General features: G+C 44.8%; 105 protein-coding genes and 1 pseudogene (1 of these 106 only partly in view). 37 read left to right on the top strand and 69 right to left on the bottom strand.

What is annotated here, in order from left to right:
• Positions 1-134: 134 nt before the first annotated feature.
• Together I2494_RS06670 and I2494_RS06665 are read left to right on the top strand one after the other, a co-directional pair.
• The gene (locus I2494_RS06670) at positions 135-683 is read left to right on the top strand and encodes an HdeD family acid-resistance protein (protein ID WP_218466308.1); all 549 of its coding nucleotides are present in this window, start codon (positions 135-137) and stop codon (positions 681-683) included.
• Positions 684-877: 194 nt separating this feature from the next.
• Positions 878-1,561, top strand: a complete 684-nt coding sequence (locus tag I2494_RS06665; RefSeq protein WP_228350858.1) for an HNH endonuclease — start codon at positions 878-880, stop codon at positions 1,559-1,561.
• A 36-nt stretch (positions 1,562-1,597) separates the two neighbouring features.
• Here I2494_RS06665 and I2494_RS06660 read toward each other — a convergent pair whose 3' ends face one another.
• The 3 genes from I2494_RS06660 to I2494_RS06650 form a co-directional block, all read right to left on the bottom strand.
• Positions 1,598-1,765, bottom strand: coding sequence for a hypothetical protein (locus I2494_RS06660; protein WP_168189652.1), 168 nt, complete (start codon positions 1,763-1,765; stop codon positions 1,598-1,600).
• Positions 1,766-2,162: 397 nt separating this feature from the next.
• A complete protein-coding gene (locus I2494_RS06655; protein WP_218466307.1) occupies positions 2,163-4,241 on the bottom strand; it encodes an AsmA family protein in 2,079 nt (692 codons plus the stop codon).
• 213 nt (positions 4,242-4,454) lie between these two features.
• Entirely contained in the window at positions 4,455-5,003 is a 549-nt protein-coding gene (locus tag I2494_RS06650) for a hypothetical protein (protein WP_228350857.1), read from the bottom strand.
• 243 nt (positions 5,004-5,246) lie between these two features.
• Between I2494_RS06650 and I2494_RS06645 the strand changes: the two genes are divergently transcribed.
• Entirely contained in the window at positions 5,247-6,074 is an 828-nt protein-coding gene (locus I2494_RS06645; protein WP_218466306.1) for a hypothetical protein, read from the top strand.
• A 421-nt stretch (positions 6,075-6,495) separates the two neighbouring features.
• Entirely contained in the window at positions 6,496-7,647 is a 1,152-nt protein-coding gene (gene cfa / locus I2494_RS06640) for a cyclopropane fatty acyl phospholipid synthase (RefSeq protein WP_218466305.1), read from the top strand.
• Positions 7,648-7,746: 99 nt separating this feature from the next.
• On the opposite strand, the gene I2494_RS06635 is transcribed toward cfa, so the two are convergent.
• Positions 7,747-8,646 (bottom strand): diaminopimelate dehydrogenase, encoded by a 900-nt coding sequence (locus I2494_RS06635; protein WP_218466304.1) that lies wholly within the window; start codon positions 8,644-8,646, stop codon positions 7,747-7,749.
• A 393-nt stretch (positions 8,647-9,039) separates the two neighbouring features.
• Between I2494_RS06635 and I2494_RS06630 the strand changes: the two genes are divergently transcribed.
• From I2494_RS06630 to I2494_RS06600, 7 genes are all read left to right on the top strand, one after another.
• Positions 9,040-10,368: an MATE family efflux transporter gene (locus I2494_RS06630; RefSeq protein WP_218466303.1), complete on the top strand. Its 1,329-nt coding sequence runs from the start codon at positions 9,040-9,042 to the stop codon at positions 10,366-10,368.
• Between the two features lie 292 nt (positions 10,369-10,660).
• Positions 10,661-10,987, top strand: a complete 327-nt coding sequence (locus I2494_RS06625; RefSeq protein ID WP_218466302.1) for a hypothetical protein — start codon at positions 10,661-10,663, stop codon at positions 10,985-10,987.
• A gap of 153 nt (positions 10,988-11,140) precedes the next feature.
• A complete protein-coding gene (locus I2494_RS06620; protein ID WP_218466301.1) occupies positions 11,141-11,533 on the top strand; it encodes a VOC family protein in 393 nt (130 codons plus the stop codon).
• A gap of 150 nt (positions 11,534-11,683) precedes the next feature.
• Positions 11,684-12,331 carry a glutaredoxin 2 gene (gene grxB, locus I2494_RS06615; protein ID WP_218466300.1) on the top strand — a complete coding sequence of 216 codons (648 nt, stop codon included), beginning with the start codon at positions 11,684-11,686 and terminating at the stop codon, positions 12,329-12,331.
• A gap of 171 nt (positions 12,332-12,502) precedes the next feature.
• Complete coding sequence (locus tag I2494_RS06610) at positions 12,503-13,198, top strand: pirin family protein (RefSeq protein ID WP_218466299.1); 696 nt, start codon at positions 12,503-12,505, stop codon at positions 13,196-13,198.
• 408 nt (positions 13,199-13,606) lie between these two features.
• On the top strand, positions 13,607-14,683 hold the full coding sequence (locus tag I2494_RS06605; RefSeq protein ID WP_218466298.1) for an HlyD family secretion protein: 1,077 nt from the start codon (positions 13,607-13,609) through the stop codon (positions 14,681-14,683).
• Positions 14,667-16,232, top strand: a complete 1,566-nt coding sequence (locus I2494_RS06600; protein ID WP_218466297.1) for a DHA2 family efflux MFS transporter permease subunit — start codon at positions 14,667-14,669, stop codon at positions 16,230-16,232. The genes I2494_RS06605 and I2494_RS06600 overlap by 17 nt, the downstream gene beginning before the upstream one ends.
• Positions 16,233-16,345: 113 nt before the next feature.
• On the opposite strand, the gene I2494_RS06595 is transcribed toward I2494_RS06600, so the two are convergent.
• On the bottom strand, positions 16,346-16,906 hold the full coding sequence (locus I2494_RS06595) for a recombinase family protein (RefSeq protein ID WP_218466296.1): 561 nt from the start codon (positions 16,904-16,906) through the stop codon (positions 16,346-16,348).
• 153 nt (positions 16,907-17,059) lie between these two features.
• Between I2494_RS06595 and I2494_RS20675 the strand changes: the two genes are divergently transcribed.
• Together I2494_RS20675 and I2494_RS06590 are read left to right on the top strand one after the other, a co-directional pair.
• The gene (locus I2494_RS20675) at positions 17,060-17,359 is read left to right on the top strand and encodes a gp53-like domain-containing protein (protein ID WP_407657870.1); all 300 of its coding nucleotides are present in this window, start codon (positions 17,060-17,062) and stop codon (positions 17,357-17,359) included.
• A 3-nt stretch (positions 17,360-17,362) separates the two neighbouring features.
• A complete protein-coding gene (locus I2494_RS06590; protein ID WP_218466295.1) occupies positions 17,363-17,797 on the top strand; it encodes a tail fiber assembly protein in 435 nt (144 codons plus the stop codon).
• Positions 17,798-18,126: 329 nt separating this feature from the next.
• Here the strand turns inward: I2494_RS06590 and I2494_RS06585 are convergent, their stop codons facing one another.
• From I2494_RS06585 to I2494_RS06465, 26 genes are all read right to left on the bottom strand, one after another.
• Entirely contained in the window at positions 18,127-18,549 is a 423-nt protein-coding gene (locus I2494_RS06585) for a tail fiber assembly protein (RefSeq protein ID WP_218466294.1), read from the bottom strand.
• 16 nt (positions 18,550-18,565) lie between these two features.
• Positions 18,566-19,318, bottom strand: coding sequence for a gp53-like domain-containing protein (locus I2494_RS06580; RefSeq protein WP_218466293.1), 753 nt, complete (start codon positions 19,316-19,318; stop codon positions 18,566-18,568).
• A gap of 201 nt (positions 19,319-19,519) precedes the next feature.
• Positions 19,520-20,137 (bottom strand): gp53-like domain-containing protein, encoded by a 618-nt coding sequence (locus I2494_RS06575; protein ID WP_218466292.1) that lies wholly within the window; start codon positions 20,135-20,137, stop codon positions 19,520-19,522.
• Positions 20,134-20,874 carry a DUF2612 domain-containing protein gene (locus I2494_RS06570; protein ID WP_218466291.1) on the bottom strand — a complete coding sequence of 247 codons (741 nt, stop codon included), beginning with the start codon at positions 20,872-20,874 and terminating at the stop codon, positions 20,134-20,136. The genes I2494_RS06575 and I2494_RS06570 overlap by 4 nt, the downstream gene beginning before the upstream one ends.
• On the bottom strand, positions 20,871-22,292 hold the full coding sequence (locus tag I2494_RS06565) for a hypothetical protein (protein WP_218466290.1): 1,422 nt from the start codon (positions 22,290-22,292) through the stop codon (positions 20,871-20,873). The genes I2494_RS06570 and I2494_RS06565 overlap by 4 nt, the downstream gene beginning before the upstream one ends.
• Positions 22,292-22,645 (bottom strand): hypothetical protein, encoded by a 354-nt coding sequence (locus tag I2494_RS06560; RefSeq protein ID WP_130592222.1) that lies wholly within the window; start codon positions 22,643-22,645, stop codon positions 22,292-22,294. Before I2494_RS06560 ends, I2494_RS06565 begins: the two co-directional genes overlap by 1 nt.
• Positions 22,642-23,307: a Gp138 family membrane-puncturing spike protein gene (locus I2494_RS06555; protein ID WP_218466289.1), complete on the bottom strand. Its 666-nt coding sequence runs from the start codon at positions 23,305-23,307 to the stop codon at positions 22,642-22,644. The genes I2494_RS06560 and I2494_RS06555 overlap by 4 nt, the downstream gene beginning before the upstream one ends.
• An 8-nt stretch (positions 23,308-23,315) precedes the next feature.
• Complete coding sequence (locus I2494_RS06550; RefSeq protein ID WP_218466288.1) at positions 23,316-24,257, bottom strand: phage protein; 942 nt, start codon at positions 24,255-24,257, stop codon at positions 23,316-23,318.
• A 27-nt stretch (positions 24,258-24,284) separates the two neighbouring features.
• The gene (locus tag I2494_RS06545) at positions 24,285-24,605 is read right to left on the bottom strand and encodes a phage baseplate plug family protein (RefSeq protein WP_218466287.1); all 321 of its coding nucleotides are present in this window, start codon (positions 24,603-24,605) and stop codon (positions 24,285-24,287) included.
• 19 nt (positions 24,606-24,624) lie between these two features.
• Positions 24,625-25,305 (bottom strand): phage baseplate protein, encoded by a 681-nt coding sequence (locus I2494_RS06540; RefSeq protein WP_218466286.1) that lies wholly within the window; start codon positions 25,303-25,305, stop codon positions 24,625-24,627.
• Positions 25,305-27,182 (bottom strand): tape measure protein, encoded by a 1,878-nt coding sequence (locus I2494_RS06535; RefSeq protein WP_218466284.1) that lies wholly within the window; start codon positions 27,180-27,182, stop codon positions 25,305-25,307. The genes I2494_RS06540 and I2494_RS06535 overlap by 1 nt, the downstream gene beginning before the upstream one ends.
• 196 nt (positions 27,183-27,378) lie before the next feature.
• Positions 27,379-27,792: a phage tail assembly chaperone gene (locus I2494_RS06530; protein ID WP_218466283.1), complete on the bottom strand. Its 414-nt coding sequence runs from the start codon at positions 27,790-27,792 to the stop codon at positions 27,379-27,381.
• A gap of 103 nt (positions 27,793-27,895) precedes the next feature.
• Positions 27,896-28,333, bottom strand: a complete 438-nt coding sequence (locus tag I2494_RS06525; protein WP_218466282.1) for a phage structural protein — start codon at positions 28,331-28,333, stop codon at positions 27,896-27,898.
• Positions 28,334-28,350: 17 nt separating this feature from the next.
• Positions 28,351-29,433 carry a DUF3383 family protein gene (locus tag I2494_RS06520; RefSeq protein ID WP_218466281.1) on the bottom strand — a complete coding sequence of 361 codons (1,083 nt, stop codon included), beginning with the start codon at positions 29,431-29,433 and terminating at the stop codon, positions 28,351-28,353.
• 4 nt (positions 29,434-29,437) lie between these two features.
• A complete protein-coding gene (locus I2494_RS06515) occupies positions 29,438-29,935 on the bottom strand; it encodes a hypothetical protein (RefSeq protein ID WP_218466280.1) in 498 nt (165 codons plus the stop codon).
• Between the two features lie 359 nt (positions 29,936-30,294).
• On the bottom strand, positions 30,295-31,272 hold the full coding sequence (locus I2494_RS06510; RefSeq protein ID WP_218466278.1) for a prophage tail fiber N-terminal domain-containing protein: 978 nt from the start codon (positions 31,270-31,272) through the stop codon (positions 30,295-30,297).
• Between the two features lie 337 nt (positions 31,273-31,609).
• On the bottom strand, positions 31,610-33,754 hold the full coding sequence (locus I2494_RS06505) for a hypothetical protein (RefSeq protein WP_218466277.1): 2,145 nt from the start codon (positions 33,752-33,754) through the stop codon (positions 31,610-31,612).
• 85 nt (positions 33,755-33,839) lie between these two features.
• Positions 33,840-35,060 (bottom strand): hypothetical protein, encoded by a 1,221-nt coding sequence (locus I2494_RS06500; protein ID WP_218466276.1) that lies wholly within the window; start codon positions 35,058-35,060, stop codon positions 33,840-33,842.
• Positions 35,061-35,073: 13 nt separating this feature from the next.
• Positions 35,074-36,534, bottom strand: coding sequence for a phospholipase D-like domain-containing protein (locus I2494_RS06495; RefSeq protein ID WP_218466275.1), 1,461 nt, complete (start codon positions 36,532-36,534; stop codon positions 35,074-35,076).
• Between the two features lie 222 nt (positions 36,535-36,756).
• Complete coding sequence (locus I2494_RS06490; RefSeq protein ID WP_218466274.1) at positions 36,757-38,166, bottom strand: hypothetical protein; 1,410 nt, start codon at positions 38,164-38,166, stop codon at positions 36,757-36,759.
• A 572-nt stretch (positions 38,167-38,738) separates the two neighbouring features.
• Entirely contained in the window at positions 38,739-40,169 is a 1,431-nt protein-coding gene (locus tag I2494_RS06485; protein ID WP_218466273.1) for a hypothetical protein, read from the bottom strand.
• Positions 40,170-40,395: 226 nt separating this feature from the next.
• Positions 40,396-40,569 (bottom strand): hypothetical protein, encoded by a 174-nt coding sequence (locus I2494_RS20780; RefSeq protein WP_456085659.1) that lies wholly within the window; start codon positions 40,567-40,569, stop codon positions 40,396-40,398.
• Positions 40,493-40,918: a hypothetical protein gene (locus I2494_RS06480; protein WP_218466272.1), complete on the bottom strand. Its 426-nt coding sequence runs from the start codon at positions 40,916-40,918 to the stop codon at positions 40,493-40,495. Before I2494_RS06480 ends, I2494_RS20780 begins: the two co-directional genes overlap by 77 nt.
• Positions 40,915-41,340: a lysozyme gene (locus I2494_RS06475; protein WP_218466271.1), complete on the bottom strand. Its 426-nt coding sequence runs from the start codon at positions 41,338-41,340 to the stop codon at positions 40,915-40,917. Before I2494_RS06475 ends, I2494_RS06480 begins: the two co-directional genes overlap by 4 nt.
• A complete protein-coding gene (locus tag I2494_RS06470) occupies positions 41,330-41,647 on the bottom strand; it encodes a phage holin family protein (RefSeq protein ID WP_218466269.1) in 318 nt (105 codons plus the stop codon). Before I2494_RS06470 ends, I2494_RS06475 begins: the two co-directional genes overlap by 11 nt.
• A 453-nt stretch (positions 41,648-42,100) precedes the next feature.
• Positions 42,101-42,460, bottom strand: a complete 360-nt coding sequence (locus tag I2494_RS06465; RefSeq protein ID WP_218466268.1) for an antiterminator Q family protein — start codon at positions 42,458-42,460, stop codon at positions 42,101-42,103.
• 139 nt (positions 42,461-42,599) lie between these two features.
• Here I2494_RS06465 and I2494_RS06460 point away from each other — a divergent pair, with 139 nt between their 5' ends.
• The 4 genes from I2494_RS06460 to emrB all read left to right on the top strand — a co-directional run bounded on the left by I2494_RS06460 (position 42,600) and on the right by emrB (position 47,014).
• Complete coding sequence (locus tag I2494_RS06460) at positions 42,600-43,316, top strand: XRE family transcriptional regulator (protein ID WP_218466267.1); 717 nt, start codon at positions 42,600-42,602, stop codon at positions 43,314-43,316.
• 292 nt (positions 43,317-43,608) lie between these two features.
• Positions 43,609-44,115 (top strand): transcriptional repressor MprA, encoded by a 507-nt coding sequence (gene mprA, locus I2494_RS06455; RefSeq protein WP_218466266.1) that lies wholly within the window; start codon positions 43,609-43,611, stop codon positions 44,113-44,115.
• Between the two features lie 170 nt (positions 44,116-44,285).
• A complete protein-coding gene (gene emrA, locus I2494_RS06450; RefSeq protein ID WP_218466265.1) occupies positions 44,286-45,452 on the top strand; it encodes a multidrug efflux MFS transporter periplasmic adaptor subunit EmrA in 1,167 nt (388 codons plus the stop codon).
• A gap of 8 nt (positions 45,453-45,460) precedes the next feature.
• Complete coding sequence (emrB, locus tag I2494_RS06445; protein ID WP_218466497.1) at positions 45,461-47,014, top strand: multidrug efflux MFS transporter permease subunit EmrB; 1,554 nt, start codon at positions 45,461-45,463, stop codon at positions 47,012-47,014.
• A gap of 481 nt (positions 47,015-47,495) precedes the next feature.
• Here the strand turns inward: emrB and I2494_RS06440 are convergent, their stop codons facing one another.
• The 7 genes and pseudogenes from I2494_RS06440 to dgt all read right to left on the bottom strand — a co-directional run bounded on the left by I2494_RS06440 (position 47,496) and on the right by dgt (position 55,486).
• Positions 47,496-48,644, bottom strand: coding sequence for a glycerate kinase (locus tag I2494_RS06440; RefSeq protein ID WP_218466264.1), 1,149 nt, complete (start codon positions 48,642-48,644; stop codon positions 47,496-47,498).
• An 89-nt stretch (positions 48,645-48,733) separates the two neighbouring features.
• Entirely contained in the window at positions 48,734-49,618 is an 885-nt protein-coding gene (gene garR / locus I2494_RS06435) for a 2-hydroxy-3-oxopropionate reductase (RefSeq protein ID WP_218466263.1), read from the bottom strand.
• Between the two features lie 79 nt (positions 49,619-49,697).
• The gene (gene garL / locus I2494_RS06430; RefSeq protein ID WP_218466262.1) at positions 49,698-50,465 is read right to left on the bottom strand and encodes a 2-dehydro-3-deoxyglucarate aldolase; all 768 of its coding nucleotides are present in this window, start codon (positions 50,463-50,465) and stop codon (positions 49,698-49,700) included.
• 110 nt (positions 50,466-50,575) lie between these two features.
• Positions 50,576-51,913, bottom strand: a complete 1,338-nt coding sequence (gene gudD / locus I2494_RS06425) for a glucarate dehydratase (RefSeq protein ID WP_218466261.1) — start codon at positions 51,911-51,913, stop codon at positions 50,576-50,578.
• Positions 51,914-52,001: 88 nt separating this feature from the next.
• Positions 52,002-52,475: pseudogene (locus I2494_RS06420) on the bottom strand (enolase C-terminal domain-like protein); the annotation flags it as partial.
• Positions 52,476-52,574: 99 nt separating this feature from the next.
• Entirely contained in the window at positions 52,575-53,729 is a 1,155-nt protein-coding gene (locus tag I2494_RS06415) for a CdaR family transcriptional regulator (RefSeq protein ID WP_218466260.1), read from the bottom strand.
• 245 nt (positions 53,730-53,974) lie between these two features.
• Positions 53,975-55,486, bottom strand: a complete 1,512-nt coding sequence (gene dgt / locus I2494_RS06410) for a dGTPase (RefSeq protein ID WP_218466496.1) — start codon at positions 55,484-55,486, stop codon at positions 53,975-53,977.
• A 259-nt stretch (positions 55,487-55,745) separates the two neighbouring features.
• Between dgt and mtnN the strand changes: the two genes are divergently transcribed.
• From mtnN to I2494_RS06395, 3 genes are read left to right on the top strand one after another with little or no spacing between them, the layout of a single operon-like run.
• Positions 55,746-56,447, top strand: coding sequence for a 5'-methylthioadenosine/S-adenosylhomocysteine nucleosidase (gene mtnN, locus I2494_RS06405; RefSeq protein WP_218466258.1), 702 nt, complete (start codon positions 55,746-55,748; stop codon positions 56,445-56,447).
• Positions 56,447-57,301 (top strand): vitamin B12 ABC transporter substrate-binding protein BtuF, encoded by an 855-nt coding sequence (gene btuF / locus I2494_RS06400; RefSeq protein WP_218466257.1) that lies wholly within the window; start codon positions 56,447-56,449, stop codon positions 57,299-57,301. The genes mtnN and btuF overlap by 1 nt, the downstream gene beginning before the upstream one ends.
• 29 nt (positions 57,302-57,330) lie before the next feature.
• On the top strand, positions 57,331-57,945 hold the full coding sequence (locus I2494_RS06395; RefSeq protein WP_218466256.1) for a TRIC cation channel family protein: 615 nt from the start codon (positions 57,331-57,333) through the stop codon (positions 57,943-57,945).
• A gap of 336 nt (positions 57,946-58,281) precedes the next feature.
• On the opposite strand, the gene erpA is transcribed toward I2494_RS06395, so the two are convergent.
• Positions 58,282-58,626, bottom strand: coding sequence for an iron-sulfur cluster insertion protein ErpA (gene erpA / locus I2494_RS06390; RefSeq protein ID WP_108900121.1), 345 nt, complete (start codon positions 58,624-58,626; stop codon positions 58,282-58,284).
• Positions 58,627-59,004: 378 nt separating this feature from the next.
• On the opposite strand from erpA, the gene hemL reads away from it, so the two are divergent.
• The gene (gene hemL, locus I2494_RS06385; protein ID WP_218466255.1) at positions 59,005-60,291 is read left to right on the top strand and encodes a glutamate-1-semialdehyde 2,1-aminomutase; all 1,287 of its coding nucleotides are present in this window, start codon (positions 59,005-59,007) and stop codon (positions 60,289-60,291) included.
• Between the two features lie 29 nt (positions 60,292-60,320).
• Here the strand turns inward: hemL and I2494_RS06380 are convergent, their stop codons facing one another.
• The 6 genes from I2494_RS06380 to I2494_RS06355 all read right to left on the bottom strand — a co-directional run bounded on the left by I2494_RS06380 (position 60,321) and on the right by I2494_RS06355 (position 66,542).
• Entirely contained in the window at positions 60,321-61,346 is a 1,026-nt protein-coding gene (locus tag I2494_RS06380) for a hypothetical protein (RefSeq protein WP_228350856.1), read from the bottom strand.
• Positions 61,346-62,131, bottom strand: a complete 786-nt coding sequence (gene phsC, locus I2494_RS06375) for a thiosulfate reductase cytochrome B subunit (protein ID WP_218466254.1) — start codon at positions 62,129-62,131, stop codon at positions 61,346-61,348. The genes I2494_RS06380 and phsC overlap by 1 nt, the downstream gene beginning before the upstream one ends.
• Positions 62,128-62,796 carry a 4Fe-4S dicluster domain-containing protein gene (locus I2494_RS06370; RefSeq protein ID WP_218466253.1) on the bottom strand — a complete coding sequence of 223 codons (669 nt, stop codon included), beginning with the start codon at positions 62,794-62,796 and terminating at the stop codon, positions 62,128-62,130. The genes phsC and I2494_RS06370 overlap by 4 nt, the downstream gene beginning before the upstream one ends.
• 218 nt (positions 62,797-63,014) lie before the next feature.
• Entirely contained in the window at positions 63,015-63,740 is a 726-nt protein-coding gene (locus tag I2494_RS06365) for a YdhW family putative oxidoreductase system protein (RefSeq protein WP_218466252.1), read from the bottom strand.
• Positions 63,741-63,757: 17 nt separating this feature from the next.
• Complete coding sequence (locus I2494_RS06360; protein ID WP_218466251.1) at positions 63,758-65,857, bottom strand: aldehyde ferredoxin oxidoreductase; 2,100 nt, start codon at positions 65,855-65,857, stop codon at positions 63,758-63,760.
• 55 nt (positions 65,858-65,912) lie between these two features.
• Positions 65,913-66,542: a ferredoxin-like protein gene (locus I2494_RS06355; RefSeq protein WP_130592260.1), complete on the bottom strand. Its 630-nt coding sequence runs from the start codon at positions 66,540-66,542 to the stop codon at positions 65,913-65,915.
• Between the two features lie 628 nt (positions 66,543-67,170).
• Between I2494_RS06355 and yddG the strand changes: the two genes are divergently transcribed.
• The gene (gene yddG / locus I2494_RS06350; protein ID WP_218466250.1) at positions 67,171-68,085 is read left to right on the top strand and encodes an aromatic amino acid DMT transporter YddG; all 915 of its coding nucleotides are present in this window, start codon (positions 67,171-67,173) and stop codon (positions 68,083-68,085) included.
• On the opposite strand, the gene I2494_RS06345 is transcribed toward yddG, so the two are convergent.
• The 6 genes from I2494_RS06345 to I2494_RS06320 all read right to left on the bottom strand — a co-directional run bounded on the left by I2494_RS06345 (position 68,058) and on the right by I2494_RS06320 (position 73,742).
• On the bottom strand, positions 68,058-68,420 hold the full coding sequence (locus tag I2494_RS06345) for a YacL family protein (RefSeq protein WP_218466249.1): 363 nt from the start codon (positions 68,418-68,420) through the stop codon (positions 68,058-68,060). The genes yddG and I2494_RS06345 overlap by 28 nt on opposite strands.
• Before the next feature lie 265 nt (positions 68,421-68,685).
• A complete protein-coding gene (locus tag I2494_RS06340) occupies positions 68,686-69,816 on the bottom strand; it encodes an anaerobic sulfatase maturase (RefSeq protein WP_218466248.1) in 1,131 nt (376 codons plus the stop codon).
• On the bottom strand, positions 69,813-70,178 hold the full coding sequence (locus tag I2494_RS06335) for a DUF202 domain-containing protein (RefSeq protein WP_218466247.1): 366 nt from the start codon (positions 70,176-70,178) through the stop codon (positions 69,813-69,815). Before I2494_RS06335 ends, I2494_RS06340 begins: the two co-directional genes overlap by 4 nt.
• Positions 70,168-70,515, bottom strand: coding sequence for a YidH family protein (locus I2494_RS06330; RefSeq protein ID WP_218466246.1), 348 nt, complete (start codon positions 70,513-70,515; stop codon positions 70,168-70,170). The genes I2494_RS06335 and I2494_RS06330 overlap by 11 nt, the downstream gene beginning before the upstream one ends.
• Positions 70,516-70,530: 15 nt before the next feature.
• A complete protein-coding gene (locus I2494_RS06325; protein WP_218466245.1) occupies positions 70,531-72,030 on the bottom strand; it encodes a sulfatase-like hydrolase/transferase in 1,500 nt (499 codons plus the stop codon).
• The gene (locus tag I2494_RS06320; protein ID WP_218466244.1) at positions 72,030-73,742 is read right to left on the bottom strand and encodes a solute:sodium symporter family transporter; all 1,713 of its coding nucleotides are present in this window, start codon (positions 73,740-73,742) and stop codon (positions 72,030-72,032) included. The genes I2494_RS06325 and I2494_RS06320 overlap by 1 nt, the downstream gene beginning before the upstream one ends.
• A gap of 178 nt (positions 73,743-73,920) precedes the next feature.
• Between I2494_RS06320 and I2494_RS06315 the strand changes: the two genes are divergently transcribed.
• Positions 73,921-74,802, top strand: a complete 882-nt coding sequence (locus I2494_RS06315; protein WP_218466243.1) for a helix-turn-helix transcriptional regulator — start codon at positions 73,921-73,923, stop codon at positions 74,800-74,802.
• A gap of 186 nt (positions 74,803-74,988) precedes the next feature.
• Here the strand turns inward: I2494_RS06315 and acnB are convergent, their stop codons facing one another.
• The gene (acnB, locus tag I2494_RS06310) at positions 74,989-77,589 is read right to left on the bottom strand and encodes a bifunctional aconitate hydratase 2/2-methylisocitrate dehydratase (protein WP_218466242.1); all 2,601 of its coding nucleotides are present in this window, start codon (positions 77,587-77,589) and stop codon (positions 74,989-74,991) included.
• 351 nt (positions 77,590-77,940) lie between these two features.
• Here acnB and I2494_RS06305 point away from each other — a divergent pair, with 351 nt between their 5' ends.
• Positions 77,941-78,231 carry a hypothetical protein gene (locus tag I2494_RS06305; RefSeq protein WP_218466241.1) on the top strand — a complete coding sequence of 97 codons (291 nt, stop codon included), beginning with the start codon at positions 77,941-77,943 and terminating at the stop codon, positions 78,229-78,231.
• Between the two features lie 222 nt (positions 78,232-78,453).
• On the opposite strand, the gene I2494_RS06300 is transcribed toward I2494_RS06305, so the two are convergent.
• The 7 genes from I2494_RS06300 to pdhR form a co-directional block, all read right to left on the bottom strand.
• Positions 78,454-81,132, bottom strand: a complete 2,679-nt coding sequence (locus I2494_RS06300; protein WP_218466240.1) for a family 20 glycosylhydrolase — start codon at positions 81,130-81,132, stop codon at positions 78,454-78,456.
• 23 nt (positions 81,133-81,155) lie between these two features.
• Entirely contained in the window at positions 81,156-81,485 is a 330-nt protein-coding gene (chiQ, locus tag I2494_RS06295; RefSeq protein ID WP_218466239.1) for a ChiQ/YbfN family lipoprotein, read from the bottom strand.
• 55 nt (positions 81,486-81,540) lie between these two features.
• The gene (chiP, locus tag I2494_RS06290; RefSeq protein ID WP_218466238.1) at positions 81,541-82,935 is read right to left on the bottom strand and encodes a chitoporin ChiP; all 1,395 of its coding nucleotides are present in this window, start codon (positions 82,933-82,935) and stop codon (positions 81,541-81,543) included.
• Positions 82,936-83,449: 514 nt separating this feature from the next.
• Entirely contained in the window at positions 83,450-84,874 is a 1,425-nt protein-coding gene (gene lpdA, locus I2494_RS06285; protein WP_108900135.1) for a dihydrolipoyl dehydrogenase, read from the bottom strand.
• A gap of 182 nt (positions 84,875-85,056) precedes the next feature.
• Positions 85,057-86,931, bottom strand: a complete 1,875-nt coding sequence (gene aceF, locus I2494_RS06280) for a pyruvate dehydrogenase complex dihydrolipoyllysine-residue acetyltransferase (protein WP_218466237.1) — start codon at positions 86,929-86,931, stop codon at positions 85,057-85,059.
• 14 nt (positions 86,932-86,945) lie between these two features.
• The gene (gene aceE, locus I2494_RS06275; protein ID WP_218466236.1) at positions 86,946-89,612 is read right to left on the bottom strand and encodes a pyruvate dehydrogenase (acetyl-transferring), homodimeric type; all 2,667 of its coding nucleotides are present in this window, start codon (positions 89,610-89,612) and stop codon (positions 86,946-86,948) included.
• 118 nt (positions 89,613-89,730) lie between these two features.
• The gene (gene pdhR / locus I2494_RS06270; protein ID WP_130592308.1) at positions 89,731-90,495 is read right to left on the bottom strand and encodes a pyruvate dehydrogenase complex transcriptional repressor PdhR; all 765 of its coding nucleotides are present in this window, start codon (positions 90,493-90,495) and stop codon (positions 89,731-89,733) included.
• A gap of 861 nt (positions 90,496-91,356) precedes the next feature.
• Here pdhR and I2494_RS06265 point away from each other — a divergent pair.
• Positions 91,357-92,697, top strand: coding sequence for an amino acid permease (locus I2494_RS06265; RefSeq protein WP_218466235.1), 1,341 nt, complete (start codon positions 91,357-91,359; stop codon positions 92,695-92,697).
• 434 nt (positions 92,698-93,131) lie between these two features.
• Here I2494_RS06265 and ampD read toward each other — a convergent pair whose 3' ends face one another.
• Positions 93,132-93,680, bottom strand: coding sequence for a 1,6-anhydro-N-acetylmuramyl-L-alanine amidase AmpD (gene ampD, locus I2494_RS06260; protein ID WP_218466234.1), 549 nt, complete (start codon positions 93,678-93,680; stop codon positions 93,132-93,134).
• 244 nt (positions 93,681-93,924) lie between these two features.
• Between ampD and ppdD the strand changes: the two genes are divergently transcribed.
• The 7 genes from ppdD to yjfF all read left to right on the top strand — a co-directional run bounded on the left by ppdD (position 93,925) and on the right by yjfF (position 102,008).
• Positions 93,925-94,374, top strand: coding sequence for a prepilin peptidase-dependent pilin (ppdD, locus tag I2494_RS06255; protein WP_218466233.1), 450 nt, complete (start codon positions 93,925-93,927; stop codon positions 94,372-94,374).
• Between the two features lie 14 nt (positions 94,375-94,388).
• Complete coding sequence (gspE, locus tag I2494_RS06250; protein ID WP_218466494.1) at positions 94,389-95,846, top strand: type II secretion system protein GspE; 1,458 nt, start codon at positions 94,389-94,391, stop codon at positions 95,844-95,846.
• Between the two features lie 10 nt (positions 95,847-95,856).
• Positions 95,857-97,047: a protein transport protein HofC gene (hofC, locus tag I2494_RS06245; RefSeq protein ID WP_218466232.1), complete on the top strand. Its 1,191-nt coding sequence runs from the start codon at positions 95,857-95,859 to the stop codon at positions 97,045-97,047.
• Between the two features lie 340 nt (positions 97,048-97,387).
• A complete protein-coding gene (gene ytfQ / locus I2494_RS06240; RefSeq protein ID WP_218466231.1) occupies positions 97,388-98,344 on the top strand; it encodes a galactofuranose ABC transporter, galactofuranose-binding protein YtfQ in 957 nt (318 codons plus the stop codon).
• A 112-nt stretch (positions 98,345-98,456) separates the two neighbouring features.
• A complete protein-coding gene (gene ytfR / locus I2494_RS06235; RefSeq protein ID WP_218466230.1) occupies positions 98,457-99,965 on the top strand; it encodes a galactofuranose ABC transporter, ATP-binding protein YtfR in 1,509 nt (502 codons plus the stop codon).
• Positions 99,966-99,976: 11 nt separating this feature from the next.
• Positions 99,977-100,999: a galactofuranose ABC transporter, ATP-binding protein YtfT gene (gene ytfT, locus I2494_RS06230; protein WP_218466229.1), complete on the top strand. Its 1,023-nt coding sequence runs from the start codon at positions 99,977-99,979 to the stop codon at positions 100,997-100,999.
• Positions 100,992-102,008 carry a galactofuranose ABC transporter, permease protein YjfF gene (gene yjfF / locus I2494_RS06225; RefSeq protein WP_218466228.1) on the top strand — a complete coding sequence of 339 codons (1,017 nt, stop codon included), beginning with the start codon at positions 100,992-100,994 and terminating at the stop codon, positions 102,006-102,008. The genes ytfT and yjfF overlap by 8 nt, the downstream gene beginning before the upstream one ends.
• 195 nt (positions 102,009-102,203) lie before the next feature.
• On the opposite strand, the gene I2494_RS06220 is transcribed toward yjfF, so the two are convergent.
• Complete coding sequence (locus tag I2494_RS06220) at positions 102,204-103,247, bottom strand: GMP reductase (RefSeq protein ID WP_218466227.1); 1,044 nt, start codon at positions 103,245-103,247, stop codon at positions 102,204-102,206.
• Between the two features lie 177 nt (positions 103,248-103,424).
• Between I2494_RS06220 and I2494_RS06215 the strand changes: the two genes are divergently transcribed.
• The 4 genes from I2494_RS06215 (at position 103,425) to yacG (ending at position 105,951) form a co-directional block, all read left to right on the top strand.
• A complete protein-coding gene (locus tag I2494_RS06215) occupies positions 103,425-104,234 on the top strand; it encodes a prepilin peptidase (RefSeq protein WP_218466226.1) in 810 nt (269 codons plus the stop codon).
• A gap of 44 nt (positions 104,235-104,278) precedes the next feature.
• On the top strand, positions 104,279-104,902 hold the full coding sequence (gene coaE, locus I2494_RS06210) for a dephospho-CoA kinase (RefSeq protein WP_218466225.1): 624 nt from the start codon (positions 104,279-104,281) through the stop codon (positions 104,900-104,902).
• Positions 104,899-105,651: a cell division protein ZapD gene (gene zapD / locus I2494_RS06205; protein WP_218466224.1), complete on the top strand. Its 753-nt coding sequence runs from the start codon at positions 104,899-104,901 to the stop codon at positions 105,649-105,651. Before coaE ends, zapD begins: the two co-directional genes overlap by 4 nt.
• Before the next feature lie 102 nt (positions 105,652-105,753).
• On the top strand, positions 105,754-105,951 hold the full coding sequence (gene yacG, locus I2494_RS06200) for a DNA gyrase inhibitor YacG (RefSeq protein WP_218466223.1): 198 nt from the start codon (positions 105,754-105,756) through the stop codon (positions 105,949-105,951).
• Positions 105,952-105,995: 44 nt separating this feature from the next.
• On the opposite strand, the gene mutT is transcribed toward yacG, so the two are convergent.
• The 3 genes from mutT to secM form a co-directional block, all read right to left on the bottom strand.
• Complete coding sequence (mutT, locus tag I2494_RS06195; protein WP_218466222.1) at positions 105,996-106,397, bottom strand: 8-oxo-dGTP diphosphatase MutT; 402 nt, start codon at positions 106,395-106,397, stop codon at positions 105,996-105,998.
• A gap of 338 nt (positions 106,398-106,735) precedes the next feature.
• Positions 106,736-109,450, bottom strand: coding sequence for a preprotein translocase subunit SecA (gene secA, locus I2494_RS06190; RefSeq protein WP_218466221.1), 2,715 nt, complete (start codon positions 109,448-109,450; stop codon positions 106,736-106,738).
• Positions 109,451-109,558: 108 nt separating this feature from the next.
• Entirely contained in the window at positions 109,559-110,077 is a 519-nt protein-coding gene (secM, locus tag I2494_RS06185; protein ID WP_218466493.1) for a secA translation cis-regulator SecM, read from the bottom strand.
• Positions 110,078-110,107: 30 nt separating this feature from the next.
• On the opposite strand from secM, the gene I2494_RS06180 reads away from it, so the two are divergent.
• Entirely contained in the window at positions 110,108-110,644 is a 537-nt protein-coding gene (locus I2494_RS06180; protein ID WP_218466220.1) for a DUF721 domain-containing protein, read from the top strand.
• Positions 110,645-110,655: 11 nt separating this feature from the next.
• Here I2494_RS06180 and lpxC read toward each other — a convergent pair whose 3' ends face one another.
• The 5 genes from lpxC to I2494_RS06155 all read right to left on the bottom strand — a co-directional run.
• On the bottom strand, positions 110,656-111,573 hold the full coding sequence (gene lpxC, locus I2494_RS06175) for a UDP-3-O-acyl-N-acetylglucosamine deacetylase (protein ID WP_168189713.1): 918 nt from the start codon (positions 111,571-111,573) through the stop codon (positions 110,656-110,658).
• A 109-nt stretch (positions 111,574-111,682) separates the two neighbouring features.
• Positions 111,683-112,840, bottom strand: coding sequence for a cell division protein FtsZ (gene ftsZ / locus I2494_RS06170; protein ID WP_130592326.1), 1,158 nt, complete (start codon positions 112,838-112,840; stop codon positions 111,683-111,685).
• A 68-nt stretch (positions 112,841-112,908) separates the two neighbouring features.
• The gene (gene ftsA / locus I2494_RS06165; protein ID WP_108900158.1) at positions 112,909-114,165 is read right to left on the bottom strand and encodes a cell division protein FtsA; all 1,257 of its coding nucleotides are present in this window, start codon (positions 114,163-114,165) and stop codon (positions 112,909-112,911) included.
• A gap of 32 nt (positions 114,166-114,197) precedes the next feature.
• Positions 114,198-115,004: a cell division protein FtsQ gene (ftsQ, locus tag I2494_RS06160; protein WP_218466219.1), complete on the bottom strand. Its 807-nt coding sequence runs from the start codon at positions 115,002-115,004 to the stop codon at positions 114,198-114,200.
• Between the two features lies 1 nt (position 115,005).
• A protein-coding gene (locus I2494_RS06155) for a D-alanine--D-alanine ligase (protein ID WP_218466218.1) crosses the window boundary here: on the bottom strand, positions 115,006-115,343 show its 3' portion. Its footprint extends 574 nt past the window's final position; 338 of the gene's 912 nt are visible here — the last part of the coding sequence; its start codon lies beyond the right edge, outside the window; the stop codon is at positions 115,006-115,008.

The following is a 115,343-nucleotide window of genomic DNA, read 5'->3' as shown; positions in this document are numbered from 1 at the left end:
ATTTATCGAACATATTTGAAATAACATCATGTGGTAAACGGCCTGATGCAATCAGGCCTATATTTATTAATGTAACTATTCATAACTCACTACATAAATTGAATATCATCATCTGAATGATATGGGGAATAAATATGAGACAGGAAATATTGGGAGTTCTCTCCCGTAACTGGTGGGTATTAATTATTTATGGCGTGATTGCCATTTTATTTAGTATTGCTGCATTAACCGCACCGCTATCAACCGCAATATCGGTGGCCTGGGCGATTGGTTTGTTTGCCCTGCTGGAAGGGGTAATTACTATTGTCTCGCTGTTTACTAACCGTATTGTGGTTTCTAAAGGATGGCTATTTGGCTATGGGGTTATCTCCATCATCTTTGGTGTGTTGGCTCTGTATAACCCGGCGGCGACCGCCAGCATCCTGATGATCTTTTTAGCTGTCTGGCTGATTATTGGCGGTATTTACCGCATTCTGTTTGCGATTCAGGTTCGCAATCAGATTCAGGGAGAATGGATGATTATCCTTAGCGGTGCACTGGCGATAATTCTCGGTGCATTACTGATGGCACAACCGATTATTGGACTGGTGATTACCACCATCTGGCTTGGGGTGATTGTTTTGATGTATGGCATATTGCAGATTTATGCGGGGATAAAGTTACGGGGGATTGGGCAGCATTAATCTATCGTAATTGATAATTTAGCCCTAAAAGCTGTATTCGGGAGGATACGGTTTTTAGGGTAAATACCCTTCATTGTTATATCCCGTCAATAAAAAACAAACCATCTCTCGTTACTTGAATTAGTTACTTAATCAAGTAATCGAAACCATGTATTCTTGTGCGATACCTCGCAAGTATCAAATAAGGATTTATAGTGAGTAACTCTTGGAGTGATGAAGAACTTGAAGCTTCTGTTCGGGCTTATTTTGAGATGTATGATAGTTATTTAGACCAAATCCCCTTTAACAAAAAAGATTGCTATAGAAAGCTACACGAACGTTTTGGTCGTTCTGAAAAAGCGTTTGAGTACCGTATGCAAAATATATCTTATGTTGTTGTACTTGAGGGAATTGACTACTTACCTGGATTAAAACCGGCAAGGAATGTAGGGAAAAACATCTTTCAGCAACTTAAATCTTTAATCCATAAGAAGGTTTTCACTTATCCTAACCCTATATCAACAGAAACACTTTATGCTGAAGATTCAAATAAAAAAGCTGAGGCAACGCAATCAATTCCTCAAGGTGTAATAAAGCCCACCACTATCCCAAATACAGGATCTCGGTATGTAAGGAATGGGGGAGTGAGTGAATGGGTTAGGCGTTCGACGAATGGAAAATGTGAAAACTGCAACCAACTCGGTCCATTTAAAAATAAAGATGGTCAGTTTTTTCTAGAGGCTCACCATGTAAAATGGTTATCTAATGGCGGTTCCGATACTACAAGTAATTGCATTGCTGTCTGCCCCAACTGTCATAGAGCGTTTCATCACAGCAAAGATGCAGAATTATTGGTTGAGAAAATCTACAAAAAAATAACTCGACTAGAACGTGAATAAAAAGGATTGTCCCCCACAATCCTTTTTAACTTACCGTTACTCCCCCAACACCTTATACAACTCCCTTAACCTTTCCTGTAACACAAACATCAAAGCTTCACGGGTGGCGAGGTTTTCAGTATTTAACGCGGCATTAATCACGGCTAAACACTGAACGGTAATATCTTCAGGGGTTAAAGAGTCTTGTTGAGTAAGTTCGTTCATGGGCTAACTCCAAAGGTAGTTAATATCTCCCACCTCCGGAGCTGCAAATCTCTTGGGGTGGTGGCTTTGTTCGGGTTTGCAGACCGCCCCTTGGAAACGGCACATCCAAAGATGTCCCAGCCAAAGCCACCATAGAACAAGCATTATGACATGTTTTTAAGGTGCACAAAGACCATGACTATAAAAATACTTTATGTATCAATATGTCATTCTCAAGGAGCTATTCGGGCTGCAAATCCCGGCATCCCAACTCAGGATGCCCCGCCACTATATCAACCCCAAAACCACCCGCAATCGACCTTTTCAGATTCATACCAATAATGCGAAACATCTCGAAAAACCATGCAATATGCAGATAAAAACCGCTACTTTTCTCTTATTTGTATTCCAAATAGCTCTACTTAGCTTTAGCGCCTTTCTTTACCTTTGTGGATTTACCCTTTGGCTGATCCTTCATCTGTCTCAGTACCTGTCCACACTGGTTCTCTTCCCCTTCGCTTGGTGACACTAACGCCAGTAATGCCGCAGCCGGAGCAACAACCACACCTAACGCCACTGCCGCAGCACCCCGGGCAATTAATGGCGCGGCTTCGACTCCCGGTTGAGGGTTCTTAAAGGTACCTTTCACATACAGCGGAGAGCGCAGTGTGAGTAAGCGCATACCTTTGCTTTGTGGGTCGATGGATAAATCCAGTCGTTCAGTGGCAAAATTGGTCTGGCCGGTAACGTTAATAATGGCGTTTTCAGTATCAAACACCAGTAAACGTGGGGAGGCGAGTCCGCCACGGATATTCACGTCCGCCGCCACACAGTTAATCTTCACTTCATCATCACCAAAAAGTTGTGAAACCAGATAGTTACCCACGTTCAGACCCAGAATCTCCATCAGGCCACGGCTGATCATGCCTTCGTTCATTAATATGCGTAAATCACCACTGCTGCTGCCTAATAGCGCGGCCACTGAATTACCCCGTCCGGTTAAGCTGGCATCGCCATTGATTTGCCCACGGCTGTTTTTCATCATCTCTACTTCCGGCAAAAGCTGTTTCAGTTGGAAGCGCCGGGCATGCATATCAACCTTTCCCTGCATTGGACTTTTACTGCCATCCAGCCGAATTGTGGAGTTCAGGCTTCCTCCCGCCACGCCAAAGCGCAGAGGATCCATCAGGATCTCACCGTTATTTAATATCAGATGGGTATACAGATTGTTTACCGGCAATGATTTACCGTGCTCGATGTACTTAGCGGTGAACTTCACGTCCGCATCCATCACATCCCAGCTTTTGGTTTCGAACGGTTCTACCGGCAATACTTTATCGGCAGGCTGGAGGCTTTTCTCACCCCGCTGCTTTTTCTGCTTATTAGAATCAGCCCCGATTAAAGGAGCCAAATCGGTGAACAGTAGTTGTTTAGAGACTAACTCCCCTTTCAGCACTGGCCGGGGTTTGCTGGCGGTATATTTCAGGCTACCGTGTATATCGCTGCTGCCAATCTTGCCGTTAAAATCCTGATAATCGAAGGTAGCACCTCCTTCAGCATGAATATGGGCAATCAAACGACCATTGGTTGAATAGGCGGGTGTATTTGGCAACAACACGCCGGTAATACCATACAGGTTGCCCAAACTACGGCCTGATAATTTAAGCTGTAAATCTAACGCCCCAAGATTCATTGGATCCGTCAGTGTTCCCGCCAGGGCAATTCGCGTGGTGCCTGAACTTACATCAGCCTGTACCGGAAATGGGCGGTCGGCACTCTTCAGGGATAACATACCCCCCACTTTACCGCTGCCTTTTAGCGACTCGCCTTTGTATTTCCCCTCAACTTGCCAACCTAAGACATACTCCGGCACGCTATTTTGCTGCTGTTTATCACCGCTTCCGGTAACTTCGCTAAAAGGAAGAGGCTTGCCTAAGGGGTCGATAACCGCATGAATATCCGCTTTCAGGGTGGCATCTTTAAAATCCACCTTGCCGCTATCGAACACGATATCGTTAATATTCACTGACCAGCTTGAAGGGGGGGCGGAAGGGTCTGTTTTTGAGGGAGTGAAGCTCCAGTTATTATCGCCATTGGCTAAACGCTGAATGGATGCATACGGCTGTTTTAGCCAGATGCGCTGAATATAAAGCTCTTTATGCAGCAAGGATAACGGTGATATTAATGCCTCAACGCGCTGCAAGGTCACCATATTATCACCGGGGATCTGCGGAGGATTACCTAAAACAAGGTCTTCCGCATGCAGCATTGGCCAGGGAACCCAGCGCCGCCAGCCTGTTTCATCCGGTTGACGCTGCCAGTTAACCCCTAAATCACCGCGAATGGCAAACGGCCGGTGTAATTCGGCGGTTACTTTCTCATTGATGGTTGGTTTCAGGCGGTTCAAGTCAAAGGTCGCCAAAAAGATCAGGGCTGCGACGATAACAACAACGATAATCCCACCCGTCCAGCTCAGGACGTTTCCTGTTCTGCTCATCCCACTCTCCCGGAAGCTGTGTGATGCCCCTTCAGAGGTGATAACAACAAATGTCAGGGGCAATAAATCAAAAGTACTGTATTAAGCCTAGTTGAAAAATCGCCATAGTTCATATTGTTGATGGGAACTAAGGTCAATGTGGAGCATAAAAAAACCGGCCTGTATCACCGGTTTTTCGCCATCTAAAGACCATCCCTTCTACTAACAACCCTCTTATACTGGCCGATCTAACTTACCCGCAGCATCCTCTAACAGCTTATCCAGACTGGAATGCAACAGCCTGGACTTCACCTCTTTGCCTTCAGTTGTCAGTTTTGAACCAACTTTTTTATCCATGGTGTAAATGGTCACTTTTCCTGGCTGATGGTCATAAATCAACAAGCCATCAACTCCGTGCCCTTTATTGTCTTCAAATTTATTCAATACGCTTTGCATTTTCCGTTTGGCTTCATCATCCCCTTTCACCGCTTTGCGCAGTTCCTCAACGGACAAACCAACCGGTATGGAATAAAGATAAAGCACATCGACATAACTACCCGCATCGCCACCGTTACACATAAAACAGAACTCTCTTTTTCCATCAGATAGCGATTCCATTTTTCTCAAATCAATCAGCAGCTTTTGACCATCCTGATAGGATTCTTCCGATATATCCAAAAACACCAGCCAGTAAGGTCCCGGATCGCCAGCATGTGCCGAAAAAGTGCAACCCAGTGTCAAAGCAATAAACAGCGAGTAAATAAACTGCCTTATTCTTTCCATCATATTGTCCTTAATAAATGTTGATAGCTCACTATAACCGTTCCGGTCATTACAGGAAATCACCCTTTTCTGCCACTATTGATACCATTCCCCCCATAACACAAAGCATCACAATAAAGAAAAACTCAATATTGTCGATACGATCGAATTTTAGTTAAAAAACAATGCCTGATATTTGATTTTTGATTCGATTCAGATAACGTTAAAGACTTCTGTTTTGCTTCCCGAAAAAGGATTTGAGCAATGTTCGGCTTTGGTAAAAAGAAAGATAAAGAAATCATTCGGGTTCAGTTTATTGAAAATGGTCAGGAAAATGCATTTGCCGCTTCTGAGGTACCCATTGATCAACTGCCGGATACCTTTGAAATCAATACGACGCTAAGTATCGCCGGGGATGAATGGAGCGTGGTCAGTGCCGAGCCACCACGCAAATCCGAATTTCGTAAAACCGGCTCGTTGATCATTACGCTGGCAAAATATGAAGTGATGCAAATTGATCCAGCCAAAATCCTCTACAGCTTACCTACTATCAGTTCGGACTTGCCGGGGGTGGAAGCAGTAAGCTCACTGGAAAACGTTTTGGTGGTGTATGAGGATGACTGGCGTCAGTTTGAGTTTCTTTCGGTTCGGCTTGAAAATGAAATCCGTCAGGAGCTGGAAGATATACTGAATATCTATCAGACCCAGCATGACGGTTCTGGTTTTAAGCAGCTTCACGTTCGTCGTCGGGTTGATATACCGCTACCGGAAAAATCACTTTCTCTTTCTGAACTGGATAACGTCTTCAATCTGGAAAAAACCTATGACGGTATCGCATTCAGCAACGCCGCCGCAACAGTGATGAACGGTTTCGCCCGGCAAACAGCATCAGGTTGGATCTTCTGGGGCCAGACGGATGACACTGGCTATATCACCACTCTGTGTCTGAGGCCTGGAGCCCATACGGAATCTGCAGCTATCGCGCCATTAGTGGACAACTTCGTCAGGCAACACCAACTGCTATTAGTCGATTGGGTACAGGTATTCTTGTGTGGTGAAGGAGCAGAAAGCTTCGCGCAATACGGGGAATAACTCATCTTTTCCTGAATGTTCAGGCCAACAGAGTATCAACTCTGGCAGCCTGAACATTCACCAGCTAATTATTTCCCCATAAATCATTGCGTTATCCGACATGCTTAAAAAAACATCAAAGGTGATGCAAATCACGTCTTGAGTCTTGCTTTTAGCCGCTCTATACTCGAAAAACCACCATACATAACATTATTAAAACGTTTATATTACAAACGTCTTGCAGGCGATGGAATTTCGCCCCTGTTTCTATCATGGACTGGTTCACCGGTTTGCTGCTTGCCTCCGGATTTTCTCTCTGTTGCTAAACCAAAAATACGTTTTCATCCTTGGTGGTTAACCTGCCTTCAGGTATTCACTCACCCTGTGCGTTATATCTCGGGTGTGCCTTAAGGTAGTAACCAGATAACGTTATGGAGAAACTATGAGCTCATCATGTATTGAAGATGTCAGCACTCAGGATAATCCGTGGTACCGAATTATCAGTGAGTTACTGGAACAGGCTGATATTGAAATTAACGGTTCGCGTCCGTTTGATATTCAAGTTCACCATCCGCAGTTCTTTAAACGCGTTGTGCAGCAAGGCTCCCTTGGCCTGGGGGAAAGCTATATGGACGGATGGTGGGACTGTCAACGCCCCGATATGTTATTTCATCGAATCCTGCACTTCGGGTTGGATAAAAAAGTCCCCCATCACATTAAAGATTTTCTACGTATCGCCACCGCCCGACTGTTTAATCTGCAATCAAAACATCGCGCCTGGATGGTGGGCAAAAAGCATTATGATTTGGGTAACGATCTGTTTAACCAGATCCTTGATCCTTATATGCAATACTCCTGCGGTTACTGGAAAGAGGCGAATACGCTGGATCAGGCTCAGCAGGCAAAGCTTAAAATGATTTGTGAAAAACTTCAGTTAAAACCGGGAATGACGCTGCTGGATATTGGCTGCGGCTGGGGCGGGTTATCCGCCTACGCGGCGAAAAACTATGGTGTTTCAGTAGAAGGTGTAACTATCTCTGCTGAACAGCAAAAGCTGGCGCAACAGCGCTGTGCCGGGCTGGATGTCACCATTCTGCTGGAAGATTACCGCGACTTACATAATCATTATGATCGGATTGTGTCGGTGGGAATGTTTGAGCACGTCGGCCCCAAAAACTATCACACTTATTTTGATGTGGTTGCGCGTAACCTGAAACCGAATGGGCTGTTTTTACTGCATACCATTGGTTCGAAACAGACTAAAGTGAATGTCGACCCGTGGATCCATAAATATATCTTTCCTAACGGTTGCCTGCCATCAGTCACTAATATTGCGCAAAACAGCGAAAAGCATTTTGTCATGGAAGATCTGTATAACTTCGGTGCCGACTATGACCATACGCTGATGGCCTGGTACAAACGATTTGCTCAGGGATGGGGTGAGCTTTCAGGACAGTACGATGAACGTTTTAAACGGATGTTTACTTACTATCTGAATGCCTGCGCAGGCGCTTTTCGCGCCAGAGATATTCAACTGTGGCAAATTCTGTTCAGCCCTAAAGGGGTTGAAGGTGGGATCCGCGTTCCGCGTTAAGATTAATACACTTATTCATTATCAGAGTAAAAAAACAAAAACCCGCACATCCATTAGATTACGCGGGTTTTGTTATTAACGGCTAAACGTTAAGGTAAATTACACCAGACGCTCAATCAGTTTATCCGTTTCCCCTTGCAGGAAATGAATCGGGGCAACTTCAATTACCGTATAGGCACCGCTGCTTAATTTCGTGGTCGCCCGGGCAGCAGAAACTAAAAACTGCGAGGTCAATGCCGGATTGTTGATGCGCATTGAATATTCAAACAGCTGATTTTGAGTTTCGCCAGAGACACCTTTATGGGTTAAATGCACGCCGTGCCCCATATCTTTCAGATTGTCGACACAATCTACCTGCTTAACGTGAGTTTCATCCGAGGCAAAATAGTCATCCGCCTTCAGCGTTTTCTCTACCGTAGCAAAATCGGCACCCTGTTCCAGTTCAATATAAACCAGACGGCGATGCACGCCGGTTCCCATTGGTACCGTAACAGATAGCGCTTCTTTAACCCCCGGAATCGCTCTGGCTGCCACCGAGTGCCCCATGCTCATACCCGGCCCAAAGTTGGTATAGGTGATCCCTTTTGGCGCCATCGCCAGCATCAGAGTACGCACAATAGAGTCTGAACCCGGATCCCAACCTGCCGCCACAACCGATACCGCATTGTTGGCTTTTGCGATAGGATCCAGGGTGTTTTTTAAATCAACAATCTGAGAGTGAACGTCAAAGCTGTCTACCGTATTAATCCCTTTCGCCAAAATTTTCTGAGCCACTTGCTTGATGGCCCGGGTTGGCGAGCAAAGAATGGCCACATCAACCTTGTCTAACTTATCAATGTCATCCACTACCTGATAAGCCGCCAGCTCTGCCAGTGGCTCACCCGTACTGCGACGTACTACACCAGCAATTTCAAAATCATCTGCCGCATTCAGGGCTTCAATCGCATATTTACCAATATTTCCATAGCCGACAACGGCCGCTCTAATTTTTTTAGTCATGGTTATCCCTGTCTCAGTTATTGTTTTAATCTTGCCGTTCTCATTCTTCCACTAACCTAAATGATTAACAAAAGAAAAACCGCTTTAGACTTTAACCAATGTTATCAAATATTCCAAAGCAGAAATAATACTCTGGTTTTATTTAGTCAAAATTAGCGTTATTCCGTCACGCTATTAGCCAGAAAAGCTATGCTTTGGTGGACTGAGAGAGTGACCTCTTTGCGGTAGTGGATCTGCACCGTTTCAGACCCGCATTTTTAGTTTAAAAAATTATCACTCTGTTAGAGACTATTGGTTGAACAATGCTACAATACGCCGCGTTGTTTCCCCTTCTCACCTGAGTTGAACTTCCGTTTTAACGTTTATCTGATAAAAAAGTATTAGGATTTTTTAATGCATCACCATGATGTTACAGAGCGCTCATTATTTTCTTTGAGCTGGCCAATATTCATCGATCTGTTTTTACACTTTTCGACGCTGCTGATTAATACCTATATGGTCAGCCAGGTGTCTACCGCCTATCTTGCTGCGATGGGGCCCGGTAACCTGGTTTTCGATATGTGTATTACCATATTCAGCTTTATCAGCGTTGGGTGTAGCGTTGTTATTGCTCAGTATCTGGGTGCACGCCATATGGATATGGCAAAGAAAGCGATTCATATTTCCATTGCGTTTAACTTTGTACTCGGCCTGTTCTGCGCGGCGACCATCTTCTTCTTTGGTTACAAAGCGCTGAATATCATGAATATGCCTGAGCATCTGATGACAGATGGCTTCAACTATTTGCATATTCTGGGTATTTGTCTGATCCCTGAAGCGGTTTCCTTAATTCTGGCCGCCTGTTTACGGGTTTATGGCAAGTCTAAAGCCGCTATGTACGTCACGCTGATTGTGAATATTATTACCATCATCGGTAATATTTTGGCGCTGTATGTTTTCGATGCCGGTCTGGTTGGTGTAGCCTGGTCAACAGTATTTGGTCGCGTTATTTGTATTATTCTGCTGGCCTGTTTATTAAATTACGGCTTACGCATTCGCTTTGAAATAAAGCTATTTTTCCACTGGTCTAAAGATCAATTGGGAAAAATTCTGCGCATTGGCTTACCGGCTGCCGGTGAGAATATGGTGTGGATTCTGCAATATATGACCGCCAACGCCTTTATTGGCCTGATGGGTGAAACCTCGCTGGCGGCGCAAACTCTCTATTTTCAGATCGCGCTATTTGTCATGCTGTTTGGTATTTCCGTCAGTATCGGTAATGAGATCTTTGTTGGTCATCTGGTGGGAGCTAAACGCTTTGAAGATGCCTATCGCCAAACGTTCCGCAGCCTGAAGCTGGGGGTCGGAGTGACTATTCTGGTGGTAATCGGCTTCTGGCTGGCGGATGTGCATATTCTGCACTTCCTGTCGAAAGATGATGGGATTAATAAGCTGTTGCTGCCGCTGTTTTTACTTTCAGTGTTCCTTGAGCCGGGCAGAACCTTCAATATCGTTATGGTAAACGCCCTGCGGGCATCAGGCGATGCTACCTTCCCACTGTATACCGCCATCTTCTTTATGTGGTGTGTCTCAATACCGGTGGGCTATTTCCTCGGTATTACCATGGAGATGGGATTGATAGGGATCTGGATCGGCTTTATGTGTGACGAGTGGTTACGCGGCCTGGCTAACACCTGGCGCTGGAAATCCAAAAAGTGGCAGGCCAAACGACTCAATATTTAGCCAACGGTTTCTGAAGCAGGCTTATCCTGATTGATTTAGGATAAGCCTGACATTTGGGTTACATCAGTAAAGCGTTTTATTTATTTTCTGAAAGATCACCAGCACCTCTATTTTGCGTCTTACCTGATAGCGTTGCATTTAGCATTTCCTGCGATATTCAGCCATATTGTTCATTTTCTCTCAGTTTTACGTATTACAAGCGTAAAAGTTTCGTAAAACTGATTTAGCTCTATTGAACAATTTCCTCTAAATGTAATGATTGATGCATGTTCACTCGCTCAGGAATCTCAACATGCTTAAGAAGACGCTGTTTATTTTATTATTAGCGGTATCGTTCTGCGCATCTGCAGGGCCGAGGGATCATCGGGACTATCGCGGTTATAAAAGTTATCCAAAGCATTATAATTACAACCGTCATAAGCAATATCGTGCTCCATCCCACTATAACTACACACGTTATTATAATCACCGCTATAACCATCGGTATAATCCCGGTATTAGTTTTCAATATCGCTATAACCTGAATAACCATCGCCCGGTATATAAAGGTAATTATCGACCGGCTAACCGACCTGGGGTATACCACTATCGTGGTGGTCGCCCGTCACATTTGCGTTAATTCTGTTATCTGCAAAGAGCCTGAGCACAACGTCAGGCTCTTTGTTCATCAGTCCGCTTCACAATTTCGATATTCTTGTTCTTCCGGAATAGATTTCCGTTATTCTTTTGCCATAATTTTATTACTGACCGCATAAACAGACAGGATTGTATTATGGTTAAATTCGGATACACCATTGTCTATGTCGACGATGTTGAGAAAACGCTTCATTTCTTTAATGAAGCCTTCAATATGAAAACCCGTTTTCTGCACGATACCAAAACTTATGGCGAACTGGATACCGGTGAAACCGTTCTGGCGTTTGCTTCTCATGATTTAGGACATAGCCATTTTCCTGATGGTTACCTACAGGCCGGTAACTCAGAAAAACCATTGGGTATTGAGATTGCTCTGGTAACGAAAGATGTTCAAACCGCCCATAATGCCGCCATTGTTTATGGTTCTACCGAGCTAAAAGCACCAACGGTGATGCCATGGGGGCAAACCGTCTCCTATGTCAGGGCGCCGTCCGGAATTCTGCTGGAACTCTGTAGCCCAATGTCCTGATTGATGGCGGCAAGCATGCCGCCGCTCTATTCACTCTGCTTACGGCTTTTCTCTTTCTGATTACCCAAACTATTAAGATAATAATGGCATCCATTTTCATTCTGGGTTAAACCTATATTATCCCCTGATTCTGCTGGCTAAGGATATGTTATGAAACTCTATGTCTATGACCATTGCCCTTTCTGTGTGAAAGCACGCATGATATTTGGCATCAAAAAGCTCCCTTTCGAACTGGTAACGTTGTTGAATGACGATGAAGAAACGCCCATCCGCATGATCGGTCAGAAAATGGCACCAATTCTGGAAAAAGATGATGGCAGCTACATGCCAGAAAGTATGGATATCGTGCACTATGTGGATGAAACTTTTGGCCAACTGGCTTTAACCGGTAAAACCAACCCGGCTATTGCCGACTGGTTGAAACAGGTTTCACCTTATCTTAACAAGCTGCTGATCCCCCGTTATGCTCAGGCTGACTTCTGTGAGTTCAGAACCCCTTCCGCCCGTCAGTATTTCAGCCGTAAAAAAGAGGCCATGATTGGTAACTTTGCTGAAGCATTGGCACAAACACCGGAACTGGTTAAGCAATTAGAGCAAGATCTTGCTCAACTGGAGACACTGATTCAATCACCGGAAGCCTGTAACGGTGAACTGTCGGTAGATGATATTCATCTGTTCCCGTCGATTCGGGGAATATCCATTGTGAAAGGCGTGAAATATCCACCTCAAGTGGATGCTTACCGTAAACAGATGTCCAAAATTTCTGGCGTTAACCTGTTAGATAGCATCGCTCAGTAATTTTGCTTTTAAAAATGGCATCCGGCATGTTTCACTTTGCCGGATGCTTTATACCACCAGCAACAAGCCCCATTTTTATTATTCAATTTTTTTGAATATCTGAGTGACTTTTTTCCGCTTTTTATCTTTGTGGTATCGACTAAACTGTTTAAAACGTTAAGGAGGTTTCACATGATTTATTTACGTAAAGCTGATGTACGCGGCCATGCTAATCACGGCTGGCTTGATAGCTGGCACAGTTTCTCTTTCGCTGATTATTACGATCCTAACTTTATGGGTTTCTCTGCACTGCGAGTGATCAATGAAGACAGAGTGGCACCGGGCCAGGGCTTCCCTACCCATCCACATAAAGATATGGAAATACTCTCTTATGTTCTGGAAGGTACGATTGAACATCAGGACAGTATGGGAAACAAAGAGCGTGTTCCTGCAGGTGATTTTCAGATTATGAGTGCCGGTACCGGCGTTCGCCACTCAGAATACAATCCGAGTGATAGTGAGCCACTGCACTTCTATCAGATCTGGATTATTCCCGATCGCAAGGATATTACGCCGCGTTATGAGCAAAAGACCTTTGCTGAAAAGCATGCTCGTCAGTTGGTTCTGTCGCCTGATGCTCGTGATGGCTCGCTGAAAGTTTATCAGGATATGGAGCTCTGGCGCTGGACACTGGACGCTAAAGAGAAAGCTGAATTCAGTATCAAAGAAGGACGCCGTATCTGGGTACAAGTCGTAAAAGGTGAAGTAGAAATCAACGGTGTTCAGGCCTCAAATAGCGACGGTATCGCTCTGTGGGATGAATCAACCATGAATATCACCGTTCATAGCGATAGTGAAATTTTGGTATTTGATTTACCTAAAGTTTAATATTTTGAAACAACTGGTTTGCCATTAATGATTAATTTCTATCATTAATGGCAACCTTTTCTCATTTCTAAAAAATAATTATTTAATTAATTATTCAACATCTAATGAAAAAACTTTAAATCCCACTGGTTAATAATCATATAAACCATTATAAAAAATCTACGCCATCACTTATAAAAACCAAGAAATTACTTAGCAAAACCTACCTAACCATATAATTAAAATAGAATTTATAGCCATGGTTATTGACATCCATCACGTTAAATATTATTAATACTGCCGAATGACAAATGCTCAATATCAATTATATTTAAGTGCCTTTCGAATAATGAAAAATAAGAAAATCCTTATTTGTTCGTCAGTCAATTAACAAAGGAATTTCGTTTTAGCACAGGGAACAAAATCAGCATGTCGCCCGACAACAACACAATATCGCCAACAAAAACTGATACGAAAATAAACAAGAATAATAAGAAAAAAGTATTCACACTTTATATATTATTGTTGTTTATCATCGGACTGTCTTCCTTCAGTTATTACTGGTTCTGTCTGAAAGACTATGAAAGCACCGATGATGCCTTCATTGATACTAATATTGCGAAAGTCTCTGCCGCCGTACCCGGTCGGGTAGATCGTATTCTGGTGGAAGATAATCAATATGTTGAGGCTGGCAGTGTATTAATTGAGCTTGATGCCCGTGACTATCAAAACCTGTTAAATAAAGCCATTGCCGCCCAGAACGTAGCCTTAGCCCAAACACCTCAGCTACATAACCAGATTGAAGCGCTGGAAGCTAACTTAAAGCAAACTCAGGCTAATGTGAAATCAGCAGAGGCTGAGTATCAGCGCGATAAAGATGATTATGACCGCTATCAAAAATCGCAACAAACCTGGAGCCAGAGCCAGCTGAGTATGCAACATGCGGCGTTTAAAGCCAGTGCAGGCCGGTTAGATGCTGCGCGCCAGTCGGTTATTTACAATCAGGCATTGCTCAATAAAGGGAAAGCAGCACTGGAAGAAAACAATGCGCAATTAAAACAGTTGGAAGTCGAAATTGAAAATGCAAGGCTGCAACTTTCCTATACCAAAATCATTGCGCCACAAAGTGGACATGTCACCAAGCGGAGCGTGGAGCTGGGAAGTTATATCGATCCTGGCAGGACGTTATTGTCCGTGGTGTCGAATAACGTCTGGATAACGGCGAACTTTAAAGAGACTCAGCTCGCCAATATGCGCCCGGGGCAAGAGGTGGAAGTAACTATTGATGCCTACCCTCAATATAAGTACAGCGCCAAAATAGACAGTATCCAACGGGGCACTGGCCCGGTATTCAGCATGTTACCAGCAGAAAATGCCACCGGTAACTATATTAAGGTGGTTCAACGAGTACCGGTAAAGATCCTGTTTACCGACCCCAGAATTAATGACGCCGAGCATCCTTTGTCTCCCGGTATGTCGGTAGTACCTAATGTCCACATCAAATAATAGCGGCGTGGCGCACCTGCCTCGCTCCGCTGCCGGAAACCGTAGCCCGTGGCTAATGGCGATTATCGCCTCTATTGCCACATTTATGGAGCTGCTGGATTCCACCATCGCCAACGTTTCCCTTTATCATATTTCGGCCTCGCTTAGCGTTTCCTATAGCGAATCGCTGTGGGTATTAACCAGCTATATTGTTGCTAACGCATTAGTGCTGCCGATGAGCGGTTGGTTGTCCAGTACCATTGGCCGAAAACGTTACTATATGTTGAGCATCGCCGGATTTACTATTGGTTCTCTGCTTTGCAGCATCGCCACCAGCATCGAGTTTTTGATTATTGCCCGGGTACTACAGGGTCTGAGCGGTGGAGGGTTAGCGCCGGTTGAACAGTCGATGATCACCGACTCATTTCCGATAGAAAAACGTCCTCATGCTTTTGCGCTGTATGGTATTACCATTCTGGTTGCTCCCGCTATCGGCCCTTTTGTAGGTGGGTGGTTAACCGAAAATATGTCCTGGCATTGGATCTTTTTAATCAATGTGCCCATTGGCATTGTTTCTCTGATACTCAGTTATTACTTCATCGTAGAGCCTCCACTTCTGAAAGAGGAACGTAAGCAGCGCAAACTACAAAAAAGTAATATCGATTACGTCGGTATTTCATTAGTGATTATCGGATTTGGTACCTTACAGCTGTTTCTTGACCGATATGAAATCAATGACGGGTTCTCATCCAGCTTTATTTGTACCATGGCTGTTACCGCAGCGGTTTCCCTCAGCTTTCTGGTGATATGGGAATGGTTTCATCCTCAACCAATTATGGATATCCGCTTGCTGCGCCACCGCAACTTTACTATCAGCAGTCTGATTATCTTCTTAATTGGTTTTCTCAGCTACAGCACCACCCAGGTCTTGCCACAAATGACTCAAGAGCTGTTTAACTACACGGCGGCCATTGCCGGGGTTATGTTGGGCATTGGCGGCCTGCTGGTGATTATTCCTATGGCGATCGTTGGTGTTATTACTAATAAAATTGCTTATCCACAATGGTTGGTGGCAATTGGCTTGCTGGGCACCGCTATTTCAACCTGGCATATGTCACAAATGACGCTAAACGTTGATTTTGCCACCTTCGTTTGGGCTCGTTTATTACAGGTTATCTGGTTTCCGGTGATGTTAATTCCGGTTAGCCTGCTCGCCTATGAAGGATTACCCGCAAACAAAAGTAACGAAGCCGCCGCTTTTGCTGCTCTGATGCGTAATATCGGCGGCAGCGTTGGCCTCACGCTAATGGCAAACATGCTCCACAGCCGAACCAATATGCATTACAGCCGCATCAGCGATCGGGTCACAGAAAGTGTGGATTTAAGCGTATCGCTGGAAAATATAAAAGAGATCGCCTTCGCTCAAGCCCGACTGCTTAGCTACCTGGATATCTTCTACCTGATGGCGGCGGTGTGCCTGATATTTATCCCGCTGGCATTTTTGTTTAAAACACCAAAGAAACGTAAAAAGAAAGCGAGTTGTGATGTGGGGTATGGGCATCATATTTGATGTGGGGGTGGGAATTGATGTAATTTATTCAGATAATAAAATAGTATGGTGCGACATGAATATTTCCCTATTTGGTTGAATAGTTCACAATTATATTTTGTTAAATAAAATCATTATTTCTTTATATTCGATGCTGGTAAATATTTATAAATGGTTGCCAAACTAACATTATAAAGCAATGCCAACTCTCTACGAGAGTGCCCTTTATTTAACAATCTCTGTGACTGTTCTATTTGTAAAGTCGATAATCGCCTTGGGCGCCCTCCAATTCGTCCTTGAGACCGTGCAATCGCCAACCCCGCCCGAGTTCGTTCAACTATCAATTCTCGCTCCATTTCAGCTAAAGCAGACATCACATGAAAAAAGAACCGACCGGCGGCAGTGCTGGTATCAATATTATCGGTAATACTACTAAAATGTACTCCACGAGCTTTTAAATCAGCAACTAAAGTAATCAAATGGCGCACACTTCGGCCAAGCCTATCTAACTTCCAGACAACTACCGTATCACCTTCTTTAACCGTCTTTAACAACTTTTTTAAGCCCGGTCGTTCAGACTTAGTTCCACTAATTTTATCTTCAAAAATCAGCTCACAATTCGCACGATAGAGTGATTCTCGCTGTAAATTCGTCTGTTGGTCATTTGTTGACACCCTGACATATCCAATTAGCACCTATTTTTCTCCTTTTATTTTTGTATGGGATAGTCTCAAAAATGAAAGGGGAAAAACAGATATCTTCTTTAAAACCTTGGTTTATCAGAAGCAGCTATTCGTAGTGGTATAACCGCAACAAATAGTGCTAATGGATGGATATCCATACCAGCAATGGTTGGTGGTATTACGAAAAATATAGTTATTCAGTGGGGGACGACGACATTGCCTTCACAACCTGAAGCAAGATATGGTGAGTGGGATCAGTTTTCTACTTCTTTCAACTTCCCTATATCATTCCCTAATGCTTGTTTATCAATAACATGTAGTCTTCTGCAAGGGGGGACATCTGGACAGTGGATTGCTATTGCCCAGACATTGGCTTTTAATAAAACAACAGGCCGAGTACTTGTGCAATCGTGTTATCCATCGGTCAGTAGCCCATCAGTACAATGGATAGCAATTGGAGCATAGTTTATGAAATACTTTTACAGTATCAGTGAAAATGCTTTTTTTCCTACAAAATTGAAATCTGCCTACCTTTTAGCAGGGACATGGCCAAGTGATCTCATTGAAATACCTATTGATATATTCAATGAATACTCATCTCAACCACCAAACGGCAAAATACGAAAAGCCGGAGACAATGGCTCACCATGTTGGGTTGATATTCCTCCATTGCCACATAATGAACAGATTATCCAAATAAATATTCAAAAATCACGGTTATTAGATAAGGCTAATTATTTGATTAGTAATAAAAATTGGCATTCTAAAGTAGTTTTAGGCCGTATATCAAATGAAGAAAAACAAGAGTTTAATAAATGGCTTAATTATATCGATGCTGTAAATGCAATTGATACGTCTACAACGTTTGATATTAAATGGCCAACACCGCCAAGTGTAGATTAACTAATCTAAGGTGCTTGTATCATATTTATTTTATTAAAAAATAACGATATAATCACCATTGTTTATTGGAGATAATTATTATTTAAAGTTACTGATTCATTGCTATATATCTAAATATAACAAGGAAGAGTTTAGATGCATTTCTGAGTATAGAAATTATTTTTAATGCAGGTTAAAAATATTTAATATATAATTTTAAAAATATAGCGCGGCGAAATATTACTTAACACCGCGCTATAATTCGCATAGTCGAATTATGAACTCATCAATTAATATTTCAAATTGCCAAATTAATCACTCGACAGCAAAAGAAATTGAAAAAAAATTTATTATTCAATCGGCTTGTCAGGCCATTCAATATCGGGAGCTTCTCTCACATCAATACGGCTGAGTAATACACGGTATTTACGCCAGACTGTATATCGCTCTAATTCTTTATCAGTAGCCATATCAAGTTCTACCGCATCTTTTAGTGCGTTTAGTGTAGTATCTGCCAGCATTAGTAACCATGATTTTTCATTACTAGCAGCACTAATCAGCTCCTCTTGTGATGCTGGAGGAATATCTACCCAAACAGGCAGTCCATACTCATTTGATGCACGAACTTTACCAACTGGTACATTCCCACTAAAAGCCTCGAACGTTAATTTGTCAACATCTACACCGTCAACAGGCCATGTACCAACGGATTCATATAATGGTTTCATTTCCAATGGATAAAATGCATTGTTTATCGCGCTGTATAGGAACATTATTTATCTATCCTCCTTAGTAACCAAATGCAATCCAATATACAAGGCTTTCCTGACGAACCCCCAGATTAGCGGTAGATCCTGCCCCCCAGGTACTCAAATAAAATGAACTTGCAGTTTGAGGCGCACACGTTGCTACAGTACTCCAAGTCTGATCAATTGAGACGCCAACAATATTATAACTGCTCTTTGGAAACGCAATTGGCAAGTTGATTAATGAAGCTGAAAGGCGGTTTGTTTCTGCTCGTCCGGTTTGTAAAATAAAACCTCCCGGTAATTTAAGATATGTACCATTTGCCCCGCCTTTCATGGATGTAAATGAATTCATATCAGGAATCTGATTTTCACCATCGCCTACCCCTCTTTTCGCTGCTTCTGATAAACCAAGGTTTTTCAGAACCTCGACTGGATCAGCAACATCAGACAAATTAGCACTTTTACTTAACGTTTTAGCAGCTACATCCTGACTCGCTTGCAAAGCGATACTATGCGCCGATTTAACTGCTTTTGAGGTTGCTGCAATGCTTTCATCATCACTGTTAATTGCATTACTTAACTTCACAATACCGGAATCAGTGAAAGAAGACGCCGCCGGAGTAAAGTATTTTCTTAGTACATTATTATTAACCGATTTATCAATAATACCCTGCCGAATAAGCAGTAGATCTTCTGCACTTAAATCCGTTGCTGCGGGTAATTCTGATAAAGTTATCTTCTTTTCATCTAATAATGCTAATAACGCTTGTTCTTGTTCTGTTGTTAAAGCCATTTCATTTTCCTTATAAATTTATTCGGTCTAAAAAAGATCAATAGATAACCTGCCGAGAAACTAATTTCTTTGCAAGATATAGGGATTTTTAAAGCATTAAGGCTGAGATATTTATCTCAATATAAAACCTTTTATAATAACCAATTAAATTTCTGATTAATCTTTTTATTATTCTAAGCAGATAAGAGTACTAAGATATTATTAAACTCCAATAGCCATCCATTGAGTATTTGATCCCCCGGTGGATTTTGTTCCCGTAACTGTATTGTAATGAGGTATTACAGCTGATGTTTTTGTCACCGATGTATATGCATAAGCAGCCGACATCGTTTGACCAGAAACAGGAATTACAGCATAACAAGCTACTTTAAATGCAGTTGGAAAATTAATTACGGCATCACCACTAGAATTTACTAGAGTGGTTCCCCACTGAATTATCAATCCACCGGGAAGCTTCTGCCAGCCATTATTTTGTAATGAGTTCGCAAAAGATGACATATCAGGAATTTGGTTTTCACCATTCCCCACATCTCTTTTTGCAGCCTCTTTCAATTCAAGATTTTTTAAAGCTTCATCCCGATCAACTATATCTGACAGATTAGCATCTTTCTTTAACGCATTATTTGTAGCATCTTGATTAGCTTGCTGGTTACGATAAACATCCCTAAACAACCAGTTCAGATATTGTGCTGGTAGCGGCATGCCCGGTGCATCACGGGTTTCAGGCGTAAAGCCATTACGCATAAGCGCTTCAGGCAAAGGGGCAACGTTTAATTGCCCATCAGGGAAAACAATATTATTTTCTGCAAAAGTGGTCATTGAAAAACTCCTGGTAAATGATATCCGTTATCAAAGACCTGATAACTGGTGCTGACAGCCAGAATACCGCCGCCAACGCTGATTTTGGCGTGATTAGCCGTGAGTGAAAGTTTATTTGGCGACATTCCCGATAAGCGAGCTGAACCCTGTGGATTACTATTGCTAATAGTTAGCTGTTGATCGTTAGTTTGTAATCGACCACTTTCATCAGAAGTCTCCACTTTCATGCTCATTGATTGAGCCAGACGCCCGGTGCGAAAGGGGGCTGCTCGCCCATAACTCACCATTAATGGAACATTCTCAATCGAGGTGGGTGCGATATCCTGTAAAATAGTCTGACTGCCTTCCGGTACTGTTTTACCATTAGAAAACAGCAACGCGCAGGCAGGATAGCTTTCCATATACTGAACCTCTGTCGCTTTAGTTAAAAAGCGAACTCCTTCAATCAGGTCTTGTGGCCTTGCCTGTGAAGTATTACTGAGGATCCGTGATTTAATCGCCATTCGGTACTCATCATCACTCCGACTCAAGCGAGTGACACCAACGATATAACCGCAACCATCCAACTGAGCGCCTATTGCATTATCTACCCAACGAAGATGCTTAATTTCGTCCAGGTCGGTTGAGATATCTTCAAGTGGAGCCACCATTGACTCCATCAGCGCTTTAACTCTTGGCTTATCGTGAAATTGCCCTACCAACCGTGAAAGGGCTGTTTTCCTGTAGGGAAACGTCATAATCCAATCACCTCCAGCCGAATTTCATCGAACAACGCAACGCTGCGTTTATCTATTGCTATATTTTCTGCTTGATAAGAGGGTTGTTGAGCAGGTTCACTGGTAACCGCTGCTTCAATAACTATTTCAGCTAACCCACTGGTATTACTGTAAATTGGCCCCAGCATACGCTGTAAAATGATATCATCGCCAATACCCAGAGTTTCGCCATAACTCAGCACCGCTTTTCTGATATTTTTAATCACATCCTGTGGCAGAATTTCTTCGTCATATAGCCCGGTAATATTAATTTTGATCCAGGCATATTGCTGGTTTGGTCTTGAAAAGCGAATTTGCTGACCATCACCATTTTCGTCTTTCACCATGACGCTATTTGAACCGAACGTTTCGATACCAGCGGGCTTATATTTCCATAAAGCCTCTGCAACACTTTGGTTATCGCCACCAACTACCAAAGCCTCAAAACCGTGTGGTGGAATACCATCCTCAGATACGCAATTAGTTCGGTTTTCAAAAATATGAACCTCACTAACACCAGTAACTTCCTGAATCAGTCTGGCACGGATGGCTTTAACGGTTGCCGAGCCGGTTACCTGACGGGATTGCTCGAATCGCAGTCGCAGTTCTGCATCACTTTCTCGTTCCCGACCAATCACCCCATCATTCAGGTTTGAAATGGCATCCCAACCGCTACGTGGAGTAATGATTTCCGTTAATGCCCCCACAGGCAGAACCTTTCGTCCCTCTTCCATTGCAATAAAACGAGCTGGAGAACCAATTTGAGTTAGCTTTAAATATTCCCCGACCGAAAGAGCAAAAGGAGTAAAACCATCTGCTGCATAGATGCGCAATGTTTTCTCTTTTATTTCATAACGTAAAACGTTGGGGTTTAACTGCTCACCAAACCCTTCTGCAATTTGTCCTGCTGACGTATTACTTCCAGAATGATACTTAAATAACACACCACTAATATTAATGGCGTACTCCGTGTTGTCTTTTGTATCAATTTCGATTTGAATATCAATGGCATTGGCTCGACTGATAACCACGTCCAGCACGCTTTGGTAACGTTGATTTCCATCCGTTGCCTGAGCGCCACTTTTCAGTAAAGTTGATTCGCGACCATACACTGCAGCAATCACCTGAGTTGAAGTAGCAGCAAACCGGGTGATCCCTACATATGACACCGCACCATCCAGAGAAACACCCTCTGCACTGAATGGATACATAGAGTGATAGGTATCCTGGACTTGCTCATAGATATTGGCTAATGCTTCAGCCCAAATACCTTCTAACTGCCCGATAACCGAGTCAGGCTGAGTATTGATCGGTCCAAAGCGATTAATTAGCAAACGGTCATACTCTTTTTTCAGCTCAGCTAACCGTTTGATTGTGTAGCCATCTTTAGTTAAAGCCATTATTGTTTACCTTTATATTTGACTAAACCATAAGGTGTTTTAACGGCAAAATGCACGGTTAACTGCCGGGTTTGCCGGTCAAAGTCATAGTTAAATTGTTCGATCTCCTGTACACCGTCCACCTCGTTAATACTATTTTTTAGCGCTGCCAGAGCGCCATTCAGCGTGATGTGTTTTCCCAGAATCTGCTGTAAGTAAGGTGTGCCAAACTCCGTGTTTAAGAACCACTCACCTTTCCATAATTTCAGCTTAATCTGCAGTTGTTGATGTACACGTTCTGCGCCATCGACCCATGACAGGTCATTACGCCGCAAATCGAGATCGCCCGTAGTATCAAGTTTTAGATCAATCATTGGGCTGACCCTGTAGAAGGCCCATCATGTTCACGATGGGTATGTTGAATTAATGAAATACCGCTACCCTGAACATCACCCGTTGCCTTCACGGTGCCGTTAATGGTTGCTCCACCCGTACCGGACATTCCTGCCTGATAGCTCAGCTTGCCTTCCGTAGTTAATAAACCTTTGTTCAAGGTTTCTGGCGTCGTTATCTCTACACCAGCCGGTGCATTAATCAGCAATTTGCCATCTTCGGTCAGAGCCACGTAGGCCTCACCAAAATAGAGTTGCATCTGGTCATTTTCAGCACCACGATCTTTTGCAGCACCAAAACCACCAACAATGCAGTAGGCATCAGTAAGAGAAAAACGGCGCTCATCATCGCTGTCGTCCACCGCCTGTTGACAAAAAACCAACAGACATTTATCTCCAGGCCTTACCGGACCTTTGACACCGGCAACATCTCCGGCGAAGCGAGGCCACATGACGGGGACATTTGGGATAACGGGGTAATCGATTTTACTTCCGTCATTAAATCGCTTTTGTGGTATTGGCTTTACACATGCAATGCCTGCACTGTAGCTTTCAATGATGCCATTGACTGCGGTATTAATTTGGCTATTTTCTGCTTGCACGATTGATTGCAACGCTTGTAATAAATTATTATTTTCTGCCATTTTTAACCTTATCCAATTGATTTTAATTGGCACTCAGTTAACCAATCATTCTCATGAGTATCTCCCCGGTGTATTACTGTTTCAGCCCGAAAAAAAGCTCTGGGACGGTTAGTGTTACTACTATCAATTAATGGATCTAATAACAGAACATTGCTTTCTAATCCAACATAGCAACCTGGGTATATTCTTGGTTGTAATAAGCAATTAACCTTGTAACCATCGATTTGAAAATGTTCTCCCTCTTTAAAACTTTCAGATAAAACCATTCCAGATGGAGGAGAACTATCACCTTGAGATTTCTTACGTGTTGCATCAATTATTCTTTCCGGAATATTAATTAATCCATTTTCCGGTGTCAGAACTACAATCTCATCACCAAAAGGACTATTTTTATCCAGTATCTGAATTTCATTATTCTGAATAGACCAGGTTAATCCAAGATAATGGCAGATTTCACTCATTGCACCTTCAGCCTTACCACAAAATGAATAACCGCCATAATAAAATTTATCGATTAAATTTTTAGGGAGTGGTTTAACTGGAATAGAAAAAGATTCCATCACATCATCAAGTATTGATAATGCTGATGTTCCTTTTATATAACTTAAAGATATCTTTGTATCTCTTAATGGTAAAATACCATCACGAACAGATAGTTCTGTGATAATGTCATTACCTACACTAATGGTCCATGCACTGACAACTGATCCTGTAAATATTGTCACAGCACCTATGTCATCTTTATAACCCGCCTTTAAAATAACATTATTATTAACATGTTCAACAATACTGCGAGTTTGTTTATTCATGTTATATATTTTCAATGTTAATTTATTAGTAGATTTATCATTATCTTTTTCTATAGAAAAAGAAAATCGCAAGTCATTAATAACAACGGCATTACCATTAGCCTCGCCAACCGTCAGCTCAGCGACACGGTCAAATAGCATATCGTCACCTTATTAAGTTAAATACAATCAGTTGTAACTGCGATAAATAAGAATATGATCATTACCTAAAGATTCAAAATCAGGTCTGGATTTACCACTATTGTTATCATAAAAAACAAAGTCACCAGCAGGAGATTTAATATTATAACGAGATAATAATGGAGTATTTTTAACTAATTTAATACCACTAAAAATAACATCTCGATTCCGTTGGTCAATATTTAAAGACCAATAACCTGAATACTCATTCCAATAAACTCTTAGTGAAAATGTTTCCGAATCTAAAATAACGTCTAATCGTTGATCGGCTAATCCAGCTATCAACGGTACTTTTATATATTTAGCCATCTTACCGCCTGTTGATTAATCACCATGATCGACCAGTATCGACACCTTGACATCCTTCAGGACCACATGAGCCATTAAAAGTGGTATCCGCACCTTTTTCTGTCTCTCCAGAAGCTGGCTCACAAGGGACTTTACCTCTATTTTTTTCTGGTGAAGACTTACGAGAGGTCTCGACTGAATCACTATTTTCTGCATTAATACCAGCATCTTCAGCGCTAACCAATAGTGTTGAAACACACCGAACATGAGTAAATGTTGCCGTAAATTCAATACAATCCCCCGATTCTACGGTTCGCGGAATATTCAAACTCGTCAGAACCATATCAGGATAATATTTGTATTGGGTATAAACAGTAACAGGCCGCTTTTCATCCATTAATTTATATAATTTATCAAATGCTTGTTGAACCATAGATTCAGTGCCCAGGCCTAAGTCCATCCGTTCAATCAATCCGCCTAACTTTCCATGAATTGATGCATTACTAACAATACCTGTCATCTGCAATGTATCTGGCTTTCTCTGAACATGATCGCTTACAGGTTCCCCTTTTTCCACAGGATTGGAAGTTGTTTCAGCTGTCCATGAATGAACTTCATTCGTGACAACTTCAAACTCCATATTTATGTAATTACCATATATACTTATAACGCTATTTTTTTTATTGATAAATTTTGCTAATACCCCCCAAATCTGGCTCATTAATTAAGCCCCCTATTTACTTCGTTAATTAAATTCGCCTGGCTTTCATTAGCACCTTTAATAACAGCCTTAGTAACTGAACGGGTTAGCTCTTGCGGTGAATTAGCAGTAACGTGAACATCAATTTTTTGATTACTAACAATATTATTACTACTATTATTAGTAACACCAGCTACAGCTTTTGTTGACAATACTGGAACACCAAAATTTTCATTTTTAGTTAACTGAGCTATACCTTGATTAGATTCTGTTAGTTTTTCGGCAAGTATTCTGGCCTTCGGATTAAGAGCAGGTTTCCCTGGCTCAGTCTTAGGTGAATCTTGTTGAAGGTTGCTTTCCTCACTTTGGGTATCGCTATAACCCAAAAAGCCCAGAATACCAGGACCAATGGATTTCAATGGCTCAATAAAGTAATTAATTGCGCCTCTTATTGATTCCTTAAAACCATCAACTATATTTAAAATACCAGAACATAACTGTTCAAAACCTGCTTGGATCTTATCTTTATCCAGAGTAAATAATCCGGAAATTATTTCTCCTAAGCCCTTAGCTGATGTTATAAAACCTGAGAATATTAATTCAACACTTGCAAAAATATCTTTTAATGATGCTAAATATTTATCCCAGGGGCCAATTAAACTGCCAATAACAGACTCTTCACCTTTAATCCAATGATAGGCATCCACTAATGCCAGAACTGCTGCGATAATAGCCCAAATAGGCCAACCGACACTGAAAAGAACGGTCCGAAGAATACCAAAACTTGTTTTTAATGTATTAATGACAGGCCCTAGTTTTCCCAGTATGGAAATAAAAGATAAAATTGGCGCTACTGCTTTCCCTGCAAATACAAGACCTATAACACTGGCAATTAATCCTAATGCATTTTCAACACTGCCACAGTTAACAATCAACCAATTAATAGCCTTCTCAACTAAGTCGAATCCTTTAATGAACATATTTGAAACTTTAGTAATGACACCACTACGGCTTTCTAAAGCAAAAATAAGCTCATCCCAACGATTACTAACTTTAGTAACAGCATCACTCCATTTCATCGGCAGCTGATCGACTTCCTTCTGCATTCCAGGTGCCGATTTATTTAATGCCTTATTTAATTGAACTCCAGTAATTTTGCCTTGCTTAGCCATTGACTGAAGCTTTTTGGTTGATATACCTAAGTTAGCCGCCAACTCACCTAATGTTTTTTCACTTAGATGTGATAAAAAATCAGTCATAGCCGTGGCATCAATCTTTCCTTTTCTAAAAGATGAAGACAGTTGCTTTAGAGCTGATGACTGCTTTTCGGAATTCCCTGTTCCAAGCTTAAGCGCATTAGACATTGCATTCAGTGCATTAGTCACTTCGGCGGGGGATTTCAGCATTAATTTACTATTTTTTGCCAGATCAACATAAGCATCACCATAAGCCTGAATAGGCATGCGTGCTTTATTGGCTTCTTGAGTTAAATAATAAATTCCATCAGCAGAATCACAAAAAAGCTGAGGCAGCCCTTTAATTCTTTGTTGTAAGTCTTGCAGTTGATTGGCACTACTGGCTAAAGCTTTCAATGATAATTTATTGTCAAACCAACCATTTACTTTACTAAAGCCTTTAATAACTTTATCTGAAGCATCACTTAATTTTTCAGACCAGGACTTACTTTTTTTCTCTGACTCCTGAAGTTTAAAATTTATCTGATTAATATTTACACTAATTGCGTTAACTGTATTAGCTGATATAAAATTTTGAGCTATATTAACCTGGGAAACCTTCTGACCAATCAGTGTTATTTGATGAGTTAATTTCTCCAGTAAGGCAGATAATGCGTTATACATTGCAATATTTTCTGATGATATTGTCGCCGGACTACTCATATGCGACTCTCCTGTTGCGTTTTAGACTGTATTGCGTCACGCATATCTAATAACGCATTAATTTTTAATAAATCCTCTACACAAATCGAACCCGACTTTACCGACTCAAGAGTAACAAGTTGAGCCATTATTGGACGCCAAATCCATAACTCATCTTCAAGATCGGAACTAAGTTCTCCAACATCATTACTGTTAACTACACTTTTGCCACTTCCATAGTATGGTTTCCAAAATGGCTGGCCAATTGTTCGATAAAAGGGGCAAAATTCAATTTCAACACCTCCCATACTAAAAGATAGAAATCGAGCAAATTATCTACAGTAAAGCAGAAGTTCATATCTGCCGGAGAAGCAATTTTTCTTTTATTCTCCACTGAATAAGTAGCTGAAACGGCCAGAATTGGAAATAAAATATCTTCATGTGTTTTTTCATCCAGTCCTGAGAAAAGCTCTAAAATTGATGAACTCTGAACTTCTCCACCTTGTCCAATTAAAGCAAGACCAGGGGAAACTACTGACTTTAATTTGAGTAATAAGCGACTGGCATCAAATGCATTCATTTTTCCAGCTGTAAATTCACGATTACCAATAATAAAAGTTTCAACTTGCATCTTATTTCTCCATAAAAAAGGGGGAAATTCCCCCTATTAAAATTATTAACTAAAATATAAAGTGATAATTAAATTAATCTGTCATTATCAATTAGACCGAATATTAGTTACCACCAACAAAGATTTTTAAATCGGCGCATTCAAGTGACCAGGTTCTGGTGCCAATAGCATCACCAAAAGAAATCTCAGGAACAGCTTTTAACCATGCCTGACCGGCAGAACATAATGTACGGCCATTTCCATCATTTACACTTACCGAGAGTATTGGAGAACCATCCTCGTTAAAGTTATCTACATAGAATAATTCTGAAAGCTCATCATTCACCTTACTGGTTTGCAGTAACTTAATATCAATTGTTCCTGATTTATTGGCGTTCCGTACGCGCGCAACCCCCCCATCAATACCCACTTTTGTTGTGTATAATTGTGCCGCACGCTTAACGGTGATCGCATCACCATCACTAAAACCAGAAATCAGAACCGGACCTACGGTAACAAAAACCTGATCGCCTTTATAAGTACCTGTTAATTCAGCTGCCATAGTTTAGTTGCTCCTTATTATTGTAATTCGTACGACAGATTGCCGTTGATGTTAGTTAGATGAATAGCACCCGCAAGACGAGCAGAGAATGCTAAATTCAGAATACGGTCGGCTTTGTCCTGGAATGGAACATCAACACTACGTGGATAAGTCACGACGAAACCTTTGACGTTATTACCATCAGCATCAATTTCATCCGGTGCGATACCACCAACGCGTTGACCTTCAATCAGACAACCCGTCAGGTTGTTCACAATCAGTGCAATACCGCCATCGGTATAAGGCACTTTATTGCGATTGATCATCAAAGTACTTAGGCTGGTTTGAATAGCATCAGCCAACCAGTCACGGAAACGGATCACATCCACCCACTCGCCGCTGACCACTTTACCTGGCGTTGTCAGATAAATTTGTGGAGCAAAACGCTCAAAAGTATTACCGCCCTTCTTCAGAATGGTTTGTTGCTCGGTTGCACTCCAGTCAGAGGCTTCCACAGCAGAAAGTTGTTTCAGAGCCCAGGTTTCACCACCGGGAGCAATAGTAAAGCAACGCCCCATCCAGGCCATTTCCAGATATTGGTCCGCAGCATGCTTATCAACAATAACAGCAGTACGCAGATAGTTTTTAGCCGACAGCGAAGACAGAATATCTGTAGTGCTACTGGCATCAGTAATTGCTTCTTCAGCACTGGAGGTAAAGAACATTTTGGTTTGGGTTTCAGCCCATTCTGCCGCCGCTAATTGCAGTGCCGGTGTACGTTCAGTCAATGCAAAACCGTACCAGTTAACATCTTCAGCCTGAATAGCTGACAGTTGCTCAGCCAGCGTATCAGCAGCTACTTTTCCCTCAGCACCAACATCCAAACGACCTACTTTACACATTTGTGGGCGTGGCGTTTGGCTGAATACCGCACGCAGAGCCTTCAACACTTCGGCCGGCAGGTTGTCTTCCTGAGCTGCGTTGTAGTTCAGGTAGACACGAACACGTTCAGTAAAAGTGGTTAATGGAGCAATAATCATTGGCACGCCAAAAACACCACGTGGTACGCTGGTGGTACTTAGTGCAATATTTACATTCACAATCTGATTCAGAGAACCCATTGTTTTACCTCGTTAAGTTAATCATGATTTCGCTACCATCAGTGGCAGCATGGATATTCTCAATTACGCTAATGGCGTCCTTGATAATGACGGAGTAGTGGATGAAGAAACTCAAATAGGTTTCTGAGTTCGGCGTCCATTCAGCGTCTTCTTTCATTTCTGTTTTAAGTTGAGCACTGCCTTCTATTCCGATTTGTGCCAGTTGAAACCGCTCTGACACGGATACTTTTCTCAGTCTGTCGCTGAGTTTATTTAATTGCTCCACTACCCCTTCCCCACGGTAGTGAATAGCAATTTCAGCACGACGTTGGCCACGGATGATCAAATAACCCTGTTCATCAACCTCCTGGCCAACCTCGTCACTCATGCCTAATGCAGTACAAGAAACCATACTTAATTCGGCATAAGGTTCTTCCGGTACTGCTTCCCCCTTAACGATCAGGCTGGCGTCCAGCAGGGGTTGCAGCAAGTTTTTCAACTGCTGTTCAATGCTTATCGCCATAAAAACCTCAAGAATTGATATTCAGTAGATGGGATAAATAAAAAAGCCCCGCATAGTGCGGGGCTGGAATTAGTTGTTGAAACAGTCACTGTTAGTAAATAACAAATCAGATAACAACAACTTTAATTAGTTAATCTTTCATTATAAATTGAATAAAGTCACAAGCATCATTTTGAATTCAGATAACAAAAGAGCCCGCATACAATGCAGGCTCTTCATATACTTTGTTTGGATACAACTTTGTGACTTTATAGTGGTTACTATACCTGATAATCAGATAATGCCAACGCCTTTTAGTTGTTTTAACAACTTTATTTTAAAGGAATGATAAGAATCTATCAAAAAATTCTAAACGTAAACTACGCCTTCTTAATAAACCCATTCTCATCAACAATCGTGTTGGCCGTTGAATATAGTGTATAAGTACCCGCCTTATATGAAGACGCTACTTTAATCACCATTTGATCAACAAAACTACTTCCTGAACGAATAACAAAATAAAGCGATGAACCAGCACTTTCCAATGCAACTTTATAACCAACCGTTGAAGTGGGCATCCTGGTACTTTCCAGAATAATTGAAGGATATTCATCAACTTTACGTATTTGCTTATTAAAAGATCCTGAAGGTAAAATTCTAAGCAAGTCGTTCCCGTCCTCAGTAGCCAGACTTCCTAATCCCAAGTTACTTCTGGCGACATTACGTGAAGTTGGATCCCGGAGCTCTGAAAGACAATTGGATATTTTCAAAACTTCATTATCAGCTGCGGCATTAATTATTGAACGAGCTGAAGAGGCATCCGATACAGATAACAGAGTTCTGCCCAATTCACTCAAAGCTGTAACAGCAGCTGAATCAGTACCTGTCAGATAAATTAGTTCATTGGCTGCCGTTTTAAGCGCAGCAATTGCTGTAAGTAAAGGTGACTTATCTTGCTTATCATCCAAAGCAATATGAGCTTGCTCCGCACTATTTTTCGCATCAATTGCTGCCTGCTTAGTTTCATCTCTTAACTGCTGAAATGCCAGAACCTGTTGAGGAGACAGGTCACTATCCCCTGGTAAAATTAAAAAATCATTGAGCGTACCGGAAGATGAGTCAGAATAAACCGTAATACTTCCTACTGATTTAGGCGCGAATCCTTCAACAAACAACGTAACATCATATTCCCCAGGCTCCACATCCATACTGTATGAGCCATTTTTATCAATCAATAAACTCGCTTCTGTTTTAATAATTACATTTTGCGTAGTTCTTTTTGTTTTTAATTCAATTGTGCAATTAGGAATAGGCTCACCTATCCCATCCTTTAAAATCCCGGCAATCTTTATAGCCATGGAAGCTCCTGAGTATTAATAATATATAGATAGAGTAATAATCCACCTGCATAGCAGGTGGCTTTAACACGGCCCCTAAAAGAGGACTAACTGCGGTATAGACACCATCTCACTACTATTCCTGCATTTCAGTTTGCATAAAACCAAGTCCGTGATTCACATAAATATGATGAAATAAGAAAAATAATCGGCTTAGTGTTTATTAAGGCAAAGCCCTACAAGGACAATCACCACCGCCAGAGGAAGTGGGTTACGAATGACAACAAAAAAGGCGCCCAACACGAGCGCCTTTTGAATCAGATAAAATATTATTGATAATTTGCAATAATAAGTATGTTTAAATTTTAATCACCTGAAGATTAGTAGGTGAAATATAAGTTAATTGATATGTATTACCTGACTGAACGACATACTGATTAGTATCATTAACAGTACCTGATCTAACTTTAACGTATCCAATACCCGAAGTAATAGTAAGCGTGAAAGTAACCATTAAGTTATTTAACGATGGTCCAGGAAACATCATTGTTGCTGATGATGTAAAACCAATATGAATCGCATCATAGACATCGGACATATACCACAATCCATCGCCGCGATTATTAATATAACAACGTCGACCAACAATACGGCTTGAATCCCCAACTAAACGCAACGAACTATCATTGTCAGGAAGATATGTCTGATGCGAGTCATGAAGCACATAATCAATTGTCGAGGAATCAGTAGTAATATTTCTTGCTTTGCAATTTTTACGAAATAAAAATGGTATTTGCTTATAAACTGTAGGGTCTGAATTATAAGTTTGAATATTCGAGAGGCTCGTCTTTCCACAAGCTATGCCATATTGTTGAACAGTCGCATTTCGACCATTATCATAAATAATAGCGTTGACGATTTGCTGTTCGCCATTCTCCTGAACGGTAATACCATTGCCACCATTTCGCCCAAAAGTTCCTGAAATAATTAGCCCATGGCTACCACTCATATCCACAAGTCCCTCATTTCCATTAAACTCAAATGTGTCATCAAATTTGGCATCATGTTTAAGTAACGGGAAACCGGCTGCAGTTAAACTGCCACAACTAAAGGTCACACCGCGGTAACCATTATTGCTGTAGGTATTATTGCAAGATCGGATGTTATGGGTAGCGGCTTCAAAACAAGCACCATCCATCTGATTATATTGAAAATTACATCCTTCAATAACAAAATTATCTATTGCCGTATGACACATCAGCCCATGCATTCGGGCGTTTAATCCATTACCATTTAAAATCCAGACATTACGCAATAAGTTATTCTCACCGCTAGGCTCAGCGACTGGTTCAGTGTGAATATTATGACCTATCGTTGCTGCCTTAGCGTTCATATTCTCAATAGAGCCTGAATACTGTACATCAAAATCAATAATCCGAATGGAATCCCCGTGTACAGGCACAATTCCGGACTGCCAACAGTGGCGAACCCCTTTAGCAATGATAGTGATATTATTTGGAATATCCTCTTTCAGACTCGATACACCATCCTGTTCATAATGGCGAACAATAATGCCATGCCCGGGATAATGATCAATTCCATCAATCGCTATTGTCAGTGATTTGCATCCCGCACCTATACGCACAGCACAGTCGTCAATATAAAGTGATGGCATTATCGTTTTTTGCATATTTCCCTGAATAGCCGGAAAATGAAGTTTTCCAGAACTATTCAGAACAACAATAGCTGTAATCCGCGAAACACCTTCCGGTAAGGTAAATATGGCCTGACTAAAATCAGCCTCACCAGAGAAACCATCAATTTTCAGAATATAGTTATAGGTCATCCATGATTTAAAATCCCCAACCGGACGATTCAAATTCCTCAGATGATAATGGCCCGTTACCGGCGCTATTTTTACTTTCGCATCAAACAAACGTTGTAGTGCAGACGTATCTGTTTCGACATCGCGACCACGAGCACCAAAATCTTCCGGAACAAATGCGTTTTTTAACGATTTCCAACGAGCGCCATTAGAGACAATGATATTTCCACCATTATCTAAACTATGACGATCATCAGCATCATAATAAAAACACCCACCACCACCAACGCTATCAGCATAGTAATTGGCTACTTCAATTTTTTGTCCGTGATAGGTTGGAATGATAGTCCTCAAAACTTCGATCGATGGGCAACGACCAATCAGTTTAGCGCCATCGTATGCCACCAGTTCTTCACGCAGTTGAATATCAGCAACCCAGTTTACAAAGTCATTTTCAGAACCGGTATGACCTGCATTTAACCATGTTTGATAAGCACTATCTCCTTTTGGCCCAGTCTCGCCGGCAATGCCAGTCTCCCCTGTATCGCCCTTATCGCCTTTATCTCCCTTTTCACCCTGCTGCCTGGCTAAATGAAAAATAAGGGTATTGGTCTCGGTATCCCACTGTGCGGTGGTTAAATCTTCAGTCGATGAAACTGCTGAAATATTGGCTGTCATAGACCTCCCAAATAAAAAAGCCCCACTAAATGTGGGGCAAAAAGTTAAATTCAATAAGTTATAAATAATCAAACAACAATATTACCTAACGCCCATCAACCACCGACCATTTACCTTCGAACAGCTGATACATAACGCCATTAACGCCCTGTGCATAAAAAGCATATTTCCCTAAACACCAGCTTACCGCTGTTACCGGGCCTGCCAGTTTGCATTCAGCCGGATGACCAAGATCGTTCCAGTTTTTATCCCATGCATAATGGTAGTTTCTGGCATATAGCTTGCCGTCTTCAGCGACACCAGCAATGGTATAGGCTCGATCCAGCCAGGATGTTGAAGTTAATGTTTTAAGCGGAGAAATCGGTGAGCCAATATCTGTCCATTCCGACCAAAACAGACCTTTCCACTTCATCCAGACGTTTCCATCGTCCCCAAGGGCATAAATGCCATAACGAAGTGGAGTCCAGCAGACTGAGGTTAACGGGCCTTTTAAACGACAGCTGGCCGGGCGCCCCATGTTCTCCCAATCTTTCCAGGTGGTGATATTGAAAGTTTTTCCATACAGATTGCCGTTGTCTCCCACACCATGAATAGCATATTGCGACAAACACCATGAAACAGCGGATAAATGACGTAAATTAACGCCGTCTGGTCGGGTATAAATCGCCCAATTACTCCAGCTGTTAGTTAGCCAGCATTTTTCATAAATCTGATTATCGTTACCCAGAGCATAAATTGCATATCGGCCAGCAACCCATGACACGGCTGTGATAGGCCCCCTTAAGCCGCAAGCTGGCTGATCGAATTGCTCCCGATCCTTCCAGTCAGTAATCACGAATGACTTCTGGTTCAGTTTTCCTTTTTTCAGACCATACAAAGCATATTGAGAAAGTATCCATGAAACACTGGTAAGCTCAGTACTATCAATAAAAGCGTTCACTTCACCATACGGGATACCATCGTCACCAATAATTAAATCAATCGCTCCCTGACCTGAATAACCGGCTAATGGCGGTGTATTGGTGTTAAAGATGCCCTGTGAATTACAACAAATCTGATTTGCATATTCATACAAAGCATAAATCGATTTACCAACCCTGAGCTGAATATGTAACCGTTTAAAAGCAGAATCTGATGCAACATAAGGTACGGGAAGACTGGCTGCTTCAAAGATTTCGCTGTAACAAATAGATTGTCCGGCTGCCAATATCGCATCATAGCTTAATGAGTTCTCCTCATTAAGCACCATAATCTGAACGGTTTCTGACGACCCGTTTTGAACACTGTGAATAAAAGTTTTGTTCATATTTGCTTCCCTGTTATTTATTGGCAAAAAGTGAGGCCCAATCCTTAAACAGGAACTGAGATGAGTAGTGCCAGGCTTTATTCCAGTATTCTTCTACTAATGCGGTCGTCTCTTCATGACCTGAGATCATGAAGCCAAACTCCTGTAATCCCTGAGGATTCATGACTACGCCATAGGCATTATCCGAACCAATGTAAAAAGCTTCATCGTCATAAATACAAACTTTGGCATGATTACCTGGTTCAACGACTTTCTTCTCTTTACGCCATTTCCAACTTTCTGCTTTAGGATCGCCAGGCTGCTTGTCATAAATACGTATGGGTGCAACATGCAAATGCGCCGATAATAATTCGATCAGTGCAGTACCCTTTTTTCCGCTTACTTTCGATACCACTTCACCAATATATCGTGCGGCCTCTTTTACTCCGCCAATACCAGCATAGGTACCACCCACTACGCCACTGGTTCCATTTGAGTCTGCAACAATAAGATAGAGATCCCGCCCTTGTGAGATATGGGTCGCCAAAGCGCGAACAAATTCATTATCAAAACCAAAGGAGATGCCCTCTGCCTTACCAATATCCATAACCCCAATCATTTGTTGAGACAGGCGGATATGTGATTTGGCATGTTGAATCGCTGCAATGCGTGCTGTTTGGCTGGCGTTAGCAGAAGGACTGGCATCAACTAAACCATCCCCCATTCTGCCCAAAGCGAGTACTTTGGTATCGCCGGTAGCTTCAGCCAGATTATGTTTAATTACCGGCAAGGCATTTTTATAAATATTTCCTTTATATATCAAACGACTCCAATACCGTTTGGTCATATCACAACCGCGTGAGTAACGCGCTAAAACAGACCAGATTTTATTCAGAAAATTTTGCGCAACCTTGATAGTTGGCCCCGACAGTTGCATGCTGACATCATGTACCGGGCCAAAACCCGTGTAATCAGAAGACCAAAGATTATGTCCTCCACAAATAGCTCGTTTGCCATCAACAATAATCAATTTTGAATGGTTCCATGACAAAGCTGAGCTTTGCATCGCTCCGACATAAATAGGAATATCCAGCGAAGCACTTAACTCACGCAAAAAAGAAACCATTTTTGATGTTGGTTCCCCCGTGGTAAGCAGTGGAAAATAGACACCTTCCAATACGCGAACAACAGGTCGATGGCCTTTGGCAATTGCGGCTTCAATCCCTGTCTTAATCGCCTCTAAAAATAAACCATAAGGCAAAGGAGTTAAGGTAGAAATATCAATGGTGTGCTCTGCTGATGCCAGAAGCTCAGTTATTGCCTGAACCAAATTTTGTGCCGTGGGTTCATAATCATTAACCGCCGGGTTGTGCCCCCAAAGTCTGGGGGTATCCAGCAATTTTTCCCAGCGGTTATTGTCTGACATGCCATAGCTGATGCCGTAATTCGGATCGCTATAACCACCTAATAAATCAAATACTTTATCTACTATCACTGAGTTCTCCCACTCTAAAAATCGATATTATTTTTCCGGATAATGGTTATTATTTTGATGACGTTAGAATGTCCTTAACTCCCGCTAATTGGACATTGCATTGTTCAATAACGGTAAACGGCTCCGTGCTATAGCCCGAATAATCCACAGAATAAAAAAGCCCCGTAGAATACGGGGCCTGAGTTAATGAGTTACCGATAAATAATTAATCTACACTCGTTATTACAGCTGTTTTTTCATCGTCCATACTTCACAACCCTGAGAGGCAGAAGCAGTACCGATATACAAAGTTTGATCGTCTGGGGTATACATTCTACGGATTCCCATATTTTCTTTATTGCCAAAACCATCTATGGAAATCATCTCGAAAGTTTTGCCGTCTTTACTACTGGCAAAATCGAAACCAAGACTCTTTGGATATTCAAGAAAAGTACGGAACCATGCTTTGAACCAACGCGTCATATGGTAGTCATCTTCTACGATATTATTATTGATACTTTTGAAAAATCCCCGCAGAAAGGTGACAAGTTTTGAGTACTTTTCAGCAGAAGGATGCAAGATCAAATCACTGAGAAAGGTCTTATAAACCGTGCCGGTATCCCAGGTTCCTAAATACAGTCGCCCTCCAAAGCTGCGTAGCTCCCAGCAATACCCATTAGCCATATTCCCAAGGCCCGATGGATATTGGCCTAAGTTTCTGGTTCCGGTTGTCGGCTGAGTTGGAGCAATCGGCTCTTGTCCAATGATAATCTCCCACCGATCGGCGGTTGATACCCGGACTAAATCAAACCCTTTAGATACAATCCAACGGTTGACCGGATCGGTGCTATAAAGTGAGCAGCTGATACCTACACCTATATAAAGATGATTATCGAATACCTCTAAAGATAACGGGCATTCATTAAGTGCATCACCGGCCCCTTTATCAACGATACATTTCCATTTGCCACTCTCCGGATCTTCGCAACGCCATAACTCAAACCCACCCACCGGCATTGTTGCCAGATACAGGCTGCCGTTAAAGCTGATCATATTAAAGATCTCACCGGTGATTGCGCTGGTGTTTACGCGAGTCCAGCCCTTTTCAGGATTTTCAGTGACATATAAAAAACTTTCCAGCTCGGTGGTGTACTGATGTAAAGCGGAGGTATATAGCTTTCCTTTATGAGCCTTGACGCTTCGGGTGCTGTACCCTGGCTCGATTCCTGCTGGAAGATGTTTCCAATTCCTACCGTCAGTGGATTTCAACATATATGAAGGGCCGTTTCCTCTGGCATAGCAGCCACAATACAAGGCTGTTTCACCTTTATTATCGGTGAATACCTCCATACTTCTGAACCCCATCATGTTCCATTCAATTGGCGCACGGAAAACGCGTTCCCATTCTCGGTGTTTGCTACCATACTTTGGGTAACGCCATATTTCAGCAGCCATCGTCGGATTCTCCGGCGTATAGGCTTCCGGAGCGATTAGACCAAAATTTCCATAGCCATTATAGGGAACGTTCCGACCGGTTCCGACATAAACGTAGTCGCCAAAACCCGTCATACTCCACGCATAGTTATTCTGGCGTGCGTTGTCAGGATCGACTTTATCAAACCCGGATATTTCCGTTATTTTTTCAAAATTCATTATAAACCACCTAAAAATTGATATAATTTGGCCGCTATCAGGCTATTGCTGATACCTGCAACCATTTCCCTTATTATTTTTCCTACCTATCCTGTATCTATTTCCTCTTCATCTTTTGCTGGTGATAAAACAGAAGTAACCTCTCAAAAGTCTTATCAACCATCACAGAGTTCTCCCACTCTGAGAAATGACGAAAAAATATGTTTTTTTTAGTGGTATATAGAATTTTCACGTGACAACTGTATTCAGAACCCTCCTTTAGTTGTCGGTTGTATTGTTCGATAACAGCAAAAAACAGAATAAAAAAGCCCGGCATAATGCGGGCTGAGATGAGTAATAAAGAGATAAATGATTGCTAAGTAATCGCTGCTGATATAACGGCATTAATAGACTAACCGAGTAATATCGAAACTAATAAAAAATCACAAATTCAAAAATTGTGTTGTAAAAAAAGGGCCAACATATTTATGCGGGCCCTTTCCATACTCATTTGGACACAACTTTTCTACTTTATTGTGGTTAACCATTTCTGATAACCCATAAAATATGGCTGAAGTATCCTGGCTATTCTATTAGTTACATGAGTTACAACACTTATCTTCTTCTAACGTCCAAACTTCACACCCCTGAGAACCACAGGCTGTTCCGATATACATAATTCGATCGTCTGGGGTATACATTCTGCGGATTCCCATATTCTCCTTATTGCCAAAACCATCAATGGAAATCATCTCAAACGTTTTGCCGTCTTTACTGCTGGCAAAATCGAAACCAAGACTCTTTTCACGCTTGAGATAAGTACAGAGGAATGCTTTGAGCCAACGCAGCATATGGTAATCATCTTCAATGATATTCTTACCGACACTTTTGAGAAATCCTACAAGGAAAGAACCAAACTTTTTATATCTTTCCCTGGTAGGTCGCAGAATAAAATCGCTAATAAACGTTTGATTAATCCTGCGCGTATCCCAGGTTCCCAAATACAGTTGTCCACCAAAACTGCGTAGTTCCCAGCAGTATGCGTTACACATATTGCCAAGGCCCGATGGGTATTTGCCTGAGTTTCGAATTCCGGTTGTGGTCTTTGTAGGAGCAATAGGCTTCTGCCCGATAATAACTTCCCACTTGTCAGTTTTTGATATTCTGATCAGATCAAACCCTTTAGGAACCACCCACGGATTGACCGGATCGGTACTGTAAAATTCACAGCTGATACCCACACCGATATAGAGATGATCGTTAAATACCTCTAAAGAAAGCGGGCATTCATTGAGCGCATCACCGGCACCCTTATCAATGACACGCTTCCATTTGCCACTCTCCGGATTTTCACAGCGCCATAATTCAAATCCCCCCACCGGCATCGTTGCCAGATACAGGCTACCGTTAAAGCTGATCATATTAAATATCTCACCGCTGATCGCATCGGTATTAACGCGAGTCCAGCCCTTTTCAGGGTTTTCAGTGACATATAAAAAACTCTCCAGTTCAGTAGTGAATTGGTGTAAAGCCGAAGTGTATAGTTTTCCTTTATGTGTCTTAACGCTTCGGGTGCTGTATCCTGACTCGATACCAGCCGGAATATGTCGCCAACTTACGCCATCGGTGGATTTCAGCATATACGAAGGGCCATTTCCCCTGGCGTAACAACCACAGTACAAGGCAGTCTCACCGTTCTCATCGGTGAATACTTCCATGCTCCTAAAGCCCATCACGCTCCATTCTTTTGGTGCACGAAAAACCCTTTCCCATCGTTTATGGCTGCTGTCACACTTTGGGTAACGCCAGATTTCAGCGGTCATCGTCGGATTCTCCGGCGTATAAGCATCCGGGGCGACTAAACCAAAATTTCCATAGCCATTATAGGGAACGTTTCGACCGGTTCCGACATAAACGTAGTCGCCAAACCCCGTCATACTCCACGCATAGTTATTCTGACGCGCGTTGTCAGGATCGGCTTTATCAAACCCGGGTACTTTTGTTATTTTTTCAAGCTTCATCATAAACCACCTAAAGATAATGTAATTTGGCCGATATCAGTGCATTCCCAATACCTGACGCCATTTTTCTTATTGTTTTTTCTTACTTTTTCCAGATGTATTTCTTCTTCATCCTTTGCTGGCGATAAAACGGAATAATGAATAAACAGTCTTATCGCCCCTCACAGAGCTCTCCCACTCTAAGAAATGACGAAAAAATATTGGTTTGTTTGCCCACATATAGAAATTTTTACTTTACCGATGCTTTCAGAATTTTCTGTACCCCCCTTAATTGCCCATTACATTGTTCAATCACCGCAAAAAGCTCGGCGGTATAGCCGGGATAATCACCGTAATGTTGAACCCGATAACTTGGCACCAGACAAGGCCTGAACAGGCTGGCTGGCACCGGCAGCGGTGGCATTGACTTCGGCGGCTCGCTCACGCAGCCGCTGAGTAACAGCATCAGGAACGGGAACAGCAACGCAGGGACTCTCCAGCTGACTTTGCGCCAACGCGCGTTGCAACGCTGCAGTGCGTTTTTCACTCTGTTGTTTTTGCTCTGCAACACCATCCATTACCTCCTGGATTTGCAAGTACTGGGCCCTGATCCCGGCTGAATAGACCCGTTCTTCTGCTAACGCCACCACTGCCTGTTGCTTCTCATTTCTTAGCTGATTGAGCTGATGGCTCAACCAACGGCAATAAAACAGCAACATAACAATGCATAAAGCCGCTAATGCGGCAGTAATCCATTTATTGGCAAAACTCATGACTCAAACATCCGTTTTTCCAGACGGCGTCGACGTTCCAGTCCACCCAGTCTTTTTCCATTGGCATATACCCAACGAGAGAACTCCTCTGCGGCACCGCTGTAATCTCGCTGATTGAGTTTACGTAGCAGGGTTGAGGTACTGAGTGCCCGTGTCCCACAGTTAAATGCAAAAGAAACCAACGCATCAAACTGCCCCTGAGTTAAAGGAACACGAACAATTTTTTGAATATCCTGCTCTACACGAACTAAATCAGCCTTCAGATAGCGTTCCGCTTGCATCTGACTGATTTGATCCCCTGATTTAACACCTGCGGTATGGCCATAACCGATAGTCCATACGTTTGCCGGACAGAGATAGGCTTTTAGCTGACAGGATTCGAAAGACTTAATGTGATCCACTCCCTGCTGACTAGTTATCATGATTCTCTCCGTTGACCCGCGTTAGAAATCGCTTCTCCAGGGTTTTAATAAATTCGGCACCGGACCAACCGGACAATCCGGCAATACCACCGGCAAACTCGGCTGCCCAGTGATAGTAATTGGCTGCCAGTAACACCAGCGCTCCGGCGAAGATAGCCACAATCGCTTGTAGAAAAAGAATCGACCAGCGAAACGGTTCTCCATTAAGAATTCGATAGGCATAACTGGCGATGGCGCCCAGCAAAGTCATAATCAGTACAAGCAAGTAGCTAAATAAACTAAAGTTTTCAGGTTCTTTTATTGGCATTTATGATTTTCAACTCCTAAATGGGAGAAATAAAAAAGCCCCGCAGAGCGGGGCTAAAATTGACAGATTGATACGTCACATCAGGTTAAGAACGGCATCTTATGGCTTAACTATTTTTGTTAATACGTCGCCAGGCTGTTGACGGACAGCATTGATGACACCTTTCGCCATTTGGGCTTGTTTTCCATCTGTGCTTATTCGTATCAAATAAGGCCACAACGTAGCGTTCCTCCTGGCGATAAAAACAAAAAAGCCCGCATTCGATAGCGGGCGTTTGTTGAAGCACTCTTGGGATACAGCTTTGTGACTTTATACTACTTACTATACCTGATAATCAGATTAAGTCAACACCTTTTATTTGTTTTAACAACTTTATTTACAGGGGGCTTTAAAATGAAAAGTGCCGCCTTTTGGCAGCACATGAACATAAAAATCACACTTTAAAAAATACCATCAGACAGAAACCGCCTCTCCCGTTTGAACAAAAATCTGTCCGGCAATGAAGGCTTCAGCCACCCTTAAAATGCCTGCAACGTAGCTTTGAGCTTTACCCAATTGCTTCGCTAACTTTGACTGACTGATTCGATAAACATAGTGTGCAATCACCAAGTTATATGCCAATTGATCATAATGCCGCAACCCGGCAACGGCTGAATCAACCACCATCCCCTGATCATCATCGGTGCGGAAAAATGTCGAACTGCTGTCCGGTAAAACAGACTGAAAAGTGACATTGACTTTGGAATATTCCGTGCCGACATTACAACGAGCCCAGTTGCCCCACATCTCTAAAGTTGTCTTAATATTGTGCATTTATCCCCCCGGACATTAACAACAATTGGTTGTGAAGCTATAGTGATAGAAAATTAAAGGTTGATCAACATATATTAGTTGTTATAGTAGAACTATATTAAGTTGTCAGTCTCACTTTTTATCTATTATGAGAATCACTATGCAGACGTTAGCAGAGCGCGTTGCAAAGCGGCGCGAACAGTTGGGTTTAAGCCAAAAAACCCTGGCAGAAAAGATTCAGGTCAGCCAACAATCAATTAATAAAATTGAATCGGGCCAGACCCGATCGCCACGTAATCTGGACAAACTGGCGGAGGCGCTGGATGTCAGCCCACAATGGCTGTTATTTGGCGATGAATCAGCACCTATTAAGCCTGTTGATATCTATGATAGCGAAATCAAGGCAAGTAGCCTGCGGGTGGAAGAATGGGAGTCCATGAACCGTGACAAAGATGAATTTGTCGAAGTCTCCATGCTGAATGTGGAAGCAGCCTGCGGTGATGGCGCAATGGCGGATAATGAGCATGAAATCTATGCCTTACCATTTCGCCGCTACACTCTGCGCAGAATGGGAGTGAATGCCCGCAATGCGCGAGTCGTTAGGGTTATCGGTAATAGCATGGCGCCCATGCTACGCAGCGGGGATGTCGTAGGTATTGATACCGCTAATAACTCGACTATTATTGATGGCGACCTGTACGCTATTCGTGACGGTAATCTGATTAGAGTAAAACAGCTGATCCCCCGCCCGGACGGTGGCATGATCATTAAAAGCTTTAACAATACAGACTATCCTGATGAGCAGCTCAGCAGAGAAGAATTTGAACAACGCATTCATATTATCGGACGTGTTTTTTGGTCATCCACGCTTTGGTAAGAAAAAGTTTTTTAATCTTCAGAAAAAGCCTGTTCAGATCACAAATCTGTCAGGCGCAATCTATCAAAACATTTAACTACCTACCCCACAAACCGCGTGATTATTGCCTTATTCACTATCGATACAATGACAGATAAAAAATATTATAAAAAAAACATTGTCAAAGCGTTGCATAAATGGGCTTAATTAATCCGATTAAACTAATAAACACCACGTTACAATATTTGAAATATTTACTTATGGGTATTATCAACGTTATTATTATGCAACGCTAACGAGGAGAATGTAGCACATGGAAAGTTCATTTTCGCCTACTGAAAGTATCTTAAGCCTGTACGCAACAACACAGGAAGAATTTCCGCGTCAGGAAATTCAGTTAACCCGTCTTAGCATGCATACCCACTCAAAGTTACTTGAATATCGTAATAAGAATTTCAAGGCTCAGGGAATAAATGAAACGCTGTTTATGGCGTTAGTCATCTTGAATGCACAAAAAGACAAATCAATCCAACCATCAGAATTAAGCCTGGCACTCGGTTCGTCCAGAACCAATGCGACGCGTATTGCTGACGATCTGGAGAAAAAAGGATGGATCGTTCGTAAAGAAAGCGGTAAGGATCGTCGCTGTCTGCACCTGTTTCTGACTCAGGCAGGACAGGAGTTTCTTAACGGTATGTTCCCACAGCAACATGCTAATTTAATCAAGATTTGGGATGTCTTCACAGAAGAAGAACGTGCTCAACTTGAATCGCTAAACCGCAAACTACTTACCCGCCTGGAAACTATCGATCACGCCTGATTGTTAATGCTGTAATTTAGCTAAATATGCGATCCCATCGTATACTGCTAAATTACAGCAGTTTATCACTGCCTTATTGCACAAAATACCCATAAACTATAGCGCTGAATTTCAGGGTAACTGAATGGCTTTTTTGTCATTCAGGGTGAACTTATTTGAGGTAGAACCAAATGTCCGCGGAAACGCTCTCCCCGCAACCAAGAAACAAAAAGCAAACGCGCAAGCTGGCTATGACAATAGCATCACTACTGTTCATCATTATTGGTGCAGGTTATGCCATCTATTGGTTTGTTGCGTTACGTCATCATCAAACGACTGACGATGCTTATGTGGCCGGTAATCAGATTCAGATTATGGCCCAGATAGCCGGTAACGTAACCACTATCCACGTGGATAATACTGACCGGGTGAAACAGGGAGATGTTCTGTTAACGCTGGATCCAACAGACGCACAGCAAGCCTTTGAACGAGCAAAAACCGCGCTGGCAAATAGCGTACGCCAGACTCACCAGTTAATTATTAATAACCGGCAACTACAGGCCAATATTGAGTTGAAGAAAACGGCTTTGAATCAGGCCGCAGCAGATCTGGTTCGCAGAGAGACGTTGGGTAAAGCCGCTGCGATCGGTAAAGAAGAGTTACAGCATGCCAGAGATGCCGCCGTTAGTGCCCGTGCCGAACTGGAAGTGGCATTACAACAATATCAGGCTAACAATGCGTTAGTACTTAATACGCCACTTGAACAGCACCCTTCCGTACTGCATGCCTCATCCCAATTGCGGGATGCCTGGTTAACATTACAGCGCACTAAAGTTGTCTCTCCTATTGATGGTTATGTCTCACGCCGTAGCGTTCAGGTTGGTTCACAAATCGCCGTCGGCACCCCACTCATGGTGATAGTTCCTGCCGATCAGGTATGGGTTGACGCTAACTTTAAAGAGACTCAACTGGCTAACATGCGCATTGGTCAACCGGTTCATATTACCAGCGATTTCTATGGTGATGATGTGAAATATACCGGCACTGTAGCCGGGCTGGATATGGGTACCGGTAGCGCCTTTTCTTTACTTCCGGCGCAAAATGCTACCGGAAACTGGATAAAAGTAGTACAACGCCTCCCTGTACGTATTGAGCTTGACCCACAGCAGATTGCACAACACCCGTTACGTATTGGCTTATCAATGGAAGTCACGGTAGATACTGCCGATCAAAATGGATTAGTGCTGGCCGAAAAATCTCGTCAGGGTATCGCTTATGAGACCAATGCTCTCACTTATGACCTGACGCCGGTAAATACGTTGATCACTGATATTATTCATGCCAACGCTGGCAACTGATGCCAAAAATGAATAAAGCACCGTTAAAGCCTCTTGAGGGCGCTCAATTAGGTTGGATCACATTGGCTCTGGCACTGGCTACCTTTATGCAGGTGTTAGATTCCACTATTGCTAACGTGGCTATCCCAACTATTTCTGGCGATCTGGGTTCATCCCTTTCTCAGGGAACCTGGGTTATCACCTCTTTTGGTGTGGCTAACGCTATCTCTATTCCATTAACTGGTTGGTTAGCCAAACGCGTCGGCGAAGTTCGCCTGTTTATGGCCTCCATTACGCTTTTTGTGGTGGCATCATGGTTGTGTGGAATGTCTCACAGTCTGGAAATGCTTATTTTTTCCCGGGTTATTCAGGGGCTGGTGGCCGGGCCGATTATGCCGCTGTCTCAAAGCCTGTTGTTAAATAACTATCCTCCCCTGAAGCGCAGTATGGCGCTGGCACTGTGGTCAATGACAGTAACAGTGGCCCCAATATTTGGGCCAATACTGGGAGGATGGATCAGCGATAACTACCACTGGGGATGGATTTTCTATATTAACGTTCCGGTCGGTATTGCGGTGGTTATCATTACCTGGGGTATCTTAAAAGATCGGGAAACACCAACCGAAATCCGTCCTATTGATACCGTTGGGTTGGTGTTACTGGTGGTAGGGATTGGCTGCTTCCAGATGCTACTTGACCGGGGTAAAGAGCTGGACTGGTTCCATTCAACTGAAATCATCGTTCTGTCAGTGGTTGCCTTAGTGGCCATTACTTTCCTGATTATTTGGGAGTTGACCGACGACCACCCGATCGTCGATTTATCGCTGTTTAAGTCGAGAAACTTTACCATTGGGTGTTTGTGTATCAGTCTGGCATTCATGCTGTATATCGGTTCAATCGTATTGCTACCGCAGTTATTGCAGGTGGTATACAGTTATACAGCTACCTGGTCAGGGTTAGCCGCGGCACCAATTGGATTGATTCCGCTACTATTAGCACCGATTATCGGTAAATATGGCCCTAAAATTGATTTACGTCGATTAGTCACTTTTAGCTTCATTGTGTATGCCGGTTGCTTCTACTGGCGAGCTTACACCTTTGAGCCATCGATGGATTTTGCCGCCGTTGCCTGGCCTCAGTTTGTACAGGGCTTTGCCATTGCCTGCTTCTTTATGCCGCTAACAACCATTACCCTTTCTGATGTGGAACCGTCAAAAATTGCGGCAGCGTCCAGCCTGTCTAACTTTTTACGTACATTGGCAGGTTCAGTGGGAACATCGATTACCACTACCTCCTGGACGCAGAGAGAGGCATTGCATCATACCCGGTTAACCGAAGCCATTAACCCTTATAACCCGCTGTCACAGCAGACTTATGAATCCATGGGGAAAATGGGCATGTCGCCAGAGCAAATTAGTGCTTATCTCAACAACCAGATAACCAATCAGGGGCTGATTATTTCGGCTAATGAAATCTTCTGGCTGTTTGGCGGAATCTTCCTGTTGTTGCTGGTGTTTGTCTGGTTCGCTAAACCGCCATTTATTATTGGCGGCGGAGCCGCACATCGGAGTACAGAGCACTAAATAACAGCAAACCTGTTGTTTATAAATTGATTATCTGAATTGAAAATAATAACCCGATGTCGTTTGCTACACGGGTTGTTATTTATTAGACGTGTTATTGATTAGATTTAGTATTGCGTAAATTTCGTCCACTAATAATGTAGTGTAAAAATTAGCCATTGTGCAAGTGGCCGAGCAAGGGGCGTTAAGGGCGAATGCCCCCGCGCCTTCGCATCCGAATCCAGGTCGCCTGTGGCAGACTACCTTCCTTCTTCGTTCGGGCTTACGCACCGGCACTGATTCGGTTTATTCGCCTCATGCATAAGGCTCCCCCCTACGGGCCAGCACGTTGCGCTGTTCAAAATTGCTCCTGCCATTTTGTCAGGCGAAGCAGTGCCTCGCCAAACATCCATGTTTGGCGTGCTACCCTCTCTCTGTCGTCAGCTGAATTCCAGTGCTCTGGAAGAGCAAAAAAGTAGAGCAAAATGACCGCAAACAAAACTTACGCGGTACCAGACTGTAGCCCTAAGCGATACACCATCGCGACATTCCTGGCCGTCATCCTGACATTCTCCGCCGCCTGAGTCAGCGCTTCATCCAGCGAACTGATTTTATAAAGAACACTAAACGCCGCATCCAAACCATGTTGATAAACAATATCCACATCGCTACTCAGGCTGCCGGCAATGGCGATCACCGGTTTATGGTAACGTTTCGCTACTCTGGCGACCCCGATAGGTACTTTGCCGTTAACGGTTTGACTATCAATCCGGCCTTCACCGGTAATCACCAAATCTGCTTCTCTGACGGCGGCATCCAACCCAACGGCTTCAGTAACAATATCAATCCCCGGACGCAGATCAGCACCGAGGAAAGCCAGTAAAGCAGCTCCCATCCCCCCCGCCGCTCCGGCGCCGGGAACATCATTCACATCTAACCCAAGATCGCGCTGAATTATCTTTGCATAATGAAGCAAATTAGCATCCAGCTGTTCGATCATTGCTGGTGTTGCACCTTTCTGTGGGCCAAATATCGCGGAAGCGCCCTGAGTACCGGTTAATGGGTTGGTTACATCGCAAGCCACCTCAAACCGACAGTCAGCAATGCGTTTATCCATCTGACTCACATCAATACGATGTAACCGGGCAAGCTCTGCACCACCAAATCCAATTTGTTGATCGTTTTTATCGAGTAATTTAGCCCCCAGTGCCTGAACCATCCCTGCACCACCATCATTGGTAGCGCTGCCACCAATCCCAATAATGCAGTGTTTCACACCACAATTAAGGGCTTCAACAATCAACTCACCGGTGCCAAACGAGGTGGTGATCATTGGATTTCGCTGGCTGGCTGGAACTCGCTCAAGTCCACTGGCTGCGGCCATCTCAATAATGGCATAGCGCTCGTCACCGGACAGTCCTAAAAAAGCAGAGCCTCGTTCACCTAATGGATCGGTCACATCTACTGTAAGAACTTTCCCTGATGTCGCGGCTACCATCGCTTCTACGGTTCCTTCGCCCCCATCGGCAACGGGTAATTTTACATACTCGGCCTGTGGGAAAATCTCACGGAATCCAGCTTCAATCTGGGTCGCAACATCCAGTGCGCTCAGACTTTCTTTGTAAGAATCCGGTGCGATGACTATTTTCATAACCTATCCATATATAAGATTATTGAATGACCAACGATAGAGACAATATCTTTGCCCGCCGTTCACCTGCGAAGGCGGGCAAACAGGTATTACCGGGTAACTTCAACTTTAGCCAACTTCTCATAGTAACGTGCTAAAGCACAGTGGTCAGAAGTTCCCATATCGTCAGCTTTCAGAGCTTGCATCATTTCCATTACTGCTGCAGTCAGCGGCAACTGAGCACCAACGCCGTGTGATGTATCCAGCGCATTTGCCAGATCTTTAATATGCAGATCGATACGGAAACCTGGCTTAAAGTTACGATCCATCACCATCGGCGCTTTGGCATCCAATACCGTACTACCCGCCAGCCCACCACGGATAGCCTGATACACCAGATCCGGATTGACTCCCGCTTTAGTTGCCAGTACTAACGCTTCAGACATCGCGGCAATATTCAGTGCAACAATGACCTGATTAGCCAATTTAGTTACGTTACCGGCACCAATATCACCAGTATGAACCACTGAACCGGCCATCGCTTTCATAATGTCAAAACAACTATCAAATATTGCTTTGTTACCACCAACCATGACCGATAAGGTACCATCAATGGCTTTTGGCTCGCCGCCACTCACCGGCGCATCCAGCATTTCTACGCCTTTCTCAGCCAGAGCTGCACAGATTTCACGACTGGCAAGTGGAGCGATAGAACTCATATCAATGACAATAGCGCCTCTCTTCGCCCCTTCAATAACGCCGTTCTCTCCCAGAACAACCTCTTTTACCTGCGGTGAATTTGGCAGCATGGTAATGATCACATCACTTTGCTCTGCTACCGCTTTTGGCGTTGCCGCAGAAGTAGCGCCCGCGGCGACAACTTCAGCAATTGAATCTGTATTGCGATCCATAACAACCAATGAGTAACCCGCTTTCAGCAGATTTTTGCTCATTGGTTTGCCCATAATCCCTAAACCAATAAAACCGATTTTCATTACATATTCCTCGTAGTTCGTTCTCAATCCTGTGGTATTGACCACAGGAGAAGGGGTAAACAGAATTGTCGTCAGACAATTACTTATATTTGTCTTTCAGTGCCTGAGTAGCAGTACGGAAAACACCGAGATCGCTGCCAACAGCAACAAAAGTGGCACCCCACTCAAGGTAGCGGCGCGCATCCGCTTCAACCGGAGCCAGAATGCCGCAGGCCTTACCCTGTGCTTTTGCACGGTCAAAAATATGGCGGATAGTTTTTTGAACTTCCGGATGTCCAGCCTGGCCTAAATAGCCCAATGCAGCCGACAGGTCGCTTGGCCCAACAAAAATACAATCCACACCCTCTACCGCCGCGATAGCATCCAGATTATCTACTCCCTGCTGGCTTTCGATTTGCACCATCACGCTGATGTTGTCGTTAATTTTGCTGAAGTAATCCGTTATGGTGCCATAGCAATTACTGCGATGAGATACCGACACCCCACGAATACCTTGTGGTGGATAGCGGGTGGAGGCAACTGCCCGTAGCGCCTCTTCTTCTGACTCAACAAAGGGGATAAGCAAGTTATGGAAACCAATATCCAGTAAACGTTTAATGGTGACCGGATCGTTGGACTGAGGGCGTACAATGGCCGCGCTATCGCTGCCTTTCAGTGCCATCAGTTGAGGGATAAAGGTATTGACATCGTTTGGCGCATGTTCGCCGTCCAACAACAGCCAGTCAAAACCGGCATAGCCCAGAACCTCGGTAGTGATCGGACTGGCCAGTGAAGCCCAGCAACCAATTAATGTTTTACCACCCAGGAGATCCTGACGAAATTGGTTAACAACAGTAGATTTAGACATCATGAATCCTTTTTATTATCTGTAGCACAGTGGCGGGTGATTCAGTATTAACAGAGCCTGAGTGATAACCTTTCAGACGGGCTACGGCCATTACCGCAGCCCCTCTTTGATTAACGAACCAGACAAGGACGTTTGTTATCAAAGGCCCAGTTCGGCACCAGATACTGCATCCCCATCGCATCATCACGGGCACCCAGCCCCATATTTTTATACAGCTCATGGGCTTTAAGTACCTGATCCATATCAATCTCAACGCCCAGACCCGGTTTCTTCGGCACTTGTACCATTCCGCCCTTAATTTGTAGCGGCTCTTTGGTAATGCGCTGATTACCTTCCTGCCAGATCCAGTGGGTATCAATGGCAGTGATTTTGCCCGGTGCCGCAGCAGCAACCTGAGTAAACATCGCCAGTGAAATATCAAAGTGGTTATTGGAGTGAGAACCCCAGGTTAGCCCCCATTCGTGGCACATTTGTGCTACGCGTACCGAACCTTGCATGGTCCAGAAGTGTGGGTCAGCCAGTGGAATGTCCACCGAGTTAAGCTGGATGGTATGCCCCATTTGACGCCAGTCGGTGGCAATCATATTAGTTGCTGTTAACAGGCCGGTAGCGCGACGGAATTCAGCCATAATTTCACGACCAGAATAGCCTGCTTCAGCACCGCATGGATCTTCTGCATAGGCCAGATAGCCACGCAGGTATTTACCAATGCGAATCGCTTCATCCAGCGACCAGGCGCCGTTAGGGTCCAGAGTGATACGCGCCTGTGGGAAGCGTTTAGACAGAGCAATAATAGACTCCGCCTCTTCTTCCCCTGCCAGTACGCCGCCTTTTAGTTTAAAGTCATTGAAGCCATATTTTTCGTAAGCGGTTTCCGCCAGACGTACTACGCTGTCTGGTGTTAACGCCTCTTCATGCCGCAGGCGATACCAATCACATTTGTCATCAGGCTGGCTTTGATAAGGCAGATCGGTTTTCTTGCGGTCACCGATGTAGAACAAATAACCCAGCATTTCTACTTCATCACGCTGTTGGCCATCCCCTAACAGGGAAGCGACCGTCACCCCTAAATGTTGTCCCAACAGGTCAAGCATCGCCGCTTCCACTGCAGTTACTACATGAATGGTGGTACGCAAATCAAATGTTTGAGTACCGCGACCGCCGGCATCTCTGTCAGAGAACTGTGCACGAACAGCGTTCATTACATTTTTGTATTCACCCAACGTTTTACCAATAATTAACGGCTTGGCATCTTCCAGTGTCTGGCGAATCTTCTCTCCACCCGGAACTTCACCAACACCGGTATTACCGGCATTGTCTTTCATAATCACAATATTACGAGTGAAGTAAGGCGCGTGCGCACCGCTGAGGTTTAATAACATGCTATCGTGTCCGGCAACCGGGATCACTTGCATTTCAGTAATAATTGGGGATGCTGAAGAGCTCATAGTTAATCCACCTTGTTCTGTATTATTCAATAAATTAAGTCTGTTTTAGCCAACGGATTGAATTTAACAACCCGTCAGCTAACGATGATTAACGCACCATGGCCGGACGCTTTTTATCAAAGGTCCACCCGGGGATCAGATACTGCATCGCCATGGCATCATTACGCGCACCGGACGGCATTTTCTTATGCAGTTCATGGGCTTTTTCTATCTGATCCATATCCAATTCAATCCCCAGACCCGGTTTATCACTCAAGGCAATTTTGCCGTTAACGATTTGCATTGGCTCTTTGGTCAGATGTTGGCCTTCCTGCCAGATCCAGTGGGTATCCAGCGCTGTTGGATTACCCGGTGCAGCAGCGCCGACATGAGTAAACATCGCCAGAGAAATATCGAAGTGGTTGTTGGAGTGGCAACCCCAGGTTAGACCCCATTCGTTACACATCTGGGCTACGCGGGAAGCACCAGTTAATGTCCAGAAATGCGGATCTGCCAGCGGAATATCTACTGCCTGTAACATGATGGAATGGCACATTTCACGCCAGTTAGTCGCCACCATATTTTTTAAACCAAGACACACACTAAAGCCCTTCGAGAAACATCGCATATTTTTCTGTTGTAATAAATCGCTGGGTAACGGGCAATCTATTCATAAAACCAATCATTCATCATCCAGCTGCAACGCAATATACAACTGCATATGGTCATCAAACTTCTTCAGATTTAATCCGGTAATTTCCGAGATGCGATTCAGGCGATAATCCAGAGTATTGCGATGTATATAGAGAGATTTAACTGTGGCACCCGGATGCATATTATGTTTAAACCAGGCCAGTAAGGTACGACGTAATAAGCCGTTATTATCCATAGCTTTCAGCTTAGCCAGAGGACGGTTCAGTTCGTTAACCTGCCAGCCACCGCGCAGACTGTCCAATAGCACTGGCAACATCAAATCCTGATAGTAATAACTATGTTGTTCAGGCATTCGCTGTTTACCTACCGACATGGCTGCTTTGGCGGTGCTGTAAGAACGGGCTACGCAGCCCGGCCCGGAGAAATGGTTGCCTAAAGAAACCCTGACATTCAGGCGACTGCTTTCAGAAATACGCAGTAAAAGGCTATCAACTCGTTTACGGTGCTCTTCTGCATCCCAGCGCCCGTGACTATTCAGAGCCGGTTGCAGCACCACCATTTCATTCAGGGAAACGATAGCAATCAAATTATCCCGATCGGGAACCGTTAACAGACTTTGTAGCTGTTGCAGCTCCTTCATTGAGACATCCACCCCCAGATGACCGCTGTCCAGCTCAATCAAGGTCACAACTCGCGGCTGGGAAAGGTCGATACCTAAACGCTGTGCCCATTCCACTAATGATGTGGGTAATTCATCGCTACGAATCAGGTTTAATACCAGCGCCTCACGCATCCGGCTATCCTGCGCCAGCATATTCATCAACCGCGCCTGCTCCAGCATCATCTCCGCGGCCATACCGACCAGTTGTCCATGTTGGCGTAAAACGTCCGGCTCTCCCGTCAGGCCAATTACCCCAACGATATCACCTTCAACCCTCAACGGCAGATTAATGCCGGGACGAACGCCCTGCAAACTGGCGGCGACCGCTTCGTTAATCTCAACGACTCGTCCCTGAGAAAGAGCCAGTAGCGCCCCTTCATGCAATTCACCTATGCGATTAATGTCGCCACTACCGATAATGGTTCCTTTGGCATCCATCACGTTAATGTTGCTGTCAATAATCTGCATCGTTCTGTCAACGATATCCTGAGCGAGTTTGGCATCAAGGTGATAAAAAGACATGGTGCTATCCCTGAAGTGATCCTGACTCTCAAGACTAATTGTTGTTTTTATTCAGAGCATTGTGCAAATGCACAAATCTGTATTCTATTTATTCAAACTGCGGAAACAGTCACAATTATGCGAGGGAGAAATAGCGATTTGTATAGAATAAATATCAATTTGGTAACAATAGCGGCATATCTCCCTGAAACAGGGAGAGGATAAAGTGGGATATTGCAGAGAGATAAAAATCTGGCAGCAGAACGCTACTCTGCTGCCATTAATTTACGGTACTCATCATAAGCATAAAGATCGGTCATACCGCTGATGTAATCCTGAATTAATCTGGCACGATAATAGAACTCCAGAATCTCTAACTGAGCTTCAGGCAAATGCCCTAATTTATCCATAGCTTCTTTATAGGCCATACAGTGTTTAGTGGAAAGCTTATGGAACAACCGGGTTTCGATCAGATACCCCCGATGGCTATTCTCTTTAACCAGACGCGTAAAATCAGCCTTGGGCATATCCAGCAACGGGCTGTAAATATCCAGCAGGCCGTTAATTACTCGATATCCCTGTAACTCCAACTGCTCAACTTCTTCATGGCTAAAGACATATTTCAGCGCCACATCTTTATAAACGCTCAACAGTTTAAAGGCTTCATCACCATCTTCCAGCAGTGCCTGATTAAAGTTTCCGGCAAAAATCGCCGGTAAATGTTGAATAAACCGTTGGGCAGCTTTAGGAACTAACTGCCCTACGGTATATACCCGCAGATACATAAAGAATTGATCTTCACGATGGCGATAGCCGCTGCCCTGCTCCATTTTACGGATGGCACTACCGACGGTTTTATCAAACAGATCGCCGGCTGATACTGTTCCCCAGGCGCATTTCAGATGGTCATACAATTGTTCAATGGTCAGAATACTCTTCTCTACTGCATCTTCGAGATCGGCAATGCAATAAGAGATATCATCGGCTGCTTCCATAATATAAGTCAGCGGATAGCGGCTGAACTCTTCCATTCCCAGCTTATCGCGTAGTTTAGTTACAAAGGCTTCTTCCGCCAGATAATAGCCGGGCTTTTTCATCAAATAGCTGAACTCAGCCGGAACGCTGTCTGACCAGTAAGCGGGTTTGGTATATTTCAGTATGCAGGCAACCTGCGAATAGGTCAGATTCAGTTTCAATAGCGTATGCACCAGACGAATAGCCTGAGCATTTCCTTCAAAGTTGCTTAAGTCCTGACAAATGCGCAGACGCAGCTGATTTAATTCTGGTTGTTCATCTTCCAGCCGCAGGCAATGATAGTGACATAGTTTGCCAGCTCCGGCGTTCAGGCGTTTGCCAAACCAGTTATTAATGGCCGCTTCACCAAAATGACCAAAAGGAGGGTTACCCACATCGTGCATCAGACAGGCCATTTCAACGATACTTTCAAAAGCTTCTAAGGTTTTATCCAACCCCAGTTGCTCAATACGCCCCTCTTTTTTCAACTGATGGAAGATATCTTTAGCAATATGGCGGCCGACCTGTTGTACTTCCATGGAATGCGTCAAACGGCTACGCACCGCGGCGTTGCGTTCCAGTGGAAATACCTGTGTCTTTTGCTGTAACCGGCGAATAGCCGCAGAATTGATAATACGCCCGCGATCGCTTTCAAACTGGCGAGTAATTTCGTATTCCCCCACGGGGGCTGGCGATGCTGAACCTGATGATGAACTAAAAGGACGCTGAACTGTTATTCTCTTGCCAAAATCAATCCCGGACATAGCCTCTTCCCATTCTGCTGGTGGCAGCGCTGCGTTCTTCCCCCGAAGCCCTGCATTTTCGATTCTATCCTGATGAAAACCAAAGCGGTTCTGTTTCATCGCGATATGACATTTTCAGTCATAATCATACATTATCCGTTCACGGATTAAAGATTAATCAAAAGCAGGTAAAAATCTCTGCATTTGAAGCGACTCATTTCCTTCATTAGCATGATAGACTACGCGCCAATTTATGCATCGAACTTAGCAGGAGATCGCGATGAAAATAGGTATTATTGGCGCTATGGAGCAAGAAGTTGCCCTGCTGCGTTCTCAAATCGAACAGTGTGAAACTATTAAACGCGCTGGCTGCGAAATTTATACCGGTCGCTTAAATGGCGTTGAAGTGGCTTTATTAAAATCCGGTATCGGTAAAGTCGCCGCCGCATTGGGCACTACGCTATTGTTGGAAACCTGTAAACCTGATGCAGTTATTAATACCGGTTCTGCTGGTGGTTTAGCATCAACACTTAAAGTAGGCGATATCGTGGTATCGGACGAAGTACGTTATCACGATGCTGATGTCACCGCGTTCGGCTATGAACCCGGTCAAATGGCGGGCTGCCCGGCCGCTTTTCCGGCAGACCCAAAACTGATTACGCTGGCCGAACGCTGCATTCAACAGTGTGATCTGCATGCAGTTCGTGGTCTGATCTGTAGCGGTGATGCCTTTATTAACGGTGCTGAGCCGCTGGCTCGCATTCGTACTACCTTCCCTGCGGTGATTGCCGTTGAGATGGAGGCGGCGGCGATTGGTCACGTGTGTTATCAGTTTGGCACGCCGTTTGTGGTAGTGCGCGCTATCTCTGACGTTGCCGATCAAGAATCGCATCTAAGCTTTGATGAGTTTCTGGTGTTGGCTGCTCAACAATCTTCTCTGATGGTTGGCACCATGCTTAAGGCGCTGGCAGAACAAAAATAATGACCGCTCAGCCTTTACTGCAAAAGTACCTGACAACACCGCTGTTAGTTCTGCTAACGGCGGTTGGTTTGTCGGTGGGCTCGCATCAGGCAGAGGCCGCACCACAACGAGTTATCAGCCTGGCTCCACATACAACCGAACTGGCCTATGCCGCCGGAATGGGTGAGGTGTTAATCGCAGTCAGTGACTATTCAGACTATCCTCCCGAGGCAAGTAAACTGGAGAAAGTTGCGTCCTGGCAGGGCATTAATCTGGAGCGCGTGTTGGCGCTAAAACCTGACCTGATTCTGGCATGGCGTGGTGGTAACCCTCAGAAGGTGCTGGATCAGCTATCCGGATTTGGCATTTCGCTATTCTATTCCGATCCGCAAACTATTCAGGAAATTGCGGATAATCTGAACCAACTTGCAGCCTATAGCCCAAAACCAGAAGTAGCCCATCAGGCCGCTGCTAAATTACTGGCTGACAGGCAGGTTCTTGAGCAGCGCTACCAGCGAAAGGGCGAACCGGTCAGAGTTTTTCTACAATTTAGTAATCAGCCGCTGTTTACAGCTTCAGGCAAGACTTTACAGAGCGAAGTCATTTCTCTGTGCGGTGGAAAAAATATCTTTGCCGATAGCCCGGTTCCCTGGCCTCAGGTAAGTCGTGAGCAGGTACTTACCCGCAAACCACAATTAATCATTATTGCGGGTGAACAGGAAAAAATTAAAAACGTTCAAACATTCTGGCGCGGTCAGTTAGACATTCCTGTGCTTACCGTTCCGGAAGACTGGTTTAACCGCAGCGGACCAAGGATAATTCAGGCCGCGGAAGTCATATGCCAGAAGATGTCTGAAATATCATCTACACCCTAGATACACCATAGGATTGGAGTACCTGTAACATGTTGGTTTATTGGCTGGATATTCTTGGAACCGCGGTTTTTGCTATTTCTGGCGTGCTATTAGCGGGAAAGTTGCGCATGGATCCGTTTGGGGTTTTAGTGCTAGGCGTGGTAACAGCCGTCGGCGGCGGAACTATCCGCGATATGGCATTAGCCAATGGCCCGGTATTCTGGGTTAAAGATCCCACCGATTTAGTGGTAGCTCTGGTGACTTGTGTATTCACTATTCTGCTGGTTCGCCACCCCCGCAGCCTGCCAAAGTGGATCTTACCGGTACTGGATGCGATTGGTCTGGCCGTATTTGTCGGTATTGGCGTCAATAAAGCCTTCCTCGCCGGAACCGGCCCATTGGTGGCAACCTGTATGGGTGTATTAACCGGCGTTGGCGGCGGTATCATTCGCGACGTACTGGCTCGCGAAATTCCAATGATTCTACGCACCGAAGTCTACGCCACCGCCTGCATCATTGGTGGCTCAATCCACGCCACCGCACACTACTATTTCAATTTGGGTCTGGAAGAATCCGGCATGATAGGCATGGTCATCACCCTCACCATCCGCCTGGCCGCCATTCGCTGGAACCTGAAACTCCCAACGTTTAGTTTGGAGAAGTAATTTAGAGAGAAGACGCTTTTACATTAAAAAAGGCCGTCAGAAGAATAGAAAGGGTTAGAGTCGATTTGGCTTGAGCAAACAGAAAAAAACTATCCCAAATGGATGACAAAATCTGGTAGCTCAATTTTATTTCTTAAGACAGTTAATCGTTGGGAGACCTTGCCGTTGGGGTCGACTTGGCGTCAGCCAACGAAGCGCCCCTAGGCAAGGTAGGCCCAACGCACTCTAACCTCAAGTACAGATGGTCTTCCGGCCGAGCACTATATTGATATAAGCACATCGTCATTACGGCCGGAATATCCAAGGATGTCGATTTACAAAACTTACCAACAATAATCAAACACTAAACGACGATCCACACCCACAAGTGCTCTTCGCGTTTGGATTTTGAATAATAAAGCGGGAACCTTCTAAACCTTCAGTATAATCGACCGCACCGCCCACTAAATACTGCAGGCTCATCGGATCAACAACCAGAGAAACGCCCTGCTTCTCGATAATCATATCGCCATCGTTGACCTTTTCATCAAAGGTGAAGCCATACTGGAAACCGCTGCAACCACCACCGGTAATATAAACACGCAGTTTCAACTCAGGATTGCTTTCATCAGCAATCAGCGCCTTTACTTTATTCGCTGCCGCATCGGTAAATTCGAGGGGCAAAGCAGTTGAATCACTCATCAATTGTCTCCGGCTTATCTGGTTCAGACCCGCCACACGGGCAAGCCTAATAATCTTATAATTATCTAATAGTTGACTAAAACGTTCAAGTATTATACGCAGTCACGCCTCATTCCACAATCAATCAGCAAGAGGCATAAGAAAAAACATAGCCTGTAAGCTACGCCTGATTACCCTATTTTACCACCAACGCCAGTAACAAAATGCGTCAAATTACGCTTTATTTTTTCCTGTCTGTATCGTTATTTACCTCAATGAAGAAAAAACTATCTGAGTACTCTGACAAGACTGGTAAAGATTCTAAAGCTGATATTTATCCTCACTTCTTTTAGAATAGGTGGATATAACCTATTCAGATAACAAGGCAGGAGCCTCTTCATGAGTAAATCAGAAAGTCTATATCTACAGGCCCAGCAGGTCATTCCTGGCGGAGTTAACTCACCAGTGCGCGCATTTACCGGCGTAGGCGGAGTCCCCCTGTTTGTTGAACGTGCTGATGGCGCTTACCTGTACGATGCAGATGGTAAAGCCTATATCGACTATGTCGGTTCATGGGGGCCTATGATCCTTGGCCATAATAATGATGTTATTCGTGACGCAGTTATTGAAGCTGTGCAGCGCGGTTTAAGCTTTGGCGCACCAACCGAAATGGAAGTGGAAATGGCAACACTGGTTACCGAACTGGTTCCTTCCATGGATATGGTTCGAATGGTTAACTCCGGTACCGAAGCCACTATGAGCGCCATTCGTCTGGCCAGAGGATTTACCGGCCGCGATAAAATCATCAAATTTGAAGGTTGTTACCACGGCCATGCCGACTGCTTGTTGGTAAAAGCGGGTTCAGGCGCGCTAACCTTAGGCCAACCAAACTCCCCTGGCGTACCTGCGGATTTTGCTAAACATACCCTGACCTGTACTTATAACGATCTTAATACCGTACGTCAGGCGTTTGAACAAAACCCTGACGCTATCGCCTGTATTATTGTTGAGCCAGTCGCCGGTAATATGAACTGTATTCCTCCGGCTGCTGACTTCCTGCCGGGCTTACGTCAACTGTGTGACCAGTATGGCGCGCTGTTAATTATTGATGAAGTCATGACCGGTTTCCGCGTGGCTCTGGGTGGTGCTCAGGCTTACTATAATGTAACGCCTGACCTGACCTGCTTAGGTAAAATCATCGGTGGCGGTATGCCAGTCGGCGCATTTGGTGGCCGTCGCGATGTTATGGCAGCACTAGCACCAACCGGCCCGGTTTATCAGGCGGGAACCCTGTCCGGTAACCCTATTGCTATGGCTGCAGGTTATGCCTGTTTAAGTCAGCTTACCGATGTGGGGGTTTACTCACAGTTGGCGGAAAGAACTGAGCAACTATCCAATGGCTTGTTGGAAGCAGCGAAAAGACAAGGCATTCCACTGGTAATGAACTACGTTGGCGGTATGTTTGGTATTTTCTTCACTGATGCGGACAGCGTAACTTGCTATCAGGACGTGGTGAAGTGCGATGTTGAACGCTTTAAGCGCTTCTTCCATTTGATGTTGCAGGAAGGCGTGTATCTGGCACCATCAGCATTTGAGGCGGGCTTTATGTCACTGGCTCACTCAGAAAAAGACATTCAACGCACTATTGATGCTGCTGAACGTTGCTTTGCGAAACTGGCTGCGTAAGTGGTCACTATCCGGTGATATCTCTGATATCACCGGATTTCATTATTCCATTCTACAAACTGATGCTGGTGATTCAGACAATATTTTACTCCTGCTTTAATATTCCCTTCCCCTTCATAAGCAACAGCAAAACGAATTCGTTTTCCATCAAAATAGGGAATGGAAGCGCATCCACCTTTCCCCAATACCACATAATCGACCGACCCGGCACAGGCTATCAGTGAATCAGCTCCCATCGCCACAATTCGCGCATCGTTCCCGGCACTTACCACTCTGGCCTCGGCACCAAAGCTGGAAATATGTGACAGGTCGCCAGCGCTGGCAACTTTAGAGGCATCACCCACACTGCCAATTCGTGCTCGCATTCCTGCACTGCCTATTTTTACACCTCGCCCGGAACTGCTGATTTTGGCTGAATTTCCTGCCGCCGCAATACGCGCCCGGTCTCCTGAGCTTCCTACCCTAACATCATGTCCGACACAACCGACCCGGGCGCCATATCCACAACTGGCAACCTGAGTTGAGTAGCCGGAGCTGCTAATCCAGCCATATTCACCACAACTGCCAATTTGACTATTGACTCCGGAACTGGCGATTCTTACGCTACTGCCGGTACTACCTATACGGGCTTCATCTCCACTGTTGCTAATCTGGCTCCCGTTATCGGTATTCATTACGCTAAAATAGTCTGCTCCACTGGCCTGTCGGCCAGCATATTGATTAACAGCGGACTTACCCGATTCGTTTAACACTGAGGATTGCCCTGAAAGCAAAGACAGAGACGGGGATAAAGCAACGGTCATCAGACGGTGGCTTAATACATCAGCTAACAGATCGGTAGAATCGGTTTCCTGCAAGGCAAAGTTTTCTTTTTCCAACCACAGAGAATAGCCATATTCCACCAGGCTGGTCGCCCAGTCCACATACCCATGTCTAATCAAAGCATGGTGAACATCTGCATAACGTCCACCCTCAGGAAAATTTCTGAGGAACCAGCGATAAATTTTCGGGCCTGTTCGCCAGGCCCTTAGCTCTTTGCGGGTTATTAGCATCATCAGTGACGGTGGTAGCCATCAATCATACATTTGAAGGTTTCCGTTGGCGTGCGTCCCGTCGTGCACAGATACAGATGACCAAAAATAAAGAAAATACTAAACACCGCCAGTAAGAAGTGTGCCTGAAGGATCCAGTATCGAATACCAACCTGCTGTAAACCTAAAGCCTCCGGGTAGAGAGATATCAACCCTGAGATCAGCAGTAGAGGCACCAATCCATACATTACGCCTAAATAAGCCACCTGCTGTAGTGGATTAAACTTAGAACGTTCCGTTGCCGGGAAAGGATGCTCTTCTCCTTGCATAATACCGAACAGATAGAATTTTACCTGCTTCATGGCACGCCCAAGCCAACCCTGAGGTTTAATCAGATAATGATGACCATTGCCCCCCAGCGCATTAATCAGCACAAAGCCAATCCAGCACGCTAACAATAGGAATCCGCAAATTTCATGTACCCCAACCAGACTTTTAACCGCTGTCGGAGCAACCAGATTGAAATGGTTAATCAAACCGCTGCACAGTAGCAGAATAAATAATAGTGCGTTAGACCAATGCCATAAGCGTACGGCTTTGGAGTAGAGATACACTTTCTCACCGTGGTCGTGCATTTGTCGATTGGCCTGCCTGAAGCGTAAAAAAGCATGCAGCGCCAACACCAGCAGCATACCCACTAATCCTATTCCTGCGATCACCAACCATACCGGCCAGAACTCCGGAGTAAATACAGGAACGTAGAGACTTAGCTGGGACTGAAATTGTTCAGCATTTGGCATCGCGTTCATACATTATCCTTTTTAATCAGATGTTGACCGAAACGGCGATAAAGATGAGGAGCACCGGCACCTTTCAATTGGTACTCATAATATTTGTTATTTTTTAGCCAGTTCTGCACTACTTCGCTGTCTTCCCGACCAAAAATCAACGCATTCTGCGGACAAACGTTAACACAAATAGGTGCAAAGCCTTTTGCCAGCCTGGACTCGGCGCAGAAATCGCACTTATCCGCCACTTTAGTCACCGGATTGAGGTAACGAACCTGATAAGGGCACGCGCCGATGCAATAACTACATCCAATACAGCGTTGTTTATCTACCCGAACAATGCCCCGATCGTCACGCCATGAAGCGCCGGTAGGACAAACTTCAATACAGGGCGCATCTTCACAATGCTGGCAGGAGTGACGAAAAAAGTGATATTGGGTTTCGTTTTCATTATCCGAAACCGGGATATGAGCAATGGATAAACGACTTCCCTGATCAGGAACATGATTCACTTTGCGACAGGCTCGGGCACACAGATTACAGCCGTTGCACAGGGTTTCATCATGAATCATGGCGTAACGAACCTGATTGGTTTTGTTGGATGCCGCAAGTAAACTTTGGCCCGGGCCGGAAAAAAATATAACCGTGCCCATACCGATGACAAATTTACGCCGAGTGTAGGTCATCTGCTAATCCCCTGATTCTGTTGACTGCAGTATTCCGGCATTATCCATAACGTTAACAATGCATTGCTCATCTCTCTTTCTCCGCCATTCTCTATTTCTAATATGATGAAATAGCAAGGTACTGCTTATGAATAATGACCTGAATCTTCTGTTTTTTAATTGTCATTACACCCTGTAACCCATACGCCATGTTGTACTACCTGACTTACTGCCGTACGTTATGGGTTTTGAAACTGTTCGACCTCTAACCACTCACACAGCCCGTAAGCTTTTCCGTAACTCATAAACCGCTCACTAAACAGGTAAGCCTGCCCGTCAGATGAAGCTACCGGCCTGATATCTGCATAATCAGGATGGGTGTCAATCGAGGTCAAAGCCGCTTCAATCTGCTGCGGTTCAAAGAAGTAAGGAGACTGAGCCAACATCGCAACCTTGTAGGGGCGTGGATAGGTTTCGCACTCGAACCTCACCGCTTGTGCAATAGTTCTACAGATATCCTTCTCAACCACCAGCACACACATGTTGGCGTAGTTCACCGAAATACTTCGGGTCGAATAGTAGTAATCATCCTGAGTTCCGGCATTGAGCATAATGTCGGTAAATACTTCGCTATGCTCAATCTCTTCCAGTACTTGAGTCAGATCCTGTTCTGACATCGAGTAAGGCGGTGCCAGCAACATACTTCGTGTTACCAGTGCACCCATCGCTGAACTTTGACGGATGAAGTCCGCTACCACATCGGCAGGAGAGTCTTGCTGTTCAGCCAGCTGTTGCTGCGTTGATTCAACCTCCTGCTGAAGCGAACCTGTTTTGCCCCCCATTACCGTTATCCAGCGCCGTTTTGCGTTATCAACGACCTCTGTCTGTGGGTTATCAGACTCTGCCGACAGGCTATCTAATGCACTTTCATCAACAGAGGTGACTTCTTCAATTGATTCACGCATATTTCCACCGTTGTGATTTAAGGTAGCAGGTTCAGAGAAGCCAAATCAGCGGCAACATCTTCCATTCCTAAACGATGTAACGTCTCTTTCGTTGGGCAACCTAATTCCGGATCCCAACCCATTTCGGTGTAGAACATGGTGAATGCTTTATGCATATCTTCCCTGTCCATTTTGTCGGTACCTTCAGTAAATACCGGGATTTGCGGATCCTTATCAAACACCCATGAGCAGATCTGGTCGTGTTCATTACGCATATCCATGGTTTGCATCAGCTTCACGGTATAGGCCCGATGCAGAGTGAAAATACGTTCGGCGGCTAAATCCAGACTTTCCTGTGTGGTTTCATCACCGGTTATCGCCTGAAAGAACTTGGCTTCCAACGCTAAATCGCCCCGGTAATTACGACTCTTCAGTGGTGAAACCGTCATTGGCCATACCCAGTTGCATAAGGTAACCGCGTTGTGTAAACAGACTTTTAATAAGGTCCACTTGGCATACTTAATTTTGGCCTGATTAATCGGGGTGTAGTTTTTGGTTTCGTCATAGGCATCTTCAGAGCCAAACAGCTCTGCGGCCACCTCCCGCTGTAACTTGAGCGGCAAACCTGAGCCAATAAAGTTGATATGAGTGTGGGTCATGCAGTCACGGTTAAACATACAGTTAGTGATCGCTCCCACCTGCGCAGAAGCTTCATTCGCATGGTGAACCGGGAAACCAAACGGAGACCACAATTTATTTTTAGCGTAAGCCCAGTACTCTTCCCCGAGATTCCAGCGCTCTGCGATGGCATAAGAGCCGTCAGCCAGATGACTTAACTCTCCGGTACGATGAGCAAGACGATGATAGAAGTCTTTAATGAAATTAGGATCGCCATCCTCTAACTGATCCCAGCGGATTTCTGCATACTCTTCTGCCGGTAAAACCCGTTTAAAAACACCTTTGGTATAGCAATAGGTGAAATCACGATGCAACTGACCATAGTTACACCAGATACCATAGTCATCGAACAGGTTAAGCCCGACCAGATTGCCAATAACACTACCGTCCCCTTTATCGTCGAAGTCTTTAGGGCCTTTTGGGAAGATGGTGGTATGAACAAAGTTGGCCACACAGGTATTACCACCGGTGGTCGGTACGCCAAAATCTTTCACTCGGGGAATATTCAGTTGGGACATACAGCGAATGGGACAAGAGTGACAGCCGCTCATTTTTACCGTGTATTTTTCTGCTGCCGGCCCCAGGTCAAACACCGACTTATAGGTTCTGAAACCAACGGTGTTTTGGTTACCCGGCGGTATTTCGCCGGTTTCAATTGGGCCTCCTTCTGCGGCTCCCCAATACAAGCCTTTACGTGCAGTCCAGCGGGAGCCGGGGGATGAGTACTCAGCCCATGCCTGCGGTGTACTTGGCACCACATGGTTGTTATTGGCACCAATCAACTCTGTCATCATGTAATCATTAAGGCGTTTCATCTCCTGACGGTCTGCTACCCTGACGCCTTTAGTGCCTTCCACCGCAATCGCCTTGAGATTTTTGGAGCCCATAATTGCACCTGTCCCCGCACCTCCACTGTGGTTACGGCTATTCAGCATGCAAGAGAGTGGTACCAGGTTTTCTCCCGCCTGACCAATAGCCGCAACGCAAGTTTCAGCGCTGGTCATCTGACAAATCTCTTCGGTGGTTGCTCTGGTACCTTTGCCCCACAGAAAATCTGCCTTTTCGATGGTGACTTTATCGTCTTTGATATTGATCCAAACCGGTGACTTGGCCTTACCTTCAATAATAATTCCGTCATAGCCGGCAAATTTCATCTGTGCCGCAAAAAAGCCCCCCATATGGGCATCTACCACCAGATTGCCTTTGGTAAAAGTAGAAAGAGAAGTGATATTGACCCGAGAACTACATGGTGCTCCGGATCCGGTAAGTGGGCCGACGGCAAACACCAGTTTATTGGCTTCATCAAAGGGTTTGGTTCCGGCAGGAACCTCGTCATACATGATCTTATAACCAATCCCCATACCACCGACAAACTTCTTATATTTGCTGGTGTCTTCCACGCTAATCTCCCCTGAAGAGAGATTGATTCTTAAGATGTTACCCATCCAACCATTAGCCATGATGTTTTCCTTAGAGCACATAAATCAAAAGGAGCTGCTTTTCGGATACTGCCGATTAAACAGTGATATCTTTCCACTCAATGATCTTTAATGCCCCGGTGGGACAGGCATTAGCGCATTCACCACACAAAATACATTTTGATGATTTCTTGGTTTCTGTATTTACGGTGGCCATCATCCATGGACAGGCTGTGGTGCAAGCACTGCATCCAATACAACGTTTATGATCGACGGCAATACAGCCCTCTTTTTCGTTATAGGAAATAGCGCCAATAGGACAGACTTTCAGGCATTGAGGGTCTTTACACTGTCTGCAGGTGTCAGCGGTGTAATTTAAATCACCAAACAGGCCGCCGCCGGAACCGACGCCGTTATCGCCAAAGAAGTAGTGACGATGGATTTTAATGCGGGAGAAAAAGGTACCGACAGAGCCATCATTAAAGGTTGTGCAGGAAGTTTCGCAACGGTGGCAACCGGTACACCGTGCCCTTTGCGTTACCAGCACCCCTTTTGGCGTTGTTATTAAGCCAACCGTACCGTTATCCACATCCTCTTGTTTACAACCAAAAAGGGATAACAGAGAAGGTGCTATTGCCAATCCGGTAAGACCTTTACCTGAGATACGTAAAAACTCGAGTCGTGTTAACCCCATTGCTAACAATGGGCGTTCAGCATTATTAGGCATTTAATTCACATCCTCTTCCGTACTCGCTTAAATAACAACGTTATTAAAATTATTTTTATAAAATCGGAAAGAAACTTAATACCTCTAAGTGGGTATCTAATTTTAATAATCACCCCCTTTATGATAATAATCCGTGATCGTTATCAATTAAAAAACAATAACCATAATAAAAATAAGGTTATTGATTTTCATTATCATTTGAAAAATTAAAAAAGAATGTAAAAAGTAATTTGATATATTTTTTAATTATATAAAAGCGTTGAAATTAAAAAATTTAAATAAATAACATATTGATAAATTAAGAGTTTAAAAAATAACAAGCAAAGCAATCAAAAATAAACAGGTGTTTTAGTGGCGTAAAATTAGATTAGGCAGAGTAAAAATCAATATATTTAGCCGTTATCAATGATGTTAAATTCATTTATTCATATCACTTAACCGCTATAAATTATTATATATAACGCTTAGTGCAAATTAATATTTAATCGCTACTGTTCAGGAAACAGCAAATACCTCCGTAAAAATAAATATAAAATTATCTGCTCCCCCTTAAATAGCAGACCTACTAAAAAGGTAAGATAGTGGTAAACTCCATGCCCATTATCTCTTTTTCACTATATCTGACCATATGAACAAACTTGCCACTCTGTGCGGCGTGATTGCGATCTTACTGTGGAGTATGAGCGTAGCATTAACACGTAGCATCGCTGAAGCCTTAGGCCCTTTTGGTGCCGGTGCCGCAATATATAGCGTAAGTGGCTTGCTGGTGTTGTGCGTAATTGGCCTGCCGAAAGTCAGAGAGCAGCGTTCTGCCTATCTTTGGGGCTGCGGTGCACTGTTTGTTGTTTATATGGTCTGTTTTGCTCTGGCGATTGGTATGGCAGGCAATCGCGCCCAAACGCTAGAAATTGGATTAATCAATTACCTTTGGCCTAGTCTGACGCTGGCTTTTGCCCTGCCGTTATTAAAAGTAAAAGCCCGCTGGTGGTTATGGCCTGGCATATTATTGGCATTTGGTGGTGTTGTTTGGGTCGTGAGCGGTGGCTCACTTAACCTTCAGCAATTTATTACCCATGCGGGAGAAAATCCCATCGCCTATTTACTGGCGCTAATCGCGGCATTGTCCTGGGCACTTTATTCTAATCTGGTGAGAATATACTGTCAGGGAAAAGGCGTTTTACCACTATTCTTGCTGGCCACCTCGGTCTGCCTGTGGGGAATGACGTTTGTTTTTTCCGGACTTCCAACAACCCTACCATCGACAGCAACGCTGCTGGAATTACTGCTTATGGGCGGAACCACTGCCGTTGCTTACCTCTGCTGGGATAAGGCAATGCGTCAGGGAAATATGACGCTGGTAGCTGCGCTCTCCTACTTTACGCCACTGTTCTCTATTCTGATTGCCAGTCTTTGGCTTAGCACCTGGCCGGGCAATGGCTTTTGGACCGGACTGGTGATGGTCATTTTAGGTTCCCTGCTTTGCTGGTCTGCCAGCAGGAATAAAGCCAGTAACAGTCAACGTCCTGCAATAAAATCACGATAGCCTTTTAGCGCTTCAAGAAAATCCTCTACACCGCAGCAGGAGAGACTTTCTTCGTCGTAATAAAACATACCCTCTTCCATTTCATCACCTTCCAGATCGATTTGGTTGGCACGTACAATCACCTCTTCGCCATCCAGCCATAATGTATATTCATGACCAATTTTTTGCCACTGGCGCTCACTGCCACGAACCTGCTGTATCGCCAGCTCGACTTCATCCAACATGGCTAAGTTACCTTTCACTTCTTCATTTAACCAGTGGCCGATAGCCTCATGTCCCATGGAGAAAGTAGCAAAGACCTGACCAGTGACGTCGAGCCTGAGTTCATAGTCCATAATATGCTCCTGTCGTGGTGCTGTTTCCGTTAGTTTTACCACGGGATAATCCCGTGGTTGATATCTCTATAATAGTCATGGAATGGATGAGTAAACCATGATCTTTTTTTGATTTTAAGCAATCAGGCAGAAAGGTTAAAACCTCACAAAGCCAGAAGAGGTGGCTGAAAAAATAATATGAATATCGCCGGGTTGCTAAGATGCGGTTATCTGTATTGAAAAAGCACAATACATATCAGATTCGCAAGTAAAAGAGGGATATTGTTTAATTAGTCACATTACCCAAGTTAAGCATCCTTGTTAATTCTGCTGGTGAGCGTTGTTGACGCAATAAGTCTCGCATTATTTTCATATAAGGTGCACTTTTGCTAAAAAAGCGCTGATATCCTGAACACAGCACACTTTCTTTCCCCATGCGGCGATGTTTCGGACAATCGCCATAACACAGACGTAAAACAGAACAGCGCTGACAAGCAGGCGGTAAGCTGTCTCGTTTATATTCTGCAAATATTTGCACCGTCCGAAAACTATTCATTTCAGAGAGCGTCACCTGATGCAGGTTCCCCACCAAATACTCAGGATAAACGTAATGATCGCACTGATAAATATCACCATTTGCCTCTAATGCAAAGGCGTGACCGCATGTTTCGCTGAATATACACATTTGTGCCGGATACCCACTCCATACACCAAGCAAGGAATCAAAAATTTGCACAAAAACTTTACCGATATCCTCTCGCATCCAGCATTCAAATACGCGGCAAAGAAACGCTCCCCATGCCTCTCCGGTTACCGAATCAATGCGCAATTGATTATGCTCATCCCATTCTACGAGGGGTATAAATTGAATAAATGGCGTGCCCAGCCGTTTTAAATAATCATAAAGGACTTCTGGTTGCTGGCAATTGTAAGCATTCACCACGACCAGTAGATTGAATTCAATATGTCGCGCTTTTAATCGCTCGATCGTTTCAATCACCCGATAATGAGTTGGTTTACCGGATCGCGTCACACGGTAATGGTCATGAGTGGTTGCCGGGCCGTCCAGTGAGATCCCCACCAGCCAGCCATGTTGCTGCAAAAAATCACACCACTCATCATCAAGCAGTACACCATTTGTTTGCAGTGTATTTTGGATTCGCTTCCCACCCGCGTAACGTTGCTGAAACGCCAGTACACGACGGAAAAATGCCAATCCCACCAGCGTAGGCTCTCCCCCTTGCCAGGCAAATTCAACCACATCTTCCGATTGCGCAGCAATATGCTGACGGACAAATGCGTCTAAAGTAGCATCATCCATAAGAGGCTGACGTGGTTTTTCCAGATAAAAACAGTAACGACACGCCAAATTACAGCGGGAACTGGCTGGTTTCGCCATGACATGACAACCGCTCATGATGAAAAAACACCGGTAAGTTGCAATAATCGATAAAGATGCGACATAACAAGCAGAACCGCCAGCGCACAGACCGCCAGCGCTATCAGCATTTTCGCCATCACCGCTCGCGGTAAAGCAAAATCACTAATAGTAATATCCATCACATTGCGCCGACGTACATATCCCTGTATGACCAGTGCAATCAGGAAAACAACCGCCAGCGCTGGCAAAAGTAACTCACTGGCGCGATCCCATGTATAGCGTGCAACCAGCGCTAAGAGAGCCCCATATCCCAGCAAGGTACGCAGCCATGCTAACGACGTTCGTTCCGGTTGCAGCCCGGGATCGGCTATGCGGCGGGCTCGGCGACTATCCGGCATACAAAACCATAACGATAACCACCACCGCAACCAGTGCCATCATCAAACTAATCAATAACAACCCACGTGTGTAGGGTAAATCTTCTTTCAGGCGCATCGCCCGCTCATTACTCAGCCAGCGTAAATAGCCACCGATCGCCAATGACCCGGCAAATAAACACAGCATCACCGCCAGCGCTTCACGTACTACAGGGGTTGCCAGATTCGGTGCCAGTTGATCCAACCCAACCCCTGCCGCCAGAAATCCCAGCGAGGTACGTATCCAGGCCAGAAAAGTTCGCTCATTCGCCAGTGAAAAACGGTAATCCGGCGCTTCTCCCACCCGAGATATTTTCATACTTTCCCCTATGCGTTAAAACTTCTGTTTTTTCTCTTCAACTTTGACGCCGCCAGTAGGCATCCCCGTATCATAGTCGCGTACTACCGGTGAATAATCATCTTTGGGGCGCGGACGGAACGAGCCCATCCAACGCGGTTGAGCCTGTGGCCGCCATGTTCGACATGACCATTGGTAAGTTCGAAACGGATCGCGTATGAGATCCATGTAATCCAGCAGTGCATCATGCATTGCATCGCGTTCTACCGCATAACGCGGATCGTCAATCAGGTTGTGCATTTCATTCACATCCTGATGGCGATCGTAAAGCTCATCACTGGTAAACAGATTAATCACCAGCTTGAAACGATCCGTTACCCAGCAGCGCACCGGAATAAAACCACCAAAGCTATCATGTTCTATTTCGTAGCGATTGAACTCAACCATCACACCTCGACCATCAGATGCCTGGAGAATGTCTCCACCGGGTAAGATATCCGGCTGATGAATTCCTGCCAGCTTCATCATGGTCGGCAATACGTCAATGTGACTCACCGGTATATCCACATGTGCAGGCTGCGCCTGACCGATAGGTGGGCGGAAAATCAGCGGAATACGCGTGATATCGTCATACATTGCCGCCCCTTTACTGATCAACCGATGTGCCCCCATCATTTCGCCGTGATCAGAGGTGTAAATAACCCAGGTATTGCTACGTTGCTCCGGAGTCAGCGCCGCTACCACTCGGCCTATTTGATCGTCAACAAAGTCGTTACAGGCAAAATAGAGTGGATGATGATAATGACCCTCTTCCCCCACCGGTGAAGGCATCGCTTCCGCCCACAGACGATGATGTACCGGTTTATCCCTCAAATCATCGTGCGCTTTTTCCCCCAGGTCATAATAAAAATCCTGATACTTCTCCAGATATTCCGGCGGACAAGTAAAGGGATGATGCGGCTCATCATAGGATATGACCATCAGAAAAGGCTCTTGTGATCGTTCAGGACGATGCAAAAAATCTATCGCCCGGTTACTGATACGGTGTGCCCAGGTAAAGGTTTCATCAATATGATTTTCATACAGATCCTCTACGCTATTGAGCCCATTACGCCACAAACCAATCTCTCGCTCGCTCAATTCAGCCAGATAGTTAGCGCCATCGTACCAAAACTCCGGATCCCACTCCGCCGGACAAACACCGGTGCCAAAGTAGTCGTGCCCGTCAAGGTGCCATTTGCCTATATAACAGGTATGGTAACCCGCATCGAGGAAATAACGCCCCATCGTAGAGACGTTCTTACCCGGTGCCACATTATTCGTCCAGGGGCCAGACTGGTTAGAATATATGCCGGTAAACAACCCTGCACGAGCGGGTGTGCAGACCGGAGCACAAGTATAGGCGGAATTGAAGCGTACCCCTTCTACCGCCAATTGGTCTATATGTTGGGTGTTCAACGGTTTCCCGCTGTAGCACCCCACCATATTGGTTGCCTGTGTATCGGTCATAATTAGCAGAAAATTCGGGCGTGTCATTATCTCTCCTCAACATCAGCAGCAAAAGTAACGAATGCAGCCCTGCGCTCACGCCAACTGCTGTAAATTAAATAAACAACAACTGCGGCGACAATCAGATAGCACACTACCGTCAGCAATCCGGTTGAATAGCCACCAAACTGTGCCAATCCTGCATAAACACCAATCATCGCGAACAACACGCCAAGGGCTGCGATTTTTGCATTACGCCAGGGTTTCATATCCACGGCAAAAGCATCATGAAAGCGGAACGGGGTCTCACGGGGTTTCAGAAAACCAATAGTCAGCATCAACATCACGTTAATGCAAAAGGTAAAAAACAGTACGTATAAGAAGTGAAAATCAAAATCCACCAGATAATTAATAACGATATAGCTGCAAATACCGAACAGCAATGCTGCTTTGGCCGCCAGTGCGGGAATACGTGGAAAGAAGAATCCCATAATGACGATAGTCACCAGCGGCACGTTGTAAATTCCATTCAGTTGCTTCATCCAGGAATAAAGCCCTTGCGGAGCATTCGCTATCCACGGTGCGACCAGTACCGAAATCAATGCCAGTATCAGCCCAAACCGACGCCCCACTTTTACCAGTTTTTGTGAGTCTGCCTTTGTATTAATCAAACGGTTATAAATCCCAAGACTGAACAATGTACTGGCACTATTAAGAAACCCGTTGAAAGTACTGATAATGGCACCAAACAGTACCGCACCGAAAAAGCCGACTAACGATGTCGGCAGCACGGAGTTCACCAACGTCGGGTATGCCATATCAGCCTTTGGTAGATCCTGAAACAGATGGAAAGCAATCAGGCCTGGCAACACCAGAATCAACGGATCCAACATTTTCAACACAGCGGTCAGCAATGCGCCTTTTTGCCCTTCCGCCAGACTCTTTGATGCCAATGTTCGCTGTACAATTCCCTGATTGGTACACCAGTAAAACGTATTCACCAGAATGAGTCCGGTTAACGCCGCCCCGATGGGCACCGGATCGCTACTGTCACCAATCGAGTTAAGCTTTTCTGCATGCACTGTCGTCAGTTGTTCAACACCACGCAAAAAACTGCCATCCCCCATCGCCATCAGACCAAACACCGGCACCATCAAGCCCCCAATCACCAAACCAATGCCATTAATAACATCGGCGATGGCAATCGCCTTTAGCCCACCCAGTACGGCATACATCATGCCGGAGAAGCCCAGCAGGATAACCATCAGCCAAATAGCGTTGCTCTGCGAAATACCCAATGCTTCACCTACGTGAAACAGACTGTTAAGCGCCAGCGCGCCAGAATAGAGCACAATCGGTAGAAAACAGATCCCTGTCGCGATCAGGAAACAACAATCCACTACGATACGTGTGGTTTTGTCGTAGCGTTCCTCAATAAAATCAGGAATGGTGGCGATCCCGCGTTGCAGATATTTCGGCAAAAAAATCAACGCCAGAAAGATCAGTGGAATCGCTGAAATAACCTCCCAGGCCATAACCGACATACCACTACGGTACGCCTGACCGCTCAACCCGACTAATTGTTCAGTGGAGAGATTAGTTAACATCAATGATGCGGCGATCACGGGTGCTTTTAACGAACGCCCTGCCAGAAAGTAACTTTGCTGCGATTGAGTATCCGCTTTACGCAACTTCCACCAGGTAATTAGTGCAACCAGCAGTGTGAAAGCGAAAAAACTCACTATTTGTTGAATATTCATCTCATTGCCCTCTTTTATCATTATGCTCCGCAGCAATAGGGACACAGCGATCGTTAATCAGAGCGGAGTCAGGCGGTTTGAAATCTCAAAATATGTGCGTTGTTTTCCCAGAGAGATTAAATTCTGTTACCGTTGCCTTTTCTGGGGTAGTTGCATCATTCTCCGCCGGAGAGAGTAAATGAATGGAAAAAACATCATTTCACATGTAAAAAACGAAACTACTTACAATATTCCGCTACTTCTTGACGAAAATGTGATCTCAAGCGGTATTACACTGATATCGCTGTGGCACACATTGGCGGATGAAAGCTATCGAGTTTTTTGGCCAAGGGATAAAAAGAAACCATTGATCGCCAGCTCATGGGTAGCGGTATATACGCTTCAGGGTTGTGGGAAAATGATCCTGAAGGACAATTCTGAAATCACGCTGAACGGCAATTGCGTCATATTTCTAAAGCCAACTGATATCGTTTCTTATCATTGTGAAGGGCTGGTGTGGGAGCAATACTGGATGGAATTCATTCCCACCGGCACGATGGAAATTCCTTTATTTCAGGCGGTGATTATTCATAACGGTGAGCTGTTTAATCAAGAATTAACCGACGTTGAAAGGCTTATCTCCAGTAAAGAATCGCTGGAAAATAATCTTGCGGTGGCCTTTCTCACCAAGATGATTTATCAGTGGATTTGTTTGATTAGGCAAAACGGCACCAAGCCACGGCAACTGCTTCAAATCGAAAAACTGCTCTCCATCCTGCACGCTAATTTGCAACAACGATGGACTGTGGCCGACATGGCATTACATATGCAGTGTAGTGAACAGTATTTACGGCGCTTGTTTCTACGTTACACGGGGAAATCGCCGAAAGAGTATTATCTGGACGCTCGCCTGAATCTGGCACAATCACTGCTACAACAGGAACAATACAGTGTAAGTCAGGTTGCCGATATGCTGAATTTTTTCGACACATTCCATTTCAGCAAAGCGTTTAAACACAAATTTGGCTATGTGCCTTCGACGCTAACCAGAAAATTACAGGCGAACGATACGAAAGCATAACAGACGGTTTACCGACCACTTTCGGTACAGATATAAGCACCGTGTTTTTATGGGCGGAATACTCGCAGTAGCTGATTTATTCGATTTGCCAACAATCTCTGTTACCTGTCAGCCAGATAGCCAATGGCGATCGCCGAAACGATCGCCATTCGTTGAGTAGCAGTGATAAAGAATGAATTACAATTCTTAAACCGCCGTTTGGAAGATTACGCCTTCGGCTTTTTTGGTGTACTCGTTTAACTGGTCGAAGTTCAGGTAGCGATAGGTATCATCCGCCGTTTTATCAACTTCAGCCATATAACCAAGATACTCTTCTACCGTTGGCAGACGACCAAGCAATGCGGCTACTGCTGCCAGCTCGGCGGAAGCCAGATAAACGTTAGCACCATTACCTAAGCGGTTCGGGAAGTTACGTGTGGAAGTAGAGACTACCGAAGCGCCTTCATTGACTCGCGCCTGGTTACCCATACACAGTGAACAGCCCGGCATTTCAATACGTGCGCCGCTTTGTCCGAAGATGCTGTAGTAACCCTCTTCGCTTAACTGGGTTGCATCCATTTTGGTCGGTGGTGTAACCCACAGGCGAGTCGGAAGTTTACCCTTCACTTTTTCCAGTAATTTACCGGCGGCACGGAAGTGGCCGATATTGGTCATACAGGAACCGATAAACACTTCATCAATCTTATCGCCAGTCACCTCAGACAGCAGACGGGCATCGTCCGGATCGTTTGGTGCACACAGGATAGGCTCTTTGATTTGGTTCAGATCGATTTCCAGTACCGCTGCATATTCTGCATCAGCATCGGCTTCCAGCAGTTGAGGATCCGCTAACCAACTCTCCATCGCTTCAATACGGCGGCCAATCGTGCGCTCATCACCATAACCTTCGGCAATCATCCACTTCAGCATCACGATATTGGATCTCAGGTACTCTTCCACCGGCTCTTTGTTTAGCTTGATGGTGCAACCTGCGGCTGAACGTTCTGCTGAGGCATCTGCCAGCTCAAAGGCTTGCTCTGCTTTCAGGTCTGGTAATCCTTCAATCTCCAGAATACGACCAGAGAAGATATTTTTCTTACCCTGTTTCTCTACGGTCAGCATACCTTGCTTAATAGCATAATAAGGAATGGCATGCACCAGATCACGCAGCGTGATGCCCGGTTGCATTTTGCCGGTAAAACGTACCAGTACTGATTCTGGCATATCCAGAGGCATCACTCCGGTTGCCGCAGCAAATGCTACCAGACCAGAACCTGCCGGGAAGGAAATACCAATTGGGAATCGGGTATGGGAGTCAGCACCGGTACCAACGGTATCCGGCAGTAACATACGGTTTAACCATGAGTGAATAATGCCATCCCCCGGACGCAAAGAAACACCACCACGGTTCATAATAAAATCAGGCAGTGAGTGGTGCATCTGCACATCAACCGGCTTAGGATACGCTGCTGTATGACAGAATGACTGCATAACTAAATCGGCAGAGAAGCCAAGACAGGCTAAATCTTTCAGCTCATCGCGGGTCATACCACCGGTAGTATCTTGTGACCCTACTGAAGTCATCTTCGGCTCACAGTACTCTTTAGGGCGCACGCCTTTCACGCCGCAGGCTTTGCCTACAATTTTCTGCGCCAGAGTATAGCCTTTGCTGGAGGCATCCGCTGCCTGTGCCTGAACAAATACTTCACTGCGAGGTAAACCCAGTGACTCTCTGGCTTTCGTGGTTAAACCACGGCCAATAATTAATGGGATACGGCCACCGGCACGCACTTCATCCAACAGAACGTCAGTTTTCAGTGCAAACGTTGCCAACAGTTCATTGTTATCATGACGACGAATTTCACCTTTCACCGGATAGATATCAATCACATCACCGGTGTTCAGTTTAGAAACATCAACGTCTTCAACCGGCAGAGCACCCGCATCTTCCATGGTGTTAAAGAAAATAGGCGCAATTTTGCCACCCAGAACCACACCGCCACCCCGTTTATTTGGCACAAACGGGATATCATCACCCATAAACCATAAAACGGAGTTAGTGGCTGATTTACGGGAAGAACCGGTACCCACTACGTCACCTACATAGACTAACGGGAAACCCTTTTGCTTCAATTCTTCCAGTTTTTTGATTGGGCCTACTTTTCCAGGCTCATCCGGCACAATGCCGTCACGAGGGTTTTTCAGCATCGCCAGTGCGTGCAGAGGAATATCAGGACGTGACCAGGCATCAGGCGCTGGTGACAAGTCATCGGTATTGGTTTCACCGCTGACTTTAAAAACGGTCATGGTTAGCTTTTCAGCTAACGGAGGGCGGGAAAGAAACCATTCGGCATCTGCCCAGGACTTCATAATCTGTTGAGCGTATTTATTTCCAGCTTTGACTTTTGCTTCAACATCATAAAAGTTATCAAACATTAATAGCGTATGGGATAAGCCTTTCACCGCAATTGGAGCCAGCTTTTCATCATCTAATGCATCGATCAACGGCTGAATGTTATATCCACCCTGCATGGTGGCCAGCAGTTCAATCGCTTTTTCTGGTGAAATCAACGGTGATGTTGCTTCGCCCTTAACAATGGCAGCCAGGAAACCAGCTTTCACATAAGCCGCTTCATCAACACCCGGCGGTACGCGATTAGTTAACAGATCGAGAAGAAAAGCTTCTTCTCCAACTGGTGGACTTTTTAATAACGTCACCAAACCGGCCATTTGCTCAGCATTCAACGGTTTTGGCACAATGCCTTCGGCACTGCGCTCAGCAACGTGTTTACGGTATTCATCTAGCACGACGACTTCCCCCACTCTCATTGTTATATTAAGCAGTGAACTTTATAGCGTTAAAGACCACAATTTTGTTAATCAGCGGTATATTCTCACTTCGGATAAATTGCACCAGTACACTTCGTTAGCCTAGTGATATACCTATAATTTGTTAATCTAATCACACTAAGTCTATATGCGCATTATGGTGTTTATGAAGCAAATTACGCCTTACTTCAAACTACCCTAACCGGCCCCATCGAGTATAGTATTTTATTACATTTTTTTTACATTTTCGCAAAAAAAATAGCATTAGTTTTTCCAGGGGTAATCGGGTATATTTAAGGTTTACCATATCATTCAAGCAAGGATGCAGGAATGAACCTCAAACGGGGTTTAAAACCCTATCATTACATACTGTTAGTTATCGCCATCGCTATCATTTTACTGGTGATTGCGCGCTTTTCTCTTTACCATTCTAACGCTGATATTTATCACCCTGCTGGTGAAATTGAATTGCCACTGCATGAAGTTGAATCAGAAGTTGAATGGAACCCTTTGCTCTCCTCTCTGGAATTTGGCCTGCACTATCTGTTAATCGTTTTAATCTCTATTGGTTCTCTGCTTTCTATGTTCTTCTTTTTTAGCTTTAAAGATGAAGGTAGTTAAATAGTCAGGACTCATCAAAAACAGAAAAAACGCAATAATAAAGGCCTGTACAATCCGCTCGCCATTCCCTTTGTTGTTTCCTGCTTGCTCTATTTGCTTATAAATAAAAAAACCTCTGGCACCGATAGCGCCAGAGGTTCACCACTCCTATGAGAAAGTAGCCACTAAGTTCACGCTCTCTGCCGTGGCCAAAACAGAGAGCGTTTTTAACTACAAAACGGCTTAGTTAACCTTTCCGGAACGACTGAAGCGTTTACCATCATGGCTCTGGCTGCGAACAGACACATCACCTTTTACTTCTGGCTTCGCGCTATCATCATAACGTTTCCAGCTCTTACCGTTATCGGTGGTGTACTGGATAATAACGCCCGGCAATGCAACGTTTGCTTCCAGTTTACCATTAACCACTTTTGCACCTGGTACTGGTAAGCGGTAAGCAACACCGGCTTTATCCAGTTTAGCCAGTTCACGTTGACCAACGATGTTGGCAAAACGGATCCAGTCGCTATGCAATGTCGCTTTATCAACAAATGTGGTTTCGCCACCTTTGAACTCTTTACCCTTCTGGTAATCCATCTCCCATGAAGCACGGTGCCATGCACGTTCTGCCAGCGGCATCATACGTGGATAAATCATGTACTCCATTTGGTCATCAGTACGTACCACTTCGCTCCAAAGTTGTCCGGAGATACCATAAGCTCCCGGCCACTCTTTGTCGCTCTTAGCGGTGAAGGCATTACCATCGCGATCGACGGATGTTTCTGCGTTTTGCGGCAAGTTGTTTGGCGCAAAACTAAAGATTTTACGCTCATCGCTAAAACGCGTACCCCAGTAGTAACCGCTCTCTTGTGGATTCACTTCATACGGGAAGTCTAAATAGACGTAATCCGGGTTAGAAATAACCACTTCATAGCCTTTATTTGCCCAGTCGTTAGCTGAGTCAAAACCGCCCCAGTACAGGGTATCCCAGAAGTTAACACCTACACGCTTAGTGGCAAACGCTTTAGAATCTTTGGCATCTTTCAGGCCATCCTGCCATGCCTGCATTCTTTCAATGCCGTGAGCATTAACCAGTTTGCTGACTTCTTGTGCGAAATGACTTGGCAAATGTTCATAATCTTCAATTTTGCCTTCTTTGATCATCGTTTGACATACCTGAGACTTAGCCCAAGGTTTGTCCTCTTTACTCTGATCGATGCTGCCTTTAAATGCTTCTTTCTTCTCTGCTTTCAGATCCTGATAGCCTGCACCTAAGCGAATATTTTTCGCTTCGTCACCGCCGAAATGCCAGGTACCGATTGGCTGACCGGCTTCTTTGTGCATAGCAGCAACTTCACCAATGACCTTATCCACAAAGCGCTTGGATGAATCCAGACATGGGTTCAGATAGCTCATACGGTTATAGAACTGAACTGAGGTAGTATTAGAGGTATCGGTCGGATCCAACAGGCGATATTCATTCGCCTCTTTCTCTTTACCCTCTTTCATCAGACGATCGTGACGTGCTTCCATTGATACGATAGCGGCACGGGCGTGGGCTGGCATATCAATTTCAGGGATCACTTCGATCTGGCGAGCATTAGCATATTTTACAATCTCGATATAGTCGGCACGAGTGAAGTGACCGCTACCGTTATTGTTGCTATCCGGGCCTGAACCTAACTGGGGCAACAGACAGCTCTTCTCATCCAAATCGTGACAACGCTTACTGCCCACATCCGTCAACTCTGGCAGCCCAGGGATCTCAATACGCCAGCCTTCATCGTCACTTAAATGAAAGTGGAATTTGTTCAGCTTGTAGGTCGCCATTTGATCTAACAGACGTAGTACTGCCGGCTTGGTATGGAAGTTACGTCCCACATCAAGGAAGATCGCACGGTATTCAAAACGTGGTGCATCTTTAGCATCTAACGTAGCAATTTTCTTGCTGCCATCAGCAGGTAACAGGGAAAGAATTGATTGCAGGCCGTAGAACACACCCGCCTGATCGTAAGCGGTAATTTCAGCGCCTTTCTCACCAATTTTCAGTTCATAAGCACCAGAAACTGCCATTGGGCCTTTAAATGCATCGGCTGAAATAGCCGCTTTTACCGGATAACCAGAAGCATTGGTTGCAACACCCAGCGCTTTAAAATGCTTCAGCACAACGTCGGTGGCGGTTTTATCCAGATCTTTGGCTTCCAGAGAGATGCCTTTACTCAGATCGACATCTTTCTCGTGGACTTTCACTTCCATTGGCGTAGGAATAATTTGCCCACGTAAATCCGCAGCTGGTAGTAGTTTCACGTCTGCGTTTTTATCAAAACGGTTAGCGGTGTTCATCAGGATGTTATGGTCGTCTTTAGTACGTTTCCATACATCACCATAGTTTTCACTGGCCAAAGGCTCACTAAATTTACTTAAATCTTCAGTGTCAGTACTGGCGATAACTTTTGCTTTCGCGCCTTCAGATGCGGCATACCAACGTGGTAACGCATCCGTTCTAAAGATCTGCCAGTATTCAGCGATAATTGGAATTTCTACGGCTTTATTTTCAGGGAAAGAGGTGAACTTATCGGTTGGTTCTAACTTATGTAAGTCACCGGTTACCAGACTAATTTTGAACTGGTCATTATCAACCCGCAGGATCTGGCGGATGCTATGGAAATAGATTGCCCAATCTTTACCTTTAATTTCTGCTGAAGGGTTCGTCAGCGTAAGAGTGAGCTTAGTACAAGATGCCCAGTCGGCGCCCAGTGCACTACAATCTACACCGTGCTCAGCGGCCAGATTATCGACAATCTTGTAATTAACTTTAAGATGGCTCAACTGATCAACGGTTTTTTGGTCCGCATTAGCGCTACCAACAAAACCGCAGGTGGCGGCTAAGACTGCAAGGGTACTTAGTTTGAACTTATTCATGCTTATCTTGCTCCATTTTTTAATTAACCATTATTTGCGCGAATTTCCTGCCAGACCTTATCGCATTGCTTTTCATATGCCTGACCATTACCGGTTTTAGCTGCCTGCAGGCAACGTTGATAGTCCAGTACGCGAACACTCTCTTTCTCGGCAAATTCTTTATGCTGTTTATCTTTCTTTAAAACATCCAGTACTGACTGGCAGGCCTGAAGTTTTTCCGGCGAATTTTTAGACGTATTGATACAAGCGCTGTAGGCATCTCTCAGCGAGACATCTTCCTGTACGGTTTCGGTTTGTGGGGCACAGGCACCTAAAGCAGCGGTCATCGCGATAACAAGTAGTACTTTTTTCATAACGAATAATCCTGTAAAAAACCTCAGCCTGAAAAATCAGGCTGAGGTAAAGGCATTAGAAAATAGTGAATGGCGCAATAACCATAAACTTAACGTCGCGTTCATCCTGGAACATGTTGCCGTAGCCATTGCTCCAGCTTGGGTTATCAGAGTGGTTGTCATACTGAGTGAAGTGCAGTTTAAACAGCGTACCTTTCGCACGACCTTCCTGAACGGTGTACAACGCATCCAGACTGTATGCACTTTCTTTAACGCGTTGGCTCTGATCATAAGCATCATTGGTGCTTGGTTTTGCATCCCATGCATAAGCATAAGAACCACCCACTGCCCATCCGGCTAAATCCCACTTGCTCAGGTCATACATTACGCCGGCAAATACCGCTTTTTCACCGTTGGCGTTGAAGTCTGAACGGTTATCCCACCAGATATCCAAACGGCCGTTAGAAGAGGCGTAAGTTGGCGTCATACGCTGCAAGAAGTAGCCCTGATTACCTTCCGCTTTAACCCAGGTTCCCTCTAAACGGAAATCAAACTGACCCGCTTTGTAACCCATGGTCAGCGCCTGAGTCCAGGCCAGACCGTCATAAATATCGTTGATACCGCCGCCAGTCACTTTGTCTCTGGTACCGTAGAACTGATAGCTGGTGCTTAATGGATTACCCAACACATCAAACTTATAAGAACCTTTGCCGAAGTATTGATCGACATAACCCTGTGCCTGACCAAAAGCAGCCTCTAACACAAAGTCATTTTTGAAATCATATTTGGCACCAATGGAGTGCAGATAATCTACTTTGGTCTTTTTATCGTTCTGATAGAAATTATCTGTTTCAATATGCCATGGTGCTTTGTACTCGTTAGCCCACATATATGAGAAGCTCAACGCACCTGCTTTATCAAAATCAAAGTTGGCACCGGCTTCAGCACCCTGATAGGTACCCGGCAATAAACTCCAGTGTGGCGCTAACAGTGTTTGACCACTCGGTTGAATATATCCACCTCTCGCCCAAACCGGACCATATTTAAATTTGGCCGCCGCTTTATACAGACTGACTCCGCTCTTATCACCAGAGTAATCTTCTTCATAAGTACGGTTCTTTGATGAGAAAGCAATTTCGTTTGGATGGCCGCTGTCGTGTGCTTCAGCCATTTCAATGGCAGTAAATGCGGCAATGTCTAAACCAAACATATCGGCGGCATAGCCGGAGGAGAAGTCAAGATTAGCATTCCAGGTTGAGTGGGACAGGTTAGTTTCATAATGACCAGTGCTAACGTCTTTACGGTCACGCTCACGCTGCCAGTAATAAATACCACCGGTCAGGCTGGAGTCTTCAATAAAACCTTTACCTTCAGCCGCTGCTTCAGGGATAAAGAATTGCCCTGAAGCCAAAGTAGCTCCTGCGATAACATATGCTAAATACTTTCGTTTTAAACTATTTTTTGCGCTCATCCTCAAAGTCTCCAAGATATCACATCGTTAATATTGCCCATCTCAGAATCCCCACTGAATGAGCATTTGTAATGTTTAGTAAGCTCAAGCATATTTTTCGCGACACGAATTATCAACGCAATTTATAAGTAAATGTTAAAATCATGACGTGTGGCACAAAATGATAAAAAAGGCACAAACAGTTAAAAAAACCGACTAATGAAAATAATTAATTGATATTTATGAGTAAATACCACAATTTAAAACACATTGAATACGAAATCGGTTGTGCGTGTTATCACAAAGATAATTATTCAAATTAAATAACTGGCGAATTATTTAACATATTTTCCATATCGAAAAATGATAGCGTGTTATTTTTAGCAAAAAAATAGCAATATCAAGACAATCAGGGGAAGAACAAAATGATAACGGGGATATAACAGGAAAAGGCTATGATGAATAATACAGTAAATTTTCGACATAAAAAAACCGCCGGAGCGGTTTTTTTTAATACGATCAAATAGCCTGACGACTACTTTTTCTTAGCTTTCGGATTCGGTAAGTCAGTGACCGTACCTTCATAAACTTCCGCAGCCAAACCTACTGATTCATGCAGCGTTGGATGAGCATGAATCGTTAATGCGATATCTTCAGCATCACAACCCATTTCAATCGCTAAACCAATTTCACCCAACAGTTCACCACCGTTGGTACCAACAATGGCACCACCGATAATACGGTGAGAATCTTTATCGAAAATCAGTTTGGTCATACCGTCTGCACAGTCAGAAGCAATTGCACGACCGGAGGCCGCCCAAGGGAAAGTAGAAACTTCATAGTTAATCCCTTTCTCTTTTGCTTCTTTCTCTGTCAGACCAACCCATGCCACTTCTGGCTCAGTATAGGCAATGGATGGAATAACTTTTGGATCGAAGTAGTGTTTCTTACCAGAGATAACCTCTGCAGCCACATGGCCTTCATGAACACCTTTGTGTGCCAGCATTGGCTGACCAACGATATCACCGATAGCAAAGATATGAGGTACGTTAGTACGCATTTGCTTATCAACATGGATAAAGCCACGATCGTCAACCTCAATACCTGCTTTACCCGCTTCCAACAGTTTTCCATTTGGTACACGACCAATAGCAACCAGAACGGCATCATAACATTGTGGTTCGGCAGGTGCTTTTTTGCCTTCCATCGTCACATAGATACCATCTTCTTTCGCTTCAACTGCAGTGACTTTGGTTTCCAGCATCAGATTAAACTGCTTACTGATACGTTTGGTAAACACTTTAACCACGTCTTTATCTGCGGCAGGAATCACTTGATCAAACATTTCTACTACGTCGATCTGAGAACCCAGCGCGTGGTAAACCGTACCCATTTCCAGGCCGATAATACCACCCCCCATAACCAAAAGACGCTTAGGCACGGATTTCAGTGCTAATGCGTCAGTGGAGTCCCAAACCCGTGGATCTTCATGAGGAATAAATGGCAACTGGATAGGACGAGAACCCGCAGCAATAATAGCGTTATCAAAATTAATGTTAGTTACGCCATTTTCACCTTCAACCGCAATGGTATTCGGGCCAACAAACTTACCATAACCATTAACCACCTGAACTTTACGCATCTTGGCCATACCCGCCAGACCGCCAGTCAGTTGGTCGATAACTTTTTCTTTCCAGACTCTTACTTTATCAATATCAGTTTTTGGCTCACCAAAAACGATACCGTGTACGGCAAGTGCTTTCGCTTCTTCAATTACTTTAGCAACGTGAAGCAGCGCTTTTGAAGGGATACAACCTACGTTCAAACATACGCCACCCAGAGTGGAATAACGTTCAACGATAATGGTGTCCAGACCTAAATCCGCGCAGCGGAAAGCTGCTGAATAACCTGCGGGACCTGCTCCAAGTACCACAACCTGAGTTTTAATATCAGTACTCATCTATGACCTCTTAAATTTTTTCCCGGCCGACCGGCGTTGGTTCTGTTTCATCATAGCGTGCATTGCCGGAACCTGTGTGACCACTTCAGTTTACAGAAACATAACAATTCTGCAAACAAGAGTTCCCAATAATTCCGTACAAAAACAAGAATTAAAAGGCCGGCCAGCGGCCGGCCCTCAAATTACATCACTAAACGGCGGATGTCAGACATCGCATCGTTAATGAAACTGATGAAACGCGCACCATCAGCACCGTCGATCACGCGGTGATCGTAGGAGAGAGACAGTGGCAGCATCAGACGTGGTGCAAACTCTTTACCATTCCAAACCGGCTTCATTGACGATTTAGATACGCCTAAGATAGCCACTTCTGGTGCGTTAACGATTGGGGTAAACGCAGTACCACCGATACCACCCAGGCTGGAAATGGTGAAGCAACCACCCTGCATGTCGGACGCTGTCAGCTTACCGGCACGTGCTTTCTTGGAGATTTCAGCCAGTTCACGAGACAGCTCAACGATGCCTTTCTTATTCACATCACGGAACACCGGAACCACCAGGCCATTTGGTGTATCAACAGCAACACCAATGTTGATGTATTTCTTCAGAGTCAGCTTCTGACCATCTTCCGACAGTGAGCTGTTAAAGCGAGGCATTTCTTCCAGCGCTTTGGCTACCGCCTTCAGGATGAAGACCAGCGGAGTGATTTTCACATCCAGCTTTTTCTTCTCGGCTTCAACGTTTTGCTGCTTACGGAAAGCTTCAACATCAGTAATATCGGTTTCATCGAACTGTGTAACATGAGGGATCATTACCCAGTTACGATGCAGGTTAGCACCAGAGATCTTCTGGATACGACCCAGTTCAACTTCTTCAATATCACCAAACTTGCTGAAGTCAACTTTCGGCCAAGGCAACAGACCTGGCAGAGAACCACCAGTAGCAGCAACCGCTCCAGATTCAACGCGCTTAACTGCTTCTTTCACATAGGCCTGAACGTCTTCTTTCAGAATACGGCCTTTACGACCTGTACCTTTCACTTTCGCCAGGTTAACGCCAAATTCACGAGCCAGACGACGGATAACCGGAGTTGCATGAATATAAGCATCATTCTCTGTAAACTCATTGCTGCCGGAAGCAGCCGGTGCCGCTGGTTTAGCTGCTGCAACAGCAGGTGCCGGAGCCGCAGCTGCCGGAGCTGGTGCACTTGCTGCCGCTGGCGCTGCGCCTGCCACTTCAAACACCATAATCAGTGAACCCGTAGACACTTTGCTGCCTACCTGAACTTTGATCTCTTTAACAGTACCTGCAAATGGAGCCGGAACTTCCATTGAAGCTTTATCACCTTCAACGGTAATCAGTGATTGTTCAGCTTCAATTTTGTCGCCTACTTTCACCAGCACTTCGGTCACTTCAACTTCGTCACCGCCGATATCCGGAACCTGAACGTCTTTAGCTGAAACACCACCAGTTGCCGCAGGCGCAGCAGCTGGAGCAGGTGCACTTGCCGCAGCAGGCGCTGCGCCTGCTACTTCAAACACCATAATCAAGGTACCGGTAGACACTTTACTGCCCACCTGTACTTTAATCTCTTTAACCACACCCGCGAACGGAGCCGGAACTTCCATTGAGGCTTTATCACCTTCAACGGTAATCAGAGATTGTTCAGCTTCAACTTTATCGCCTACTTTCACCAATACTTCGGTTACTTCTACTTCATCACCGCCGATGTCAGGAACCTGAACATCTTTAGCGGCTGAAGCCGCAGGGGCACTGGCTGCCGGAGCAGCGGCCGGAGCTTCTGCTTTCGGAGCTGGTGCTGCATCAGCACCATCAAAGATCATAATCAGTGTACCGGTAGACACTTTACTGCCTACCTGTACTTTAATTTCTTTAACTACGCCGCTCTGTGGTGAAGGAACTTCCATTGAAGCTTTATCACCTTCAACGGTGATCAGTGATTGCTCAGCCTCAACGGTGTCACCCACTTTCACCAGCAGTTCGGTTACTTCTACTTCGTCAGCGCCGATATCCGGCACTTTGATTTCAATAGTCATTTAATCTTTACCTCTTATGCCAGACGTGGGTTAACTTTGTCTGCATCGATACCAAATTTGGTAATCGCTTCAGCCACAGCGCTGGCCGGCACTTCGCCGCGTTTTGCCAGTTCACCCAGTGCAGCAACCACAACGTAGGAAGCATCAACTTCGAAGTGGTGACGCAGGTTTTCGCGGCTGTCTGAACGACCGAAGCCATCAGTACCCAGTACGCGGAACTCGCTGGCTGGAATAAAGTTACGAATTTGTTCAGCAAACAGTTTCATATAGTCAGTTGAAGCTACTGCTGGTGCATCATTCATCACTTGAGCAACATAAGGCACACGTGGAGTTTCTAATGGATGCAGCATGTTCCAGCGTTCACAATCCTGACCATCACGAGCCAGTTCAGTAAATGATGTTACGCTGTAAACATCTGAGCTGATGCCGTAGTCTTTAGCCAGAATCTGAGCCGCTTCACGTACGTGAGGCAGGATAGAACCTGAACCCATCAGTTGAACTTTACCTTTACCATTGCCCGCTACGGTTTCCAGTTTATAGATACCTTTACGGATACCCTCTTCTACACCTGCCGGCATTGCTGGCATGTGGTAGTTTTCGTTCAGGGTAGTGATGTAGTAGTAAACGTTCTCCTGATTGCCATACATACGCTGTAAACCGTCATGCATGATAACAGCCACTTCATAAGCGTAAGTTGGGTCATAAGAGATACAGTTAGGAATAGTCAGCGCCTGAATGTGGCTGTGACCATCTTCGTGTTGCAGACCTTCGCCGTTCAGCGTAGTACGACCAGACGTACCACCCACTAAGAAACCACGAGCTTGCTGATCCCCTGCCATCCAGCACAGGTCACCAATACGTTGGAAACCGAACATGGAATAGTAGATGTAGAATGGAATCATTGGGTAATCGTTGGTGCTGTAAGATGTTGCCGCAGCCAACCATGATGCACCCGCACCCAGTTCGTTAATGCCTTCTTGTAGAATCTGACCTTTCTCATCTTCTTTATAGTAAGCCACTTGCTCACGATCCTGAGGAACGTATTGCTGGCCTTTAGGACTATAAATACCGATTTGACGGAACAGACCTTCCATACCGAAAGTACGTGCTTCATCAGCCAGAATCGGCACTAAACGTGGGCCGATTGAAGCATCTTTTAACATTACGTTCAGGGCACGAACGAAGGCAATAGTGGTAGAGATTTCTTTATTTTGCTCTTCCAGCAGTTGGCTAAACTCGCTTAATGCAGGAATCGTCAGCGGCTGAGAAAACTCAGTCAAACGGCTTGGCAAATAGCCTTCTAACGCATTACGGCGTTCGTGCAGGTATTTGTACTCTTCAGAATCTTTGTCCAGCGTCAGCAACGGCAGATTTTCAATATCGGCATCAGCAACAGGCACATTGAAACGATCGCGGAATTGACGAACGCCTTCCATGTTCATTTTCTTAACCTGGTGAGCGATGTTTTTACCTTCTGCAGTTTCACCCATACCATAACCTTTAATGGTGTGAGCTAAAATCACAGTTGGTTTGCCCTGAGTTTCTTGCGCTTTCTTCAGTGCTGCATACACTTTTCTCGGATCATGACCACCACGGTTCAGAGCCCAGATTTCGTCGTCGGTCATATCTTTGACCAGCGCAGCAGTTTCCGGGTATCTGCCGAAGAAGTGTTCACGAACGTAAGCACCGTTCTTGGACTTGAATGTTTGATAATCACCATCAACGGTTTCGTTCATTAACTGAATCAGTTTACCGGTGGTGTCTTTGCGCAGCAGGTCATCCCAACGGTTGCCCCACATAACTTTAATCACGTCCCAGCCGGCGCCTTTGAAGATGCCTTCCAGTTCGTTAACAATTTTGCCGTTACCAGTAACCGGGCCATCAAGACGCTGTAAGTTACAGTTGATGATGAACACCAGATTGTCCAGTTTATCACGGGTTGCTATGGTGATAGCGCCTTTAGATTCTGGCTCATCCATTTCACCATCGCCCAGGAAAGCATAAACGGTTTGTGCCGAAGTATCTTTCAGGCCACGGTTATGCAGGTATTTCAGGAAACGAGCCTGATAGATGGCGCTGATTGGCCCCAGACCCATAGAAACGGTTGGGAACTGCCAGAATTCTGGCATCAGTTTAGGGTGAGGATAAGAAGAAAGACCTTTACCGTGAACTTCCTGACGGAAGTTATTCATTTGTTCTTCGGTCAGACGGCCTTCAAGGAAAGCACGAGCATAGATCCCCGGAGAGATATGACCCTGGAAGAACACCAGATCGCCGCCATCTTTGGCATTGCGAGCACGGAAGAAGTGGTTAAAACACACATCGTAAATGGTGGCTGAAGACTGGAATGATGCCATATGGCCACCCAGTTCCAGATCTTTCTTGGAAGCGCGCAGCACGGTCATTACCGCATTCCAACGAATAATAGAACGGATACGACGTTCTAAATCAAGGTTACCTGGATAGGTAGGTTCTTCCGCCAGTGGGATGGTATTTATGTAATCACTGACAAACCCTTCACCTGAAGGTAAATTGACGCCGGCCTTACGTGCAGACGCCATAACCTGATCAATCAGGTATTGAGCTCGCTCAACGCCTTCTTCACGGATGACCGATTCGATCGCCTGCAACCAATCGCGGGTTTCAATCGGATCCACGTCTTGATTTACAATTTCCGACATGGTTGTTTCCTTATTCTATCTTTACGTTAGTTATTCAAAGCCTGTCCTAATAGCGTCTTACACCAAACGGACGCAGACGTTATTAAGACAGGCTCGGTGTTGTGGTGAGCCGAAAGCTCTAATCTCTATGCTGCTGTAACAATCGCAGCGATCGCTCGCGGCGAGTGTGTTCTCTGTCGAGGTCGAGCAGCACTTCCTCAATAAAGGCTAAATGCCGATGCGATGCTTCACGCGCTTTTTCTGGTTCACGTGCAACAATCGCTTCAAATATACTAGCCCTGTGATTACTCACTCTTTCCAGCATTTCACGGCGGGAATAGAGTAAATCGAAATTCTGGCGGACATTCTGTTCTAACAACGGCGTCATGCAGCGTAGCAGGTGAAGCAGTACCACATTGTGGCTGGCTTCGGTTACCGCTGTTTGGTACTGCATTACGGCTTCAGCTTCGTTTTGCTTATCACCGGAAGCCTGAGCGACCTCTATTTGCTGGTGATATTCACGAATACGTTGAAAATCTTCATCGGTACCGCGTAAAGCTGCGTAATAGGCCGCAATACCTTCTAAGGCATGCCGGGTTTCTAACAGGTCAAACTGGGATTCAGGATGATCGGCCAACAGCTCGCTTAAAGGATCTCTCAAACTTTGCCACAGGTTGGTTTGTACAAAAGTACCGCCCCCCTGGCGACGCAACAATAATCCTTTCGCTTCCAAACGCTGGATGGCTTCTCTTAATGATGGGCGGGAAACATCGAATTGTTTAGCTAGCTCACGTTCAGGAAGAAGTTTCTCCCCGGGACGGAGGGTTCCTTCAAGAATCAACGCTTCGAGCTGCTGCTCAATCACGTCGGATAACTTGGGTTGACGAACCTTGCTATAAACCATAATGCTTCTCAAAATGCCCCGAAGTCAATTGGTAATACCAATATCAAAAGTGTGACGATAAAGTAACAAATTATTCACCTTGTGTCCATATGGCCTTTGACCTAAATCATAAAACCTCACCTATCACTGTGATTTATACAGGATATCGTTAACTGACGTACCTCTACGGAGGTATTAACGATTCAGCAATACCCACATAGATTTAACGTTTTTGAAACGAATAAAAAGTAAAACTGAAGCGGATCAGCAAACCAATCCGTGAATAAAAAACCAAATTAAGAGAAATTAAATTCAATTTGAATGAAGGATGTAAATGGAGGGGGTTACCAATTACCTTCCAAAAAATTTACTGAAGATCTGTGCAACTGCCCGGTTAATAACCTCCATAAATGGAGGAAAAGCTTTGTCAGTGCCATTTGTAAACACTAAAAGAGTATTACCTTTATCCAGTGCAATAAAAGACAAAAATCAGTAAAAACACCTTTATATGACACCTGTTGCTAACGGAAAGGATGAAATGGCCTGTTTACCATTATAGCTTCACCAATCACCCTGCTATCCTGGCAGAAATCGAAATACTATTTAATTGAAAAATAAATAGTTTTACAGTTATTGTTTTCAATTTATTACACAGAAAAGAACAGAATAAAGCGCTAAAGGAAGAAAAATAATGCAAACATTTTTGTTTACCACTATTCTTGCCGCACTGATAGACGGTATCTAAAAACTTTTTATTGGCGACTGTAAATATTTTTATACAGAATAATTGTTTTCGATTCTCTGATACCGAAGCAACATTCTGAAAACCCAATAAGAACAACCGCTAAATGAATACAAAAAGCCTGTGAGGAAAGAATAATAATGAGTGATCAGCTCAAACGCGGTCTTAAAAATCGCCATATTCAGTTAATTGCCTTAGGGGGTGCCGTCGGTACCGGCCTGTTTTTAGGCAGCGCCCAGACCATCAATATGGCGGGGCCGTCGGTTATATTAGGTTACGCTATCGGCGGTATCATTGCTTTTCTGATTATGCGCCAGTTGGGTGAAATGATTACTGAAGAACCGGTAGCCGGAACGTTCAGTCATTTCTCCTATAAATACTGGGGGCCGTTTGCTGGTTTCCTGTCTGGCTGGAACTACTGGATGCTGTTCGTACTGGTCAGCATGGCGGAGCTAACCGCCGTGGGTATTTATGTTCAATACTGGTGGCCGGATATACCTATCTGGGCATCTGCCGCTTTCTTCTTTGTATTAATCAATCTGATTAACCTCTCTACGGTTAAAGTGTACGGGGAGATGGAGTTCTGGTTTGCCATTATCAAAGTTGCCGCCATCATCGGTATGATTGCATTTGGTGTCTGGTTATTGGCAACGGGTACAGGAGGCCCGGAAGCCGGAATCAATAATCTCTGGTCACAGGGCGGGTTTATGCCTTTTGGCTTTGAAGGTTTGGTCATGGCTACCGCTATTATTATGTTCTCTTTTGGCGGCCTTGAGTTGATTGGTATTACTGCGGCTGAAGCCGATAATCCAGAAAAAACCATACCAAAAGCTATCAATCAGGTACTTTACCGTATTCTGATTTTCTATATTGGTTCACTGGTCGTTCTGCTTTCGCTCTATCCGTGGACCAAAGTGGTAGAAGGCGGCAGCCCATTCGTGATGATTTTCCATCACCTAAACAGCAGCATGGTGGCTACTGCTCTGAATATCGTCGTTTTGACTGCCGCACTATCGGTATATAACAGTTGTGTATACAGTAATAGCCGTATGCTTTACGGTCTGGCACTGCAGAAAAACGCACCTCAGGCACTGGCAAAAACCAGCAGTCGCGGCGTGCCGGTTAATGCCATTATATTTTCCAGTACGGTGGCAGCTATCGGTATCATTGTTAACTATTTAATTCCTAAAGAAGCTATCAGTATCCTGATGTCACTGGTGGTTTCCAGTATCGTGATTAACTGGGCGATGATTAGCCTGTCTCATCTGAAATTCCGTGCGGCTAAAAATCGTGAAGGCGTAACGCCGAAATTTAAGGCCATTCTCTACCCGTTTAGTAACTATCTGTGTTTGCTGTTCCTTGCTGGTGTACTGGTGATTATGTATATGACGCCAGGAATTCGCATTTCAGTTCAGTTGATTCCGGTTTGGCTGGCTATTTTAGGAATTGGGTATTTGATTACCCGGAAGACGGTGAAATAAGCGTTACTATTGCTGTTTTTTGATGAGAAATCCCTGCTGAAGTTGGCGGGGATTTTTGTATCTGGGGTGTTGAAATGGGGTTTTGGGGAGTATGGTTGGCTTTGGTAAATTGAAGGACATTCGGCTCTTTTGAATATTCTGGCCGTAAAAGCGATGTTGCTTATATTACCTTTGTGCTCGGCCGGAAGGGCCTTGTACTTAGCATCGACATGCGTCGAGCCTACCTTGCCTGGGGGCAGTTATGAAACACCTTCCGGTGTTTCACCCTGACGGGCCCGCGCAAGCGCTGTTCAAACAGGCTTTGCCTGTTTGTCCTGCAGCTAAAGCTGCTACGACCCCAACGGAAAGCTCTCCCGACGATTAACTTTGTTAAATAACTAACCCCGAAGACCATAAAATGAACTATCAAAGATTTGAAACCCTTTAGTTCAAATCTATTTATTAGTTTTAATCTGCTTTTTATAACGTTGCCAGTCGAAGTGTGGGCCGGGGTCAGTTTTACGACCGGGGGCAATATCGCTGTGCCCGGTGATTCTTTCCGGTGTGATTGCGTAATGTTGGATCAGCTGTTGGGTTAACTGTTGCAGGCTTTGATACTGTGGCGGGGTGAAATCCGTGGTGTCGGTTCCTTCCAGTTCGATGCCAATAGAGAAATCATTACAACGCTCCCGCCCTTCAAACAGAGAAACGCCAGCATGCCAGGCGCGTTTATCAAAAGGTACATACTGAACAATCTGACCGTCACGTCGGATAAGGCAATGGGCGGAAACTCTCAAATGTTGGATTTCGGCAAAATAAGGATGTTCTTGTGGATTTAAAGTGCCGGTGAACAATTGGTCAATATAAGGGCCGCCAAACTCGCCGGGAGGCAGGCTAATATTGTGGATCACCAAGAGTGAAGGGATCTCCCCTTCTGGTCTTTCGTCAAAATGGGGGGATGGTACACGTTTAACACCCACTATCCATCCTTGCTCTAACTTCATTTAATGCCTCAATTACCCTGCTGTTATCATCCGATTATAATTATACCCGCTATTTCTGCGTACTGATTTCTCTCTTCACCAATGTTCTCCCGGCTAAATATGCGAAATGCCTTCCACATTAGATGCAATGAAAAACGTTATCACTACATTATCTGGAGGCAATTCCCTGAACACCCGTTTGGTCATTTTCTTCCCGTTTAGCCTGAATATGATGTCAGCACTTTCAATTATTCAGGAGTGAAAAATGAATCAACAAGCTGGCTTTACCCTATTTGAGCTGATGATCGCTATTGCAATTATTGCCATTCTGACCGCCATTGGGTTACCCGCCTATCAGGGATATATTCAAAAAGCGGCCCTCACCGACATGCTACAGGCAATGGTGCCTTACAAAACTGCGGTTGAGCTTTGTGCTCTGGAAGGCGGCGAACTTAGTCAATGTAGTAACGGGAATTCTGGTATCCCCACTACTAAGGAGACCCGCTATGTTTCCCGAATTACTGTGGCTAATGGCGTGATATCACTTGCCGGAAAAAATGCCCTGTCAGGGTTAAGTGTTGATCTGACGCCTATTCTCGATAATGCATCTGGCGGCCTGCAATGGCAGCGCAAATGTTCCAGCGATAAGCAAAACGACAATATGGTTCAGGCCTGTAATGATATCTTTCGTTTTGATGATGTGAGCAATCCATGAGTGAGATCAGCTTAATGACTCAGCAGATAAGTGAAGAGGTCATCGCTGAATGTTTACGCCATCAGGTCGCTCCGGTGGCGTTAACCCCACAATATCTGACTATCGCCGCTATACAAGGACAGCCTCTTCATCAAGTCACTGCCTCTCTCGCCTTTACCTGTGGGAGACAGGTAAAGATTGAATATTGGCCACGTATCAAAATTGAACAATATCTCAGCGAACTAAGCCATCGTCGACCAGATAGAGCTTTACTGGAAGCCGCCGGACATCAGCAACCCGCAGAGATATCAACGACTCAAGAACATGATGATGAACCAGTGGTACAGTTTATCAATCAGGTTATCCATCAGGCTCTAAAACGTCGGGCTTCTGATATTCACTTTGAACCCTATGCCAATCACTTTCGTATTCGTTTACGTATTGATGGGGCTTTACAAGAAGCAGCTTCACCACCGGTGGTTCTGGCTCCCCAACTGGTTGCCCGACTAAAAATTATGGCACGGTTAAATATTGCCGAACGGCGGCTTCCACAAGATGGGCAGCTCACTTTCCTGCACGATAAACAAGAGCGAGCACTGCGAATCTCCACGTTACCGGTTTCTGACGGTGAAAAAGTGGTTCTGCGGGTTATGGAATCTGAACAACATCAACAATCCATTGATACTCTCGGTATGTCTGACGCTGAGCAACAATTATATATTCAGATGCTCCAACAACCTCAGGGCATGATTTTGGTTACCGGGCCAACAGGTAGCGGTAAAACTATTACGTTGTATAGCGGACTACGTTTGTTAAATGACGCCAGTCGTAATATCTGTAGCGTAGAAGATCCGGTAGAAATTCCCACCTCAGGTATCAACCAAACCCAAGTGAATAATAAAATTGGTGTCACTTTCAATACGGCATTAAGAGCGTTTTTGCGTCAGGATCCTGATGTACTGATGGTAGGCGAGATCCGCGATAAAGAAACCGCAGAGATTGCGATAGAAGCGGCTCAAACCGGACATTTGGTATTAGCAACGCTGCATACTAATTCGGCCGCAGAAACGTTAACTCGTTTGGGACAAATGGGGATCCCTGACTATCTGTTAGCCTCCAGTTTAAAACTGATTGTGGCTCAGCGCCTTATTCGCTGCTTATGCCCTTATTGTAAACAACAGCGTTCTGAACCCGACAATATTCATATTGAGCAAGGCAATATCAGTTGTCACACCTTTGACGCCGTTGGGTGCGAACATTGTGTCAGGGGCTACTATGGTCGAACAGGGCTATATGAAATGTTGGTCATCAATGAAGATATTCGCCATGGGCTACTTGCAAGCCAACCAGCCAGTCAATTGCATCGATTAGCCTGCCACCACGGCATGACTTCACTTTTGCAAGCGGGAGCTGCATTGGTAAAACAAGGCAAAACCTCTTTAGCGGAACTCTACCGAACCTTAGGTTCATCTGCTGAATCCACTCTTTCATAATGAGCATTTTATGATGAATAATTCCCGACTCTATATCTGGCGCAGTATTGATGGATTAAGCGGTGAAATTCCTGCTTCATCAGTCATCAATGCACGGCAAATGTTAATACTTAAGGGCATTATCCCCATAAAAATAGAGACCAGTGTAAGATTAGGAAAGCATTGCTGGCAATTGGCTACACTCTCAATAATTACCCGCCAATTAGCCACTATGTTGCAGGCGGGATTACCGTTATCCAATTGTCTGCTATTAATTGCCACTGAGCATCCTCATCCGGCATGGCGTTATCTGTTAAAAGAGTTGCAACTGGCTATTTCTCAGGGGAAATCATTCTCGCTGGCATTAAATGAACATGCCTACGCTTTCCCTGCACTATTCAGAGAGTTGATTGCTACTGGTGAACTCACTGGCAGACTGGATGAATGCTGCTTTTTAATCGCCGAACAGCAGGACAACTTATTAAAATTGCAGAAAAAGGTGCGTAAAGCATTACGTTATCCACTGTTTATTCTTACCGTTGCCAGCATCGTTACACTCTTAATGTTGATCTTTGTTCTACCCTCATTTGCCGAAATTTATCGTTCGTTTAATGCGCCTCTACCCTGGTTTACTCAATCTATTCTCTCGTTGTCAGAAGTTATTATTGATTACGGGATTTTTATCAGCGCCTTTCCCATTTTGTTGTACGGCTATTACATCAAAAAACTAAAAATGCAGGCTGGCTGGAAAGAAAAAGAACAGAAAGTATTATTAAGATTACCACTATGTGGAAAACTACTGCGAATAAGCGCGCTGGCAAAAATATTCCGTACGCTGGCAATGACTCAACATGCCGGCATATCGCTCACATCAGGAATAAAATCCGCAGCCAACGCTTCAGGTAACATTCACTTTATGAACGCACTGATAACAACAATAAAACTAATTGAACAAGGAACACCCTTATTTAAAGCATTGCACCAACAGATTCTGTTTCCACCGCTTTGCTATCAGCTTATACGCGTTGGAGAAGAGTCAGGAATGTTAGATATAATGCTGGATAAACTCGCTGGTATCTATGAAGCAGAATCCGAAAGTCAGGCAGAAAGCCTCTCCTCTCGTTTGGAACCGGTATTAATGTTGATACTTGGTATCATTGTTGGTGGATTAGTTATTGCTATCTATCTCCCTATATTTCAGCTGGGTAATGTGATGGGATAACACAAAATCACACTTTCATTTCTTCCTTAAAATACTTACTTCCCATCGATGGTAATAATTATTCACACATATAGCAAAATAAAAACCCAAGTCTCATATTTAATGGGTAATTCATTAAAAACATCATAAGAAACAAAAGATAATAATTTTTAAATCACAAAAATGGTGTAAGAACTATAATTCAGAAGACCATGCATATTGGGTTATTTATATTCACTATTCTGCTATTTGTAACTATATGAGAAGTTGCTCTCTTTTTATTCTGTTAGTTTTGCCAAATTGTAGTAGCAATCATTTTACTGCTTTACCAACCCGCTAAACTTTATTAGAGGAAAGTAACATGCTAAAACGCTTATTGCTCGTAAGTTCTATCGCAACACTTCTTTCCGGTGCAGCTTATGCACAATCCCTCACCGTTGGCTTTTCACAAATTGGTTCTGAATCAGGCTGGCGGGCTGCAGAAACGTCTGTCGCAAAAGAACAGGCTAAACAACGCGGTATTACCCTAAAAATTGCTGATGCTCAGCAAAAGCAGGAAAACCAGATTAAAGCAGTACGTTCTTTTATTGCTCAGGGCGTTGACGCCATCTTTATTGCTCCGGTAGTACAAACCGGATGGGAGCCGGTACTGGAAGAAGCTAAAGATGCCAAAATTCCTGTGTTCCTGCTGGATCGCAATATTACCGCTAAAGATAAGTCACTTTATATGTCAGTGGTTACCGCTGATAACGTTTACGAAGGTAAAGTAGCGGGTGAGTGGCTGGTGAAAGAGATGGCAGGTAAAACCTGTAACGTCGTTGAATTACAGGGTACCGTTGGTGCCAGCGTCGCATTAGATCGCAAAAAAGGTTTTGCGGATGCTATTGCCTCTACCCCTTCAATAAAGATTGTTCGTACTCAGTCTGGCGACTTTACCCGTAGTAAAGGTAAAGAAGTCATGGAAAGCTTTATTAAAGCCGAAGATCGCGGCAAAAACATTTGTGCGGTCTATGCCCATAACGACGATATGGCTATCGGTGCCATTCAGGCTATTAAAGAAGCTGGTTTAAAACCGGGCAGCGGCATTAAGATCATCTCTATCGATGCCGTACCGGATATCTTTAAAGCCATGCAGGCCGGCGAAGCTAACTTAACCGTTGAGTTGACGCCAAATATGGCTGGCCCAGCCTTTGATGCTCTTGAGGCCTATAAGAAAGACGGCACTATTCCACCTAAAGTTATCCTGACCGAATCTAAAGCCTTTGGCCCGGACAGTGCTCAGCAACAAATCGAACTGAAGAAAAATATGGGTTACTAACATTAACTAACCCGTTTCACCCGCTGCTATGTCAAAACCATAGCAGCGGTTTCTACCCTATCTGTCTGCAATCATATTAATAACATTATCACCAGTGAAAACAGGGGAATCTATGACAGAGCAACAGCACTCAGACGATACTCTTCTGGATATCAAAGGGATCAGTAAATCTTTTCCCGGCGTCAGAGCACTGCACGATGTTTCACTGACGCTTCGTCGCGGCGAGATTATGGCGCTACTGGGAGAAAATGGCGCAGGCAAATCCACTCTGATTAAAGCGTTAACTGGTGTTTACCCAAAAGACAGTGGAACTATCTTTCTGGAAGGAAAAGAGATTAATCCAACCAGTACGGCTCATGCTCAGTCCATTGGAATCGGTACGGTATATCAGGAAGTTAATCTGCTACCCAATATGTCAGTCGCGGATAATCTGTTTATTGGTCGTGAACCCAGAAAATTTGGGCTGGTAAACCGAAAAGAAATTATTCGTCAGTCTCAGAAAATTATGGCCAGTTATGGTTTTGAGCTGGATGTTACCCAACCACTGGGCTATTACTCGGTCGCCATGCAGCAAATTGTCGCCATTGCCCGAGCAGTTGACCTTTCCGCTAAAGTCTTGATCCTCGATGAACCCACCGCTAGTCTGGATACCAGCGAAGTAGAACTACTGTTCAGCATTATGCGCGATTTACGCAACCGGGGTGTAAGTCTGATTTTTATTACTCACTTTCTTGAGCAGGTATACGCCGTTACCGACCGAATTACCGTGTTGCGTAATGGTGAATTAGTAGGTACCCGGATTACGGCCGAACTACCACAAATTGAGCTGGTAAAAATGATGCTTGGCAGAGAGTTGGAAGATAACGCTCTGCGCCGCGCCGGACGCACGTTGAGAAGCGATAAACCAACAGTGGCTTTTGAGCACTATGGTAAAAAAGGCACTATTCTTCCCTTTGACTTACAGGTTCGTCCCGGTGAAGTGGTTGGACTGGCGGGGTTACTGGGTTCAGGCAGAACTGAAACCGCAGAAGTTATCTTTGGTATTAAACCTGCTGATAGTGGTAAAGCCAGGGTTAAAGGTCGGGAAGTAAAAATAAGGTCAGCCCGGCAGGCATCATCATTAGGCTTTGGTTTCTGTCCGGAAGACCGTAAAACAGAAGGGATCATTGCAGCCGCTTCAGTCAGAGAAAATATTATTCTGGCTTTACAAACTCAACGCGGTTGGCTGCACCCTATTTCTCGCAAAGAGCAAGATGACATCGCCGCTCGTTTTATTCGCCAGTTAGGAATCAAAACCCCCAGTGCAGAACAACCCATTCAGTTTCTTTCCGGGGGCAATCAACAAAAAGTACTGCTCTCACGCTGGCTGGTAACCAAGCCGCAGTTTCTGATCCTTGATGAACCTACCCGCGGTATCGATGTTGGAGCTCACGCTGAGATCATTCGTCTGATTGAGACCTTGTGTGCCGATGGTCTGGCATTGTTAGTTATCTCCTCTGAGCTTGAAGAACTTATTGGTTACGCTGACCGGGTGATTATTTTACGCGATGGTAAGCAAATAGCTGAAATTCCAGCGGAACAGTTATCCGTACCCGCCATCATGAACGCGATTGCGGCTTAAAGGAGAAACTTATGACATCACCCTCAGCACCTCCTGTTTCATCAACAAACAGAAAGGGGTTCGGCCTGCCGAAAGGTATTGCTCAGGTTGCCGCACTGATTGCCATTTTAATTGTCAATGCGCTGGTGGCTAACAACTTTTTCGATATTCATATTCAGGATGGACGCCTGTTTGGCAGCATTATCGATATTCTAAACCGCTGCGCCCCTGTAGCTATTCTTGCGCTGGGTATGACGCTGGTTATTGCTACCGGCGGTATCGACCTTTCTGTTGGTGCAGTTATGGCGATTGCCGGCGCAACCGCCGCCAGTATGACAACCGCAGGTTTTCCACTGTACATCGTATTGCTTGCCGCCTTAAGTGCCGGAGCATTATGTGGTGTCTGGAACGGGTTTCTGGTCGCTATCTTCAAAATACAACCCATAGTGGCCACCTTAATGTTAATGGTCGCGGGCCGCGGTATTGCTCAACTGATTACCGAGGGGCAAATTGTCACCTTTAATGACCCTGCTCTGGCCTGGATTGGTAGTGGAACGTTTCTGTTCTTACCAACGCCAGTTTCTATTGTCGTTGCCGTATTTGTTCTACTTTGGCTACTTACCCGCAAAACTGCACTGGGGTTATTCATTGAGTCCGCGGGTATCAATATTCGGGCAGCCAAAAATGCGGGGGTTAATACCAGTATGGTGGTAATGTCCACCTATATTCTCAGCGGTATTTGTGCAGCTATTGCCGGTGTTATTGTTGCTGCGGATATCCGTGGTGCCGACGCCAACAATGCCGGTTTATGGCTGGAAATGGACGCTATTCTTGCCGTAGTCATCGGCGGTGCATCACTAATGGGAGGGCGCTTTAGTCTGGCACTTTCTCTCATCGGTGCCTTAATTATTCAGGGTATGAATACCGGCATTTTGCTCTCCGGCTATCAACCTCAGTGGAATCTGGTGGTTAAAGCGTTAGTTGTATTGCTGGTTCTGGTGTTGCAGTCCCCGGCATTTATCCGTCTGTTTAAAAGGAGAACCGGTCATGTTTAAACGCCATCTTCCCCTGATGATTACCATTGCCGTTTTCGTGATGGGCTATATGTTCTGTTTTGCCCGCTTTCCTGGTTTTGCATCCACGCGAGTTATTTGCAATATACTGACGGATAACGCTTTTCTATGCATTGTTGCCGTAGGTATGACGTTTGTCATTCTGTCTGGTGGCATCGACCTTTCTGTGGGATCTGTGATTGCCTTTACCGGGGTATTCCTGGCTAAAGCCATTGGTGAATGGGGTTTCGACCCATTAACTGCCTTTGTGGTTATTATGGTAATGGGCTGCTCATTTGGTGCCCTGATGGGGTGGTTAATTGATGCCTTAAAGATCCCCGCCTTTATTATTACTCTGGCCGGAATGTTCTTTCTGCGAGGCGTTAGCTTTTTAGTTTCAGAACAATCGATTCCTATCGATCATCCATTATACAGCACACTATCCGCTGTAGCCTGGAAGATTCCGGGCGGTGGCCGCTTTAGTCTGTTAGCCATTATTATGTTATTGGTGGTTATTTTCGGTATGGTTCTCGCTCATAAAACGCGCTTTGGAAACAATGTTTATGCCATTGGCGGCAACGCCACCTCTGCCCAACTGATGGGGATCTCAACCCGCAAAACCACTATCGGTATTTACATGCTCTCTACCGGACTGGCAACTCTGGCAGGTATCGTTTTCTCTTTCTATACCTCAGCTGGTTACGCGTTGGCAGGAATTGGGGTTGAACTGGATGCCATTGCCGCGGTAGTTATTGGTGGAACGTTACTGAGCGGTGGGGTTGGAACCGTATTTGGCACTCTGTTTGGCGTGTTAATTCAAGGATTAATCCAGACCTATATTAATTTCGACGGAACACTTAGCTCCTGGTGGACTAAGATTGTGATCGGTATTCTGCTATTTGGATTTATCGGATTGCAACGACTGCTGACGGTATTCTGGGCCAATCGCCAGATTTCTACCGCAAGACGGATTAATAACCCTCACGATATTAATACAGTAAGCTCTGCATGATGGTTTTCAGGAATTCATTAAATCAGATTCTGAGAATATTACGGTGGTAAATACATCACGCATGATGCTCAGTCGGATACAATGCGTATCTGGCATCCAGGGCACCGGGTCTGGCTCGAGGGTTGGCTATCTTAGTGACTAAAAGTGCGCCATTTGGCGCACTCAGACTAAATATTTTAAGGGTTCAAAGCTGACTTAGCCCTGTCCGAATACTCGGTTCTCTTGCTCAGCAACCCGAATGAAAGTAGTACGCTTAGTCAGCTCTTTCAGACGCTCCGCTCCAACATAAGTACAGGCTGAACGCAGACCACCGAGAATATCTCTGGCGGTGTTCTCTACTGAGCCACGATAAGCCAACTTCACGGTTTTGCCTTCCGCTGCACGATACTCAGCAACCCCGCCAACGTGACGGTTCATCGCTGATTCAGAGCTCATACCGTAGAACTGCATATATTGGTTGCCGTTCTCTTCGATAATTTTGCCTTCGCACTCTTCATGAGCTGCCAACATTCCGCCCAGCATGACAAAGTCTGCACCGCCACCAAAAGCTTTAGCGACATCGCCGGGTGTGGTACAGCCACCATCACTAACAATTTGACCGCCCAGGCCGTGTGCAGCATCCGCACATTCGATGACGGCCGACAGTTGAGGGTAGCCAACGCCAGTCTTCACACGTGTTGTGCAAACAGAGCCAGGGCCAATACCTACTTTAACGATATCTGCACCGGAAAGAATCAGTTCTTCTACCATCTCGCCCGTAACCACGTTACCGGCACAAATAACTTTATCCATATGGGCTTCACGCGCTTTACGCAGGAAGGCAACAAAATGCTCAGAGTAGCCATTCGCCACATCGATACAGATAAATTTCAGTGCTGGTGAAAGTGCCAGAATCTGACCCAGCTTAGCAAAATCTGTTTCTGATGTTCCGGTTGATACCATGACGTGACGCAGTACAGATTCAGGTACGCGAGCGACAAACTCACGCCATTGCTCAACGGTATAATGCTTATGTACCGCAGTCAGCAAATCAAAAGAGGCTAATGCCTCAGCCATGGTAAAGGTACCCACAGTGTCCATATTCGCGGCAATAATAGGAATACCGGACCACTGATGGCCTGAATGTTTAAAAGTGTAGGTGCGTTCAAGTTCTACTTCTGAACGACTTTTCAGCGTGGAACGCTTAGGACGGATTAAGACATCTTTGAAGCCCAGCTTCAAATCTTCTTCAATGCGCATATCTGTAGTTTTCCTGGTTTTTGGCGACGTATCGCAAATTAGCTATAAGCTGAATGTTGGCCATTTCCAGTGACGTTATCATACACATGAATAATTAATGAACAAGTCTGAGATTTTGAAAAAATTTCAGCTATAATCCCACAAATTTATCTGCGAAAAAGCAGATTAAGGCAATCCATGGATAACGCCTTTATAATCCTCAGTTTCGGATTACTTGGCCTGACAGGCGGTAATCTGACCACACGCCTTGCCCACCAAGTTCCTGCTATTTTATTTACCCGCTGGCAACAGCAATACTGCCAGATAATCAATATTACGCCCCCCTTACCAACCGGGCCGGTAAAATTTTCTTCGTCTTTGTTCTTGCATCCTTTATATCTTCATTGCACTCATCCGCATTCAAAACGATGGTTGTTTTCAATTATTCTCTGGTTATGGATTAGTGGCCGATGCTCATCTTGTCATAAAGCCATCAGTTTCCATTACTCCTTAACAGAACTGGTTTGTGGACTGATGTTCATGGTCATTGCTGCTTCAGATCCTGACCCTGTCAGAGTAACCATCCTGTTATCTGTCACCTTATGGCTGGTAACCGTATCGCTGGTCGATATATCTCATCAACTGTTGCCGGATATATTTACTCTGCCACTAATTTGGAGTGGACTGATTTTTGCTCTGATTGGTTTATCGCCATTATCTTTATCAGAATCTCTGTCAGGAACACTCATTGGATACACACTCCTTTGGATACCAGCGATGTTATTTCGATTAGTCAAAGGTCAGCATGGATTAGGCGGTGGCGATATTAAGCTGATGGCAGGGCTTGGTGCCTGGGTTGGCGTAGAGACTCTACCTGTTATTATGGTAACGGCCAGTCTGAGTGGATTAATTTATTTCCTGCTAACCAGGCGGAATAGAGAAACTAAAAACAACACGATTGCCTTTGGTCCTTTTCTCGCCGTTGCCGGATGGCTTGCACTTCTGTGAGATCCCTTTATTATTGAACTATCCATACTGTTACAGGCTTTTATATGAGTTATATCGTGGCACTTACCGGCGGCATTGGTAGCGGAAAATCAACCGTATCCAATGAGTTTTCGCGTTTAGGTGTTCCCGTCATCGATGCTGATATTATTGCCCGCCAGGTGGTAGAACCAGGCCGTGATGCTCTCCAACAGATTGCTCATCATTTTGGTCATTCAATACTGCTGGCCGATGGCAGTTTAAACCGTAAAAAATTACGTGAACGTATTTTTAGTCATTCTGCTGACAAACAGTGGTTAAATAACCTGCTCCACCCACTGATTCAACAGGAAACCCAACGTCAATTTGCAAATATAACGGCACCTTATTTGCTTTGGGTTGTCCCATTACTGATAGAGAATAATCTATGTTCCCGCGCTAACCGCGTGTTAGTGGTGGATGTTAGCAGAGAGACGCAATTAAGTAGAATAATGGCCCGCGATGGAAGTAGTTTACAGTTGGCAGAGCAAATTTTATCTGCCCAAACTTCCCGTGCAGAGCGCCTGTCACATGCAGATGACGTGCTGAATAACGACAGGAAGCCTGAAGCGTTGATACCGCAAATTGCCCTGTTGCATCAAAAATATTTAGCCTTAGCCAATCAATTCAACAAGCAGGATTTGTCGATATGAGTGATTTATCCCAGAACATACTTTTTGAACATCCGCTTAATGAAAAAGTCCGTACCTGGTTACGCCTTGAATTCCTGCTGCAGCAGTTACAGCACAATCGCTCACTGACTAATTTAACCAACACGTTAAGTTTTTTCCGCACGGTAAGTGAACTACTGGATATTATGGATCGCGGTGATGTTCGTACTGAGCTGGTTAAAGAGTTGGATCGTCAACAACATAAGTTACTACAATGGATTGATGTTCCCGGTGTTGATAGTGAACGTTTGAGTACTTTACGCCATACCTTAAAAGAACTGGCTAATACATTACTGGCAGCGCCTCGCCTTGGACAGGAGCTGAAAGACGACCGCCTGATTAGTATGGTTCGTCAGCGTTTAAGTATTCCCGGCGGCTGTTGCAGCTTTGATTTGCCGGTATTGCATATGTGGTTACATAATCCTAAGTTACAGCGAGATGAACAAGTAACCGAATGGATTGAAACCACAACACCACTCAGCAACGCACTTAATGCCTGCCTTGATTTAATCCGACAATCCGGGGTCTTTCAAAAACAGACCAGTTTGAACGGTTTCTATCAGGATACTGCTGAAGATAGCGATATCCTGCGTATTCGAGTGGACTCGGCTTATCAGCTTTATCCGCAGGTTTCTGGCCATAAATCTCGCTTCGCTATTCGCTTTATGCCTTTTGACAGCGATCTCGGTGACACGCCGGAAAGGTTTAATTTTGAGATTGCCTGCTGTTAATTATTATTTGCTGGTGTCACTGACATCAGCAATGTCAGGTTATTGACGCTAAGTAGATAACCATTTGGTTTTGCTATTGATTATGTTATTTGGGAGTATTTCATGAGTGACACCCCCCTTCAGGTAAACTGCCCTACCTGTGGAAAACCCGTTATCTGGAATGAACAAAGCACTTACCGGCCATTTTGCAGTAAGCGCTGCCAGTTAATTGATTTAGGTGAATGGGCCGATGAAGAGAAACGAATTCCAAGCTCTGGCGCCCAATCTGATAGTGATGAATGGGGCGAAGAGGAGAAGTAATCTCCAGCAACTTATCCTTTAAAAGCTACCGCATGGCCAGTCAATTACGCTGTGCGGTAACGCTGTTTCAACTCAGCAATCACTGGCTGATTTGCTGGTGGAAACTCTGCAACATTCAGCTGTGAAACGTCAATCCAGCGAGATACCTGACCTTCACGTCCTTCCGGCTGACTTTCCCAACCATCTACGATAAAGAAATGCAGCGTTAGCTGGCGGTCGGGATAGTCATACTCCAACGTTGTTAACAGGCTGGAGTGAGTCATCTTAATGCCTACTTCCTCCTGAAGCTCACGTCTTAGTGCCTGTTCTGCATCTTCGCCTGATTCCACTTTTCCACCGGGAAACTCCCAATAACCAGCAAGATGGCTACCTTTAAGTCGCTGGGTAACAAATATAGCCTGCTTAATATCAATTATTATTCCAACAGCTATTTCGATTCGCTTCATAGGGATACTCATTGGTCAGTTATTATTGTGTAGATAAAAGGAGAGCGCCAACAGGCGCTCTCGATTAATGACAAAGTCATATAATTCAGTTTTATGTCTTAACATGGCTAATTGTCGGGAGGGGCTGCCGTGGGGGTCGACTTGGCGTAAGCCAACGAAGTGCCCGTAGGCAGACCAGGCCCGACATGCGCTGAGGCCAAGTACAGACTGTTTTCCGGTCGAGCACAAAGTTAATATAAGCACTTAAGTTTTTACGACCGGAATGTCTATTGAAGCTAATTCATCTGGTTTGTCATCAGTCTGAGAGCGCCTACCGGCGCTCTCATCTCTTAATAAACTTACTGCAAACTACCATGACATTGCTTATATTTCTTACCGGAACCACAAGGGCACGGGTCGTTACGACCAATCTTGCGCTCTTCCCGCACCATTGGTTGATTAGGCGCTGGCTCTTCTTCCAGTGCATTCTCTTCCTGATGACTAAACTGCTGCTGGCGAGCTAAACGTTCTGCTTCTTCACGACGTTGTTGCTCTACAGCTTCAACTTCTTCCGGCATACGTACCTGAACTTTGCTCAGTACGCTGATAACTTCATATTTCAACGCTTCAAGCATGCTGGCGAACATAGAGAACGACTCACGCTTATACTCTTGCTTAGGATCTTTCTGCGCATAACCACGCAGGTGAATACCCTGACGAAGGTAGTCCATTGCGGCCAAATGCTCTTTCCACATGGTATCCAGCGTTTGCAGCATTACGCCTTTCTCAAAGTTACGCATCATCTCATCACCAACAACCTCTTCTTTTTGGTGATAAACTTTAGCCGCTTCTTCAACAATACGTTCACGCAGCGTCTCTTCGTGCAGTTCATGCTCAGTATCCAGCCACTGGGCAATCGGCAGGTCAAGATCGAAATCGTTCTTCAGACGCGTTTCAAGCCCCGGCACATCCCACATTTCTTCCAAAGATTGAGGTGGGATATAGTTATCAATCACGGTGGTAAACACATCCTGACGGATACTGTCGATAGTTTCACTGATGTCGCTAATGTCCAGCAGTTCATTACGCTGAGCATAAATAGCACGACGCTGATCGTTAGCAACGTCATCAAATTCCAGCAGTTGCTTACGAATATCAAAGTTGCGGCTTTCTACTTTACGCTGAGCGTTAGCGATAGCTTTGGTTACCCATGGGTGTTCAATCGCTTCACCAGGCTTCATACCCAGCTTACGCATCATTCCTGCTACCCGGTCAGAAGCAAAGATACGCATCAGTGCATCTTCCATCGACAGATAGAAACGTGATGAACCCGGGTCACCCTGACGACCAGAACGCCCACGCAGCTGGTTATCAATACGGCGGGATTCATGACGCTCGGTACCGATAATATGTAAACCACCGGCAGCCAGTACGCGGTCGTGGCGCTCTTGCCATGCCGCTTTAACCGCCTGAATCTGTGCTTCAGTTGGATCTTCCAGCTCAGCGAGCTCACTCTGCCAACTACCACCCAGCACGATATCAGTACCACGACCCGCCATGTTGGTAGCGATAGTTACTGCCCCTTCCTGACCTGCGTTAGCGACGATTTCGGCTTCCATTTCATGGAATTTGGCGTTCAGAACTTTATGAGCAATACCGGCTTTTTTCAGTTCATTAGAGACCACTTCCGATTTTTCGATGGAAATAGTACCTACAAGAATTGGCTGCCCCTTAGTGCTGCGATCTTTAATATCTTCAATGATGGCATCGATCTTCTCTTTCTCAGTCATATAGACCAGATCGGGCATATCATCACGAACCATTGGACGGTTAGTTGGTACAACAATGGTATCTAAACGGTAAATCTGACGGAATTCGAATGCTTCAGTATCCGCCGTACCGGTCATACCGGCCAGTTTCTCATACAGACGGAAATAGTTCTGGAAGGTAATAGAAGCCAGAGTTTGGTTCTCATTCTGAATCTCAACCCTTTCTTTGGCTTCTACTGCCTGATGCAAACCATCTGACCAGCGGCGGCCTTCCATGGTACGGCCTGTGTGCTCATCAACAATAATGACTTCACCATCTTTAACGATATAGTCAACGTCGCGAGTAAACAGCGCGTGAGCACGCAGTGCTGCGGTTACGTGATGCATTAATACGATGTTACCAGGAGAATAGAGCGATTCGCCCTCTTCCATCATTCCTGCTTCCATCAACAATTGCTCAATCAGTACCAGACCGCGCTCAGTAAGGTTAACCTGACGGCTCTTCTCATCAACGGAGAAGTGCCCCTCACCTTCAAAGGTATCGGAATCTTCTTTTTCCTGACGCAGCAGCTTAGGAATAATTTTATCAACTTTTCTGTATAGCTCAGAGCTGTCTTCTGCAGGGCCAGAGATAATCAGCGGGGTACGCGCTTCATCGATTAAGATGGAGTCAACCTCATCCACCAACGCATAGTAAAGCTTACGCTGAACGCGTTCTTCAGGGCTGAATGCCATGTTGTCACGCAGATAGTCAAAGCCAAATTCGTTGTTGGTACCATAGGTGATATCCGCAGCATAGGCTTCGCGTTTTGCCGGAGGCGGCATACCCGGCAGGTTAATACCTACGGTTAAGCCTAAGAATTCAAACAGCGGGCGGTTATTTTCCGCATCGCGTCGTGCCAGATAGTCGTTCACGGTTACTACGTGTACACCACGGCCTGTAATGGCATTCAGATAGGCTGGCAATGTTGCAGTTAAGGTTTTACCTTCACCGGTACGCATCTCTGCAATACAACGATCGTTTAACACCATACCGCCGATCATCTGCACATCGAAGTGACGCATACCAAATACGCGTTTACTGGCTTCACGCACCACGGCAAACGCCTCTGGCATGATTGATTCCAGCGACTCGCCCTTCGCCAGACGCTCACGGAATGCCTCAGTTTTAGCCTTCAACTCATCGTCAGATAATGCTTCATATTCTGGTTCAAGGCGGTTAATAGATTCAACGCTTTTACGCATACGGCGCAGTGTCCGGTCATTACGGCTACCGAAAACTTTTGTCATTAATTTAGTTAACATAGGTCTAAATGTCTCTTTAGTACTGCCTTGTCCGGCAGTATGAATTCAAAGAAAAAAATCAGAAAAAATGCGCCCGAAGTAACAAGGATAACCTCATTACCGGGATGATTATGCGTATGAAGCAGGACCTGCGCGGATACCCTGTACCTTGCTCAGCCAAAATCTGACAGGGTGAAGGATAAAAGTCGACTCAAGGGGAATTAGACGCGATACTGTCGAAGGCAGCGTTACTTCAATAGCCGCTTGTATCGATAATGAATCCAGAAGAGCATGATGGCTAAGCGTTAGCTTATCATCACTGACCTTCACCTCATCGGAGGGTACGTCATCCTGAGGGAAGGAAACTGCAAGACGGGTAAGATAATTACGAATCGCGAAATGTTGCCACGGATTAAGATTTTGCAGTGGCCGCGTGTTAATTTCGCTGGATAACGCCAACTGCCCAACACCCGGAACTGCCGGATTAATTGGATTGACGTTTGAAAAGGCTGCAGATAATGAAACTTGTTGAGGTAAACCGTTCAGGCTTGCGGGCGCACCAATGCTGGCTGCCACAACCCCCAATAAGAGGTGCGGCCAAAAATAACGCCTACCAAATTGTCGCCAACGATTTAAAATACCCATTATCAACTAACTATTACCTGCCGGAATCTGCTTATGCGCGATAGTCGCCCATTATTATTAGATACGCTATTTGATGATACAGACCTGTTGCGAAACGTCCAGCAACGAGCCATAGCGCTGATAAAACTTAATAAGGCAGTTAAGGCTCTGTTACCTAAACAACTGCACGAATTCTGTCGAGTTGCTAACTACCGTCAAGGTATTTTAGTCCTTGAGGTGGCAAATGCCAGTTGGTTGACACTTTTACGTTATGAACAACAAACATTATTAAGCACACTCAGGAGTGAAATATTACCATCTTTAGTATCAATCGACATAAAGATTAATCCAAAGTTAAGCACAAATAAGCAGACTGCTGAAAATTTAGTCCATCGCTACATTCCGGAAAGCACAAAAGATGATGTGCCTATGCGTCAGCTTAGTGAACAGAGTGCAAAACAGTTGAAGGAATTGGCAGCGAGGAGCCCAAAAAGGCTGAAAGAGAAACTAGAACGACTTGCTGCACTAGCTGGAGAGAGAGTAACCAGCGCAACAAGCCGTAATAATTTAAATCGTACTAAAAAACCGTAATTACCCAGCGATTAAGCCAGTACAGTTCTCGACGTTTTGAATGCCAGTGGCATTTCAGCTTCGTCTTCAAAAGTAACGTATTCCCAGGCTTCTTGTTTCGCTAATACAGCTTGCAGAAGCTTGTTGTTTAATGCGTGACCAGATTTGAACGCAGTAAATGCGCCAATAATGTTGTGACCACACATAAACAGATCACCGATAGCATCCAACATTTTATGACGAACAAATTCGTCTTCAAAACGCAAACCATCTTCGTTCAGCACACGATAATCATCTACTACGATAGCACAATCGAAGCTGCCACCCAGGCACAGGCCTTTAGACTGTAAATACTCGATATCACGCATGAACCCAAAGGTACGTGCACGACTGATCTGACGAACAAACGCATCGGCAGAGAAATTCATGCGATAACGTTGTGAACCGGAATCAATCGCCGGGTGATTAAAATCGATAGTAAAGTCTAAGCTGAAACCGTTAAAAGGTGTCAGTTCAGCCCACTTGTCGCCGTCTTCGACGCGAACAGGCTGAGTAATACGCAGGAATTTCTTCGGTGCGTTCAGTTCTTCAATTCCGCCGTCTAACAGTAAGTAGACGAAAGGTGCCGCACTACCATCCATAATTGGAATTTCTGGTGCGTCAACTTCAATAATAATGTTGTCGATGCCTAATCCTGCTAACGCAGCATTAAGGTGTTCCACAGTAGAAATACGTACGTCATCTTCATTTACCAGGCAAGTACACAGCATGGTATCACGCACGGATTTTGCATCTGCCGGAAAATCAACCGGTGGATTCAAGTCAGTACGACGATAGATGACACCCGTATTAGCTGCGGCCGGGCGCAGAGTCAGGCTAACCTTGCGTCCGGTATGAAGACCGACGCCAGTAGCTTGAATGATGCGTTTTAGTGTCCGCTGTTTAATCATCGTATTATCTCGCATTGTTGATCCAATTTACCGTAGTTTACACCACGGTCTCCGCGCCAGTTTAGCATAAAGAGCGGAGAATCCAAATCATTCAGCGTTAACAGCCTAATTAATCCGCTTGTTTGCGTAAGAAGGCTGGAATATCTAAATAATCAGGCTCTTTGTTCGGCTGAACGCCCTGGTCATTTACCACTTTCGCTGCAGCAGGTTTGCTCTCTTGCGGTTGCAGAGGTGCTAAACCATGTTGAGCATAGCGATGATCGACTGGCTGAGTGGCCGGTGATTTAGAGACCAGCGTAATTTCAGGACGCTTGTCCATACCGATACCGGTTGCAACAACAGTCACTCGTAGCTCGTCGCTCATATCCGGGTCCAGAGAAGTACCGATAACCACGGTAGCATTATCCGATGCAAATGCACGGATGGTGTTACCAACAGTTTCGAACTCATCCAAACGTAAGTCAAAGCCAGCCGTAATGTTAACCAGAACGCCGCGGGCACCAGACAGATCGATATCTTCCAGTAACGGACTGGAGATAGCCATCTCAGCGGCTTCTTCAGCACGATCTTCACCGCGAGCAATACCTGAACCCATCATGGCATAGCCCATTTCAGACATCACTGTACGTACGTCTGCAAAGTCAACGTTCATTAAGCCCGGACGAGTAATCAGTTCAGCAATACCCTGCACCGCGCCTTTTAGTACGTCATTGGCTGCACCGAAAGCGTCCAGCAGTGAAATACCGCGACCTAATACTTTCAGTAGCTTGTCATTAGGAATAGTAATCAGCGAGTCAACATGCTTGGAGAGTTCGGCAATGCCTTGCTCTGCAAACGTCATACGCTTTTTACCTTCGAAGTTAAATGGTTTGGTTACCACGGCAACGGTCAGAATACCTAAGTCTTTTGCCACTTCAGCAACAACTGGCGCAGCACCGGTTCCGGTACCACCACCCATGCCGGCAGCAATAAATACCATGTCCGCACCTTCCAGTGCAGTACGCAGTTGTTCACGGTCTTCTTCTGCAGAATTGCGGCCCACTTCAGGGTTAGCACCTGCGCCTAAGCCTTTGGTTACACCACTACCAATCTGGATAGTTTGGCCAACGGCCGTTTTCCGCAACGCTTGAGCATCAGTATTGATGGCGAAGAATTCAACGCCTTCAATGTGCTCACGCACCATATGTTCGACAGCATTACCGCCGCCGCCGCCAACGCCGATGACTTTAATCACCGCATCGTTGGTTAGCTCCATTGGTTCAAACATAATTTCTCTCTCCGTTTTAACTCTTACGCAATGAATTATCGCTTAAAACACGTTAATTGCACTACTGATTAAAATTCTTTACGTAACCAACCGGTCAAACGTTGTGCCCAGCTACGCATAGATGTTCTTTTTTCTACATCAGTCTCGCCTCTGAGGTGAGACTCTTTACCGTAGTGCAACAGACCTACTGCCGTTGAGTAGTAAGGCTCTTGCGCATAATCCGTTAGTCCAGTGATATTCAGTGGCTGTCCAATACGCACTTGGGTATGGAACACTCTTTGAGCACACTCAGCTAAACCATCAATCTGAGCCGCTCCCCCTGTTAACACAATACCGGCGGCTAAGTGATGCTTAACCCCTTGTTGACGCAGTTGTTCCTGCACCTGCAAAATTTCATCGTTTACCAGATTAAGCAGCTCGGTATAACGCGGCTCAATCACATCAGCTAACGTCTGACGCTGTAAACTACGCGGTGGTCGACCACCAACGCTAGGGACTTCTACGTTCTCATCTTTGCTGACGATAGAACCCAAAGCACATCCATGACGCACTTTTATTGCTTCGGCATCCGTTGGCGGAGTCCCGAATGCATAAGCGATATCACTGGTAACCACATTACCTGCGTAAGGAATAACTTTAGTATGACGCAGAGCACCGCCAGTATAAATAGCGATATCCATGGTTCCACCGCCAATATCAATGACGCAGACACCCAGTTCACGTTCATCTTCTGTCAAAACGGCATAGCTTGAGGCTAAACCGGCGAAAATAAGTTGATCTACCTTAAGTCCGCAGCGTTCTACCGCTTTAACAATGTTTTTAGCCATGTCATTATGACAAGTAATCAGATGCACTTTTGCCTGCATCCGCACACCAGAAAGTCCTACCGGATTTTTGATCCCTTCCTGATAGTCAATGGCATATTCCTGAGGGATAACATGCAGAATCCGGTGCTCATCACGAACCCGCACCGATTTAGCGGTATGAACCACGCTCTCTACATCTTCCTGTGTGACTTCTTCTTCAGAGATAGGCACCATACCTATCTCGTTCTGACAGCTGATATGTTTACCTGACAGCGCCAGATAAACCGAAGCAATCTGGCAATCTGCCATCAGTTCAGCCTGATCAATGGCTCGCTGTACAGATTTAACCACTGACTCTAAATCGTTAACTCCGCCTTTATCCATTCCGCGCGATGGGCAGCTTCCTACGCCAATAATATTAACCATACCGTCAGGCAGTACTTCTCCAACCAGCGCAGCGACTTTTGCTGTGCCAATTTCCAGTCCAACCACCAGTTTTCTGTCTGTCGATTTGATCATTATTTATTGCCTGACTCTAGTTGTTGTTTCACTCAATCAGAAAAAATTGCCTGACTGTCAATAAATGCGGGTGCCCAACCAACCGCAGCACCGGTGTCATAGCGCATATCCAGCGAGGCAATACGCTTATCCGCAGGTACTTGCTGCAACAGCGTAGGATAGAGAGCGATAAAGCGATCTAAACGCTTGGTTCGGTTTTCTCTTCCCAGCTCGATGCGCACATCGTTATCTAACACTAACTGCCATGAGCGGCGTTCACTCATTGACACGGTCTTCAGCTTAAACTTTGCGGCGGCCAGCGCCTGGTTCATGCTGTTGTATCCTTCCAGAACCTCTTTCTCACCATCTTCCGGACCATATAGCAGAGGAAGATTCTTATCACTCACTCTCTCTGCCGGTATGCTGAATACATTGCCATCTTTATCTAGCAGCTGGAGGTCATTCCAGCGAGCGTAAGGGACATACTCCACAATATGAATCTTAAGCTCATCAGGCCATTGCTTACGTACGCTGGCCTGTTTAATCCATTTCAGGTGCAGAATCTGCTGTTGCAGTACGTCCACATCCTGAGACATAAAGGTACCCGGTGCACCCGACGACAAAATGGTCTGCCGAATATCATCGTTGGTCGTAATATGCCGCTCACCGGTAACCACTAAACGAGAAAGCGGTAAGCGTTCGGCGTCATTCATCCAATGAATAACTGCCCAGCATCCCCATACCACGGTACCTATCACCATCAGCAGAAAGATTAGACCAATGAGCTGAGTTCCGTTACTGCGTCCGGTGCTCTTCTTTCTTTCTTGCTCATCACGGACGTTTCTTGCTGCCTGGGACATATCAGTCAGCCAACGCCAAAATCTTAACGACTAGCTGAGAAAAACTTAAACCGTGCTGGCGTGCCGCCATTGGTACCAGACTATGGTTAGTCATACCCGGTGCTGTATTGACTTCCAGCAGATAAAACTGACCGTCGCTATCCTGCATCACATCCACACGACCCCAGCCCCGGCAGCCCACAGCTTTATAAGCAGCCGCTGCTAACGCCCGAATTTGGCTCTCCAGCTCATCACTTAAGCCACTTGGACAGAAGTATTGAGTATCATCAGAGATATATTTTGCCTGATAGTCATAAAACACACCGGCTGGTTGAATACGGATTGAAGGCAGTACTTCAT

It is taken from the genome of Limnobaculum allomyrinae, from assembly GCF_016649425.1.
Classification (GTDB): Bacteria; Pseudomonadota; Gammaproteobacteria; order Enterobacterales; family Enterobacteriaceae; genus Limnobaculum; species Limnobaculum allomyrinae.
The sequence above is the reverse complement of the archived record's forward strand: the minus strand, read 5'-3'. Positions and strand labels throughout refer to the sequence as shown.

Coding starts and splice junctions, on each gene's coding strand:
- I2494_RS06215 (WP_218466226.1), top strand. CDS start 103,425: ATGGATAACGCCTTTATAATCCTCAGTTTCGGATTACTTGGCCTGACA.
- I2494_RS06315 (WP_218466243.1), top strand. CDS start 73,921: ATGAATGGAAAAAACATCATTTCACATGTAAAAAACGAAACTACTTAC.
- garR (WP_218466263.1), bottom strand. CDS start 49,618: ATGAAAATCGGTTTTATTGGTTTAGGGATTATGGGCAAACCAATGAGC.
- ppdD (WP_218466233.1), top strand. CDS start 93,925: ATGAATCAACAAGCTGGCTTTACCCTATTTGAGCTGATGATCGCTATT.
- I2494_RS06650 (WP_228350857.1), bottom strand. CDS start 5,003: ATGGAAAGAATAAGGCAGTTTATTTACTCGCTGTTTATTGCTTTGACA.
- pdhR (WP_130592308.1), bottom strand. CDS start 90,495: ATGGTTTATAGCAAGGTTCGTCAACCCAAGTTATCCGACGTGATTGAG.
- secA (WP_218466221.1), bottom strand. CDS start 109,450: ATGTTAACTAAATTAATGACAAAAGTTTTCGGTAGCCGTAATGACCGG.
- zapD (WP_218466224.1), top strand. CDS start 104,899: ATGAGTGATTTATCCCAGAACATACTTTTTGAACATCCGCTTAATGAA.
- aceE (WP_218466236.1), bottom strand. CDS start 89,612: ATGTCGGAAATTGTAAATCAAGACGTGGATCCGATTGAAACCCGCGAT.
- hemL (WP_218466255.1), top strand. CDS start 59,005: ATGAGTAAATCAGAAAGTCTATATCTACAGGCCCAGCAGGTCATTCCT.
- garL (WP_218466262.1), bottom strand. CDS start 50,465: ATGTCTAAATCTACTGTTGTTAACCAATTTCGTCAGGATCTCCTGGGT.
- ytfR (WP_218466230.1), top strand. CDS start 98,457: ATGACAGAGCAACAGCACTCAGACGATACTCTTCTGGATATCAAAGGG.
- I2494_RS06510 (WP_218466278.1), bottom strand. CDS start 31,272: ATGGCTATAAAGATTGCCGGGATTTTAAAGGATGGGATAGGTGAGCCT.
- emrA (WP_218466265.1), top strand. CDS start 44,286: ATGTCCGCGGAAACGCTCTCCCCGCAACCAAGAAACAAAAAGCAAACG.
- ytfQ (WP_218466231.1), top strand. CDS start 97,388: ATGCTAAAACGCTTATTGCTCGTAAGTTCTATCGCAACACTTCTTTCC.
- dgt (WP_218466496.1), bottom strand. CDS start 55,486: ATGTCCGGGATTGATTTTGGCAAGAGAATAACAGTTCAGCGTCCTTTT.
- I2494_RS06670 (WP_218466308.1), top strand. CDS start 135: ATGAGACAGGAAATATTGGGAGTTCTCTCCCGTAACTGGTGGGTATTA.
- I2494_RS06460 (WP_218466267.1), top strand. CDS start 42,600: ATGCAGACGTTAGCAGAGCGCGTTGCAAAGCGGCGCGAACAGTTGGGT.
- I2494_RS06395 (WP_218466256.1), top strand. CDS start 57,331: ATGTTGGTTTATTGGCTGGATATTCTTGGAACCGCGGTTTTTGCTATT.
- I2494_RS06265 (WP_218466235.1), top strand. CDS start 91,357: ATGAGTGATCAGCTCAAACGCGGTCTTAAAAATCGCCATATTCAGTTA.
- I2494_RS06575 (WP_218466292.1), bottom strand. CDS start 20,137: ATGACCACTTTTGCAGAAAATAATATTGTTTTCCCTGATGGGCAATTA.
- I2494_RS06370 (WP_218466253.1), bottom strand. CDS start 62,796: ATGACCTACACTCGGCGTAAATTTGTCATCGGTATGGGCACGGTTATA.
- ampD (WP_218466234.1), bottom strand. CDS start 93,680: ATGAAGTTAGAGCAAGGATGGATAGTGGGTGTTAAACGTGTACCATCC.
- yacG (WP_218466223.1), top strand. CDS start 105,754: ATGAGTGACACCCCCCTTCAGGTAAACTGCCCTACCTGTGGAAAACCC.
- I2494_RS06485 (WP_218466273.1), bottom strand. CDS start 40,169: ATGATGAAGCTTGAAAAAATAACAAAAGTACCCGGGTTTGATAAAGCC.
- I2494_RS06580 (WP_218466293.1), bottom strand. CDS start 19,318: ATGGCTTTAACAACAGAACAAGAACAAGCGTTATTAGCATTATTAGAT.
- I2494_RS06440 (WP_218466264.1), bottom strand. CDS start 48,644: ATGAAAATAGTCATCGCACCGGATTCTTACAAAGAAAGTCTGAGCGCA.
- mprA (WP_218466266.1), top strand. CDS start 43,609: ATGGAAAGTTCATTTTCGCCTACTGAAAGTATCTTAAGCCTGTACGCA.
- I2494_RS06180 (WP_218466220.1), top strand. CDS start 110,108: ATGCGCGATAGTCGCCCATTATTATTAGATACGCTATTTGATGATACA.
- I2494_RS06610 (WP_218466299.1), top strand. CDS start 12,503: ATGATTTATTTACGTAAAGCTGATGTACGCGGCCATGCTAATCACGGC.
- I2494_RS06330 (WP_218466246.1), bottom strand. CDS start 70,515: ATGAAAATATCTCGGGTGGGAGAAGCGCCGGATTACCGTTTTTCACTG.
- I2494_RS06655 (WP_218466307.1), bottom strand. CDS start 4,241: ATGAGCAGAACAGGAAACGTCCTGAGCTGGACGGGTGGGATTATCGTT.
- I2494_RS06550 (WP_218466288.1), bottom strand. CDS start 24,257: ATGCTATTTGACCGTGTCGCTGAGCTGACGGTTGGCGAGGCTAATGGT.
- chiQ (WP_218466239.1), bottom strand. CDS start 81,485: ATGAAAAAAGTACTACTTGTTATCGCGATGACCGCTGCTTTAGGTGCC.
- hofC (WP_218466232.1), top strand. CDS start 95,857: ATGATGAATAATTCCCGACTCTATATCTGGCGCAGTATTGATGGATTA.
- gudD (WP_218466261.1), bottom strand. CDS start 51,913: ATGAGCTCTTCAGCATCCCCAATTATTACTGAAATGCAAGTGATCCCG.
- I2494_RS06465 (WP_218466268.1), bottom strand. CDS start 42,460: ATGCACAATATTAAGACAACTTTAGAGATGTGGGGCAACTGGGCTCGT.
- I2494_RS06475 (WP_218466271.1), bottom strand. CDS start 41,340: ATGATAACTAGTCAGCAGGGAGTGGATCACATTAAGTCTTTCGAATCC.
- ftsA (WP_108900158.1), bottom strand. CDS start 114,165: ATGATCAAATCGACAGACAGAAAACTGGTGGTTGGACTGGAAATTGGC.
- I2494_RS06645 (WP_218466306.1), top strand. CDS start 5,247: ATGTTCGGCTTTGGTAAAAAGAAAGATAAAGAAATCATTCGGGTTCAG.
- erpA (WP_108900121.1), bottom strand. CDS start 58,626: ATGAGTGATTCAACTGCTTTGCCCCTCGAATTTACCGATGCGGCAGCG.
- I2494_RS06355 (WP_130592260.1), bottom strand. CDS start 66,542: ATGCCTAATAATGCTGAACGCCCATTGTTAGCAATGGGGTTAACACGA.
- ftsZ (WP_130592326.1), bottom strand. CDS start 112,840: ATGTTTGAACCAATGGAGCTAACCAACGATGCGGTGATTAAAGTCATC.
- I2494_RS06415 (WP_218466260.1), bottom strand. CDS start 53,729: ATGTCTTTTTATCACCTTGATGCCAAACTCGCTCAGGATATCGTTGAC.
- I2494_RS06530 (WP_218466283.1), bottom strand. CDS start 27,792: ATGCAAGTTGAAACTTTTATTATTGGTAATCGTGAATTTACAGCTGGA.
- I2494_RS20675 (WP_407657870.1), top strand. CDS start 17,060: ATGGTTGGTGGTATTACGAAAAATATAGTTATTCAGTGGGGGACGACG.
- I2494_RS06470 (WP_218466269.1), bottom strand. CDS start 41,647: ATGCCAATAAAAGAACCTGAAAACTTTAGTTTATTTAGCTACTTGCTT.
- I2494_RS06600 (WP_218466297.1), top strand. CDS start 14,667: ATGTCCACATCAAATAATAGCGGCGTGGCGCACCTGCCTCGCTCCGCT.
- I2494_RS06605 (WP_218466298.1), top strand. CDS start 13,607: ATGTCGCCCGACAACAACACAATATCGCCAACAAAAACTGATACGAAA.
- yddG (WP_218466250.1), top strand. CDS start 67,171: ATGAACAAACTTGCCACTCTGTGCGGCGTGATTGCGATCTTACTGTGG.
- ytfT (WP_218466229.1), top strand. CDS start 99,977: ATGACATCACCCTCAGCACCTCCTGTTTCATCAACAAACAGAAAGGGG.
- I2494_RS06480 (WP_218466272.1), bottom strand. CDS start 40,918: ATGAGTTTTGCCAATAAATGGATTACTGCCGCATTAGCGGCTTTATGC.
- I2494_RS06345 (WP_218466249.1), bottom strand. CDS start 68,420: ATGGACTATGAACTCAGGCTCGACGTCACTGGTCAGGTCTTTGCTACT.
- I2494_RS06515 (WP_218466280.1), bottom strand. CDS start 29,935: ATGGCGATAAGCATTGAACAGCAGTTGAAAAACTTGCTGCAACCCCTG.
- I2494_RS20780 (WP_456085659.1), bottom strand. CDS start 40,569: ATGCCACCGCTGCCGGTGCCAGCCAGCCTGTTCAGGCCTTGTCTGGTG.
- I2494_RS06565 (WP_218466290.1), bottom strand. CDS start 22,292: ATGGCTTTAACTAAAGATGGCTACACAATCAAACGGTTAGCTGAGCTG.
- I2494_RS06630 (WP_218466303.1), top strand. CDS start 9,040: ATGCATCACCATGATGTTACAGAGCGCTCATTATTTTCTTTGAGCTGG.
- mtnN (WP_218466258.1), top strand. CDS start 55,746: ATGAAAATAGGTATTATTGGCGCTATGGAGCAAGAAGTTGCCCTGCTG.
- yjfF (WP_218466228.1), top strand. CDS start 100,992: ATGTTTAAACGCCATCTTCCCCTGATGATTACCATTGCCGTTTTCGTG.
- I2494_RS06620 (WP_218466301.1), top strand. CDS start 11,141: ATGGTTAAATTCGGATACACCATTGTCTATGTCGACGATGTTGAGAAA.
- I2494_RS06525 (WP_218466282.1), bottom strand. CDS start 28,333: ATGGCAGCTGAATTAACAGGTACTTATAAAGGCGATCAGGTTTTTGTT.
- I2494_RS06320 (WP_218466244.1), bottom strand. CDS start 73,742: ATGAATATTCAACAAATAGTGAGTTTTTTCGCTTTCACACTGCTGGTT.
- I2494_RS06590 (WP_218466295.1), top strand. CDS start 17,363: ATGAAATACTTTTACAGTATCAGTGAAAATGCTTTTTTTCCTACAAAA.
- I2494_RS06535 (WP_218466284.1), bottom strand. CDS start 27,182: ATGAGTAGTCCGGCGACAATATCATCAGAAAATATTGCAATGTATAAC.
- cfa (WP_218466305.1), top strand. CDS start 6,496: ATGAGCTCATCATGTATTGAAGATGTCAGCACTCAGGATAATCCGTGG.
- I2494_RS06340 (WP_218466248.1), bottom strand. CDS start 69,816: ATGAGCGGTTGTCATGTCATGGCGAAACCAGCCAGTTCCCGCTGTAAT.
- I2494_RS06635 (WP_218466304.1), bottom strand. CDS start 8,646: ATGACTAAAAAAATTAGAGCGGCCGTTGTCGGCTATGGAAATATTGGT.
- I2494_RS06335 (WP_218466247.1), bottom strand. CDS start 70,178: ATGCCGGATAGTCGCCGAGCCCGCCGCATAGCCGATCCCGGGCTGCAA.
- I2494_RS06365 (WP_218466252.1), bottom strand. CDS start 63,740: ATGCGTGAATCAATTGAAGAAGTCACCTCTGTTGATGAAAGTGCATTA.
- I2494_RS06305 (WP_218466241.1), top strand. CDS start 77,941: ATGAACCTCAAACGGGGTTTAAAACCCTATCATTACATACTGTTAGTT.
- coaE (WP_218466225.1), top strand. CDS start 104,279: ATGAGTTATATCGTGGCACTTACCGGCGGCATTGGTAGCGGAAAATCA.
- btuF (WP_218466257.1), top strand. CDS start 56,447: ATGACCGCTCAGCCTTTACTGCAAAAGTACCTGACAACACCGCTGTTA.
- I2494_RS06545 (WP_218466287.1), bottom strand. CDS start 24,605: ATGGCTAAATATATAAAAGTACCGTTGATAGCTGGATTAGCCGATCAA.
- mutT (WP_218466222.1), bottom strand. CDS start 106,397: ATGAAGCGAATCGAAATAGCTGTTGGAATAATAATTGATATTAAGCAG.
- aceF (WP_218466237.1), bottom strand. CDS start 86,931: ATGACTATTGAAATCAAAGTGCCGGATATCGGCGCTGACGAAGTAGAA.
- ftsQ (WP_218466219.1), bottom strand. CDS start 115,004: ATGTCCCAGGCAGCAAGAAACGTCCGTGATGAGCAAGAAAGAAAGAAG.
- I2494_RS06585 (WP_218466294.1), bottom strand. CDS start 18,549: ATGTTCCTATACAGCGCGATAAACAATGCATTTTATCCATTGGAAATG.
- emrB (WP_218466497.1), top strand. CDS start 45,461: ATGAATAAAGCACCGTTAAAGCCTCTTGAGGGCGCTCAATTAGGTTGG.
- I2494_RS06490 (WP_218466274.1), bottom strand. CDS start 38,166: ATGAATTTTGAAAAAATAACGGAAATATCCGGGTTTGATAAAGTCGAT.
- I2494_RS06360 (WP_218466251.1), bottom strand. CDS start 65,857: ATGGCTAATGGTTGGATGGGTAACATCTTAAGAATCAATCTCTCTTCA.
- I2494_RS06520 (WP_218466281.1), bottom strand. CDS start 29,433: ATGGGTTCTCTGAATCAGATTGTGAATGTAAATATTGCACTAAGTACC.
- lpxC (WP_168189713.1), bottom strand. CDS start 111,573: ATGATTAAACAGCGGACACTAAAACGCATCATTCAAGCTACTGGCGTC.
- I2494_RS06660 (WP_168189652.1), bottom strand. CDS start 1,765: ATGAACGAACTTACTCAACAAGACTCTTTAACCCCTGAAGATATTACC.
- I2494_RS06625 (WP_218466302.1), top strand. CDS start 10,661: ATGCTTAAGAAGACGCTGTTTATTTTATTATTAGCGGTATCGTTCTGC.
- grxB (WP_218466300.1), top strand. CDS start 11,684: ATGAAACTCTATGTCTATGACCATTGCCCTTTCTGTGTGAAAGCACGC.
- I2494_RS06570 (WP_218466291.1), bottom strand. CDS start 20,874: ATGACGTTTCCCTACAGGAAAACAGCCCTTTCACGGTTGGTAGGGCAA.
- lpdA (WP_108900135.1), bottom strand. CDS start 84,874: ATGAGTACTGATATTAAAACTCAGGTTGTGGTACTTGGAGCAGGTCCC.
- I2494_RS06380 (WP_228350856.1), bottom strand. CDS start 61,346: ATGATGCTAATAACCCGCAAAGAGCTAAGGGCCTGGCGAACAGGCCCG.
- I2494_RS06300 (WP_218466240.1), bottom strand. CDS start 81,132: ATGAATAAGTTCAAACTAAGTACCCTTGCAGTCTTAGCCGCCACCTGC.
- I2494_RS06325 (WP_218466245.1), bottom strand. CDS start 72,030: ATGACACGCCCGAATTTTCTGCTAATTATGACCGATACACAGGCAACC.
- I2494_RS06220 (WP_218466227.1), bottom strand. CDS start 103,247: ATGCGCATTGAAGAAGATTTGAAGCTGGGCTTCAAAGATGTCTTAATC.
- gspE (WP_218466494.1), top strand. CDS start 94,389: ATGACTCAGCAGATAAGTGAAGAGGTCATCGCTGAATGTTTACGCCAT.
- I2494_RS06560 (WP_130592222.1), bottom strand. CDS start 22,645: ATGATTGATCTAAAACTTGATACTACGGGCGATCTCGATTTGCGGCGT.
- phsC (WP_218466254.1), bottom strand. CDS start 62,131: ATGAACGCGATGCCAAATGCTGAACAATTTCAGTCCCAGCTAAGTCTC.
- chiP (WP_218466238.1), bottom strand. CDS start 82,935: ATGAGCGCAAAAAATAGTTTAAAACGAAAGTATTTAGCATATGTTATC.
- I2494_RS06500 (WP_218466276.1), bottom strand. CDS start 35,060: ATGAACAAAACTTTTATTCACAGTGTTCAAAACGGGTCGTCAGAAACC.
- I2494_RS06540 (WP_218466286.1), bottom strand. CDS start 25,305: ATGAGCCAGATTTGGGGGGTATTAGCAAAATTTATCAATAAAAAAAAT.
- I2494_RS06555 (WP_218466289.1), bottom strand. CDS start 23,307: ATGGCAGAAAATAATAATTTATTACAAGCGTTGCAATCAATCGTGCAA.
- I2494_RS06505 (WP_218466277.1), bottom strand. CDS start 33,754: ATGACAGCCAATATTTCAGCAGTTTCATCGACTGAAGATTTAACCACC.